This is a genomic window from Bradyrhizobium lablabi (assembly GCF_018129385.1).
Lineage (GTDB): Bacteria > Pseudomonadota > Alphaproteobacteria > Rhizobiales > Xanthobacteraceae > Bradyrhizobium > Bradyrhizobium lablabi_C.
The window spans coordinates 114,014-228,246 of the sequence record NZ_JAFCLN010000010.1 but is presented as its reverse complement, the minus strand read 5'-3'; the positions used below and the strand labels follow the sequence as shown (position 1 = coordinate 228,246).

Here is a 114,233-nt window from a genome sequence, read left to right as displayed (position 1 = left end):
CGATGTCAGGCTCGCCGTCCGGGTAGGTTGCTTGAGGCCATGTGCGAACATGGTCCCAGAGGAATGGCCGTCACGTATCGTCCGCGCAAGCGGGCGGTGCCCTACAGAACCCGGCTTACAGGCTGGCTGATATTCTAAAGCGTTTTCGAGCGAAGTGGACTTCCGGTTCGCGTGAAGAAAACGCGTCTTACTAACCAGAATGAGGGGTTCGGCGCGAACACGCCGGACCCCTCGCCACTTCCCTGTCGGAGAAAATGGCGGGCAGCACGAGCGACGTTGTCGTTTGTGTCAGAACGACCCGAACGCGGTGCCGATTGCAATCGTCGCGGCCAGTGCGACGACGGAGTTCACGATTCCGACCATGACGATGTCGCGATAGCTGTCGCGATGCGTCAGCCCGCAGATCGCCAGCAGGCTCACGACCGCGCCGTTGTGAGGCAGGATGTCCAGTGTCCCCGAGCCGATCACCGCCACACGGTGCAGAAGGCCGGGATCAATTCCGGCCTGCGCGGCTATCTCCATGTAGGTCGGTCCCAGCGCTCCGAGCGCGATCGTCAAGCCGCCGGAAGCCGAGCCTGTCAGCGCCGCCAGCATGTTCGTGGCGACGGCCAGTGACACCAGCGGACCGCCCTCGATTCCCAGTACCCAATCGCGCACCATGCCGAATGCGGGAAGCGAGGCGACGACGGCGCCGAATCCGACAAGGCTCGCGACGCTGACGGCCGGCAGAACGGACGCGTTGGCGCCGGCATCCATGGTTCGCCGCAGCGCGGGCAAGCGTGTCCAGTTGCAGAGGATGACCGTCGCGATCGCCGCCGTCAGCGCGACGACGACCGACCAGACACCGGCCACCGCGGGCAGCGAGGTGCTGCCCCACCGCGGTTCGGCCAGGAACGAGAAATCCAGCCGAGGCAGGATGACGAGCGACATCGCCAGATTGACGGCAACGACGACGATCAGCGGAAGCACGGCGTTGAAAACAGGGACCGCGGCTTCGCTGTGATGCCCCTGGCGAAGTTCAGCCGGGTCGAATTCGCGCGCCGTCGTCGCCCGCTCACGCAACAACTCATCGTTGGCGGCGTCCCTTGAAGCGGGCAGCGGCTCGTTGCCATAACCCTCACCTGCACGGCGCGCCATGTTCTCTGCGCGAAGCAGCCACCACAGCCCGATGCTCAACATGATGATCGCAGCAATGATGCCAAGGCCGGGCGCCGCGAAGGCTGTCGTGCCGAAGAACGGCATCGGTATCGCATTCTGTATCGAAGGCGTGCCCGGCAGCGCCGACATGGTAAATGTCGACGTCCCGAGGATGACGGCCGCCGGCACCAAGCGGTGCGGTATCCCTGCCGTGCGAAACAGCGACTGCGCCATCGGAACGATGACGAAGAACGCCACGAACAGGCTGACCCCGCCATAGGTGACCAGCGCGCCTGCGAGCACGACGGCCAGAATGACCCGGCGCTCGCCCAGGAGGCGGGTGACGAAGCTTGCGACCGCCGTAACCGCGCCGCTGTCATCCATCAGCTTGCCGAATAGCGCACCGAGCAGAAAGATCGGAAAGAACTGCGCAAGAAACTGCGCCGCGCTGCTCATGAAGGTCTGCGTCCAGCTCGCGAGCAACGGCTGTCCGCCGAAAGCGGCTGCCAGCAGTGCACAGAGCGGGGCCAGCAACAGGACGCTCCAGCCGCGAAAGGCCAGACAAATCAGAATACCAAGCCCAACCAGGATGCCGAGCAGACCCATGGTCTCAGCACTCCGCCAGCAGGATATCCAGATCTGCCGTCGAACGCTCGCCAAGATCGCCGCCGTGCGCGTCGAGGAACTCCGTTGCGGCGCGCCGTCCTTCCTCGTGCAGTTTGGACACAAACGCCCATTCGGCGTTGAGCTTGGATGACGAACCGAACGTCGCCAGCATGTCGCTCTTGATCCGGTGCGTCTTCATTTGCGCCCAGCGGGCGCCTTCTCCGGTGCCGGGGTCGGCAACCTGACGAAGCAGCGCGATCATCCGCAGCTCTTTTGCCAGCGGCGAATTGAATGAAATTTCATTGAGACGGTTGAGGATATCAGCGGCCGTGCGCGGCTCTTCCGGCCGCTCGGTCGGGTTGATCTGGACAACGATGGTGTCGCGCGCGTCGGTCTCGCGCACCAGCGGCGTGATCGTGGGGTTTCCGGCATAGCCGCCGTCCCAATAAGGCTCGCCCTCGATCTCGATGGCGCGAAACATCGTTGGCAGGCAGGCCGACGCGAGCAGGACATCCGCCGTGATCTCCGCATTGCGGAAGATGCGCCCGCGGCCCGTCCGCACGCGCGTGGCCGTCACGAACAGCTTGATCGGTGCCTGCGCAAGGCGATCGAAATCAATGCTCTCGGCCAGTATTTTTCGCAGCGGGTTGAAGCCGATGGGATTGAGCTCGTAGGGCGACAGCATCCGCGACATCAAGTCGGTGAAGAGATAGGCGGGAGAGCTGTCGAGCGACCAGCGTCCCATCAGGCGATCGAGCGGCGACCGCTGCAACGGACTGAAAACGGCGGCACGCGAAACGCTTCGCCAGTATTTTTCGAGTGCCTCCCGCGCGCCCGCGTTGCCTCCCACAGCAAAGCCGTCCACCAGTACGGCGGCGTTCATCGCCCCGGCGGACGTACCGGATATGCCTGCAATCTGAAGCCACGACTCTTCAAGGAGGCGGTCGAGGACACCCCACGTGAACGCACCATGCGATCCGCCGCCCTGGAGGGCCAAATCGACCAGTACCGGGCTTCGGTTCATCAGCCCCTACTCACAACTTCCACGCGGGGCGAATTATGTCGCAGTTTGACCGAACAAGCGAGGTCAAGTTGCCGTTGCCGGCCGCCTCGCGATCAACGCTATCCCGCGCGCTTCAGGCGTGGCCGGTCGATTTGTCTTAAAAGCGACACACAGAGCTGGAGGCGCGCGCCAGCCTCACCCGGTCCCGGCCGCGATCTTCTCCAGCAGCGCCATCAATGCCTCCGGCGCGGTGACATTCGGCGAGTGGCTGGCGTCGATCTCATAATAGCGCCAGGCCGGATCGTTTTTCGTCTCTTTCGAAAATCGCCCAAACGTATCCGCGGGCGTGATACGCGTGGCGTAGATATAGCTGCGCGGCAGCGTCAGCGGCGCGGACAGTTTCAACTTCTGTTCGAAGCACTTGACCGGCATGTTGATACGGCGCGCGTTCAACCATGGAAGGTCTTCCGGCGAAGTATCCGGCGGCGTCGGATTCGGCGGCACCCGCCAGCCGTCGCCGCTCTTTGCCGCTTCGCGCATACGCTCCTGCGCCACCTCGTTGAGATCGAGCAGCGACTGGCCGTCCTTCGGCACAAAGGCGTCGATATAGATGAGTTGCTTCACCTTGTCCCGCGCGCGGTCGGCGACGCCGGTCGCGACCATGCCGCCATAACTGTGGCCGACCAGCACGAAGTCGCTGAGGTCTTCATACTTGATGACGTTCAGCATGTCCTCGATGTGGGTTTCCAGATCGATTCCGGGATGGGCGAGATGCGCGCGCTCGCCCAGGCCAGTGTAGCTCGGCGTGATCAGACGATGCCCCGCCTTGATCATCAGCGGATGCATCTTCTTCCACGCCCATCCAGCGGACCAGGCGCCGTGACAGACCAGGAATGTCTTGGGAGATGAACTCATCGGGCGTTTCCACGAAGTTGTTGTTTTGTTGGCGGTTGAGATAGTACCCGCCGGTTTCGTCGTGTAAATGTCGCCGCCTCACACACCGTCATTCCGGGATGGTCAAGGACCAGACCCGGAATCTCGAGATTCCGGGTTCGATGCTGACGCATCGCCCCGTAATGACGAAAGAGGGAAGAGTTGACCGCGGCCACCTATGCGCTCCTGCTGTTCGGCGCACTTGCCGGTGGCTTCGTATCCGGGCTTGCCGGATTCGGCACTGCGCTGATGGCGCTCGGCATCTGGCTTTACGTGTTGCCGCCGGCGATTGCGGTGCCGCTGGTGCTGATCTGCTCGGTGATCGCACAGGTCTCCACCCTGCCCTCGATCTGGAAGCACATCGATTTCTCGATCATCTGGCCGTTCCTGATCGGCGGCCTGATCGGCGTGCCGATCGGCACCATGCTGATCGCACACGCCGACCCGCACGTATTCAAGCTGACGGTCGGCGTCTTCCTGCTGGTTTTTCCGACCGCACTCTATTTCCAGCGCTCCGACATGGCCTTCACCTTCGGCGGCAAGCCGGCGGACGCGGCGATAGGTTTCGCCGGCGGCATTCTGGGCGGGCTTGCCGGATTGTCCGGACCGTTGCCGATCCTGTGGGCCAGCGTGCGCGGCTGGACCAAGGAGCAGCGGCGCGGCATTTTCCAGATCTTCAATTTCAGCATTTTGGCTGCGTCGCTGCTTGCTCAGATTACGATCGGCATCGTCAAGGCTGACGTCTTCTGGCTGGCGCTGATCGCCTTTCCCGGCACGGTGATCGGCGCCTGGCTGGGCGCGCGCACCTATCACGCGCTGAACGACCGCAATTTTCGCGACGTCGTGCTTGGCCTTCTCTTCCTGTCCGGTGTAGGGCTTGTATGGAGCAGCATTGCACCGAGTTGAGCCGCGCATGGCGGCCATGTGCACCGAGTAGATTGCTGTACGCCGCATGGCGAAGCCTGTAACCACCCTGCCATGTCCTCCACCACGCAAGTCATGCCGGTAGATTCGTCGCGCGAGCGCCTCGGCCTCTTCCTGGGCTTTGTCGGCATGGCGATCTTTGGCGGCACACTGCCGGCGACCCGGCTTGCGGTGTCCGCGATCGATCCGATCGCCTTGACCGCGATGCGCGCAGCGATCGCCGGCCTGTGCTCGCTGGCGGTGCTGCTCGTGCTGCGCCGGCCGATCCCGCCGCGGGTGCTGTGGCCACAGCTTGTCATCGCCATGCTCTGCGTCACCGTCTTCTTCCCGCTGCTGATGGCGTTCGGCATGCAGACGGTCGACGCCTCGCATGGCGGCGTCGTGCTCGGCGTGCTGCCGATCGCAACTGCGCTGGTGGCGGTTGCCATTACCCATGAGCGGCCACGGCCGCTGTTCTGGATCGCTTCGCTGGCGGGTGCCGCGCTGGTGATCGCCTTTGCCTTGCGGCAAGGCGGCGGCGCGATGTCGGTCGGCGATCTCCTGCTGTTCGCAGCGGTCGTGGTTTCCGCGATCGGCTACGGTTTTTCGGGACGTTTGACATCGTGCATGCCGGGCTGGGAAGTGATCTCGTGGGTGCTGGTGATCGCGCTGCCGATCTCTATTCCCGCCACGCTGCTCACCATGCCGTCCGACATCATGCAGATCCCCGCGAAGCCGATGCTCGGGCTGCTCTATGTCGCGCTGTTCTCGCAGTGGATCGGTTTCTTTGCGTGGAACGCGGGTATGGCGATGGGCGGCATCGCCCGGGTGTCGCAGGTGCAATTGTTACAGCCCTTCGTCACCTTTGCGCTGGCGGCCCTCTTCAATGACGAGACTATCACGCTCCAGATCGTGCTGTTCGCCGTCGCCGTGGTCGCGACGGTGGCCATCTCGACCCGAACCCGCGGGCAGAAGGCATCAGCTACCCAGCCGCCATTGGCTCCGGACTGAGTTTCCGCTCCAGCGGGGCCAGCCGTTTCCTGAACTCGCGGCGCAGTAGCCACAAGCTAAGCACTGCCTGGAGCGTGGTCGTGGCGATCGAGAGGTACCAGACCTGCTCGATCGCGAAGCCGGGTCGTGTCGAGAGCCAGATCGCCGGCACCGCATACAACAGCAAGCGCGAGGTCGCGCTCAGCAGCACCGGCTTGGTATTGCCGAGGCCCTGGAACGTGCTGTGGCAGGTGAAGGTCACACCCTGCACGACGAGGTTCAACGACACCAGTTGCAGGAACCCGACGGCGACCGCCATGGCTTCCCGATCCTCGGCGAAGCCGGCGAGCAACAGGCCGGGCTTCCACTGCGCCAGAATCGTGAAGCCGATCATCACAACGGTCGCGATCGCCAGCGCCTTCACGAAAGTTTCGCGCACGCGATCGGCGTTACCCGCGCCGAAGTTCTGGCCGACGATGGGCGCGGCTGCGAGCGCGACCGCCAGCGCCGGCATCTGGATGAGACCGAGCACGCGCGTGCCTATGCCGAAGCCGGCCTGCGCCGCCGCGCCGAAATCGCGTAGGACGTAGTAGATCACGCCCATCCAGGCGAAGATGATCGCAAACTCGCCGCCGGCCGGCAGTCCGACGTTGAGGATGCGCATCCATTGCGGCAACTGCGGACGCCACTGCGAGGGCACGAAGCCGACGTAGCGCTCGACCTTCTGGAAGTATGCGAGCAGCATCAGCACGGCGAGGAAGACGGCGATCGAGCTAGCGAGGCCCGCGCCGGCAACGCCGAACGCGTGGCCGGTACCCCAACCCGCGATCAGCACCGGCGCCAGCGCGATGTTGATGATGACCGCGAACGCTTGAATCAACATGGTCGGGCGCACGATGCCGGTCGCCCGCAGCGCGGCCCCCATCACCTGCGTCACGAATTGCAACGCCAGCGCCGGCATCAACCACAGCAGAAATGTAGTGCCCGCCTCGACGGTAGCCTCGTCAGCGGCCACGGAGCGCATATAAGGCCGCGCCAGCATGGCGCCCACGGCCAGTGTCAGCAGGCCGCACAGTACCGAGAGGACAATCGCCTGGTTGAAGATCAGGCTGGCATCGGCCCGGTCCTTGCGTCCCACGGCATGCGACATCAGCGCAACCGTGCCGACGCCCAGCACCTGCATGAACCCGTTGATCAGGAAGCCCGCATTGCCGGCCGCGGCCACGCCCGCGACCGCGGCTCCGCCGATTTCAGCGACAAAATACAGATCGACGAGCTGGCAGATCATGATGGTGATCATGCCCGCGACGATCGGCGGCGCCATGTTCAGGATGTGGCTCACGATGGAGCCTTGCGTCAGGTCTTTCATTGCCCCATTCCATCTTGGTCGCGTGGCTGTCCGGACATCCGCCGGTCAGCCACGCGCCATCATTTCATTCCGCCGCCGAGATGAACTCCGTCGCCTGCCGCTCGAACAGGCCGCGATAGATGCCGCCCGGCCGCGCGGTCAGCGTGGCGTGGGTGCCCTGCTCGACGATCTTGCCGTGATCGAACACCAGGATGCGGTCGAGGCTGTGCACCGTCGAGAGCCGGTGCGCGATCACGATCGAGGTGCGGCCTTTCATCAAGCGCTCCATCGCCTGCTGGATCAGCCCTTCCGATTCCGAATCGAGACTCGAAGTCGCCTCGTCCAGGATCAGCACCGGCGCATCCGCCAGGAAGGCGCGCGCCAGCGCGACACGCTGACGTTCGCCGCCCGACAGCTTGACGCCGCGCTCGCCGACCAGCGTGCCGTAGCTCTTCGGCAGCCGCAGGATGAAGTCGTGCGCATTCGCCAGCCGCGCCGCCTGCTCGATCGCCGCCATGCTGGCGCCGGGCCGGCCATAGGCGATGTTCTCCGCCAGCGAGCGGTGGAACAGGATCGGGTCCTGCTGCACAATCGCGATCTGGCTGCGCAGCGATTGCTGTGTCGCCTTGGCGATGTCCTGACCGTCGATCAGGATGCGCCCGCCGGAGACGTCGTACAGCCGCTGCACCAGTTTGACGAACGTCGTCTTGCCGGAGCCGGAGCGGCCGACCAGGCCGACGCGCTCGCCGGCGCGGATGTCGACCGACAGCCCGTCATACAGCGGCGTCGGATGGCCACCGTAATGGAATGTCACGTCGTCGAACACGATGCGGCCGCCCTCGATATCGATCGGCGCGGCATCCGGCGCATCGGCAATCCCGATCGGCTCGGCATGGATCGCGACCAGTTCCTCCATGTCGTTCACCGAGCGCTGTAGATTGTTGATGTGCATGCCGACATCGCGCAAGTAAGCGTGGATGATGTAGTAGCTGGTCAGCACGTAGGTGACATCGCCCGGCGAGGCGCGGCCGGCGATCCACAGCAGGATCGCCCCGCCGATCACCGAGCCGCGGAAGCACAGCAGCACCGCGAGTTGCGCCGTCGAGGTGTAGTTGTAGCGGTACCAGGTCCGCTGCACCCGCGCGCGCCAGCGTGCGATGACACCCTCGAGCCGCGCATCCTCGCGCGCCTCCGCGCCGAACGACTTTACCACCGCGTTGCAGGTCAGCGCGTCCGCCAGCGTGCCGCCGACGCGCGTATCCCAGGCATTGGAGACCCGTGCGGCGGGGGCGATGTACAGCGTCGAGAACGCCACCGTCATCGAGACATAGATCACCGTGCCGACCGCGATGACCGCACCCAGCGAAGGCCAATGCAGGCCGAGCAGGATCATCGAGCCCACCAGCACCGTCAACGACGGCAACAGCGCCATCAGGAGCGTATCGTTCAGCAGGTCGAGCGCCCACATGCCGCGCGTGATCTTGCGTACGGTCGAGCCGGCGAACGAGTTGGCGTGCCAGTCGGTCGAGAAGCGCTGCACGCGCGCGAAGGAATCACGCGCCACGTCCGACATGATCTGTAGCGTGAACGGCACGATCGCCTGCAAGCCGGTCAGCCGCAGGATCATCGAGATCAGGCCGAGCGCGACGATGGCGCCGAACGCGACGAACGCCGCATGACGCGCGCCTGCATCTTCCGCACCGCGGGTCAGGGCGTCGACGAGATGGCCGGAGAACACCGGCATGAACAGGTCGGCCGCGGTTGCGCCCAGCAAGCCGCCGGCGACGGTGGCCGTGCGCCAAGGCTGATTCAGCCAGTGGCGGAACACGAAGGGAATCACCACGCGAATCGCGGCGGGTCGGTTCTTGGATCGAACGGTCATGGCGTCATCCGGCTACGCTTTCCGCGCAGTCCGGCTCCATCTGAGGGGCGCAGGGCCGCCGCGGGGCGAGCGCACGCGTCGTTGAAAAAAGGAAGCTAACTCGTTGGGAAGCTTGGGGATCGGGACGTCAGGCCCGATCGATGCTGGCGGAGGTGGCGCTCAGAAAGCGCAGGTGCCCAGCGAAAGCATCGAACGCGGGCGTACGATCTGCGAATACATCGAAATCATGCAAATCTCCCCGGTTCGAGCGACAATGCGCTGCTTATAAATGCATCGGGCGTGATTTGCAACATCACGGTTTTGAGAACAGTCGCTTTGCGACTTCCTCGAACACCAGCCGGTTGCCCGCGGCCGAAAAATGATCGTCGCCGACGATGTAGAGGCGCTCGTACCAGTTCTTGTCGGCATCGGCTTGCGCGAAGAACACCGGAAACAGGTCGATGAATGCCTTGCAGCGTCCCTCACAGAATTCGCGCCAGAGCGAGACCTGCCGGCTGTTGCGATCGCCTTGCGCGATCTGCTGCGCCCAGGGGTAGACCACGATGGTGAGCGGGATTTTTCGTTCCGCCAGCAGGTCGGATAACGCCCGCATGTTCTGCACCGAACGCGCGATCCCTCCATCGATGCCGAGCGGCCGATAGCTATTACCGGGCTCGGCCCGCGGGTTGGTCCAGCCGATCCGCGCGTAATCGGTGCTGAGCGCGATCTTGCGGTTGCCGGACAGCGACTGCGTCCATCGTTTGATGGCGATACGGATGCGGTTGGTGATCACGAAGCGATCGATCAGAAAATTGGGCTTTTTCGGATCCGCCGCCACCGCCTGCCTGGAGCCTTCCGCATTCGTGCAGTATTGGCGATATTTCGGGTCGTCATCGATGCAGAAATAGGAATTCGCTTCATCAGTCACGTCGGACGGATCGGAGAACAGCACGACCTCGCCGAACTGCAAGCCGCTGTCGAGCAGATATTTGATCTTCTTGTAGTAGATGCTCGGCGAGTAGGACGCGACGCCGGCATTGAGGAACTCGATCTTGTCACGGCGCTGTTGCCCGGCCTGATCGAGCAGGCCGGCGAAGGAGTCCTCATAGGTCATGCCGATCCCTTCGGCAAAGGAATCGCCGATCACGAGGATACGCCGTGTGGACGCCTTCATCGGCACGTTGCGGGCGGAAGAATCCTTGAAGCCGAGGCTGTTGGTGATCAGCCGGTAGCGCACCTCGCCCCAGACATCATGACCGTCGAAATTGGGGGCAAATCCGTGGTCATAGGCCGGGTTCGCGATCCGCGCCGAGCGTTCCTTCTCCTCGCCCATGGTGAGGCTCGACCAGGCGAAATCGAAGATGAGGAACAGGACGAGGCAATAGACGACAAGGGCCGTATTGGCGAGGGCGCGCCGCACGGTGAAATAGCGCCTCCACCCGTCCTTTTTTGCAGTTTCAGACATACCTTCCGGCCCACCCAGGGTCATCGTTTGGGGCTTCCCTGAGGCGACTGCAAAGCATAAAAGCCTCGGGATCGAAAGGGACGGCCGCGGGCAATCCGGCCTGTTCCGACGGGGCGCAAGTCAGGGATAAATTGGTGGCAGATCAGGCGAAATCGACGACGCACGAGGTGTTTTCCCGCGAGGAGAAGATCGTTGCGGGATCCGATCGCTCGTTCGGGTTCGTGATGGCGGGCGCGTTTGCACTTTTGAGCCTGCTCAATGCCTGGCACGTCGGACGCATCTGGCCGTGGACCGGCACGCTGGCCGCACTGTTCCTGATAGCCGCGCTGGTTCGCCCGGCGGTCCTCAATCCGCTGAATCGAATCTGGCTGAAATTCGGGCTGCTGCTGCACAAGATCGTCAACCCGATCATCATGGCGCTGCTGTTCTTCGGCACCGTGCTGCCGACCGGTCTTGTGATGCGCGCGATGGGCAAGGACCTGCTGCGCCTCAAGCGAGAGCCCGATGCCGACAGCTACTGGATCGTGCGAACGCCGCCCGGCCCTTCGCCCGAGACGATGAAGGATCAGTTCTAACGCGCGGTCCCTGGGGTCGTTCTGGGGATCGCGCATCAAGCAACGGATTTGAGAGAGCAAGTAATGGATTTCCTGAAAGAGCTTTGGCGCTTCATGCGCGTGCGGAAGAAATTCTGGCTGCTGCCGATCCTGATCATGATGGTGGTGTTCGGCGGCCTGGTGGTGCTCACCAAGGGCTCGGCAATCGCGCCGTTCATCTACACCCTGTTCTAGACGATGCGCATCCTCGGCATTTCCGCCTTCTACCACGACAGTGCCGCCGCGCTGATCGAGGACGGCCGCATCGTTGCGGCGGCGCAGGAGGAGCGCTTTACGCGGAAGAAGCACGACCCGGGCTTTCCGCATCATGCGATCGCCTATTGCCTCGCGGAAGCCGGGATTGCGGCGGAGGAACTCGATCACGTCGTGTTCTACGACAAGCCGTTCCTGAAATTCGAGCGGCTGCTGGAGACATACGTCGCGATGGCGCCGCGCGGGTTTGCCTCGTTCAAGATGTCGATCCCGCTGTGGCTGAAGGAGAAGCTGTTCCAGAAGAGCCTGTTGACCAGCGAGCTCAAGACGCTCACCGAGACGTTCGATCGCGAACGGCTGCTGTTCTGCGAACATCATCTTAGCCATGCTGCGTCGGCGTTCTATCCCTCGCCGTACGAGAGCGCGGCGGTGCTGACGATGGACGGCGTCGGCGAGTGGGCGACGACGTCGGCAGCGGTCGGCGACGGCAGCAAGCTGGAGATTTTCCAGGAGATCCACTTCCCGCATTCGCTGGGGCTGCTGTATTCGGCCGCCACCTACTACACCGGCTTCAAGGTCAACTCCGGCGAATACAAGGTGATGGGGCTGGCGCCCTATGGGGAGCCGAAATACGCAAAGCTCATCCTCGACAATTTGATCGACTTGAAGCCGGACGGCTCGTTCCGGCTGGATATGTCGTACTTTGACTATTGCACCGGCTTCACCATGACCAACGACCGGTTCGCAAAGCTGTTCGGTCAGCCGGTGCGCAGCCCCGACCAGTTGCTGACGCCGTTCCACATGGATGTTGCCGCGTCGATCCAGGCGGTGCTGGAAGAGACGGTGCTGCGGATGACGCGCAGCCTCGCCAAGCAGACGAACTCGCGGAACCTTTGCCTTGCCGGCGGCGTGGCGCTCAACTGCGTCGCCAACGGCAAGATTTTGCGCGACGGACACTTCGACAACATCTGGATCCAGCCGGCGGCGGGCGACGCCGGCGGCGCGGTGGGCGCGGCGCTGTCCGCCTATCACGGCTTTCTGAACCAGCCGCGCACGACCAACGGCGCCGATGGCATGACCGGCGCCTATCTCGGTCCGCGCTACGAGCAGGCCGACATCGAGCAACGACTGAAGCAGGCCGGAGCCAAATTCACCGTGCTCGATGAAGCCGGCATGATCGATGCGACCGCGCAGGCGCTTGCCGACCAGCAGGCGATCGGCTGGTTCCAGGGCCGGATGGAATTCGGCCCGCGCTCGCTCGGCGCCCGCTCGATCCTTGGCGATGCGCGCTCGCCGGCGATGCAGAAGAATCTCAATCTCAAGGTCAAGTACCGCGAGAGCTTTCGTCCCTTTGCGCCCGCCGTGCTGCGCGAGGACGTGGCCGACTGGTTCGATCTGTCGTCCGACAGCCCTTACATGCTGATCGTCGCCGACGTGCGCGGCGACAAGCGGCGGCAGATGACCACCGAGGAGCAGGCGCTGTTCGGCATCGACAAGCTCAACATCGCGCGCTCCGAGATTCCGGCGGTGACGCATGTCGACTACTCGGCCCGCGTTCAGACGGTGCACCGCGAGACCAATCCGCTGTTTCACCGGCTGCTCGGCCGCTTTAAGCAGCTCACCGGCTGCCCGGTGCTGGTGAACACCAGCTTCAACGTGCGCGGCGAGCCGATCGTCTGCACGCCGGAAGACGCCTTCCGCTGCTTCATGGGCAACGAGCTCGATCTGTTGGTGGTCGGCAATTGCGTGATGCGCAAGTCGGAGCAGGATCCTTCCCTCAAGCTGGACTACAGTTCAGCGTTCGAAGCGGATTAGTGATCGCTGGTCGCCCCGCCGAGCGCCGCGGCGGACGGCTTGTGCAGGAACAGCACCAGCACGCTGAGGCCGAGATAGAAAATCGTCAGCAGGAAGAAGGCGTCGCCATAGCCCATCACGGCGGCCTGCCGGTGCACGATCTGGGAGAGCTGCTTCAGCGCCATCAATGCGGAATCGCCCATGCCTTGCATGCGCTGGGAGAAGTTGTTGAGCGTCTCGACCGCTGACGCGTTGCCCCAGTTCACCCGTTCGTGCAGCCGCGCGATGTGCAGGTCGGTGCGCTCGTTCAGCACCTGGTTGATGACCGCAAGCCCGATCGCGCCGCCGAGATTGCGCATCAGGTTGAACAGGCCGGAGGCGTTCTTCACCCGCTCCGGCGGCAGCGTTCCCAGTGCAATGGTGTTGGTCGGGACCATCGCGCACATCATGCCGATGCCGCGCAGCACTTGCGGGACGAACAGCTCCCAGAAATCGTAGTCTTTCGTGATCCAGGTCATCTGGTAAGAGCCGATCGCGAAGGTAACGAGGCCGAAAGCGATGATCCATCGCATGTCGATCACCGTCATCAGCCGCCCGATGATGGGCGCGACCAGGAACATGGTGATGCCGGAAACGAACATGGTCTCGCCGATCATCAGTGCGCTGTAGCCGCGCACCTCGGCGAGATAGCGCGGATACATGTAGGTCAGGCCGTAGAGGCCGACGCCGATGAACAGCGCGATCAGGCAGCCGATGCCGAAATTGCGATCGGCAAACGTCGTGAGGTCGACGATCGGCTCCCGCGCCGTGAACACGCGCCAGAAGAAGGCAATCGCCGACACCGCGCAGATCGCAGCGCAGACCGCGATCGAGGTGTCCTGTAGCCATTCATAGCGCGGCCCCTCCTCCAGCACGTATTCCAGCGTGCCGAGGAAGAGCGCCATGAACAAGAGGCCCCACCAGTCGAAATGCTCGAGCAGCTTGAAGTCCGGCCGGTCGAAATCGCACAGGATCAGCACGCCGATGGTGATGCCGATGCCGGGCACGATGTTGATGAAGAACAGCCAGTGCCACGACATCCAGTCGGTGATGATGCCGCCGACGGTCGGCCCGATGGTCGGCGCCAGCGTCGCAACAAGTCCGATGATGGGGCCGACGATGTAGAATTTCGAGCGCGGGAACACGGTGTAGGCCGAGGCGAACACCGTCGGAATCATGCCGGCGCCCAGAAATCCCTGGATGGCGCGCCAGATGATCATCTGCTCCAGCGTCGAGGCGAAGCCGCAGAAGAAGCTCGCGATGGTGAAGCCGGAGGCGGAGATGGCGAACAGCAGCCGCGTGCCGAGCGCGCGCGACATGAAGCCCGACAGCGGGATCGCGATCACCTCGGCGATCAGGTAGGACGTTTGCACCCACGACACTTCGCTCTGGCTCGCAGACAAGCCGGCCTGGATTTCGTTGAGCGAAGCCGAGACGATCTGGATGTCCAGGATCGACATGAACATCCCGAACACCATGATGAGGAACGCGAACAGCCGCCTCGGCGGAATGCGTTCATCCGCGGCTGCGGGGTTCATCATCTCTGGCGGAGCGGTGGTGGCGTCGGCCATGATCTGCTCGGATCGATCGGGCTTTCACCCGAAGCCAGAATTATTTCGGGTGCGTCATCCCGGGTGAATCGAGATCGGCCTCGTCATCGGCGTCATGCGCGCCTTCGCGAGTGTCGACCGTGGTGTAGACCGACATGCCGGCGCGCAGCAGGTTCTGTTTCGCCACGCTCTTGGGCACGCGGATGCGCACCGGCACGCGCTGCACGATCTTGGTGAAATTGCCGGTCGCGTTATCAGGCGGCAGCAGCGTGAACACCGATCCGGCGCCCGCCGAAAGGCTGTCGACCACGCCCTTGAACTTGCGGAAGCCGTAGGCGTCGACCTTGATCGTCACCGGCTGGCCGGGACGAATGCGCTTGAGCTGCGTCTCTTTGTAATTGGCGTCGATGAAGACCTCATCGAGCGGCACGATGTTGCCGAGCCGCTGGCCGGCCTGGATCATGTCGCCGAGATTGACGAGGCGATTGGAGAAAGTGCCGTCGACCGGCGCGCGCACGAAGGTGAAGTCGAGATCGCGCTCGGCCTTGGCGAGCACGGTCTGCAATTCCGCGAGTTGCGCGCGGGCCTCGGCCTGCTGCGCCTTCGTTACCTCGACATTGTCGCGCGCGGCGTCATAGGCGGCCTGCGCCGCCTTCACCGCGGCGACGCCCTGATCGCGGCCGGCCTCGGACACTTCGAAGGTGGCGCGCGAGGCAAAGCCTTTGGTGGAGAGCTGCTGCTGGCGCTCGAAATCCAGCCCGGCGCGTTTCAGCGCGGCTTCGGCGGAGACGAGCTGCGCCTTCGACTGCTCGACCGCGCTCTCCTGCGCGACGATCTGCCGGCCGATGCGATCCACCGTGGCCTGCTGGGTCGCGATCCTGGTGCGCGCAGAATCGACCGCGATGCGATAGTCGCCGTCGTCGATGCGGTAGACGACGTCACCCTTGCGCACCACCGTGTTGTCGCCGGGAAGGATCGCGGCGATATGGCCGGCGACGCGCGCACCGAGCATGGTGTTGTTGGCGCGGACATAGGCGTCGTCGGTCGAGACATAGAAGCGGCCGACCAGAACGTAGTAAGTGGCGTAGCTGGCGGCGGCGAGCGCGAGCAGGGCGAGCACGCCCATCATGACGAATTTCTTGCGGCCACCTTTTGGCGCGGGGCTATCTGCCGCCGGAGGCGCCGGCCTGGCGTCGGGCGATTGGGCCGGCGCCTCGGTAGCCTGGCGCCTGGTCTCTTCCGCAACGTGGGTGCGAAGCTGCTCCGCCAGCTTCGCCGGCTCGTGCGCCTCGCCCTCCGCATCCGCCGAACGCACAACGCGGGCGGCCTGATCTCTCGCTGCGGCCATTACGGCCTCCCCATTATCAATGCACGCGGACACGCGCGGCCGTTCGGCCACGAGCCGGGTACGCTAACGAATATCATTGACCGAACCGTTCGGTCAATATACATTTCTGTGAGCCGAACATAGGGGCCAAAACTCCTTCAAACAGGTTCGCTAGTTTGGAAATCGTTCGCGAAGATAAACCAATGGTTGCAGCCGATACAATCAGACCCACCGAAGAAGATTCCTCCAAGCGCCGCCAGATCCTCGACGGCGCACGGAAGGTATTCATGAATCTCGGCTTTGACGGCGCCAGCATGGGCGAGATCGCGCGTTCTGCCGGCGTCTCCAAGGGCACGCTCTACGTGTACTTCGCGGACAAGAATCGCCTGTTCGAGGCGATTGTCGAGGAAGAGTCGCTCGAGCAGGGCAAAATCGCCTTCAATTTCGATCCGGCGCGCGATGTCGAGACCACGCTGCGCGAGTTCGGACGCGCCTATATCCAGGTCCTGTGCCGGCCGAGCGGCGGCTCGGCGGTCCGCACGGTCATGGCGATCGCCGAGCGGATGCCCGACGTCGGCCGCCGCTTCTATGAACATGTGCTGCAAAAAACCATCAGCCGCCTCGCCGACTATCTTGCCGCGCATGTGAAGTCCGGCGATCTCGCGATCGACGACTGCCAGCTCGCTGCGTCGCAATTCATCGAGGTATGCAAGGCCTCGCTGTTCCTGCCGTTCGTGTTCCAGGTCGCGCCTGCGCCGTCGCCCGAGCGCGCCGGCGCCGTGGTCGACAGCGCGACACGGATGTTTTTGGCGGCGTACCAGGCGAAGGCGAAGTAGAGGGAGCGTTGTTGCGTCACCCACGGTCGTCATCCCCCGCCACCCGGTCCGGCCTTTGGCCGGCCGGATGACAGGCTCCGGCGGGGGAACCAGTACGCCGCGGCCTCTCGATTCAATCACTGACGTCTCTGGAATGCTGGATCGTCCGCCCCAGTGCGCAATTGCGCACAAGGCGGACGATGACGAGTGAATACGCGGCGGCGTTCTCGCGACACGATGTGCCCGAGTTTTCCAATCTCGTTGTCCCTCTTCAAAAACAGAGGGAGCAGGGAATGCCGGGTGCGCGCTGCACCCGCGGTCTCGTGTGCGCTGCTTGCGCAACAAAAAAATGCACACGAGCATACAGGTGAGCGGAGAACACTCCGACATCCCCTGCGCAATGGCTTTACGGCTTATATCGCGCTCTCCCTGGTGAGCGGGCTTGTTGTCACCATCGCCTGCGAAAAATTCTCGCAAGCTTAGCGCCAGCGTCGCGGCGCCAGGACCACACGACTTCGCCGTACGCCCTTGTTCAGTCGTCTGCTGAACAAGGGCGTCCACCGCATCTCATCCCAACGTGTGGTGGCGACGGCCAACGCCCCTCCTCGGGGATGAGGTGCCGCTGTTATAATTCTGATTTTCAGAATTTGAAAGTGAAATATTTTTGCGTCGATGGCTTGACGAGATTCTGCTGATTTGCCCGACAGAGCGATGTGTTTGAACAACTTCAATAATTCCAACTAGGCAAAGCGTAGGATGGGTAGAGCGCAGCGAAACCCATCAAATTGAGGGCGCAGAAGAGGATGGGTTTCGCTTCGCTCTACCCATCCTACGAGGCAACGTCAGCCCACTCACAATCCCAGATACGCCTTGCGGACGTCAGGATTGACGGCGATCTCGGCCGCCCTGCCCTGCATCAGCACGCGGCCGGTTTGCAGGATGTAGGCGCGGTCGGCGATTTCCAGGCATTCGGCCATGCGCTGCTCGACGATCAGCACGGTCATGCCGGCGTCGCGGATGCGTTTGACGGCCTGAAAAATCTCGTCGACCAGCTTTGGCATGATGCCCTGCGAGGGCTCATCCAGCATCAACAGCCGCGGGCGCGTCATCAAAGCGCGGCCGATCGCCAGCATCTGCTGCTCGCCGCCGGACAGTGTCTCGGCGCGCTGCTCGAGGCGTTCGGACAAGCGCGGGAACAATTTGAAGACGAGATCGAGCGGCGCCTCGCGGTCGGCCTGGCTGCGGTAGAGGTAGCTGCCGAGGCGAAGATTGTCGTGCACCGAGAGGCGTGGAAACAGCCGGCGGTTTTCCGGCACATAGGCAATGCCGCGGGCCGTGATCAGATGCTGAGCCATGCCGTCGATGCGGTTGCCGTCGAAGGTGACCGTGCCGGAGCGCGGCCGCTCGGCGCCGGCAATGGATTTCAGCAGCGTGGACTTGCCCGCGCCGTTGGCGCCGGCGACACAGACGATTTCGCCCTTGGCGACCTCAATGCTGACGGAGGAGATCGCGACCAGCCCCTGATAGGCGGTGGTGACTTCATGCACCGACAGCATGACGGTCCCCCAGATAGGCTGTGATCACTTTCGGATCGCGAACGACGTCGGTGGGCTTGCCCTCAACCAGCACCTTGCCGAGATCGAGCACGATGGCGCGGTCGACCAGCGGCATCACGATCTCCATGACGTGCTCGACCATCAGGATGGTGACGCCGGTGTCGCGCACCTTGCGCACGAGTTCGACGCCCTTCTGGGCTTCGATCGGCGTGAGACCCGTGAGGCATTCATCGAGCAGCAGCAGTTTTGGTTCGGTGGCGAGCGCGCGGGCGACTTCGAGGCGGCGCTTTTCCGACGGGATGAGATCGCTGGCGAGCACGTCGGCGCGCGCGCCGAGGCCGCAGAACTCCAGCACCTCGTGGGCCTTCCGCCGTGCCACCTTCATCACGGTGTTGCGGACCAGCGCGCCGACGATGACGTTGTCGATCACGGTCATGGTCTCGAAACTTTTCACCACCTGGAAGGTGCGGCCGATGCCGCGCTCGCAGCGCTCGGCGGCCGGCAACCTCGTGACGTCCTCGCCGTCGAACCAGATCGAGCCTTGCGTGGGCGGCAGCGCGCCCGCGATCAAGTTGAACAGCGTGGATTTGCCGGCGCCGTTGGGGCCGATCAGGCCGACGATTTCGCCGCGCTCGACCTTGATCGAGACATCGCTGTTGGCGACGAGGCCGCCGAAGCGCTGCCAGACGGCGCGGGTTTCCAGGAGCGCCGTCATTGTGCCGGCACCTTGCGCGAGGAGAACAGACCGACGAGGCCCTGCGGGCGCGCCAGCGAGATCAGCACGATCAGGCCGCCATAGACGATGAGGTCAACGCCGCGGCCGGAGCCGCCGATATAGGAGCGCGTCAGTTCGGTGAGCGGGATCAGGATGACGGCGCCCAGCACGGGGCCCCAGAGTGTGCCGATGCCCCCTAACACTGCGGGCAGCGCCATCAGCAGCGAGAACTGAAAGCCCATCACGCTTTCGGGGTCGATATAGGAGACGAACTGGGCATAGAAACTGCCGCCGATCGCGACCAGAAAGGCGGAGACCGCGGCTGCGCCCATCTTGGAATTGAACACGACGACGCCGAGGCTTTCGGCGGCGTCCGGATTATCCTTCACCGCGCGCCACCAGAATCCCCATTTGGAATCTTCCAGCCACCAGGTGACGAACCAGGCGACGCAGGCGAGCGCCAGCGCGAAGTAGAAGTACGGCAGCTTGCTGCGGGTGAACTGGAAGGTCAGCCAATTGTCGCCGCGGATCGGGATGTCGATGCCGAGCGCGGCGCCGGCCCAGGTCCAGTTGTGGAACAGCAGCAAGCCGATCTCGGCAATCACGATGGTAGCGATGACGAAATAGTGCCCGCGCAGGCGGAAGCAGGGATAGCCGAGACCCATCGCAATCAGCGCCGAGATGACGCCGCCGGCGAGCATGCCGAACCATGGTAGCACGCCGAACTTAGTGAATAACAAAGCGGTCGTGTAGGCGCCGATACCGAAATACAGCGCATGGCCGAGCGATATCTGGCCGCAATAGCCTGAGAGGATGTTCCAGCTCTGCGACAGCGCGGCATACATCAGGGTGAGCACCATGATGTTCTGGACGTAGACGTCCTTGACGAACAGCGGCGCCAGCGCGGCGAGGCCTGCGAAGATGAAGGCGACGAAGAGGTCGCGGCGACGGCGTTGATGAAAGCTGTCCATCACATCGATCCGAACAGGCCGCGCGGCCGCACGAAGACCACGAGCAGATAGACGGCGTAGATACCGACCGATTTCAGCGCGGGCGGCAGCATCAGCGCCGTGGCCGCCTCGACGAGGCCGACGATGATGCCGCCGGCAAAGGCGCCGAACACGCTGCCGAAGCCGCCGAGCGCCACGGTGATGTAGGCGATCAGCGCAAAGGACGCGCCGACATCAGGGTAGATGTAGAAGAACGTCGCCATGATTGCGCCTGACAGGCCGACCAGCGCAGCGCCGAGACCCCAGCCGAGCGCGAACACGCGGTTCTTGTCGATGCCGACCAATGCGACCGCGCCGGCGTCTTCGCGGGTGGCTTCCAGCGCGCGGCCGAAATCGGTGCGGTTGATGAAGAAGTAGAGCCCGACAAACGCCAGGATCGCCACCAGCGCGCCGAAGAGTTGCGGCTGCGGCAGGAAGATGCCGCCGATCGAGACGGTCTTGCCGCCGAGCCAGGAGTGATTGACGCTGCGGTAGTCCGGCGTGAAGAAATACTGCGCGAGGCCCCGCATCACGATGGCCAGGCCGAAGGTGGAGAAGATCTGCACCATGCCGGCGTTGGCTTTGGCGCGCACGGCGAAGCGGACAATCAACAGATACACCACTGCTCCGAACACGAATAACGCCGCCGCCACCAGCGGCATCGACAGCAGGGGATCGAGGGCGAAGAACGCGAACAGGAAGAAGGTGATGTACATCGCGATCATCAGGAACTCGCCATGGGCGAAGTTCACGACGTCCATCAGGCCGAAGATGAGCGCGAGGCCCACGGCGATCAGCCCGTAGAGCAGGCCCATGAGGAGGCCGCTGGCGAGACTCTGGATGATGGTTTCGGCTGTCATGGGCGGGGCTCCGCATGACGAACCTCATCCTGAGGAGCTTGCAACGCAAGCGTCTCGAAGGATGGCTTCAAGGGAGGACTCGCGGCCATCCTTCGAGACGCGGCGAAGACGCCGCTCCTCAGGATGAGGACCGAGTGTGCAGGGCGAGGAACGCTTCGCATCTTACTTCATCGGCCAGACGGCTTGCGCGACGGCGGCCTGCGGCGGGAAGATGGTAACGAACTTGCCGCCGATATATTGCAGCAGCACCGGATCGGCATCGTTGTTCTGGCCCATGCTGTCGAACTTGACGCGCTTCCAGGGCATGATGGTCTGCTCGCCCGGCAAGTCGGTCGCCACCAGCGCCTCGCGGATCTTTTCGCCATCGGTGGACTTGGCGCGATTGATGGCTTCCGCCATCACGATCAGGCCCATGAACTGGCGCGAGGAATAGTCGTTGAAATCCTTGCCGGACCTGGCCTTGAACATGTCGTTGATCTTGCCGACCATCGGGCGCTTCTCGGCGAGGTCGAGCGAAAAACTGCCGCGCGAGATCACGCCTTCCAGCTTGTCGCCGACGGCGTCGTACAGCGCCTTTTCGGAGAAGCCGGCGTCCTGCGCGACGATCGCGTTCGGCTTGTAGCCGAGTTCGGCCATGGTCTTGACCAGGAGGATGCCGTCGGTGGTGTAGCTCGAGGGCATCAGCACGTCGGCGTTCGCCGCCTTGAGCTGCTGCACTTCGGCCGACAGCGAGGGCGAGTTGGCGCGGTACTTGATGTCGGTCGCGATCTTGTAGCCGCGCTCGTTCGCCAGCTTGAGCTGGGCATTGCCGGAGTCGGTGCCGAAGATGGTGTCTTCATGGAACAGCGCCAGCGTGTCGATCTTGGTGCCCTTCTTCTTCATGGCGTCGAAGAAGTCGAACATCGCCTGCGAGAACATCTCGTCATGCGGCGCGGCGCGGAAGTAAAATTTGAGACCGCGGCGATGCAGGCTCGGCGAGGAATTGTCGGCGGACAGGAACGGCACGCCATACCGCTCGCAGATCTGGCTGACAGTGACCGCAACCGCGCTCTGATAGGTGCCGATGACGGCGCAGACCTTTTCCTGCGTGATCAGGCGCTCGGCTTCGGCGCGGCCCTTCTGCGGATCGGCCTGGTGGTCGGCGAAGACGAGACGCACCTTGGCGCCGCCGAGGCCGGGAATGCCTTCGCCTTTCGCGAGCGGCAATTCGAAATCGTAGTTCTTGTTGATCAGGTCGGCCGCGGTCTCGAACGCCTTCTGCGCATCGACGCCGATCTGCGCGCTGGCGCCCGACAGCGGATAGATCACGCCGATCACCACTTCCGAAGTTTGCGCGCGGGCTCCGAGCGGAGCGAGCGCGGCGGTCGCGGTGGCACCAAGCAGGACGTCGCGGCGAGTGATCTTCATTGCAATTCCCCTGTTAGACGAAAGCTAGCGATGAAACGCGCAAGGCGATGGGTAAAGCCTCAAGAAGCGGCATAGGCTGCCTCTCAGAGCACGGCAAGTTGCTTGTTCTTGAGATCGGTCACCAGCATCTGGCCAGGCGCATGCGTGATGGCGAATGGAACCTTTGCGGCCGCGATCACCGCCTGCGGAGTGACGCCGCACGCCCAGAACACCGGGATCTCGTCCGCCTCGACGGGCACGGCATCGCCGTAATCGGGCTTGTTGATGTCGGTAATCCCGATCGCATGCGGATGGCCGAGGTGAACCGGCGCGCCGTGCACGGATGGAAAACGCGAGGTGACCTGCACGGCGCGGATCGCATCGGCCGGCTTGAAGGGACGCATCGAGACGACCAGCGGACCGGCGAAGGGACCTGCGGCGTTGCAGGCGATATTGGTGCGGAACATCGGCACGCGCAAATTACGCTCGACATGGCGGATAGGCAGGCCGTCCTCGAGCAGCGCCTCCTCGAAGGAATAGGAACAGCCGATCACGAAGGTGACGAGATCGTCGCGCCAGTGCGCGAGGACGTCGGTCGGCTCGTCGATCACCTCGCCGTCGCGCCAGACGCGGTAGCGCGGCACGTCGGTGCGGATGTCGAGGTCGATGCCAAGCGCAGGGATACGGGGATCGCCGACCTCGGACATGCCGATGATCGGGCACGGCTTTGGATTGAGCTGGCAGAAGCGGTGGAAGGCGGTCGCGAACTTTTCCGGCAGGATGGCGAGATTGCCCTGGACGTAGCCGTTGGCGAGGCCGGCGGTGGTGGCATCCAGGCCGTTGCGGCAGGCGTGGCGGGCCGCGACGCTGGGCGGCATCTCGGCCGCGGGATCGATAAGCTGTTCTGTTCGCGCAACGCTGATCATCGTCGATCCCGCCCAAGACTTGCTCGACAGCAAGTGGGACACAGGGCTAACATAATGTCTAATCGTAGTTTTTGATCGAGAACGATAAATCAGACTTATCAAGATGCGGGCCGGAAGGGCATGGCGGATTTCAAGGCAATCGAGACCTTCATGTGGGTGGTGACGCTCGGCAGCTTCCGCGGCGCGGCCCAAAAACTCAACACCACGCAGCCGGCGATCTCGCAGCGAATCGCGCAGCTCGAGCAGGAGATCGGCGTCAAGCTGCTCCAGCGCGATCGCCGCATGGTGCTGCCGACGCCGAACGGTCGGCAGATGATGGCCTATGCCGAGAAACTGATCGGGCTGCGTTCGGAAATGCTGGCGGCGGTCGGTGATCAATCGGCGATGCGCGGCGTGCTGCGGCTCGGGGTCGCCGAGACCATCGTGCACACCTGGCTGACGCAGTTGATCAAGAGCGTCAATCGCGCCTATCCGAATCTGACGCTGGAGATCGAGGTCGACATCACCTCGAATTTGCGCACGCGCCTGCTGGCGCAGGAGATCGAGCTGGCCTTTTTGCTGGGGCCGCTGACCGCGACCGGCATCAGCAACCGCGTGTTGTGCGACTATTCGGTGGGATTTCTGGCCGCGCCCTCGCTCGGGCTCGGCAAGGAACGGCTCACAGTGCAGGAACTGGCCAAGCATCCGATCATCACCTTCCCGCGCCGGACGCCGCCTTATGAGATGGTGCGGTCGCTGTTCAACCGGCCGGACCTGCCGCCGATGCGGCTGCACGCCTCCGCTTCGCTCGCGACCGTCATTCACATGGCGATCGAGGGGCTTGGCATTGCCGTGATCCCGACCGCGATCGTGGAGAACGAGATCGCGGACGGGCGACTGCAATTGCTCTCGACCGACCTGCAAATCCCCAAGCTGACCTTTGCGGCGAGCTGGCTGACGTCGCCCGATACGGTTGCGGTGGAACGCGTCGCCGAGATTGCGGCCTCGCTGGCCCGCGGCGGCGTGGTTGTTGACGCGCCGCCCTCGCCGCGTCATTGAATCGGACGCCCTGCCCGCCTCGAAAGTCGCTCAATGACAAAAATCGGATCCAACCTCCAGATCGACTCCGCCCGGCTCTGGGGCGATATCCATGAAACCGCAAAGTTCGGCGCAACGCCCAGGGGCGGCGTGCGGCGGCTGACCCTGGGGCCGGAGGACAAGCAGGTGCGCGATTGGTTCCGTAACGCTTGCGAGGCGGCGGGGCTGGAAGTGCATGTCGATACGCTCGGCTCGATGTTCGGCCTGCGCAAGGGACGCGACATGTCAAAGCTGCCGGTGGGGCTTGGCTCGCATCTCGATACGCAACCGACGGGCGGCAAATATGACGGCGTGCTCGGCACGCTGGCGGCGCTGGAGGTAGTGCGTACCCTCAACGATGCCGGGATCGAGACCGATGCGCCGATCTGCATCTGCAACTGGACCAATGAGGAAGGCTCGCGCTTTGCGCCGGCGATGATGGCGTCCGCCGCCTATGTCGGCGATTTCACCACCGACGACATTTTGTCGCGCAAGGATATTGATGGGGTCACGGTGGCCGAGGCGCTGGATACGATCGGCTATCGCGGCACTGACGCGGTCGGCACGCAAAAATTTTCCAGCTTTGTCGAGTTGCACATCGAACAGGGGCCGATCCTGGAGGCCGAGGGCAAGACCATCGGCGTGGTCGATTCCGGCCAGGGCGTGTTGTGGTACGACGGCAAGATCACCGGCTTCGAGAGCCATGCCGGCTCGACGCCGATGCCGCTGCGGCGGGATGCGCTGGCAACGCTGTCGGAGATCGTGCTGGCGATGGAGACTATTGCCAGGAAGCACGGGCCGAAAGCGGTCGGCACCATCGGGGAAGCCGTGATCGCAAATCCCTCGCGCAACGTCATCCCCGGCGAGATTGCCTTCACGGTCGATTGCCGCAGCGCGGACGGTGCGATCATGGATGCGCTGGACCGCGATCTGCGTGCGGCGGTTGCGGAGATTTCCGCGCGGCGCAAGGTGGACGTGCAGCTTGACCTCGTCTGGCGCAAGCCTCCGACGCATTTCAATGCGAAACTGGTGGACGCGGTGGAGAACGCCGCAGAGATGCTCGGCTATTCGCACCGGCGCATCACGTCGGGCGCCGGGCATGACGCCTGCAATCTCAATACCAAAATTCCGGCGGCGATGGTGTTCGTGCCGTGCAAGGACGGCATCAGCCACAACGAGCTGGAAGACGCCACGCAAGCCGATTGCACCGCAGGCGCCAACGTGCTGATGCATACCGTGCTGGCGCTGGCCGGCGTCGCTTCTTGATAAACGCGAAGAGTGGAGAGTTCCGTGCAGGGTGTTTTTGTCGATGCAAATGAATCGCTCGCTGACATCTTCGAGAAGCTGCAAAAGCCCGGCGATCCCGAGGTGCGCATCCACCGCGACCCCGATATCACGCCGGAGCAATATCCGGAGATTCTGGGCGATGCGGAAATCGCCATCGTCGATCACACCGCGCTGCCGACCCCGATTGCGAAAAAGTGCGGCGCACTGAAGCACGTCGTGTTTCTCGGCACCGGCGCACGCAGCTACATGAACCCGGAAGAACTCGCCGAAACCGGCATCCACGTTCACCTGATCAAGGGCTATGGCGACACCGCGGTGGCGGAATGCGCAATCGCCCTGATGTGGGAAGGCGCGCGGGGCCTTGCCAAGATGGACCGCGGCATCCGCGCCGGCAACTGGCTGCGGGACGATGCCGTGCAGCTCACCGGCAAGACGCTCGGCCTGATCGGCTATGGCGGGATCGCGGCGGAAGTGGCGCGGATCGCGCGCGGCAGCGGCATGCGCGTTACCGCCTGGAACCGGACGCCGAAGAAGAAGGTGACCGGCGTTGAGTTCCTCGAGCTCGACGATCTGCTCGCCGAGAGCGACGTGATCTCGCTGCATCTGCTGCTGAACGACGAGACCCGCGGCTTCGTCTCGCGCGGCTGCATCGAGGCGATGAAGCCGGGCGTGATCTTCGTTAACACCGCGCGCGGCGCCATCGTCGACGAGGAAGCGATGATCGAGGCGCTGGAGACCGGCCACATCCGCCACGCGGGCCTCGACGTCTTCAACATCGAGCCGCTGCCGAAGGATCATCCGCTGACAAGCCTGCCGAACGTGACGTTGTCGGCGCACTCGGCCTTCCGCACGCCGGAAGCGAGCGTGAATCTGATGAGCGCGGCGTGGGATCACTGCCGAAGGATCGCGAAGGGCGGGTAGTCTTGTCGTCCCTGCGAACGCAGGGACCCATAACCACAAGCGAGTGTGGTGAAGCAAGGCCGGCCGATACCTGCTTCTAACCGAAGAGCCGCAGCGTATGGGTCCCGGCTTTCGCCGGGACGACGATGGAGTTTTAGTCCACCATCTCGGCCACGGCTTTGCCGCATGCCGTGGTATCGGCATTGCCGCCGAGATCGCGCGTGCGCAGCGTGCGTTCGCCGAGGGTGCGCTCGATGGCGGCGACGATCGATTCTGCGGCCTGCTTCTCCCCTAAATGCTCGAACATCATTGCGCCCGACCAGATCATGCCGATCGGGTTCGCAATCCCCTGCCCGGCGATGTCGGGCGCCGAGCCGTGCACCGGCTCGAACACGGAGGGGAAATTGCGCTCGGGGTTGATGTTGCCTGACGGGGCGATGCCGATGGTGCCGGTGCAGGCCGGGCCGAGGTCCGAGAGGATGTCGCCGAACAGGTTGGAGCCGACCACGACGTCGAACCAGTCCGGATGCAGCACGAAATTCGCGGTGAGAATGTCGATGTGGTACTTGTCCCACTTCACCTTGGGAAAATTCTTCGCCATCGCCTCCACGCGCTCGTCCCAATAGGGCATGGTGATGGAGATGCCGTTCGACTTCGTGGCCGAGGTCAGGTGCTTCTTCGGGCGCGACTGCGCCAGCTCGAAGGCGAATTTCAGGATGCGGTCGACGCCGGTGCGGGTCATCACGGTCTGCTGCGTGACGAATTCGCGGTCGGTGTCGGGGAACATGCGGCCGCCGACGGAGGAATATTCGCCTTCGGTGTTCTCGCGCACCACCCAGAAATCGATGTCACCCGGCTTGCGGTTGGCAAGCGGCGACGGCACGCCCGGCATCAGCCGCACGGGGCGCAAATTGACATACTGGTCGAACTCGCGGCGGAATTTGATCAGCGAGCCCCACAAGGAAATGTGATCCGGAATTTTCGCCGGCCAGCCGACCGCGCCGAAATAGATCGCGTCATGCTTGCCGATCTGGTTCTTCCAGTCCTCCGGCATCATCTCGCCGTGCTTCTCGTAATAGTCATAGGAAGCGAAGTCGAAATGATCGAATTTTACGGACACGCCGTGCTTCTTCGCGGCCGCCTCGATGACGCGCAGCCCCTCCGGCATCACTTCCTTGCCGATGCCATCGCCGGGGATCACTGCGATCCGGTACTCTTTCTTGGTGCTCATCGAGATATTCCTTGAGGCAGCTTGTTGGTTGGCATTGCAATGGACCAAACCGCGGCCCGACGCAACGTTGCAGTGCAATGTTGACGGCGGCGGACTACCAAAAGAAACTCGCCGCCCCTTCCCCGCCCAAAATTTCCAGCAAGAGAGAACATCCCATGGACCTGCATCTGCGCGGCAAGCGCGTCCTCATCACCGGCGCGTCCAAAGGCATTGGCGCTGCCGCCGCCGAAGCCTTTGCCGAGGAAGGCTGCCATCTGATGCTGGCTGCCCGCAGCGGCGATGCGCTGAAAGTGCTGACCGAACGGCTGCGCTCCACCCACCAGATCGATGCGACCGCCCACGTCACGGACCTGCGCAAGCCGGAGGACATCGCACGGCTGGCGAAGGACGCGGCCGAGATCGACATCCTCGTCAACAATGCCGGCGACATCCCCGGCGGCTCGATCGACAAGATCGATGAAGCGACCTGGCGGCATGCGTGGGAGCTGAAAGTGTTCGGCTACATCAACCTCACCCGCGCGGTCTATGCGCAGATGAAGGCCCGCGGCCATGGCGTCATCGTCAACGACATCGGCGCGGCCGGTGAAAGATTCGATGCCAACTACATCTGCGGCAGCGCCGGCAATGCGGCGCTGATGGCCTTTACCCGCGCGCTGGGCGGCAAGAGCCTTGCCGACAATATCCGCGTGGTCGGCATCAATCCGGGCCCGGTCGGCACCGACCGTCACGTCACGCTGATGAAAACGCGCGCGAAGAACCAGCTTGGCGACGAGAACCGCTACAGGGAGCTTCAGAAGGGCATGCCGCTCGGCCGCCCGGCGCATGCGCGCGAGATTGGCGACCTGATGGCGTTCCTGGCGTCGGACCGGTCGGGGTATACGTCGGGGGTGATCTACACGGTCGACGGCGGGATCAGTGCGGGGTGGGGATAGCGAGCGCAACCACACACTCAACCTCATCCTGAGGAGCCGCGCTCTTGCGCGGCGTCTCGAAGGATGGGCCACGGGCTTTCATCCTTCGAGACGCGGCGAAGATGCCGCTCCTCAGGATGAGGTCAGGCGGCAGTTCGCTCGAACAACTGCCGGATCAGCGTGGTGATGCGGCCCGTTGGCGACTGCAGCTCCTGGAGGATCGTAAAATGGTTTGCGCCAGGAATTTCCTCATATGTCACCGGCAATCCATATCTGGCGCGGTGCCCCGCGAAATCGGCGGTCTGCTTGCGCAGCAGCGGAAGTTCGGCGCTGCCGACGACCAGCGATAGCGGTTTCATCGGCCCGCCTGCCATCTCCATCGGCGCGTTGCGATGTGACATCGCTTCATCCAGCTTCAGTTTTTCGTCGAGATAGGAATGCCTGATTGGCTCGAGATCGTAGATGCCACTGATAGCCATCCCCGCCCGCACGTTCGGGTTCGACAGCGCCATCGAGGTCAGATGGCCGCCGGCCGACCAGCCAGAGACGACGAGTCCGCTTGACGCCGCGCCAAGCGACGGCAACTGCCCGGAGAGGAAATCGATGCCGGCATGAATCTCGGCGACGATCTCGTCGAGCGTGGCGTCGGGGGCCAGCGTGTAGCCGATCAGCGCGACGTTGATGCCATACGCCATCGGCCCTTCTGCAAAGATCGAAAACACTTCCTTGGCCCGCGCCTGCCAGTAGCCGCCATGGATGAACAGCAGCGTCGGCGCCTTTTCGGCCGCCTTGAAGAAATCGATGCGGTTGCGCTCGCGCAGGCCATAGCGAAGATCGAGATGCGCGGGCCTCGCCTTGCGCATCTCGCCGGAGCGTTTTTCCCAGCCCGCAACCATCTCTACGCTGCCGGCGACCGCGACGGTATTGTTGAGGCCGAGGTCAAGTTCCTCCCGGTTCATCTTCCGCCAGTCGGTCGCAGAGAACAGCGTCGTCATTGAAGGGCTCCCGGGGCGTATTTCGAACACGGTTTCCACTTTGCCGGAAAATGTTCTAGAGGACTAGTTGGCCCAAGAAGAAACGGTATGGGGGGAAACTGAAGTGGCTGGACAGGAATTGATACGCGAAACGGCGAGCGCAATCGTCGGCAAGCTCAATAAGGGCGAAGTAACGCCGCTCGATCTGCTCGACGTGCTGGAAAAGCGCATCGCCGAGGTCGACGGCAAGGTCAATGCGCTGCCGACGCTGTGCTTCGATCGCGCGCGCAGGCATGCGACCGAGCTGATGAAGAAGCCGGCCGGACAGCGCGGGCTGCTGGCGGGGATGCCGCTGCCGATCAAGGACCTGTTCAACGTCAAGGGCGTGCTGAACACGCAGGGCTCGCCCATCTTCAAGGACGCCATTTCGGAGTGGTCCGACATCTTCGTCGAGCATCTCGAAGGCAATGGCGGCGTGGTCTACGCCAAATCGAATACGCCGGAGTTCGGCGCGGGCGCCAACACCTTCAACGAGGTGTTCGGCGCGACGCTCAATCCATGGGACATTTCGCGATCCGCCGCCGGCTCCTCCGGAGGTGCTGCCGTGGCGCTCGCCACCGGCATGGCGTGGCTCGCCCACGGCACCGACATGGGCGGCTCCTTGCGCAATCCCGCCAGCTTTTGCGGCATCGTCGGCTTGCGGCCGAGCATCGGCCGCGTCGCGCATACGCTGTCGGCGACGATCGATCGCAATCTCACCGTGCACGGTCCGATGGCGCGCAATGTCGAGGATCTTGCCCTGCTGCTCGATGCCATGAGCGGCGAGTACCCGGCCGACCCGCTGTCGCTGCCGGCGCCGTCCACCACGTTCCTGTCGGCCGCGCGCTCCGGCAGGAAGCCGAAGCGCATTGCCTATTCCCCCGATCTCGGCATCACGCCGGTCGATCCTGAAGTCGCCGCGGTCACGCGCAAGGCCGCGCAACGCTTCGCGGAGCTCGGTGTCATCGTCGAGGAAGCGCATCCCGATTTGCGCGAGGCGCATGAGTGCTTTCAGGTGCTTCGCGCGTTCGATTTCGCGATGACCAAGGAGAAGCTGCTGCGCACCAGGCGCGACCTGCTCAAGCCGGAGGTGATCTGGAATATCGAGGAAGGGCTGAAGCTGACCGTGGAGCAGATTGCGCGCGCGGAAGCACAGCGCGTGGAGATGACTGCGCGCACGGTCGAATTCTTCCGCAGCTACGATTTGCTGCTGGCGCCCGCGACCATCGTGCCGCCGTTCCCGATCGAGAACCGCTACGTTGCCGAATGCGCCGGCAAGAAGTTCGACAATTATGTCGAGTGGCTGGCCATCGTCTACGCGATCACGCTGGCCTGCTGTCCCGCGCTGTCGCTGCCGTGCGGGTTTACCGCCTCGGGATTGCCGGTGGGATTGCAGATGGTGGCGGCGCCGCGTGGCGAGGCGCAATTGCTGGCGGGGGCGAAGATGCTGGAGGATGTTTTGGGCGTGCGCGGCACGACGCCGATCGATCCCAGGGCGCCGAAGTAGCGGGCTCTTTCTTCTGCCTCGCCCCGCTCTTGCGGGGTCGAGACGAGCGAAGCTCGCTCTTAGAGGGTTGGGGTGAGGGGCTGCTTCCACAATCACGGTGAGAGATGGACTCGCGGAGAGTCCCCCTCACCCGGATCACATCTTGCGATGTGATCCGACCTCTCCCCGCACGCGGCAGGGCTATCGCATATGAGCGAGGACTCGATGAGGCGACTTCGTTGTGGCCATCCTTCGAGACGCCCGCCTTTGGCGGGCTCCTCAGGATGAGGTCTTGTTTCGTGGCAAAATCCTAGAACCCTCATGGTGAGGAGCGCCGCCTGCGGCGCGTCTCGAACCATGAAGGCCGGGCTCGCTCACACGCTCAATGGGCCATATGCGATAGCCCTGCCGCACGCGGGGCGAGGTAAGAAAGATCGCCGCCGGTCTCCCTTAAGCGCTACCCGCCGGCTTCCTTGATCGCGACTGACAGCGCGAGTTTCGACTCGCGCACGATGTCCTCGACCAGCTCTTCCACGCTGGTCTGCGCCACTTGCCCCGTGAGCAGGCCCTGCTCGGCCAGCATCACCACGCCATGCAGCGAGGCCCAGATCTTCAGGGCCTGTCGCTCGCGCAGCACGCCGACGGCGGGAGCCTCCAGCGCTTCCACCAGCAGCGCCAGGCTTTCCATCGCGGCGTTGTGAAGCTCGCTGCCCTTGGCGGCGCAGGCCATGGTGCGCGAGGCGAACATCAGGCGGTAGATGCCGTTGCGGCGAAGGCCGAAGGCGAGCGTCGCCTGCGCAAAGCGCGAGAGTTTTGACTGCTTCGACGGGCTTCCGATCGACTCGCGCATCAGCGCATTGAACTGCCGGAATGCTTCCGCCGTGACCGCTTCCAGCAGCGCCTCGCGGTCGGCAAAGTGCCGGTACGGCGCCGGCTGCGAGACACCGAGCTTTTTCGCCAGCGCCTTGAGGCTGATCGCTTCCGGACCGCCCTGTTCCGCGTCCTGCAACGCCGCCTGCACCAGGGCATCGCGGAGATCCCCGTGGTGATAGGTGTCAGGCGGCTTGCGAACCAAACGTGGCGGCATCGGAGCAATATCTAGGACTTTTGACTTGACAGCACAATTGCTGCCGGAATGTAATATGGTATAATTTGACGGCGCGGCCAACGGGCCCTGCTTTAGAAAAACAACAAACTCAAAAAACGCCACACACGCGGGCCAGACTGCGCGCGATCAAAGGGGAACGCTCATGTCCGGAAAACTCAAAATTCACGTCGACCAGGACAAGTGCCAGGGCCACGCCCGCTGCAAGTCGCTTGCCCCCGAACTGTTTGATCTCGACGAATACGGCAATGCCCACGAAGTCGGCGACGGCACGGTGCCCGCCGGCTTCGAGGACAAGGCGTGGCTGGCCCAGACCAACTGCCCGGAATTCGCGATCGAAGTGACCGAGGAATAATTTTCGGAAAATCAAGCTCCCGCCGCCGCAACCGAACAAGAGGAACTTGCCGAGATGTCCGATTCCACCAGTATCATGCCCGAACATCCGCCGGTGAACGACTGGGTGAACGATTTCGACCACACCGATCCGCGCTGGACCGAAAATCCGTTTCCGATCTGGGAAGAGCTGCGGGCGGCGAGCCCCGTGGTGCACACTGCGCGCTTCCTCGGCTGCTACATGCCGACCACCTATCAGGCGGTGAAGGAGATCGCCTACGACACCGAGCATTTCTCCTCGCGGCGCGTGATCGTGCGCGACGTGCGGCCGGAGATCACGGCGAAAGCGCCGCCGATCACCTCCGATCCGCCGGAGCACAAGCCCGCAAAGCAATTGCTGCTGCCGCCGTTCACGCCCGATGCGATGAAGAAGCTGGAGCCGCGGGTGCGTGCGATCTGCAACGAGCTGATCGACGAGTTCATTGCCGACGGCCACTGCGATGCGGCGGCGCGCTACACAAAACACATCCCGGTGCGCGCGATCGCGCATATGCTCGGCATCCCCGAAAAGGACGGTGATCTCTTCATCAAGTGGATTCACGAGATCCTCGAGCTCGGCATCAAGGACGATGCGATCCTGATGCGCGCGGTGCAGGAGATGACCGGTTACTTCGCGGCCCATCTCGAGGCCCGCAGGAAGAACCCGACCGACGATCTGATCACGACACTGATGAACGCGAAGGGACCGGACGGCCAGCCGATCGGCGACGTGCATGTGCTCGGTTCGCTCCGCCTGCTGCTGATCGCCGGCATCGACACCACCTGGAGCGCAATCGGCTCCTCGCTCTGGCATCTGGCGAAGACGCCCGCCGACCGCGAGCGCCTGGTCCGCGAGCCGGAGTTGATCCCGACTGCGATCGAGGAATTCCTGCGCGCCTATTCGCCGGTGACGATGGCGCGCGAGGTGATGAAGGAAACCACTATCAGCGGCTGCCCGGTCAAGCCGAACAACATGGTGCTGCTCTCCTTCCCTGCCGCCAACCGCGACCCCGCGATGTTCCCGGACGCCGACAAGGTGATGATCGATCGCAAGGAGAACCGCCACGCCGCCTTCGGCCTCGGCATCCATCGCTGCGTCGGCTCCAACCTGGCGCGGATGGAAATGCAAGCAGCGATCGAGGAATGGCTGAAGCGGATTCCGGAATTCCGGCTCGATCCCGCCGGCAAGGTTTCATGGTCGGAAGGCACCGTGCGCGGCCCGCGGGCGCTGCCCGTGCTTTTTGGCAAGGCAGGATAGCCACGCCGCTTAGCTCATGATCCCAAAATAAGGTAGCTTGGCCTCCCAAGAATAAGCCGCCGGGAGGCCGGGCATGACCGATCAAGCCATCAGACCTGCGGACAGCGATCATCTCGACATTGCCGATGCCAGGCGGCGTATCAAGGCGATCTTCATCGGCTCGGTCGGCAATCTCGTCGAATGGTATGATTTCTACGCCTATACGGCGTTTGCCCTCTATTTCGCACCGGCGTTCTTTCCGCACAGCGACCCCGTCGTGCAGCAGCTCAACGCCGCCGTGCTGTTTGCCGCCACCTTCCTGATGCGGCCGCTCGGCGGCTGGCTGTTCGGCTTCATCGCCGACCGGTACGGCCGCAGGCTGTCGCTGACGCTCTCGGTGGTCTTCATGTGTTTTGGCTCGCTGATCATCGCGGTGACGCCGACCTACGCCACCATCGGCATCGCTGCGCCTGCGATCCTGGCGGTGGCGCGGATCATCGAAGGCCTGAGCCTCGGCGGCGAATACGGCGCCAGCGCCACTTACCTGACCGAAGTCGCCGATCCCAAACACCGGGGTTTTTATTCAAGCTTTCAGTATGTCACCCTGATCGGCGGCCAGCTCACCGCGATCATCGTGCTGCTGTTGCTGCAACACGTCTTCTTGACGCCGGAAGAGTTGAGGGATTGGGGCTGGCGGATTCCGTTCGCGATCGGCGCGCTGCTTGCGATCGTCGCGGCGGTGATGCGGCGGAACCTGCATGAGACCGAGGCTTTCGAGGAAGCCAAGAAGGTGGCAAAGCCATCGGGCTCGATCAGAGGCCTGCTCAGATATCCGCGCGAGCTGCTGCTGGTGGTCGGCCTTACCGCAGGCGGCACCGCGGCGTTCTACACGTTCACGACCTACATGCAGACGTTCGTGAGACTGTCGGTAGGATTGACCGAGGACCAGACGACGCTCGTCATCTTCGGCTCGCTGGTCTTTGCGACGCTGTTGCAGCCGATCTATGGCGCGATCTCCGACGGCATCGGCCGAAAACCGGTTTTGATCTTCTTCGGCGTTATGGGCACGATTTCGACAGTGCCGATCCTGACCACGCTGAAAGGGACGACATCGCCGTTCATCGCGTTCCTCCTGATCTGCGCCGCCTGGCTGTTCGTCGCCGGCTACACCTCGATCAACGCGGTGGTGAAGGCGGAATTGTTTCCGACCAACGTGCGCGCGCTCGGGGTCGGCCTGCCCTACGCCATTACGGTGTCGCTGTTCGGGGGCACGGCGCCCGCGGTCGCGCTCTATTTCAAGAGCCTCGGCCACGAGCACTGGTTCTACTATTATCTCAGCGGCATGATCTTTCTGTCGCTGATCATCTATTCGACCATGCGCGACACCAAGCATGAATCGGCGATGCACCGCCATGAGTAGCGAGCACCTATGACTGACGAGAACGAACCGCCGCCCGACAGCAAGCTGACGCGCAGCAAGCAGCGCTGGGCACGGGAAGGAAAATTCCTCACCGGCAAGATCGCGCGCCCCGAGGAGCAGCGCCTGCCGCCGGGACAGCATCTGACGCGCGACTGGCCGGTGCTCGACCTCGGCTTGATGCCGGAAATCCCGCGCGAGCGATGGCGGCTGGATGTCTACGGCGCGGTGGACAATCCGGTGTTCTGGACCTTTGCCGAGTTCACGGCACAGCCGCAGACGCAATTCGTTTCCGACATCCATTGCGTCACCACATGGTCGCGTTACGACAATCAGTGGGAAGGTCTCGCCACGCACGACCTGTTGATGGCCTGCCAGCCGCATGACGACGCCCGCTTCGTGGTGCTGCATTCCTATGACGGCTACACTACCAATGTTGCACTGGAAGACTTTGCCGCCGAGGATGCGCTGCTCGCGCATAGCTGGTCGGGCAAGCCGCTCGATGTCGAACATGGCGGGCCGGTGCGCCTGGTGGTGCCGCATCTTTATTTTTGGAAGAGCGCAAAGTGGCTCCAGGCCATCGAATTCCTGACCGAAGACAAGCCCGGCTATTGGGAAGTGCGCGGCTATCACAACCGCGGCGATCCCTGGAAGGAAGAGCGCTATTCGGGGGATTGAGGTAGTATCCGTCATGGCCGGGGCTTGTCCCGGGCATCCACAATTGGCGTCGTCCCTGCGAACGCAGGGACCCATACCGCGTTGTGCTCTCGATTGAAGCGATGTAGCCCGACGCGATCGCAAAACTGGCGCCGGTGGTTATGGGTCCCTGCGTTCGCAGGGACGACGCGACGTGGATGGCCGGGATCGGCCCGTGACGCGGACAATAAGGAGATCATCCGTGCCGACTGAACGCTTTCAATTCGCAAGCTCGGAAGGACACCCGCTCGCCGCAGCGCTGGATACGCCGGACGGGCCAGTCGCGGCCTATGCGCTGTTTGCGCATTGCTTTACCTGCGGCAAGGATGTGCTGGCGGCGCGGCGCATTTCCGCTGCGCTCGCGGCCAAGGGCATCGCGGTGCTGCGGTTCGATTTCACCGGGCTCGGCGGCAGCGGCGGCGAATTCGCCAATTCGACCTTTTCGTCGAACGTCGCCGACCTCGTGCTGGCCGCCGATCATCTGCGCAAGACCCGGATGGCGCCAGCAATCCTGATCGGGCACAGCCTGGGCGGCGCGGCGATCCTCGCGGCGGCTGGAAAAATTCCGGATGCGAAAGCGGTGGTGACGCTGGAAGCGCCGTCCGATCCCGCGCATGTCACGCATTTCTTCAAGGACCGGATCGAGGATATCCGCGCGCAGGGCAAGGTGGAGGTGCAACTGGCCGGGCGGCCGTTCCACATCAAGCGCGAATTCCTCGACGACATCGCCGAGCAGAAACTGATGGAGCAGGTCGGCAAGCTGCACAAGGCGCTGCTGGTGATGCATTCGCCGACCGACGACACCGTCGGCATAGAGAACGCCACCAGGATTTTCCTCGCCGCAAAACATCCGAAAAGCTTCATCTCGCTGCAAGGCATCGATCATCTCATCAGCCAGCGCAGCGATTCGACCTATGTCGCCGACGTGATCGCGGCCTGGGCCGAGCGTTATATCGAGCCCGTAGCGCCGGAGGCCGCCACGGCCTCGGAAGAAGCGCCGCGTCAGGTGGTGGTGCGCGAGACCCGCAACAGCAAGTTCCAGCAGACGGTCGCGGTCGGCCCGCACCGGATGCTTGCCGACGAGCCGAAGGCGGCCGGCGGCGAAGATACCGGTCCCGGCCCCTATGATTTCCTGCTCGCCGGGCTTGGCGCCTGCACCTCGATGACCATGCGGATGTATGCCGACCTGAAGAAATTGCCGATGGACCGCGTCACGGTGACGCTGAGGCACAGCAAGATCTACGCGAAGGATTGCGAGGAATGCGAGACGCGCGACGGCAAGCTCGACCAGATCGACCGGGTGATCGGCATCGAGGGCGAACTCGACGCGGATCAACGCAAGCGGCTGATGGAGATCGCCGACAAGTGCCCGGTGCATCGCACGCTGACGTCGGAAATCAGGATCGTGACGAAAGCGGCGGAGTGAGTATTTTAGCTGTCGTCCCTGCGAACGCAGGGACCCATACCGCGTTGTGCTGTCGATTGGAAAAGGCCATCAGTACCGCCCGCAAGCCATTAAGGCCGCGGCGTATGGGTCCCGGCGTTCGCCGGGACGACGCTGGAGTTAGGCCGTCGCCAGTGGCCGCACCCGCAGCGCGCCGCGCAGGCCCGCGGAGGTGCCGAGCATGATGCCGGCGACCGCGATGAAGGAAGCCAGCGCCAGCGTCGACAGGCCCGTCAACCCCTGCCCGATCGAGCAGCCGAACGCCATCACGCCGCCGGCGCCCATCAGCGCCGCGCCGCCCGCCGAGCGCAGCATGTGGCGCGGCGAGGAATAGCCTTCGAGATGGAAGCGGCCGGTGGATAGCGCCGTGACGAGGCTTCCGGCAAACACGCCGAACACGGTGACGATGCCGAAATTGAGCGTCGAGCCGGTCGACAGCATCATGTATTGCAGCGCATCCGCGATCGGCGCGATGAAGGTCAGCGAAGTGACCGGCACCGGATTGAAATCGTCGGCGCCGAGATAGCCGGTGGCGTACCAGCCGCCGGCGATCAAAAGCCCCATGACAATGCCGGCCAACATCTGTCCGGGCGATTGGCGGAACGGGCCGTAGGCGAAGGCGAAGATGATCAGCGCCGCGGCGATGACCGAGGCGGCGATCATGCGGGCACCGACGGCGCCGAGGCCGAGGGAAGCCAGCAGCGCCGGCAGCGAATTCGTGGCCGCCGTGGTCTGCGATGCGCCGACCATGGCAATGCGCGCCGGCGCGATCAGGCCCTTCAGCGTCATCTGCGCAAAGATCGCCAGGATGATGACGACGACGAGCGAGCGCAGATTGCCCCGGCCAAGCAGCACCAGCGCGCGCGAGCCGCAGCCGTTCGACAGCACCATGCCGTAGCCGAACAACATGCCGCCGAGGAACATGACGGGTGCCGAGAAAGACGGCTGGAGATAGATCGACTTCGAGAGATCGACCAGGCCGGCCGCGGCCAGAATCTGCGAGGCCGCAATCGCCGCCCCCATCGCGAGCGCATAGGTGCGCACCAGCCGCCCGTCGCCGTCCGCCAGCCAGCCGCGCATGCTGCTCATCATGCAGAAGCCGCTGAGCAGGCCAACCGATCCGTAGATCAGGCCGATGGCGAGGGCTGCGAGGATGACGATCTGGGTGGATTCCATGGTGTTCCTACCTACCCGTCATTGCGAGCGAAGCGAAGCGATCCAGCTCTGCCGCTACAAGAAAGCTGGATTGCTTCGTCGCTTCGCTCCTCGCAATGACGGTGAATTATCACGGCCGCAGGATCACGCGGTCGCGTGAGGAGCCTGCTACAGCAACAAAAGCATTCTTCGCTTGTTCCAGCGGATAGATCGCGCTCGCCTTGATCGGAAACGGTTTCAGGTGCCCGCCCGCAAACCCCGGGCCGAGCTCGCGCAAGACATCGCCGGTTGCGACCGAGGACAAGCCGAGCGTGTCGATGCCGACATAAGTGTGCTGGCCGCGGTAAAATTCCAGGATATTGAACTGCACGATGCGGTCGACGGCGGCGATCAGGATCTGGCGGCCGCGCAGCGCCAGCGATTTGTGGGCGGCCTGGAAATAGGGATCGCCCACGGTGTTGTAGACGATGTCGGCGCCCTTGCCGGATGTCGATTCGCGCACGCGCGTGGCGACGTCGGTGGTGGAGGCGTCGATCACCTCGACCGGCGAACTGCTGTGGCCTTGATAGCTTTCCGCCTTGCGCACCACGCCGATGGCGCGGGCGCCGTGCCAGGTTGCGATCTGCACCGCCGCCTGACCGACCTTGCCGTTGACGCCCATCACGAGAACCGTCTCGCCGGGTTTGGGCATGCCGGCGCGGCGCAGGCCTTCCATCGCGGTGACGAAGGGAACGCCGATGCCGGCCGCCTCCTCCCACGAGATGCTCTTCGGCTTTTCGACCACAGCCGCGCGCTCGACCACGAGGTGCGTGGCGTGGGTGCCGTCGCGGCGGATGCCGAGATCGCCGGAGGAGCCAAACACCTCGCGGCCAATCCAATCGGAGGGGCCATCGAGCACGACGCCGGCATAGTCGCGGCCGGAGGTGCGCGGGAAAACGGCGTAGGGCATCAGGCCGGTGGCGGCCTTGACGTCGGAGGGATTGACGGCGGCGGCCTTGATCTCGATCAGCAGGTCGTTCTCGCCGCGCGACAGCTTATGACGCTCGACGAGTGGCTCGATTGCGGCCGGATTTTCAGCCTTCGCGAGCAAGCGAACGCAGCGCGCGTCGACGGTAACGGGTCGGACATCAGTCCGGCGAGCGATATTCATCACAGCAATCCCAGACCCTCATCCTGAGGAGCGCGCACAGCGCGCGTCTCGAAGGATGAAGGCCACAGCGGGGCCTCAATGGTTCGAGACGCCTGCTGCGCAGGCTCCTCACCATGAGGTTACCTAGCCTTTCCACTGCTTGCGGTAAACTCGCTCCAGGCCTGAAACAAGCCTAGATCTTCGGTGGCGGCGCCGAGCCCAAAATGGCTTCGATCGACATGCCGAGCCCCAGCAGCCTGGCGTCGCTGCCGACCGGACCGTCGATCTCGAGACCGACCGGGAGACCGGCCGGCGTCATCCCGGCATAGAGCGACAGGCCGGGCAGGCCGGCATTGCTGCCGGGATCGGTGTTGCGGAGCATCGTGTTGAAGGTCGGCACCGGTGCGCCGCCATTGATCGACATCTCGCCGGAGCCCTTTTCCGCATCGATCGGCGGCGCGGGCGCAATAGTCGTCGGAAACAGGATGGCGTCCAGATTGTTGTCGCGGAAATAGGCCGCATACATTTTCTGTAGCGCCGGCCGATGCACCGTGATGGCGTCCTGATATTGGCCGCCAAAGGCGTCGGCGGTGATGGCGTCGAACGCGCCCTTGACGTCGGGGCTGGCGATCTTGCCTGCAATATCGGCCAGCGTGACGTCGGTGATGCCGGACGCCGAAAGATAGGCCGGAATGTCGGCGATCGGCTCGTGCAGCGCGACCGGGAACGATACCTTCGCATTGAGTTCGAACAGGGCGGGCATGTCCACATCGACCAGAACCGCGCCGGCAGCAGCGAGCTTTTCGCGCGCCGCCCTGGTCACGGTTTCGAGGTCGCGGTCAAGCCCGCTCCAGAAAGCCGCAGGAATGCCGAAACGCTTGCCGCTGAGCGGCTCGGCCTTCGCCATCGGCGTCGCGGTGATGACGGAATCGAGCAGCGCTACGTCGGCGACCGTGCGGCCCATCGGGCCGACGGTGTCGCGGGTATGGCTGATCGGCACCACGAGATTCTTGTCGTCATAACGGCGCTCGGCGCCGCCATTGCCGACCGACGGCCGCAATCCCACGACGCCGCACAGCGCGGCGGGCACCCGGGTCGAACCGCCGGTGTCGGATCCCAGTCCGCAAGTGACGATGCCGGCGGCGATCGCCGCCGCCGTCCCGCCGGAGGAGCCGCCGGGAATCCGCGTCTTGTCATAGGGGTTTTTGACCGGACCTGCGAAGGACGCGAGGTTGGTGCTGGTGATGCCGAATGCCATCTCATGCATATTGGCCTTGCCGATCATGACAACGCCGGCCTTCAACAGCCTTTCCAGTGACGGCGCATTGCGGTTCGGTTGCGCCTTCTGCAACGCAGGGGTACCGGCGGACGTCGGCATATCAGCGGTGTTGATGTTGTCCTTGACGACGATCGGAAGACCGGCCAGCGGCAGCGGGCCGCGTGAACCCTCATCAATCTCGGCGGCCGCCGCGGTCGCAGGATCCTTGTTCAGGATAATCAGCGCATTGAGGTCCCTGACCTGTTCGGCGCGTGCGATTGCAGCCCTGGTCACGTCGATGGCCTTGACCTTCTTGTCCTTGATGGCGGCGACGATTTCGGTGGCGGACATTGAGCTGGGATTGGCCATGGCTGACGTCACGCCTCCAAGCGAGGGAAGGACCGTGCCGGCTGCAAGACCGGCCGACGATTTCAGGATGTCACGGCGCGATAGATGGGACATGAGCGCATCCTTGCATGAAGATATGACATTAGCCTTTCGGCCGCTTGTCGAACACCCGTTTTGCCTTGCCGAGCGAGCGTTCGAGGGTTTCCGGGGCCACGGCGCGGATCTTTGCCGAAATGCCGATGGTGTTCTTGATGAAGGCCGCAACCTTCTCGGTGTGGGCGGTCAAGCCGCTGCCGTCCCAATGCTCGGGGCGGGCTTCGGCGAGTACGGTCATCTCGTCCATGCGGCCTTCGCGCGTGAGCTCGATGATGAAGTGGCCGCCGCACCAGTCGGTCGCCAGCAGCGCCTCCTCGATCTGGGTCGGGAAAACGTTGACGCCGCGCAAAATGATCATGTCGTCGGAGCGTCCCGTGACTTTTTCCATCCGCCGCATGCCCGGCCGCGCGGTGCCCGGCAACAGCCGCGTGAGATCGCGGGTGCGGTAGCGGATGATCGGAAAAGCTTCCTTGGTGAGCGAGGTGAAGACAAGCTCGCCCTTCTCGCCGTCGGGCAGCACTTTTCCGGTCTCGGGGTCGATGACCTCGGGGTAAAAATGGTCTTCCCAGATGTGCAGGCCGTCCTTGGTTTCCACGCATTCCTGCGCCACGCCCGGGCCGATCACTTCGGAGAGGCCGTAGATGTCGGTGGCGTCCATGTCGAAGGCCTGCTCGATCTCGGCGCGCATCGCGTTGGTCCAGGGCTCGGCACCGAAGATGCCAAACTTGAGCGACGACTTTCGCGGATCGAGCTTTTGCTTCCTGAACTCGTCGAGGATGGCCAGCATGTAGCTCGGCGTCACCGTGATGATGTCGGGGCGAAAATCGTTGATGAGCTGCACCTGCCGTTCGGTCATGCCGCCGGACACCGGCACCACCGTGCAGCCGAGCCTTTCAGCGCCGTAATGCGCCCCCAAGCCGCCGGTGAACAGACCATAGCCATAGGCATTGTGCATGATCATGCCGGTGCGCCCGCCCGCAGCGCGGATCGAGCGCGCCATCACGTCGGACCACACGTCGATATCGGCCCGGGTGTAGCCGACCACGATCGGCTTGCCCGTGGTGCCGGAGGACGCGTGCACGCGCACCAGCTTTTCTCGGGGCACGGCGAACATATTGAAGGGATAATTGTCCCGCAGGTCGGTTTTGACCGTGAACGGAAATTTGGCGAGATCGGAAAGCTGCCTGAAGTCGGAGGGATGCACGCCGGCGGCGTCAAAGGCCTTCTTGTAATGCGCGACATTGTCGTAGGCGTGCTTCAGCGACCAGCCGAGGCGCCTGATCTGTAGCGCCATGATCTCGTCGCGCGAGGCGCGCTCGGCATCGTCCATCTCGGGGCGATAGCCGCCGTCCTTCACTGCCAGCTTGCTCGAAGCCATTCTTGCGTTCCCTCTGGATCGTTTTGTTGTTTTTCTTATTTCTTGTTGCCTGCTTCCGTTGGTAGCCATGTCCCGCCGATGGTGCGGGAATGGCCGCGAAATTCCGCGATCACCACGCCGTTGGCGGTGACCTGCACATCGTAGATGCCCGAGCGCCCGCTGCGCGAGACTTCGCGCGCGGTGGCGACCAGCTTGTCGCCAAGCTTGCCCGGCCGGATGAAGGTGATGTCGTTGTGCGCGGCCACCGCGCGGTCGTTGTGGCTATTGCAGGCAAAGGCAAAGGCGGAATCGGCGAGCGTGAAGATGAAGCCGCCATGGGCGATGCGCTGGCCGTTCACCATTTCCGGCCGCACCGTCATGGTCATCGTCGCCTGGCCGGGCCTGATTTCGACAATCTCCATGCCGAGACCGCGGCTGGCGTCGTCCTCCGCCCACATCGCATCGGCGCAGGCACGCGCGAGGTCATCGGGCGAAAGCGTGGCCTTGATGTTCACGGGCGGTCTCCCTGTTATTTTCGCCGTCATTCCGGGATGGTCCGAAGGACCAGACCCGGAATCTCGAGATTCCGGGTTCGATGCTTCGGATCGCTCCGGAATGACGTTTCACACGTGATCGTAATCGACCACGATCTTTTCCGAAACCGGTTTTGCCTGGCAGGTCAGGATAAAGCCCGCCTTCAGCTCCCACGGCTCCAGCGAATAGTTGACGTCCATCGCCGCATCGCCCTCGACCAGTTTGGCGCGGCAGGTCGAGCACATGCCGCCCTTGCAGGCGAACGGCAGGTCCATACCCGCGCGCAATGCGGCGTCCAGAATGGATTCATCCTCGGCGACCGGCACCTCGCGGCGCTTGCCGTCGATGGTCAAGGAAGCCACGGCCTTTGGCGGCGCACCCGGCGGCACGATCTTCTTCGGCCGCGGCTTGCCGCCGAATTCGGACACGAAGCGTTCGACGTGAATCTTCTCCTCGGCAATGCCGATGTCGCGGCAGGTCGCTTCGATATCCTCGCTCATCCCCATGGGGCCACAGATGAAGACGTGATCGACGCTGGCGGCCGGCACCAGCGAGCGCAACAGCACCCTCACCTTTTCGCCATCGAGGCGGCCGTGCAGGATCGGAATGTCCTGCTCCTCACCGGAGATGACATGGAACAGCGAAAGGCGCTGCATGAAGCGGTCCTTCAGCTCTTCCAGGGCTTCCAGGAACATCATGCTTGATGTCGAGCGGTTGCCGTAGAACAGGAAGAACCGGCTGTGCGGCTCGCGGGCGAGCACGCCCTTGACGATCGACAGGATCGGCGTGATGCCGGAGCCCGCAGCAAAACCGACATAGAGCCGCGACTGATCCGGCGCATGCGCGACGCCGAAGCGGCCGGTCGGCGTCATCACGTCGAGTTCGTCGCCGGTTTTCAGTTCATCCGCCGCCCAGCTCGAGAACGCGCCGCCGTCCACCTTCTTGACGGCAATGCGCAGCTCGCCATCGTCGGGGCCGGAGCAGATCGAATAGGAACGGCGGACTTCCTCGCCGTCCATGGTGGTGCGCAAGGTGAGGTATTGGCCGGGGGCGAAGGTGTAGTCGTCGGCGAGTTCCTCGGGGATCGCGAAGGTGAGCGACACGGCGTCGCTGGATTCACGGCGAAGGTCGTTGACGGCCAGACGATGGAAACGGGGCGCGTGGGACATAGGGACTCTCTCAACCGTCATTGCGAGGAGCGAAGCGACGAAGCAATCCAGCTTTTCTTCGTGCGGCAAAGCTGGATTGCTTCGCTTCGCTCGCAATGACGGCTATCATTAGTGACACTTGAAATAGTCGAACGGCTCGCGGCAGCTCTTGCAGCGCCACAGCGCCTTGCAGGAGGTGGAACCGAATTCGGAGAGCACTTCCGTATCCTGCGAGCCGCATTGCGGGCATGCCACCTGCTGCTCGCCGAACAATGCGCGGCGGCCGCTGCCCGCGACCGGCGGGGCGATGCCGTATTCGCGCAGCTTGCGGCGGCCGTCCTCGCTCATCCAGTCGGTGGTCCAGGCCGGCGACAGCACGGTCGTGATCTTCGGCGCGCGGATACCCTCGCGTTCCAGCGCCAGCTCGATCTCGAGCGCTATCATGTTCATGGCGGGGCAGCCGGAATAGGTCGGCGTGATCGCAACCTCCACACGGCCGTCGTGCACCGCAACCTCGCGCAGCACGCCGAGATCGGCGATGGTCAGCACGGGAATCTCGGGATCGACGACCTGTGCCGCCGCGTTCCACGCGCGCTGCCGCAGATCAGTGTCGCTGAGAACCGCGGTCACCATGTCGCCCCCGGGAAGGACCGCTGTAGCGATTGCAGTTCGCTGAGGAGATGGCCGAGATGCTCGCTGTGGCGGCCGCTACGACCGCCCTGCTGCATCCAATTGTTCTTCGGCAGCGCAAGCGTCGCTTCGTTGACGACTGATGTCACGGTCTTCAGCCATTGCGGATGCAGCGTCGCCGGATCGATCGCGATGCCGGCATCGATCAGGCCGCGCTCGCTGTCGTCGACCGCAAACATCTCGCCGGTATAGGCCCAGAGATCGTCGATCGCGCTCTGTGTGCGGGCATGGCTTTCCTCGGTGCCGTCGCCGAGGCGGACGATCCATTCCGAGGAATGCCTGATGTGGTAGGCGCTTTCCTTCTCCGACTTCGCGGCGACCGCGGCCAGCGTTGTATCCTTCGATTTCATCATCGCGCGCCAGTAGAGATCGGCGAAGGCGGCATAGAAGAACTGGCGTACCATGGTGCGGGCGAAATCGCCGTTCGGCTGCTCCAGCAGCAGCAGGTTACGATACTGCACGACGTCGCGGAGGTAGGCGAACTTGTCCTCGTCGTTGTCCTTGCCTTCGACCTTGGCAGCGTAAGTGTAGAGCTCGCGCGCCTGGCCGAGCAGGTCGAGGCCCATATTGGCGAGCGCCATGTCCTCTTCCAGCATCGGCGCGTGGCCGCACCATTCGGACAGGCGATGGCCGAGGATGAGCGCGTCGTCGGCGCGGCGCAGCGTGTAGAGCACCAGCGGCGTTTCGGAAACTTTGATCGAGGCGACGGCCATGTTGGTATCCACTTGCTCCGACCTCATCCTGAGGAGCGCGCAGCGCGTCTCGAAGGATGGCTATATACACTTCCTTTGCCGCCATCCTTCGAGACGCTTGCTGCGCAAGCTCCTCAGGATGAGGGCTGAGGCTCACATATGCCCGACTTCTTCGGGCACGTCGTAGAAGGTCGGGTGGCGGTAGATCTTCGACTCCGCCGGCTCGAACATCATGCCCTTCTCGGTCGGATCGGACGCGGTGATCGCGTTCGACGGGACGACCCAGATCGAGAGGCCCTCGCCGCGGCGGGTGTAGATGTCGCGGGCGGCCTGCAAGGCCAACGTGGCATCGGTCGCGTGCAGCGAGCCGACGTGCTTGTGCGCGAGGCCGTTGCGGCTGCGGATGAAGACTTCCCAGAGCGGAATATTTGGTGTGGCCATCGTGCTCTCTATGTTTTGCGCATGATCTTATCGGAAAACCGGTACCCACTTTTCCGGATCATGCACGCCTACTCGGCGGCCTGCGCCATCTGGCGCGACTTGCGCTTTTCGGCATAGGCCATCGCGGCTTCGCGCACCCAGGCGCCGTCGTCATGCGCCTTGCGGCGCGCGGCGAGACGCTCGCGGTTGCAGGGGCCGTTGCCGGCCAGCACCTGCTTGAACTCTTCCCAGTCGATCGGGCTGTATTCCCAGTTGCCGTTGGCGTTCTGCTTCATGCCGAGGTCGGGAATGGTGAGCCCCAGGAACTGCGCCTGCGGCACGGTGGCATCGACGAATTTCTGGCGCAGTTCGTCGTTGGAGAAGCGCTTGATCTTCCATTTGGTGGAAGTGTCGCTGTGCTGGCTGACCTGGTCGGGCGGGCCGAACATCATCAGCACCGGCCACCACCAGCGATCGAGCGCGTTCTGCGCCATCGCCTTCTGGTCCTCGGTGCCGCGGCACAGCGTCAGCATGATCTCAAAGCCCTGGCGCTGGTGGAAGGATTCTTCCTTGCAAACGCGGATCATCGCGCGGGCATAGGGGCCGTAGGAGCAGCGGCACAGCGGAATCTGATTCATGATGGCGGCGCCATCGACCAGCCAGCCGATCGTGCCGATGTCGGCCCAGGTCAACGTGGGATAGTTGAAGATCGAAGAATACTTTGCCTTACCCGCCAGCATGGCATCGACCAGCTCTTCGCGCGAAGAGCCGAGAGTCTCGGCGGCGGCATAGAGATAAAGCCCGTGGCCGCACTCGTCCTGCACTTTTGCGAGCAGCGCCGCTTTCCGGCGCAGCGTCGGCGCGCGCGTAATCCAGTTGCCTTCGGGCAGCATGCCGACGATTTCGGAATGGGCATGCTGGGAAATCTGCCGGGTCAGCGTCTTGCGGTAGGCGGCGGGCATCCAGTCATTGGGCTCGATGCGCTCGTCGGCATCGATGCGCGCCTGGAACTGCGCGGCGCGCGCGGCATCCTCGACATGGCGGTCGTCATTGTCGGACGAATTGAGCGCCTGCGTATACATGGCCGACCTCCCTGTCTTTGATTGAGATCAAATATATAACAAAAAATTCTACATGCAACAGTTTTCTGTAACATAAAAAGATCGTCATTCCGAGATGCACCCTCTTGGGCGCAGGCCCGGAATCCATAACCACGATCGTGAGTATGGATTCCGGGCTCTCGCTTCGCTCGCCCCGGAATGACGGGCTTGGTTAGTCGCTGAACCTTCGCGAAAGTTCCCTGCCCGCGGCCGGGAGCAGGCCATTTTCGTTGCTTCCATGGCGGTCAAGCCATTGTTCTGACGGAGCCAATACCGCCCGGTAGATCTCGCCGCAGAGGTCGCGTGCCGCCCTGCCCGGCCAGTCCTTCGGGAGCAGCGCTGTCGGCAACAGCGGATCGCGCAGCACGACGCGGCGATAGTAGTGGATCAGGAGGATGCGCGCGGTGAACGCGTCGCCGGGCGATGCATCTTGTTTGCCGAGCCAGACCCGCAGCGGCTCAAAGGTTTTCATAAATTTGAGATAGGCGTCGGCCGTGCGATCGAGCGGCCAGCTCTCGCTGAGCAGACGCCTGCCGCTGTCGTCCTCGGCGGAGACTTCCAGCCGGATCGCACTTTTCGCCTCGTCCGGTACGGGGACCCCAGAGGGCGCGACCCACACGCCCGGCAGCGGGCTGCCGAAGCCGGCGTTCTTCAGCGCCTCGCGTGCGGCATCGCGGTCCCCGCCATTGGCGATCAGCAGCAATTCGAAACGGCCGGTCCAGTCGGAGGCCGGTGCGCCGTAGATGTGCTTTGTCGCGATGTCGAAGGTCAGACGCTCGCGCTGCACGAGCCGATAGAAAGAGTTGCGGCCGACTTTTTCGCGCTCGAACCAGCCGTCGGCGGTAAGCCGCGACATCGCGGTGCGCACCACGGAGCTGTCGATATCAATGGCTTCAAAGAATTGCAGCAGCGTGCCGAGCGCCACCGAGCCGCCGCGCGGCACGATGGCATCGCCGAACAAGGTGATGACGATCGAGCCGGTGCGCGAAGGTTCGCGCTTCAACAGTTCGACGATGCGGGCGACCGGCGGCGGCATGCGGGAAGGCATAGCGCGTTTGCAGGAGTTGCGACAATGTTGGTGAGAGCGGGGCCTGCATCCTTCGAGACGCGGCCAAGAGGCCGCTCCTCAGGATGAGGTCATGGAGCCGTGCAGGGTCTTAGACCCTCATGGTGAGGAGCGCGGCAACGCCGCGCGTCTCGAACCATGCTGGCCCGGAAACTATCGGTTCGGGTCGGGATAGACCAACGCGCGCCAGCCACTGCGGTCAAAGGGGGCCCATTCGCCTTCCTTTTGCGCGAGACGCTCGGCGACCGCGTAGACGACGGCGGGATGGTGGCCCATGCCGCAATGGCTGCTTTCGACTTCGATGCTCTCGGACTGCGACGACGCCTTTTCCATGCAGCCCTGCCAGGCGCAGATGCCGTCGGTGCGGCTGAAGATCGCGGTGGTCGGCACGGGCGGCGCGCCGGCCAGCGATCCGCCGAAGCGCGAATCCTCTTCCTCGGCGCGGCGGCCGCTCGCCATCTCGTAGACGCGCCAGGCATTGGTCGCCTTCGGGCCGGCCGCAAACGGGCTGCCGAGGGTGATTACCTGGCGCACCCGCTCGGGCATCATCTTGGCGAGCTGGCGCGCATAGAGGCCGCCGAGGCTCCAGCCGACCAGCGAAACCTTTCGGCCGTGCGTGTCGTTCAATTCCTGCACGAGATCGACCATCGCGTTCTGCACGCCCGCACGCAGGCCGAGGTTGCGGCCCTGGCGCCAGCCGCTGACGGCATAGCCGCGGGTCTTCAGGAAAGAGCGCAGCGGACGGGTGGAAACGTCTGACGCGACCAGACCGGGCAACACGAGCACCGGATGTCCATCGCCGCGCGGCGCAAGGCTCAGGAGCGGCAGCGCTCCGATGAAGGCGCCGAGCTCGTGAATGGCGCGCCCTTCCAGGAACATCAGGGTTCTTGACGGCGGGCGAAGCGGCTGTGCAGCAACGGACATCGTATCTCCTGTTCGGGCCCGCCCCTGTAAGTCGCGGCAGCCGGCCATTGGGCTCATCAATGACGCAAACGCAGCAGAATCGTTCCGCAACGCAACATTGCTACCCAAAAAGCTATGGAACCGGTTCCGGCGTTTCAAGCGACCACTTCACAAATGGCCGTAATTAATGGGCTTGCCGTGATGAATTAGTCACACGAGCCGGAGCAGGTATTCGAGCGTGTACAGCGCAAGGCCTGCGAGGCCGCCGATCAGCGAGCCGTTGAAGCGGATGTATTGCAGGTCCTTGCCGATATTGATCTCGATCAGCGAGATCAGCTGCGCCATGTTCCAGCTCTTCACCTGATCGGAGATGAAGGTGGAGACACCGCTCTTCTGGTCGGCGATAAAACTCGTCAGCACGGCAACGAGGCCCTGGTTGATCTCGCCCCGCAACTCGGCGTCGCCGGCCAGCGCCTCGCCCGCCTCGACCAGCATCTTTGTCAGATATTGCTGTAGCACCTGCGTCTCGCCGGTGGCGCTGCGCTCGAAGAAGGTGCGCACGTTGGACCAGACATTTTTCGCAAGCGCGCCGAGTTCAGGCCGCGCCAAGAGATCGCGCTTCAACCCGTCGATACGTTTGGCGAAAGCGGGATCGGTGCCGAGCTTGTCGACAAAGGACAGCAGCATCTGGTTGAACTCGGCGCGGAACGGGTGCTTTGGATCGTTGCACACTTCCTCGAAGAACGAGGTGGCCGACGCCACGATCCGATTCACCAGAAACTTGTCGGCACGATAGAGCCTGAGCAGCGTCGGCAGTTCGGCGCGGATTTTTTCGCGAATGACGGACATCGTCTCGGGCGTGGTCAGTGTCTGATGGATCGCGCGAAAAATGTCGTCGAGCAGGTCCTTGTGTTTTCCTTCCTCGACAAAGCCGCGCAAGGTGCCGGCGGCCAGCGGGGCGAGATCAATGGAGACGAGCTGCGAGGTGACGCGGCGGGTGATGAAGGTCATCAGCCCCGAGGTCTCGGTCGCCGACACGGCTTCCGGCAACAGCCGCAGTGCAAAGCGCGCCAGATCCTCGCTCTTCTTGCGATCGCGCAGCCAGTCGGCAATGAACGAGCCGAAATCGACCTGGCGCAGCTTGGCCTCGACCGGCGCAGCCTCGAGGAAATGCACCTCGATGAATTCGCCGAGCTTGTCGGCGATGCGGCGCTGGTTGCTCTGGACGATCGCGGTGTGCGGGATCGGCAATCCCAGCGGCCGCTTGAACAGCGCCACCACCGCGTACCAGTCGGCGAGCCCGCCGATGGTCGCGGCTTCCGCGAAGGCGGCGATGAAGCCGAAGGCGGGATGGATCGGCAGCAACATCCTTGCGGCGATGAAGGACGCGAAGGTCGCGAGCAGCACCGCTGTGGCCAGCAGCTTTACGCGGCGCAGTTCGGATGCGCGTGCGGCGTCGCCGGGGACGTCGAAGGAGAAGGTTGCTGGGGCGTTCATGGCGGCCTTGGTTCGGACGGCATCTTCTACATAGGCGCAGCAGACACCGACGTCATCCTGAGGTGCGCGCATTCTTGCGCGCCTCGAAGGATGGCCGCGGGCACCGGCGCTTGTGGCACATCCTTCGAGGCTCGCGGCTTTGCCGCTCGCACCTCAGGATGACGTCGCGTTGCTGGGTGAGACGCCACACGTCGCCCAAAAAGAAGGCCCGCCAAAGCGGGCCTTCGAATTGCAGTTCAGCGCGAGCGCGTTATCAGGCGGTCTTGCCGTAGACCTTGGCAAAGTTGTCCTGCGCATTCTTGGCGCCGTCGGCGACGAGCTTGCCGAGATATTCAGTGGTGGCCTTGGCGCGCGAGACGAACACTTCGCCGCGGGCGCGGACCAGGTCCGACTGGATCTGGGCGGCTTCGCTCAGCGACTTGGCCGAAGCGAGCTTGTCGATGCCGGCGAAGAACGCTTCCGCGTCCTGATACATCGCCTGCTGGATGTTGCGGCTGATCTTGGCGACCTCGCTGACCGAATTGGCGGCAGCGGTCTCGATCGCGGCGGTCACCTTCTCGGAGCCGGCATAGGCGTCGGCGGCGCGAACCTTGGCGGTCTCGGCCTGCTTCTTCACGAACTCACGGGCGGCTTCCGGAACTTCCAGGTTCTGGAGCTTGGTGAACGCCTCGGTGACGGGCGCGAAGGCTTCCTTGACGGTGTTCAGCACGGAATTGGTTTCGGTGGTCATAGGGGTCTCTCCATCCTCAGGTTTGAGCAACGGGCTCACCCCGTCCGGATTTGGCCCGGGGCGATCTCTATATGACACGGTTAATGGTGCGTCGCAACATTAATGTTGCAGCGCGATATCACGAAACCGTGATCGATGGATTATTAGGCGAATTGCCTGCCGGCCGGGCTGCCGCAGGTCCCGAGCCGGAACTCAGTGCCGAACCGCCCCCGGCACCCCATAGGCTTCCAGTTGCGCCTGGACCTGCGCCACGTTGTGCCCGAGCACGACGATGTCGTGCTTTCGGCCAGAGACGTCCCTGACGTGGTCGCGCAGCAAAGCCTCGGCCTTGAAGCCGAGGCTTTCGAACAGCGTGATTGCCGCGGCCTGGTCGGCCGTCATCTGCACCGAGAGCTTTTCCAGCCCGGCACACAGCGCCAGCGCAAAGGTCTCCTGCGAGAGCGCCCGGCCGACCCCCTGCCCGCGCACCTCCTGCGACACCACCATGCGGATCTCGCCGACATGGGGCGACCAGGAATAGGGATCGCGCACCAGGGTGCCGCAGCCGACCACCCGGCCGTCCTTCATGGCGAGCAGGCTTACGATGTCGCCGCGCTCGATCTCCTTGATCCAGGCCGACAGCACCTTTGGCTGGCTGATATTGCGCGGCAGGAACAGCAGGTCATGGGTCGGCAACCCCTGCGCAAAAGTGAGCACCGCGGCCTCGTCCGCGCGGCCCATCAGGCGGAATTCGATGTCGCCGGCATCGGTATTGATACGGCGGGGGTAGGAACGTGTCTCGGTCATATCGATCTTCCACCTAACCAGGAATCAAGCTTGGGCCACAGCCGCCGGACCGCGTTCGGCCCCGCGACAAGGCTGACGTGACCACCCTTGAGGATCACTTCTTCCTTGTCGGTTGAGCCGATCTTCTGGATCAGGTGCTTGGCCGCATCATAAGGCACGATGTGGTCGTGCTCGGCAACCGCATGCAGGATCGGCACCTTGATCTTGTCGAGCTGAGCCGGGCGGCCGCCCACCGTCATGGCGTCGTTGAACAGCTTGTTGTCCCACATCAGGTCTTTTGTGATGGTGCGGAAATATTCGCCGGCGAGCGGCAGCGTGTCGGTCGCCCAGCGGTCGAACATCCGGTAGGACTTTACGAACTCGTCGTTCCAGATGTTTTCCCACAATTGAATCTGGCTGACCGAGCGCGAGGCCGGCCGCAGCATCTCGAACGATTGCAGGATCAGCTCTGGCGGCATGTTGCCGACGCTGTCGACGAGGCGGTCGACGTCGAAATAGCGGCGGTCGGAGAAATTCGAGAACAGCTTCATCTCGCGGAAATCGATCGGCGTGGTGAAGCAGATCAGATTCTTCATCGGCCCGTCGTGGAAGATCGAACCGTACAGCAGCGACAGCACCCCGCCGAAGCAGTAGCCGATCACGGTGACATCATCGATGCCGGAATCCTCCTGCACGCGGCGGACGGAGTCCGGGATGAAGTCGAGGACGTAGTCCTCCATCCGCAGCGACTTTTCTTCCGGCTTGGGCGCGCTCCAGTCCAGCATGTAGACGTCGTAGCCGCGCTTGAGCAGAAATTCGATAAAACTCTGGCCGGGCACCATGTCGAGGATGTAGCCGCGGTTGGTGGTCGCCATCACGATCAGGATCGGCACGCGGTAGATTTCATCCGTCAGCGGGCGGTAGTGATAGAGATTCATGGTGCCGCGGCTCGCCAGCACGTCCTTGGCCGTCGAGCCCAGCGTCGGGCCGGAGGTCGAAAAATATTCGACGCCTTTGATGCTGCGCTGGATCGCGCGCTGCACCTCGGTCTGGACCCGCTCCGAGACCGCGGCGAAATCGAGGCCCGTCGGCGCGTTCATTTCGGCTCTCCCTCGGAGGGCGGACGCCTCGTGCGCGGCGGCATCGGCGTGCCGAAGGCGTTACCGGCCGGCACGCCCGACGCCTTGCTCATCTGCGTGAGCATCGCCTTGATCTCGTTGAGCTGGCCTTCGATCGATTGCAGACGCTCGGCCATGCCGACCATCTGCGACCGGCTCGGCAGGTTCATGCTGACGAGATATTTTTCCATCAGCTCGCCGAGCTGTTTTTGCGCACCGGCCGCAGCGCCGCCGGCCTGGTTCATCATTTTGGAGAATTCGGGCGACGACATGGCCTGGTTGGCGAAGGAATTAAATCCCTTCTCCATCTCGCCGATCATGTTCTGCCAGATCGCAACGGGATCGTTGCTCTTGTCCGCCATTTGCCCTCCTCCGAATTGGTCCGCGAGTTCCGGCTTGTGCCCTGCCCGCCTCGCTGTTGTTTTTTGCCATACCACACCGTTGCGGCGGGCCGGTCAACATGGGGATGGTTACTGCGGCGCCAGAAAGCCTTCTGCCCCGTCGCAATCCCTGTGATAGAGTTTCCGCCATCGCGATACCACCGGAGAGGCCAACGTGCCGTCATCAGACCATCAGCCGCCGCAAGTGATCCGCGCCAACGGCATCGACCTCTGCTACGAGATTTTTGGCGATGCCAGCGCCGAGCCGATGCTGCTGATCATGGGGCTCGGCGCGCAGATGGTGCTGTGGGACGACGACTTTTGCCGGCAGCTCGCCGCGCGCGGTTTCCGCGTCATCCGCTTCGACAACCGCGACATCGGAAAGTCCCAGAAGATGACGGGCGGCAAACGGCTGACCATGCTCGAGCTGCTGAAGCTGCGCTTTTTGAGGATTCCGGTCGCGGCACCCTACAGGCTGATCGACATGGCCAGGGATACGGTGGGCCTGATGGACTCGCTGAACATCAAGTCGGCGCATCTGGTCGGCGCGTCGATGGGCGGCATGATCGCGCAGGAAGTGACACTCTCATTCCCCGAGCGCGCGCGTTCGCTGACCTCGATCATGTCGACCACAGGCAATCCGAAGGTGCCGCCGCCGACGCGGGAGGCCGCCGCGATGCTGATGGCCCCGCCGCCGACCACGCGGGACGAATATCTCGATCGCTTTGCAAAAACCTGGAAAGTCTTGCGCGTCGGCAGCTTTCCCGAGGACGAGCGGCTCGACCGCTCTCGCGCCGAACGCTGCTACGAGCGCGGGTTAAGTCCGGAAGGCGTCGGTCGGCAGTTGCGCGCGATTCTGGCCTCCGGCAGCCGCAAGCAGCGCCTGGGCGCGGTGAAGACACCGACGCTGGTGATCCACGGCACCGTCGATCCGCTGGTGCGGCCCGAGGGCGGCAAGGATACCGCGGCCTCGATCCCGGGCGCGAAGTTACTGATGATCGACGGCATGGGCCACGCACTTCCCGTGCCGATGTGGCCGCAGGTCATCGACGCGATCGACAAGCACGCACACGGCGCAGTGGCGAAGGCGGCGTAACAACCACACAGCCGTCATCGTCCGGCTTGACCGGACGATCCAGTATTCCAGAGACGTGAGCGATTGATCCGATAGGCCGCGGCGTACTGGGTCCCCCGCTTTCGCGGAGGACGACAGCGGAGATTGATGCGTTTGTCGTAAATCTATGAAGCCTTCACTGCGATCCAGATCACGTGACGGGCGCCGCCGCCCCGCCCGGTCGCGCGCACATTGACTTCGTTGACGTCGAATCCGGCTTGCCGCAGGCGCTTCGTAAACGGCGGATTGGGTCCGGACGACCAGACCGCGAGGACGCCGTGCGGGCGCAGCGCCGTCCAGGCCATTTTCAATCCGGTGGAATCGTAGAGCGCATCATTGGCCTTGCGAGTCAGGCCCTCCGGACCGTTATCGACATCTAGCAGGATCGCGTCGAACGTCCTGGGATGCGAGCGGATCGTTTCGAAGACGTCAGTCTCCGCAATGCTCGTCCGCGGGTCGTTCAGGCTATCGCCAAAGATCTCCGCCATCGGGCCTCTCGCCCAGGCGACCACCGCGGGCACCAGTTCGACAACCTCCACCCGCGCACCGGCATCCAGGACGGCGAGCGCGGCGCGTAGCGTAAAGCCCATGCCCAACCCGCCGATCAGGACGCGTGGCTTCTTGACCGTTTCGATCTTTTTGGCTGCCAACGTTGCAAGCGCAGCTTCGGAGCCGCTCAGGCGGCTGTTCATCAGTTCGTTGGTGCCGAGCTTGATGGAGAACTCGGCGCCACGCCGCATCAGCCGCAATTCTTCATCGCTGCCCGGAATGCGTGCCGTATCGATCTTGACCCACGGAATCATGGGAGGCTTCTAGCACGACTGGTTCGTAGGGTGGGTTAGCGAAGCGTAACCCACCGCCATCACGCCCGAATGGTGGGTTACGCCTTCGGCTAACCCACCCTACAAATCCGAACTAGCCTCCCGCCCAGACGTCGAGTACGTAGCGGTTCTTCGTGCCCATGTCCTCGATCCAGCGCGCGGCGGCGTCCGCATCGGCACTGGTCTTCTCGCGGTAGATCGACATCAGCGTTGCCTTGACGTCGGGCTCCATCTTGCCGCCGTCGCCGCAGACGAAGATGATCGCGCCCCGCTCGATCAAGCTCCAGACCTTGTGCTTTTGAGCGGCGAGCACGTTCTGTACGTAAGTCTTCGGTCCATCCGCGCGGGAGAATGCGGTGTGCAGCTCGCTGATGCCGTCAGTGGCGAACTGCTTCAGCTCGTCGGCGTAGAGAAAATCCTGGTCCGGATGGCGGCAACCGAAGAACAGCATGGCCGGACCGAGTTTGGCGCCACCTGCCTTGCGGGCCGCGCGTTCCTGAAGGAAGCCGCGGAACGGGGCAAGGCCGGTGCCAGGGCCAATCATGATGATCGGCGCCGAGGCATCGTCGGGCAGGCGGAAGCCCGCCTTGGTCTCGCGGATGGTGGCGTGAATGGTGTCGCCGACGCGGCGGCCGGCGAGATAGTTCGAGCAGACGCCCCTGAAGACGCCGCGGCCGGAGCTGGCGGGCGCCTCGACCACGCCGACCGTGGCGCTACAGCGCTGCGCATCGCCCGAGGGCGACGACGAGATCGAGTAATAGCGCGGCGCCAGCAGCGAGAGCATTTCCAGATACGCATGGAACGGCAATTCGCAGGCGGCATGCTCTTCCAGCAGGTCGAACACCGATTTGCGCTTGGCCAGCACCTCGGTGCGGTAGCGCGCGGCGGACTCATCGTCTTCGCCGGTGAGAGCCAGCAGTTTCGGCTTGGTCATCGGGCAGCGGGTGTGCTCCGACATGATCTGGATCTGCTTGCGGGTCGCGATTTGCTGCAACTCGACGAACTCGGTGAGCAGGCGCCCGACCGATACGGCTTCGCCGACCGGCAATTGCGCGCGGCGGCCTTCCGGCACGTTCAATCTGATCTGGTCGGCCGGCAGGAAACCGAAGCGGCGGGCGACGGAATCGACCAGCGCCGGATCGTTGCGCGGGACCACGCTGAGATGGTCGCCGACGCGATAGCTGACGCCGACGGGCAATTGCACTTCGACATGCCGGGTCGAGCGGTCGGAAGGGTTCGCGCCGGTCTTGTTCTGCAACTCGTTGTTGACCAGCACCTTCATCGGCGACACGCCGCCGGTCGCGACGATGGCGTTGACTGTGGTCGGTGCCACCGGCTCGATGCTGTAGAGCGGCTCGTCGTCGGCGCTGCGGCTGAAGCTGCCGTCGAGGCCGAATTCCTTCACCGATGCCGCCGCGGCCTTGGCAAACCAGCTTTCGAACTGGCCGTCGAGATCGCTGCGGGCATCGCCCTCGCCACGTCCATAGACGCTGCGTGCGCCGCGGGCGGCAAGCTGCTCGTCGATCATGCGCGGCACGGATTGATAGGTCGCGGCCCAGTCGCTGTTGCCGCAACCGAACACGGCGTAACGCACTTTTGCAAAGGCGTCCTTCGCCAGGTCGCCGCCGAGCCATTTGACGAACTGGGTGGCATTGTCGGGCGCCGCCCCATTGTAGGAAGCGCAGAAGATCAGCACGCCGCCCTGCTCCGGCAGCTTGCCGACGTAATCGTCGAGCGGCGCGAGCTTTGTCGCAAAGCCGTTGACTTCGGCCAGATCAGCGACGCGGGTGGCAAGCTCCTCGGCCGTGCCGAGGTTCGAGCCGTAGAGCACCAGCAGCGGCGTGTTGTGGCCGGGGCGCGTGCGCGCTGCGCGCGGCGTCGCAGCGGCAGTCGTAGCGACGGGCTTCACGCCGGCGAAAGCGCCGCGGTCCGCATCGGTGCGCGGGCGCACTTTTATCTCAAAACCGTCGGGCTTGATCGTCAGCGTTTCCTTCAGATGCATCTGGTAACGGTTGACGTCGATCAGCTTGAAGCGTTGCAGGATCATGCCGATCGCGAGCGCCGCCTCATGCATCGCAAAGCCGCGGCCGATGCAGGCGCGCTGGCCGTTACCAAACGGCTTCCAGGCATTGATCGGACGTTTCGCTTCGGCCTCGGGCGAGAAATTCTCGGGATCGAACACATCGGGGTTGGGACCCCAGACGCTGGGATCGCGATGCAGCGCCATCACGAGCACGGTGATGAAGGTGCCCTTCTTGAGCTTGTACTTGCCGCCGATGGTCTCGTCCTTCAGCGGCGCGATGCCATAGGCCGGCGCCGGCGGCCACATCCGCAGCGCCTCTTTCAGGATCTGCGTGATGTAGGTGAGCTGCGTCACCTGCTGATAGGTCGGTTTTGCGTTGACGTCGGGTCCGAGCACCCGGTCCACCTCCTCATAGGCCCTCTTGAGGATTTCCGGGTGCTTGAGCAGCGCATAGAGCGTGCAGGATAGCAGTCCGCTGGTGGTCTCGTGGCCCGCGATCAGGAACGTGTTGATCTGGTAGCGGATGTTGACGTCGTCGAGCTGGGTGCCGGTGGTGCGGTCGACACCGGTCATCATGGCTCCCAGCATGTCCTTTTTCGCCGCGGTCGCATCCGTATTCTTGCGGCGCTCGGCGATGATCTCGTCGACCATCTTGTTCATGAAGGCGACGTCGGCGGCGAGGTCGCGGCGGCGCTTCTGCATCCACAGATGCTCCAGCGGCAGTCCGCGCGTCATCATGATGGTCTCGAGCGAGCGCACCAGCGATTCCACGAAGGGGTGATAATCCCTGCGGTAGAACGAATTGAAGCGATAGTCGAAGCCGCAGAGGCCGATGGTATCGAGCGTAAGCGCCGTCATGTCGTGGACGACGTCGATCTCGTCGTCGGCGTTGAGGCGGTCCCACTTCTTGACGAGCTGCTCGGCGATATCGACCATGCTCGGATGGTAAGAGGTCATGGCGCGGTTGCCGAACGGCTGAAGCAGGATGTTGTGCGCCTTGCTCCAGTTCGGCTCATTGGTGTCGGCCGTGAACAGGCCATCGCCGCCGACGGCGCGCACGCGACGCAACGCGCCGCGCACCGCCTTGTCGAAGCGCTTCTCGTCGGACAGTTCCTCGATCAGATCGTGGCCGGAGACGATAACGAGCGGCGCGCCCATCATGTCGAGCCAGTAGATCGGCCCCAGTTCCCTGGCGAGCCGCACCAGATGCTGCACCGGCGCGTTGGAGTCCAGCGACAGCATGTTGCCAACCACGGGTTTGGTCGGCGGCTGCGGGATCGGACTCAGTTTATTGGGTGACGCCATCGCCGTAGTTTCTCCTGCCGTGTCCCTCGCCGTCATTCCGGGGCGGTGCGAAGCATCGAACCCGGAATCTCGAGATTCCGGGTCTGGTCCTTCGGACCATCCCGGAATGACGGGTTATGTTAGCCAAACCGCCTTCTACGCCACTCGATCAGCTTTGCGCTGACCTCTTCCGGCTTTTCCTGTTGCGTCCAATGGCCGCTGTCCCGGACCAGATATTTCTCGAGATCGGGGATGATTTTTTCCATCCCGTCCGCGGCCGACGGCGGCAGCACCGCGTCGTTCTCCGCCATGATCATCAGCGACGGAACACGAACGGTGTGATCGAGACCGGCCGCGCGCTGCCAGTTGCGCGACATGTTGCGGTACCAGTTGATGCCGCCGGTGAAGCCGGTCTTCGTAAAGGTGTCGACGAACACCTTCTTCTCCTCCGCCGACAGAATCGGCGTGCGCGGATCGTGCCTGGCGTCGTAATTCGCGATCATCTGCGGAAATGCCAGATTGACCCGTGGCGAGGCACCGAGGCCGGCAATCGCCTGCTCCGCCGGCGCGCCCTCGGGCCGAGCCACCGGCTTGCGCATGAAGGCATCAAAGGTCTGCTCGACCCGACTGCCAAAGATCCTGTCGGGCTCGCGAGCCGGATCCTGAAACTGGACGATGTACATTTTGTCGCCAAAGCGCTGTCGGAACAACTCGATCGGATCGGCCGACGCGCGATCCATGTGGGGCGTGTTGACGCCGACGATGCCGGCGACGCGATCGATATGCCGCAGCGGCATCTGCCAGACGATGAAGCCACCCCAGTCGTGGCCGACGAAGATCGCTTTCTCGATCTTCAGATGATCGAGCAGTCCGACGAGATCGCCGGTCAGATGCTCGATATCGTAGTCCTCGACCGGCTCGGGCCGGTCGGTCGAGCCATAGCCGCGCTGGTCAGGCGCGATCACGCGGATGCCGGCCTCGCTCAACGCCTTGATCTGGTGGCGCCAGGAGAAGGCCAGCTCCGGCCAGCCGTGACAGAGCACGACCGGCGGGGTGTCGGTCTTCGGCCCCGCTTCGTAGTAGCCCATGCGAATTCCGTTGGTCTGGGCGAACTGGAGCGGCGGCATTTCAATCATCGTGACGATCTCTTTCTTCTCGGGCGAATGGATCGATCTCTATTCCGCCGCACCCTTGATTTCGGCCGGCGGTGGCGCGAACGCAGCTTCCAACGCGTCGAATTCGAGCGGCAGCATGTCGCACAACACCTTTACGTGCGGAATGATGTTGGCGCCTGCGATAAAGCCGAAATCGAGCTGGTCGCGATAACTCTGGACAGTGATGTTGAGCGCGAGCCCGTGGGTCGAGATCGACACCGGGAAGATGTGCAAGAGTTCGGCGCCGGCGGCATAGAGCGTCTGCCGCGGTCCGGGCACGTTGGAGATCGTGACGTTCGCCGCCGGCGGCAGCACGTCGGACAGATTGGTGCGGCTGTACAACAGCGCCATGATCTGCACCACGATCGGCGCACCCAGCATCGAGAGGTTCGACACCTGCGGCATCAGCGCCCGCAGCGGATGCGACATCTCCTTGGACTTGGTCGACTGCGCGATGATCGTTTCCAGCCGCTCTTTGGGATTTTCGATGTTGGTGGCGATCGAGCAGATCATGCCGAACACCTGGTTGTTGGAGTCGGTGTTGCCCTCCTCGCGCAGCGAGATCGGCACCGCGGCGGTCAGCGACTTGTTCGGCAATGCGCCCTGGCTCAGCAGGTAGCGCCGCAGCACGCCGGACGAGAGCGCCAGCACCACGTCGTTGAGCTTGCCGCCGGACGCCTTTGCGACCGCCTTCGCGCGCGGTAGCGAGATCGACACGCCGGCAAAGCTGCGCTCGGACGAAATCGTCTTGTTCAGAATCGTCGGCGGCGAGGCCATGCTGGCAAGGCTATCGCGCGATTTGGGATCGCTGATCTTGCCGACCACTTCGGAGACGCTCTTGAGCAAGGTCGGCACGCTGGCGGCAAACTTCACCGCACTCTCGATCTGGAACATCGCATTGTCGAACAGGATCGAACCGATGTCGCTTTTGCCCGAGCGCGGCAGCTCGATGCTCTTCGGCGCCTTCGCAGCGTCGAACGGCTGGGTCCAGAGCTGCTGGTAGGAATCGATCAGATTGGCCGCGATGTCGCGTGGCTCCTGCGCCACCTTTCGCGCGGCAGGCGGATCGACCTGCCGCGGCACCGGCGAGATGTCGTAGATCATGCTGGTCAGCGCCGCGCCGGCGCCGCCATCGATGCAGGCATGGTGCATCTTGGAGTAAAGCCCGACCTCGTTGTCCTTCATGCCTTCGAAGACATAGAACTCCCAGAGCGGCCGGGCCCGGTTGAGCAGCTTGGCATGGATCCAGCCGACAAGGCTCTCGAGCGTGGCGCGATCGTAGGGCGCGGGCAGGCTGGCGCGGAAGATGTGCCGGTTGATATCGAATTGGTCGTCCTCGACCCAGGACGGATGATCGATGTCGAGCGGCGCCTTTTCCAGTCGCGCTTTCAGGATCGGCGCGATGTGCAGCCGCGAGGCGATCATCGTCTTGAAATCTTCGAAGAAGTTGCCCTTGTAGTCCTCCGGCAGGCGGAAGATCGCCATGCTGCCGACATGCATCGGCGTCTCCGGCGTTTCCAGATAGAGAAACGACGCGTCCAGCGAAGTCAGTTTCTTGGCGTCGGCCATGGGCTCCTCCCGGGGAAGACGGTTTTACGCGGCGCCTTGCCGGCGCTTCTGGCGTTCAGATGATCCCCAACCGGGGACGCTAGTCAGGATTGTGCATTTTCCGGGGGTGCATAAGCAATGGCAAACGGCCCGGACCGGTCAAAATGCTTGAACGTGCCCTCCGGCTGCGCCAGGCGGTCGGCCACGGCCCAGAGCGCGGCCGGGTTGACGCCGATGCCAACATGGCTCGCCAGATGCACTTCGATATTCTCGGCAGTCGCGGACGGCCGCAGCAAGCTGGTGTGCCAGTTCACGATGCCGTCGGTGCGGGAATAGATCGAGGTCGCCGGCACCGGCATGTCGCCGGCGATCGCCTCGCGGATTTCCGGAATGTCGTCGACGCCCTCGCCCGTGAGGATTTCGTAGAGCCGCGTCGCGTTGGTCGCCCGGATATCGTTGGCAAACGGGCTGCCAAGCGTGATGACCGCGCGGACCATCTGCGGCAATTGCAGGGCGAGATCGCGCGCATAGACGCCACCCAGGCTCCATCCGACGATGCTGACCTTGCGCCCGGTACTGTCGTGGATTTTGGTCAGCAGCTCGCGCAGCGCCGCGCGCTTGCTGGAGACGCCGCCGAAATTGCGGCCCATCTTCCAGGCATAGGTGTCGTAACCGAGCGCCTTCAGATAGCGCCGCATCGGCGCCATCGAGAGGTCGCTGGCGAGAAATCCCGGCAGCGCCAGCACCGGATGCCCGTCGCCCCTGGGCGCTTGCATCAGAAGCGGCGACAGCATCAGGCTGGTGTTGAATTCGAAGACGGCGCGCGCTTCCGCCAGCATCAGGAACAGGCTCGGCGGGCGAAGCCGTTGCTCGTCGCCGCCCTCGCGCGCGCCCATCGCGGCCACCGTTACTTGTCCTTCCTCGGCGAGCCGCCAAGGCCGGCCATGGTCACGAACATGTCCTGAAAGCGCTCGGCGATCTTGGGATCGAAGGTGAACCAGCTTTGCAGCAGCGACTCCGGCGAGATCTTTTCGATATTGGCCGTCATCTGCTGTTGCAGCTTGTCCATCACGGCGTTCTGCATCGGCGAGACATCCGGGAGGCCCATGAACTGCCGGGCTTCCACCGGCGTGCAATCGATTTCGATGTTAACTTTCATGGTCGGCTCCTGATCGCTTCAGCCCGCGGGTAGTATCGCCGCGATGGGCATAGCGACGCAAGCGGCCCGGCAGGCCGCCTGCGCCCGGTCAGGACCTATTCGGCTGATATGGTCAACCGAATCGTTCGACGGCAAAGGGACTTGGGTCGGCAAACGGCGTCTCGCCGGTCATCATCTCCGCGAGCAGGCGGCCGGTGGCCGGACCGAGCGTCAGGCCGTGGTGCTGGTGGCCGAAATCGAACCACAGGCCCGGGTGGCGCGGCGCCTTGCCGATGACGGGCAGCATGTCCGGCAAACAGGGACGCGCGCCCATCCAGGGCTTAGCATCGACCGGCTCGCCGAGCGGAAACAGCGCACGCGCCCGCGGCAGCGCCTGCTCGACCTGGACCGGCGAAGGCGGCCTGTCGCGATTGGCGAATTCGACACCGGTGGTGATCCGGACGCCGCGATTCATCGGCGCCAGCACAAACCCCTGATCGGCATCGAGCACCGGACCATTGAGCACCGCATTCCCGTTTGCCTTGAGATGATAATGATAGCCGCGCTTGACGTTGAGCGGGATGGAATAGCCGAGCGGACGGAACACCTGATCCGACCACGGCCCCATCGCCACCACCACCTCGCGCGCGGTCACCGATCCCTCGCCGGTCGATATCCGCCAGCGGTTACCGTATTGCTCCAGCGTGCGGGCATCGCCGACCAGGAAGCGCCCGCCCCTGCGGCCGAACAGCGCGGCATACGCCTTTGCCAGACCACCGGGATCGGGGACGAAGCCGGGCGCCGGAAAGTAGACCGCGCCGGCGAAGTCGCCCGTGAGGTTCGGCTCACGCGCTATAATTCCTTTTGCGTCGAGTACGTCGCCCGCAACACCATATTGTTTGGCGCGCTCGAAGTCGCGCACAGCCGTGGCAAGCGTTGCATCGGTGCGATAGAACTTCAGCCAGCCGGTTCTGCGCAGAAGGTCCGGCAGCACCTTGGCTTCCGCCATCAGCTCTTCATGCTCGATCAGGCTGCGGCGGATCAGCGGCAGCTCCGCCATCGCGCTGTGCAGTGCACGCTCGGGCGAAGAGGCGAGATAATAGCGCGCCAGCCAGGGCAGAAATTCAGGCAAATCCGCCAGCCGGTAGCGCACCGACGGGTGGCGGTTCAGCGCGTATTGCAGGAGCGGCGCGAAATCGCGCGGAAACATGTAGGGAAACACCGAAGCGGCTTCGATGATCCCGGCATTGCCATAGCTCGTCCCTTCGCCTGCCTGGTTGTTCCGATCGATCAGGATAACGTCCCGTCCGCGCTTTTGCAGATGCAAGGCGGCGCCGACGCCGACCATCCCCGCTCCAAGCACGAGGACATCGGTCCTCAGTTCCACCATCCGGCACTCCAAAAGTCGAATGTCGTGCGTCTGTGCACGTTGCTCAAACTAAAGCTAGTCATTGCCGCAGTGCCGTGCAAACCGGGGTATCCCGATGCCGAAACTACCTTGCGCTGCGGCCAAGCTCTGGGGCAACATGGCGCGCCACCGGCTGTCGATATCACATTAAAAACACGGCAGCGGCCACAGGGGAGAAGTTGAACAAATGTCAGTACGTCAGGTCTTGCGTGCAGCGACTGTCGTTGCGTCGTTAGCTTTTGTTGCGCCGGCATCGGCCCAAACCCTGCGCTATGCCAACCAGGGCGTGCTCAACTCGCTCGATCCCTACACGCTGAACGAAAGCACCACCCACGCGCATCTCGGCCATGTCTATGAAGGCCTGATCGCGCGCGACCAGGACCTGAAGATCGTCCCGGGCCTGGCCGAGAGTTGGGAGACGCCCGAACCGACCCGCTGGCGCTTCCACCTGCGCAAGGGCGTCAAATTCCACGACGGCACGCCGTTCACCGCCGACGACGTCGTGTTCTCCGCCGACCGCATCCGCAAGCCGGGCTCGAACCTTCAGACGCGAATTGCAGCGGACGTGAAGGTGGTCAAGGTCGACGACCATACCGTCGATTTCATCCTGACCTCGCCGAACCCGATTCTGAATTCGCAGTGGGACACCTGGTACATCGTCAGCAAGAAATGGGCGGAGGCCAACAACGTCGTCGATCCGACCCCAGCCGCCGCGACGACGCCGAGCTACGCCTCGCTGCACGAAAACGGCACCGGCCCCTTCATGATCGAAAGTCACCAGCCCGGGGTGAAGACCGTCTTCAAGGCCAACCCGAACTGGTGGCGCAAGCCCGAGCATAATCTGAAGGAGATCATCTTCACCCCGATCTCGTCGGACGCCACGCGCGTCGCGGCGCTGCTGTCGGGCGAAGTCGACGTCATCGAACCTGTTCCGCTCCAGGACATCGCGCGCGTCGACTCGAGCCCGAATGCGCAGGTGCTGAAGGGCCCGGAGATCCGCACCATCTTCCTCGGCATGGACCAGATCCGCGACGAGCTGCTTTATTCGAACATCAAGGGCAAGAATCCGTTCAAGGATGTGCGGGTCCGCGAGGCCTTCTACCGGGCGATCGACGTCGAAGCGATCAAGTCGCGCGTGATGCGCGGCCTCTCGACGCCCTCGGCGCTGATGATCGCACCGCAGCTTTACAAACTGCATGGCGAGTTCAAGCGGGCGAAATACGATCCCGATGCCGCCAAGAAGCTCTTGGCCGATGCCGGCTATGCCGACGGCTTCGAGGTGACGATGGACTGCCCGAACGACCGCTACGTCAACGACGCCGCGATCTGCCAGGCGGTGGTCGGCATGCTGGCGCGCATCGGAGTCAAGGTGAACCTGCTTGCGCAGCCGAAGGCACAGTATTTCGCCAAGGTGCTCAACACCGGCGGCTACCAGACGTCGTTCTACCTGCTTGGCTGGACGCCCGGCACCTCCGATGCCCACAACGTGCTCTATGAGATCATGGGCTGCCGCAACGACCCGAAATCGAGCCGGGGCCAGGCCAATCTCGGCGGCTACTGCAACAAGACGCTGGACGAAGTGGCCGCGAAGGTGCTGGTGGAAACCGACACCGCAAAGCGCGATCAGTTGATCAAGCAGGGCTTCGAGATCGAGCAGAAGGATTTCGGCTACATCCCGCTGCACCAGCAGGCTCTCGCATGGGGTGTCTCGAAAAAGGTCAAACTGAGGCAGCGCGCCGACAATCAGGTCCTGCTTTACTGGGCCTCCAAACAGGACTAACGGCTAAATGGTCCCGGAGGTCAACGCTTCCGGGATCATTCGTTCCCAGCCGACGGCGACGACGCATCAAGACGGGAAAGTGAAAGAATAACATGCTCGCTTTCACGCTTCGCCGCGCCTTCCAGGCCATCGGCGTCATGTTCGCCGTGGGGATCATCGCATTCTCCATGTTCCGCTTTGCCGGCGATCCCGTGAGCCAGATCGTGTCGATCGACACCCCGCCCGCCGAGCGCGCGGCCGTGCGCAAATCGCTCGGCCTCGACGACCCCGTCGTCGTGCAGTTCGCGCGCTATTTCGGCAATGCCGTGCAGTTCAAGTTCGGCATGTCCTACCAGTTCCGGCAGCCGGTCGCGAATCTCTTGATGGAGCGAATGCCGGCGACGCTGGAGCTGGCGACGGTCGCCACCATCATCTCCATGGTGTTCGGCATCCTGATGGGCGTCTACACCGCGCTGAAACGCGATACCTGGCTCGCCAAACTGTTCCAGATGGTGTCGCTGATCGGCATATCCTTGCCGACATTCCTGATCGGCATTTTGCTGATCTACCTGTTTGCGGTGACGCTGGGCTGGCTGCCCTCATTCGGCCGCGGAGAAGTCGTGAAGATCGGCTGGTGGAGCACGGGCCTGCTCACCGTTTCCGGGCTCAAGGCGATCATCATGCCCGCAATCACCCTCGGCCTGTTCCAGATGACGCTGATCATGCGGCTGGTGCGCGCCGAGATGCTGGAGGTGCTGCGCACCGACTACATCCGCTTCGCCCGCGCCCGCGGCCTGACAACGCGCGCCATCCATTTCGGCCATGCGCTGAAGAACACGCTGGTTCCCGTCATCACCGTGGCCGGCCTGCAATTTGGAACGGTAATTGCATTTTCGATCATCACCGAAACCGTGTTCCAGTGGCCCGGAATGGGGCTGATGTTCGTGCAGGCCATTCAAAACGTCGACATTCCGATCATGGCGGCCTACCTGCTGACGGTGTCGCTGATTTTCGTCACCATCAATCTGGTGGTCGATATCCTCTACACCGTGGTCGATCCGCGCCTGCGCTCGACCGTCAGCCGCCCGCACTGAGCGAGGCTGCCGCATGACCGACGCCGTTGTCCCCCGCTCTACCGAAGCCGCACCGCGCGCCGGCCGCGGCACCAGTTGGCTGCGGCGCGCGCTCGACAGCGACATCTTCTATTCGTTCCGCCGTTCGCGGATGACGATGATCGCGGCCGCCATCACCCTGCTGTTCTTCCTGCTCGCGATCCTCGCTCCGATCCTCGCGGTACAGAACCCGTTCGATCCGGCGCAACTGCAACTGATGAATTCGCGCATCTCGCCGCTGTGGACGGCCGACGGCCAGGCTCCCTTCCTGCTCGGCACCGATGAGCAAGGCCGCGATGTCCTTTCGGCCATTCTCTATGGCCTGCGCATCTCGCTGGCCGTCGGCGTGCTCGGCATGCTGCTGGCCGGCACGATCGGCATCACGCTGGGCCTGGTCGCGGGCTATGTGGGCGGCGCGGTGGACGGCCTGATCATGCGCATTGCCGATGTGCAGCTCACCTTCCCCGCCATCCTGATCGCGCTCCTGGTCAACGGCGTCGCCAAGTCGATGTTCGGCAACAAGCTTGACCCCACCAGCATGCTCGTCGTGCTGGTGCTCGCCATCGGCCTGAGTTTCTGGGTGCAATATGCCCGCACCGTGCGCAGCTCGGTCCTGGTCGAGAAGAACAAGGATTATGTCGCCGCCGCGCAATTGATCGGGCTGCCGGCGCAGAAGATCATGCTGCGCCATGTGCTGCCCAATGCGATGGGACCGGTGCTCGTGATCGCGACCATCAACCTGGCGCTCGCCGTTCTCACCGAGGCGACTCTGTCGTTCCTGGGCGCCGGCATGCCCGAGACCATGCCGTCGCTGGGCACGTTGATCCGCATCGGCAACAACTATCTGTTCGCCGGCGAATGGTGGATCGTCGCCTTCCCCGGCATCGCGCTCGCCGGACTGATCCTGTCGATCAATCTGCTGGGCGACTGGCTGCGCGACGCGCTCAATCCGAAACTGCGATGACCGTACCCGTCCTTTCCGTGCGTAACCTCAAGGTGGAATTCGCCACACGGCGCGCCACGCTGAAAGCCATCGACGGCGCCTCGTTCGATATCGCCAAGGGCGAAGTGCTGGGCGTGGTCGGCGAATCCGGCGCCGGCAAATCCGTCACCGGCCTTGCCGTGATCGGCCTGATCGATCCGCCCGGCCGCATCGCCGGCGGCGAGATTTATCTCTCGGGCACGCGGATCGACAATCTGCCGCCGGAAGAAATGCGCCGCGTGCGCGGCAAACGTATCGGCATGATCTTCCAGGATCCGCTGACCAGCCTCAACCCGCTCTACCGGATCGGCGAGCAGATCGTCGAGACCATCAAGACCCACACCAACCTTTCCGACAGCGCGGCGCGCAAGCGCGCCATCGACCTGCTCGCCGAAGTCGGCATTCCCGCGCCGGAAAAGCGTATCGATGCCTATCCGCACGAGTTCTCCGGCGGCATGCGCCAGCGTGTGGTGATTGCATTGGCGATCTGCGCCGAGCCGGAGCTGATCATCGCGGACGAGCCGACCACCGCACTCGATGTTTCCGTACAGGCCCAGATCATTTCGCTGATCAAGCGGCTCGGGCGCGACCACGGCACCGCCGTGATGCTGGTCACCCACGACATGGGCGTGATCGCGGAAACCTCCGACCGCGTGGCGGTGATGTATTCGGGGCGGATCGCCGAGATCGGCCCGGTGCAGGACGTCGTGCAGAACCCGCTGCATCCCTACGCCAAGGGCCTGATGGGCGCGATCCCGACGCTGGCCGGCGAAGACAAGCGGCTGGTGCAGATACCGGGGTCGATGCCGCGGCTGTCGGCCATTCCGCCGGGCTGCTCGTTCCATCCGCGCTGTTCGTTCGTGTTCGACCGCTGCAAGGTCGAGCGCCCCGAACCGATCCGCCACGGCACGCAGGCCGTGGCCTGCCATCTCTATGACGCCTCGGCGAAAGAAAGTGCCGCATGAGTGCTGCGTCCTTTGTCGATGTCAAAAACCTGCGCCGCGCGTTCGACGTTTCAAAGCCGTGGCTCAACCGGCTGATCGAGGGCGGCGATCTCGAGTTCCTGAAGGCCGTCGACGGCGTGACCTTCGACATCAGGCGCGGCGAAACCTTTGCGCTGGTCGGTGAATCCGGCTCGGGCAAGACCACGGTGGCGCGGATGGTGGTGGGATTGCTGCCGCCAAGCTCGGGCGAGGTGCGGATCGCCGGCGTCTCGATGACCGATCCGAAACAGGCGCAGGCGCGCCGGAAGCTGCGCCGCCGCATCCAGATGATTTTTCAGGACCCTTACGCCAGTCTCAATCCGCGCTTCCGGGTCGATGCCATCGTGGCCGAGCCGATCCGTGCGTTCGACCTGATCCAGGGCGAGCGCGATATCAAGGCGCGCGTCGGCGAACTGCTCAACCTCGTCGGCCTGCATGCCGATGACGGCCTGAAATTTCCGCATGAATTCTCCGGCGGCCAGCGCCAGCGCATCGCGATCGCACGCGCGCTGGCGTCCGAAGCCGAGTTCATCGTCTGTGACGAGCCGACCTCGGCGCTCGACGTTTCGGTGCAGGCGCAAATCCTCAATTTGATGCGCGACCTTCAGGACAAGTTCGGCCTCACTTATCTCCTGATCAGCCACAACCTCGCCGTGGTCCGCCACATGGCGAGCCGCATCGGCGTGATGTATCTCGGCCGTATCGTCGAGATCGCGGAAGGACGCGAGCTCTTCAGCCGCCCGAAAATGCCCTACACAAAAATGCTGCTGGGCGCGGTCCCCGATCTCTCGATGTCCGGCCGGCAGCGCATCCCGGTCAAGGGCGAGATTCCCAACCCGATCAATCCGCCGCCCGGATGCAGCTTCAATCCGCGCTGTCCGCTGGCGTTCGATCTGTGCCGGCGGGAAACGCCGGAACTGATCAATGGCGTTGCCTGCCATGCCGTGAACACGGCGCCGGCGCCTGCCTGACGGCTGCCCTACTGGCATGCCAGTTGGCAGCCCGCCCGGCTTGTGATCAAGTGCGCTCGCCGAACGGCCAAGCAAAAACGATGGATTTCCATGAGCAACATCAATCCCGATCCGTTCACAACGCGCCCCGAGATCGAAGGCACTTTTGGCGTCGTCACCTCGACGCACTGGATTGCGACCGCGGTCGGGATGGCGACGCTCGAGAAAGGCGGCAACGCCTTCGATGCCGGTGTTGCCACCGCCTTCACGCTTCAGGTGGTCGAGCCGCATCTCAACGGCCCCGGCGGCGATGTGCCCATCATCGTGCATGACGTCAAACGTATCAGTACCGAAGTGATCTGCGGCCAGGGCCCTGCGCCGGCCAAGGCGACGATCGCGCATTACAAGAGCGAAGGCCTGGAAATGGTCCCCGGCACCGGGCTGCTCGCGGCCTGCGTTCCCGGCACGTTCGAATCCTGGATGCTGCTGTTGCGTGACTACGGCACGATGCGGCTGCGCGACGTGCTGGAGCCGGCGATCGCCTATGCCGGTAGCGGCTATCCGCTGGTGGAGCGCGCATCCGCCACCATCAAGACCGTCGAGCAATTGTTCCGAAAGCACTGGCCGACCTCGGCGGCGGTCTATCTGCCCAATGACGAAGTGCCTGTTCCCGGCACCATCTTCACCAACAAGACATTGTCGGAAACCTATGCCCGCATCCTGAAGGAAGCCGAAAGCGCCGGCGGCGACCGCATCGCGCAGATCGAGCGTGCGCGAAAGGCGTGGTCGCAGGGGTTCGTGGCCGAAGCGATCGACAAGTTCTGCCGGACCCAGGAAGTGATGGATGTCAGCGGCTCACCGCATCGCGGCGTGCTGTCAGCGGACGACATGGCGCGCTGGGCGCCGACGGTGGAAGCGCCGCTGACCTACGATTACGGCCGCTACACCGTTTGCAAGGCCGGCGTGTGGAGCCAGGGCCCGGTGATGCTTCAGCAACTCGCGCTGCTGAAGGGTTTTGACCTCGACGGCCTCGATCCGGCCGGACCTGATTTCATTCACCTGCAGGTCGAATGCGCCAAGCTTGCCTTCGCCGACCGTGAAAAATTCTATGGCGATCCAAAGTTCAACGACATCCCGATCGCGACGCTGCTATCGGACGCCTATAACGACGAGCGGCGCAAGCTGATCTCGAAAGACAAGGCCTCGCTCGACTTCATCCCCGGCTCGGTCGAAGGTTTTGGCGCCGTCGTAAAATTGCGGCGGGCGGAAGGGCTTCGCGAAGCCGTCGGCGCCATGGGCGCGGGCGAGCCGACGGTGGGACGTTTCGGCGAGGTGCGCGGCGATACCGTGCATTTCGACATCATCGACAAGGCCGGCAACATGATCTCTGCCACGCCCTCGGGCGGCTGGCTACAGTCGTCGCCGGTCATTCCCGAGATCGGCTTCTGCCTTGGCAGCCGCGCACAGATGTTCTGGCTGGAAGAAAACCATCCGGCGTCGCTGGCGCCCGGCAAACGCCCGCGCACGACGCTCTCGCCGACCATGGCGCTGCGCGACGGCGAGCCGTATCTCGCCTGGGGTTCGCCCGGCGGCGACCAGCAGGACCAATGGATTGCGCAGTTCTTCCTGCGGCATGTCCACGCGAAAATGAATTTACAGGAAGCGATCGACGCACCGGCCTGGCACTCCGAGCATTTCCCGATCTCGTTCTGGCCCCGCACCGCGCGGCCGGGCGTGCTCGTGGTCGAAAACCGCGTGCCGAAGGCAACCGTCGATGAGCTCACCAAGCGCGGCCACATCGTGGAGACCGGCCCCGACTGGTCGGAAGGCCGCCTGACCGCTGCATCGAAAGTCGGCGTCCGCCGCCGCGCCGCCGCCAATCCGCGCGGCATGCAGGGCTACGCAGCCGGGCGCTAAGGGATGGCTTTGTAAGACATGACCTGGTCGATCATCGCGCGCGACAAGACCACCGGCCAGATCGGCATCGCGGTTGCGACCAGGTTCTTTGCGGTCGGTGCACGCGTGCCGTACATCGCGGCCGGGATCGGTGGCATCGCTACGCAAGCGCTGGTCAATCCCTACTACGGCATCGATGGCCTCAAGCTGTTGCGCGAGGGGCGAACTCCCGCCGACATCGTCGCGGCGCTGATTGCGGCAGATGACGGCCGGGAAACCCGGCAACTGCACATCATGGACGCCAAGGGCCGGATCGCGGCGCATACGGGCAGCGAATGCATCGATTGGTGCGGACATGTCGAGGGCAACGGCTTCTCCATCGCCGGCAACATGCTGACGGGCGCAGCCGTGCTCAACGAAACCGCGAAATCCTATGAGGCGAACGAGGCCCTTCCCTTTGCGCAACGGCTGCTCGCGGCGATGAAGGCCGGCGAAGCCGCCGGCGGCGACAAGCGCGGCAAGCAGTCGGCGGCGCTGTTGATCCATGGCGAGGAAGAATGGTCGGCGCTCGACCTGCGCGTGGATGACCACACCGATCCGCTCGGCGAAATCGAGCGGCTTGAACGGGTCAGCCGCGAGTTCTGGGTGCATTTCCGTCCCTTCCTGCCGACGCGCAAGAATCCGGCCGGAACCACCGACCGTGCCGTCATCGACGCCGCCATAGCTGCAACCCCTGTGGGCAAGTCGTGACGACGGCGCCGCTGATCGAGATCGAGGGCCTGCGCGTCATCTTTCATGGCGACGGCGGCCGCACCACGCATGCGGTCGACAGCGTCGATCTTTCCGTCGCCAACGGCGCGACGCTCGGGCTGGTCGGAGAATCCGGCTGCGGCAAGAGCGTCACTTCGCTTGCCATCATGGGACTGCTGTCGAAGCAATCGGCCGAGGTTTCCGGCTCGATCCGCTTCGACGGTTTCGATCTGCTCGAGGTGCCGGACCAGACGCTGCGCGATTTGCGCGGCAACCGGCTTGCGATGATCTTCCAGGAGCCGATGACTTCGCTCAACCCGAGCCTGACCATCGGCGATCAGATCGTCGAAACCATATTGCGCCATCGCGGCGGCTCACGGCGGCAAGCGCGCGAGCGCGCGATCGACCTCTTGCGCCGCGTTCACATCCCCTCGCCCGAAAAGCGCATCGACGAGTATCCGCACAAGCTTTCCGGCGGCATGCGCCAGCGGGTGATGATCGCCATCGCGCTGGCCTGCGATCCGCGCCTGTTGATCGCGGACGAGCCGACCACCGCGCTCGACGTGACGCTACAGGCGCAAATCCTCGACCTGATGCGCGAGCTGAAGGCCGCGAGCGGCGCGGCCATCATCCTCATCACCCATGACCTCGGCGTGGTCGCCGAAGTCTGCGACGAGGTCGCGGTGATGTATGCCGGCGAGATCGTCGAGCGCGCGCCGGTCGACGAGCTGTTCGCCAACCCGCAGCATCCCTACACTGTCGGCCTGCTCGGCTCGATCCCGCGGCTCGACCGCCGCGCCACCCACCTTGCCACCATCGAGGGCATGGTGCCGAACATGACGAACCCGCCGCCGGGATGTCGCTTCGCGCCGCGCTGCCCGTTCGTCAGCGATATCTGCGTGCAGGCGCCGCCGCCGCTGGCGGCGCTTTCTCCCCTTCACGCCTCGCGCTGCATCAAGGCCCCGCTGGAAAGGCTGGTGTCGTGACCGCGCTGCTTCTCTATCTCGTGCCCCGGGCGCGATGCAGCGCAAGCGTAGCGCAGCGGTGCACCGCTGAACCGGGGCCCATATCTCCGCAGGATGGGTCCCGGTTCTGCAGCGCAACGCTTCGCATTGCGCAGCGCCCGGGACACGAGGGAACGTCAAGGTGACCGCGCTGCTCGAAGTCGAAGGGTTGAAGAAGCACTTTGTGGCCGACCGTTCCGTGTTCGGGCGGCCGACCGCGTTCGTCAAAGCCGTCGATGGTGTCAGCTTTACCGTCGAGGCCGGCAAGACGCTGGCGCTGGTCGGCGAGTCCGGCTGCGGAAAATCTACCGTCAGCCGGCTGGTGCTGCGGCTGATCGAAGCCGATGCCGGCGCGGTGCGCTTTGAAGGACGCGATCTCGGTACGCTTGGTGCGGACCAGTTGCGTGCGTTCCGCCGCGATGCGCAGATCATCTTTCAGGATCCCTACGCCTCGCTCAACCCGCGCATGACCGTGAGCCAGATTCTCACCGAGCCGCTCATTCTGCATGATCTGGTTCCGCCCGCACGCCGTCGCGAGCGGGTGGAAGAATTGCTGCGGCTGGTCGGACTGGAGCCGCGCTTTGCCCGCCGCTATCCGCACGAGTTTTCCGGCGGCCAGCGCCAGCGCATCGCGATCGCGCGGGCGCTGGCGGTCGAGCCAAAACTGATCATCTGCGATGAGCCGGTCTCTGCGCTCGACGTCTCGATCCGCTCGCAAATCCTCAACCTGCTGCGCGACCTACAGGACCGGCTTGGCCTTGCCTACATCTTCGTCTCGCACGATCTCGCCGTCGTAAAGCACATCGCCAACCGCGTCGCGGTGATGAATCTCGGCGCCATCGTCGAGACTGCGGATGCGCAGGCGCTGTTCGCAGCACCGCGGCATCCCTACAGCCGCGCGCTGCTGTCGGCCATCCCGGTGCCAAAGCCGCAGGCAAAGCGCAGCCGCATCGTGCTACAGGGCGAAATGCCGAGCGCGCTCAATCCGCCGTCCGGCTGCCGCTTTCACACCCGTTGTCCCTATGCGATCGAGCGCTGCCGCGCCGAGGTGCCGCCGCTCGTTGCCGATACCGCCGGCCACGCCACCGCCTGCCATCGCATCGCGGAACTGCCGGCCGCCGAGGCCATCCTGCCGCATGACGGCGCCTTTTCGCCGGTGCTGGAGAAATTGGTCGCAGCCTTCAGCGGTGGCACGGAAGGTGCAGGCCCTGGCGGGGTTGATATAGTCGGAACACCAACAGCAGTGTAGATGATGGGGACGGAGCAATGAGAATCCTGCGCCTGGCAGTCACCGCGGCAGCGCTTTTGCTGTCATTTGAGGCAACCGCCCAGACCACGCTACGCATCGGCCTCGCCGAGGATCCCGACATCCTCGATCCGACCATGGGCCGCACCTATGTCGGCCGCATCGTGTTCTCGGCGTTCTGCGACAAGCTGTTCGACATCGATGAAAAGCTCAACATCGTGCCGCAGCTCGCGCTGTCGCACGAGACCTCCGCCGACGGCAAGGAGCTGACGATAAAACTGCGGCCCGGGGTCAAATTCCATGACGGCGAGCCGTTCGATGCCGAGGCTGCGAAATTCTCCATCGAACGCCACATGAACTTTCAGGGATCGTTCCGCAAGCCGGAGCTCGCCACCGTCGACCATGTCGATGTGGTCGATCCCCTCACCATAAAACTCGTATTGAAAACGCCGTTCTCGCCGCTGGTCGCGCAGCTCACCGACCGCGCCGGCATGATGGTCTCGCCGAAGGCGGCAAAGGAAGCCGGCGACAAGTTCGGCCTGAAGCCGGTCTGCGCGGGTCCCTACAAGTTCGTCGAGCGCGTGCAGCAGGACCGCATCGTCGGCGAAAAATTTGCCGACTACTGGAACAAGGACAATGTCTTCATCGACCGCGTCGTATTCCTGCCGATCGTCGACGCCACGGTGCGCCTCGCCAACCTGAAATCCGGCGGTCTCGATCTGATCGAGCGCGTGCTCGCCACCGACATCAAGGAAGTGCGCGGGGACTCGCGGCTGAAACTGTCGACCGCGCTGGAGCTCGGCTATTTCGGTCTCACCATCAACATCGCCAAGGACAAGAACAAGGGCGCCCTCAGCCAGTCGGAAAAGGTGCGGCAGGCGCTGAGCCTTGCCATCGACCGCGAGGCGCTCACCCAGGTGGTGTTCAACGGCGAGTTCGTGCCCGGCAATCAATGGGTCAGCCCGGAGCATCCCTACTATCAAAAGAGTTTTCCGGTGCCGAAGCGCGACATCGCCAAGGCCAAGGCGCTGATGAAGGAAGCCGGCGTCACGTTGCCGGTGGCTGTCGACATGATGGTGCCCAAGGGGGCGGAGAACGAAGCCGTTGCGCAAGTCCTGCAGTCGATGGCCGCGGAAGCGGGTTTCGACCTCAAGATCCGCGTCATCGAGTTTGCGACCTCGTTCAAGCAGGCGCAGGCCGGCGAGTTCCAGGCCTTCCTGATCGGCTGGAGCGGCCGCATCGATCCCGACGGCAATTCCTACGTCTTCATGCATACGGGAGCGCCGCAAAACGACGGCGGCTATTCCAATGCCGAGGCCGACAAGGCGCTGGAAGATGCGCGGCTGATCAACGACGCGGCGCAGCGCAAGGCGATCTACGAGAAGCTGGCCAAGACCGTACTCAACGATCTGCCGCTGATCTACCTCTATCACCGCCGGCTGTTGATCGCGCATACCAACAAGCTCGAAGGCTACAAGCAGATGCCGGACGGGCTGGTGCGGGTGATCGGGCTGAAGCTGAAGTGAAGCAGACGGCTGTGCATTCGTGTCCCGGACGCGAGGCAGCGCCCTTGCGCTGCTTCGCAGAGCCGGGACCTACGCCTCTGCACAGCAAGCGTCCAACGTGGGTCCCGGTTCAGCGGCGCAACATCACATGCTGCACTGCGCCCGGGACGCGGACTGAGCCATGCTGAACTTTCTCGCGCGGCGTCTCGTTCAACTGGTTCCGACACTGTTCTTCGTGTCGGTGCTGATCTTTTCATTGCAGCAGCTTCTGCCCGGCGATCCCGCGCTGGTGATGGCGGGCGAAGAGCGCGATCCGGCCGTGATCGCGCAGATCCGCCAGCAATACCGGCTCGATCAGCCGGTGCCGATCCAATACGTCTACTGGGTCAAGGGCGTGCTATCGGGCGATTTCGGCGAGTCCTTGCGCAACAAGATGCCGGTGCGCGAACTGATCGCACAAAAACTGCCGGTGACGATCCAGCTCGGCTCGATGGCGATCGTGATCGCGTTCCTGATCGGGATTCCCGCCGGCATCATTTCTGCGGTGAAGAAGGGCACGGCCTGGGACTACGGCGCCAACCTGTTTGCGCTGTGGGGTATCTCGACGCCGAATTTCTGGCTCGGCATCATGCTGATCTTCCTGTTTTCGATCCAGCTCGGATGGTTGCCAGCGTCAGGCTATGTGCCGCTCACGGAAAACTGGCGCGCCAGCCTCGCGGCCACCATCATGCCGGCTTTCGTGCTCGGCAATGCGATTGCCGCAATCCTGATGCGACATACAAGAAGTGCGATGCTGCAAGTACTGGAAAGCGACTATGTCCGCACTGCGCGCGCCAAGGGCCTGCTCGAGCGTTCGGTGATCCTCAAGCACGCCATGCGCAATGCGCTGACGCCGGTGATCACGCTGGGCGCGCTCGAGCTCGGCACGCTGCTGTCGGGCGCGGTGCTGACTGAGCAGATCTTTTCGATACCCGGATTCGGCAAGCTGATCGTCGACGCCGTGTTCAACCGCGACTATGCCGTCGTGCAGGGCGTCGTGCTGACGACGGCAACGATCTACATCACGCTGAACCTGATCGCCGACATCGCCTATGTCCTCGTCAATCCGCGGCTGAGGACGTAAAACCATGACCGACGCTGTCCTCGGCACCATCCCCGTCACAGTCGCGGAGCAGGTCGAAAGCCCGGCCCGGCGCGCATTCCGCCGGCTGCTCAAGCGCAAGGGCGCCGTGGCCGGCCTCATCGTGATCGCAGCCTTCATGTTGATGGCCGTGTTTGCGCCGCTGATCGCGCCCTATGATCCGATCGCGACGAGCTGGTCGGCGGTGCGCAAGGCGCCCTCCGCCGCACACTGGTTCGGCACCGACGATCTCGGCCGCGACATCCTGGCCCGCGTGCTCTATGGCGCCCGCGCTTCGCTGGTGGCGGGCGCGATCTCGGTCGCGATCGCGTTGTCGATTGGCGTGCCGCTGGGGCTGTTGTCCGGCTATCGCGGCGGCTTCATCGACGCGCTGATCAGCCGCATCACGGACGCCATGCTGGCCTGCCCGTTCCTGATCCTGGCGATTGCGCTGGCCGCCTTCCTCGGGCCCAGCCTCGGCAACGCCATGATCGCGATCGGCATCTCGGCAACGCCGATCTTTGTCCGCCTGACCCGCGGCCAGGTGATGAGCGTGAAGGTCGAGGACTATATCGAGGCCGCGCGCGCCATGGGCAATCCGCGCTGGCGCATCGCGCTGTTCCACATCCTGCCGAACATCATGCCGGCCCTTCTGGTGCAGGCGACGCTGGCGATCGCGGCCGCCATCATCGCGGAAGCCGCGCTGTCCTTCCTTGGTCTTGGACAGCAGCCGCCGGCGCCTTCCTGGGGCAGCATGCTCAATTCGGCCCAGCGTTTCCTGACCACCGCGCCCTGGATGGCAGTCTGGCCGGGACTTGCGATCTTCCTCATCGTGCTGTCGTTCAACCTGGTCGGCGACGGCCTGCGCGACGCGCTCGATCCGCGAGAACGTTAGGCACGAGATCGCGGGCAATTTGACGCAGATGCTGCACTGACACGATCCACACGACGGATTATTTCGTAACGAATCCCAGCCGTGTTTGTTTGATGCGGCGACGCGCGAATCCGCGCAACTAAGTGTTGTCGTAGAAATTTCATGCAAGATGCGCGAGGTTTGATCTCGCAACTGCGAACAAGAATACGTATCTTTCGAATCAGGAAGGAAATGCGCCCCAAGGACAACACTCCGCAAAGGAGCATCCTATGGCGAATGTTCTAACCACTGGGGTCTGGCTTTCTACCCCGACCAAACGTCCTTCCTTCTTCACACGATTGTTGCGTGCCCAAATCGTATCACGTCAGCGCCGCGCCGATCGCGCGGTCGAGCAGTACATCGCCAATCGCGGGTTCGACGGCAAACTGACAGATGATACGGAGCGAGAAATCGGACGCCTGTTTGCCAGAGGGGGTGCGTAGACATGGTCACGATCACACTCCTGCACCTGGCACACAGAATCGTTCATTTCGGGAAAGAGGCTCGTGATGTATGGCGCGAAGCCCAGCGGCTTCGTCGCGCCATGCCCGGACCTGCCGACGAATAGACCGCCGTCCGGGCCGATTTTTCTACTGTGCATGGGGTTGTTTTGCGGTTTTGATCGCGCGGCCTAAATTACCACTTCCCGCAGCACGCGCCGGCAATCCATCTCGTATTCGAGGTCGATCACCGGCGGCCGGGCAAAGTGCCAGGTCAGGCCGGAGCGAACCGCACCGCGGCGGACCAGTTCATCGGCGAGGACATGGTGGAAGTCGTGCACGCTGTAGGTCTGCGCCGCAGTGGCATCCTTCCAGCCGAAGCCGAACGCGCCCATGCGGGTTTCCATCGCGCCAACGACATGACGCACCTTCTCCCTGATCCCATCAGGGCTGAGGTCGCGGTACGCCACCGTGCGCTCGGCATAGGTCGCCCCGCCTTCCCGCGCCTCACCGCTGCCGGAGATCGCAAAGGTTGGCGAGGCGGTCTGGCTCGGACGCGTGAAGCAGAACGCGTAGAATGACGGCTCCGTTGGCGGATCGATCTCAGGACAGACATTGCTGCGCGCCACCGGATTGGTCTTGCCGTCGTAGATGCCCCATTCGGCGAGAGTCTTGACGTAGTGCAGATTGAAATTCCGGAATCCCTCATCGGTGAACGCAGCGGGCGAGCGCAGCTCGCAGGCGCAGAACGACGTCAGCGGCCGGCCAGCCGCCTTGATGTATTCAGCGATGCGCGCAAAGCCTTCGGCCAGCGGCGGCAATTGGTCGAAACGGACGCGGTCGACTTCATAGCCGGGACTGGCTGCGGCGCCCGCCGAATACTGAAATACGGCTGGAATAAACCGGTAATTGCCGGCCGAAAACTCGCTGGTCATTTCTTCTCCCGTCTTCTTGTTTTGATTTGTTATTCGAGCTGCATGCGGACGCCTTTGGCGCCGTTGAGCAGGCGCTTCAGGTGAAAGCCCGCCAATGGATCATCGGCATGCAGCCCGACCAGCGCGGCAAAGGCCGGCATTGCGGTGGCATCGCCCGCTTCCAGTTTCGCAAAGGCTTCCGAATATTGCGTGGTCGCGGGCTGTTCGAAGGCGGCAGCCGGCAGCGGCTCGAAGGCGCGCAGCGGTTCGCTGCGTCCGCGCAGCACGATGTCGCCGACCGGCCGGCCCTTGAAGCCCTCGGCGGCGTTGGCCACCGCGGCGCTGACGCAGATACGGGTGCCCAGAGACTTGTTGGCGGCTTCCAGCCGCGCCGCGATATTGATGGTGTCGCCATAGGCGGTGTAATCGAAGAAGCGGCTGCCGCCGAAATTGCCGACCAGCGCGGGGCCCGCATGAACGCCGATCCGCGTCGTGCCGAAATTCACGCTCCTCGCCTTCCAACGATCGCGAAAGGCTTGCGCCCAGATGTCGAGATCGTGCGCGCAGGCGACCGCGCGCGTTGCGTAGTCCGGCTGATCGCCCGGCGCGTTGAACAGGACCTGGACCGCGTCACCGATGATCTTGGCGACCGTCCCTTCATGGGCGAACACGATATCGGTCATGCCGCCCACATATTCGTTGAGCAGTTCGCTCAGCACGTCGGGATCTGCGGTTTCCACCAGCGTGGTGAAGCCCGTGATATCGGTGAAGATGACTGCGACCTCGCGGCGATGCACTTCCATGCCGTTGCCTTCGGCATCCGATGCAAGGCGGCTCGCGATCTGCGGCGAGAAATACCGCGACAGCGAGGCATGCGCGCGCTCGGCCGCGATCTGGCGGCGCCGTGCCTCGCGCAGCATCTCGACATGACGGATGGTCTTGTCGATGGTCGCCTCGAGATCGGCAAAATCGATCGGCTTGGTCAGAAAATCGAACGCGCCGCGGTTCATCGCGGTGCGGATGTTGCTCATGTCGCCATAGGCTGAAACGATGATGGTCGATTTCTTGTCGTCGGCCTCCTGCAATTTCGCGAGCAGCGAAAGTCCGTCCATCCGCGGCATATTGATGTCGGATACCACCATGTCGACATCCGGCTGGGCCTCGATGGTGGCCAATGCCTCGATGCCGTCATGAGCGAACACAAAATTCACCGTGCCCTCGCGGATCTGCCTGCGGAATTTTTGCAGCACCAGAGCCTCGAGGTCGGGCTCGTCGTCGACGACGAGAATGGTCGCAGTCATGCAGCCTGCCCGAGCCTTGTGTCGATCTCGCTGCGCAAGAGCGCAAAATCGATTGGCTTCGTCAGCAGCCCGACCGCGCCGTGCTCGATCGCCTTCTTGCGTGTTTCCGCATCGCCATAGGCGGTGATCATGATCACGGGAACGTCGGGCCGCTCCGCCCGCACCTTGGGCAGCATCTCAAGCCCGCTCATGCCGGGCATATTGATGTCGGAGAGGATCAGGATCAGCGAGGGCTCGCGGATATCCACCGCGCGCTGTAGCGCCGCGGGCGCAGACGGGGCGAACTCCATCTGAAACCGCCCCGATTTCAGGTCGCGTCGAAACTGCTGGCGAAACAGCGCCTCGACATCGGGCTCGTCATCCACGACGAGAATATAAACGCTCAAGTCCTGCCTCCGGTGCTTGCTTTTGCCGCGCCGTTGCGCGGCAGCGTAATGATGAATTCGGTAAATACGCCAGGTTCGGTATCGACGTCGATCTTGCCGCCATGCTGTTTCACCACGATGTCATGGCTCATCGACAGGCCGAGCCCGGTTCCCTCGCCCGCCGGCTTGGTCGTGAAGAAGGGATTGAACATTTTCTCCTTCACTTCCCGAGGGATACCGGTGCCGTTGTCGCGGATGCGGATTTCGACCTGGTTGCCGAGATTTTTCGTGGCCGCGCTCAGCGTCGGCTCGAATATTTCGTCGCCCGTCTCCTTGCGCTTGGTCGCGGCATAAAAACCGTTGGAGATCAGGTTGAGGAACACCCGGGTGATTTCCTGCGGATAGACGTCGATCATGCCGGCCGCGGGATCGAGATCGCGCTTGAGCGTGATGTTGAAGCCGGATTTTTCCGCACGCGCGCCGTGATAGGCGAGATTGAGGCTCTCCTCGACGATCGCGTTGATGTCGGCGGGCCGGTGCTCGCCCGATCCCTCGCGCGAGTGCAGCAGCATGTTCTTGACGATGGAATCGGCGCGCTTGCCGTGCTGCACGACCTTTTCCAGGTTGCCCCTGAGCATGTGCGTGAGCTCGTCGATCTCTTCGCGCGTCTTGTCGTCGATCTTGGTGTCCTTCAGGACATCTTTCAGCTCGTCGATCAGCTCCGTCGAGAGCGAGGAGAAATTGTTGACGAAGTTGAGCGGATTCTTGATCTCATGCGCGATGCCGGCGGTGAGCTGGCCGAGCGAGGCGAGCTTTTCGGTCTGCACCAGACGATCCTGCGCCGTGCGCAATTCGTCGAGCGATTGCGACAGCTCCCTGGTGCGCTCCTGCACTTCGTCGAACAGCCTGACGTTCTCGATCGCGATCAGAGCCTGGTCGGCAAAGGTGGTTGCAAGCTCGATCTGCTTTGCGCTGAACGGCCGCACCATATGCCGGGTCAATACGAAGACACCGACCGGCACGCCGTCCCGCAGCAGCGGGACGCCGAGCATGGTCCGCACATTGGCAGGCCTGCGACCGGCCGACGGCGCATATTCCGGATCCGCCTGGACGTCAGGAATGTGGATCGTCTTGCCCTCCAGCAGAGTCCGTCCGACCACACTTCCTCGCTCGGGTACGGTCCGAAACGTCGCGAGGTGGTTCTTCTGGGCGTCGCCAAGCCCATGGCTGGCCGCCAGGCGGAAGCCGTCATCCACGGGACGGAAAATCGTCCCCTCGTCCGCATCGCACAAGCGGGCTGCCGATTCCACGAGCGTGTCGAGCACGGTTTGCAGGTCGAACGCCGAACGGCTGATGACCTTCAACACTTCGGCGGTCGCGGTCTGTTGTTGAAGCGATTCACTCAGTTGCGCTGTCCGCTGCTCGACCTTCTTCTCGAGGTCCGTGTAGGATTCCTGAAGCTTTGCGCCCATGTCGTTGAATTGATTGGCAAGACCTTCCAGCTCGTCGCCGGTCTTGATGTTGATGCGCTGGGCGAAGTCGCCGCCGCCGATCCGTTCCGCTCCGGTCCGCAGCGCCTTGATCGGGCCGACCATGCGGCGAGCCAGGAAGACTCCGGCCAGCACCGCGAAGATCGAGGCCGCCAGCAGCACGATGGCCAGCCGCTGTAGCGCGGCCCATAGCGAGGCATAGGCTTCCGAGACCGGCAATTCGACGAACATCGTCCAGCCGAGCGGGTTGATCGGCGCCGAGGCGGTCAGCACCTCCTGTCCCTGGATGTTGAGATCGCCCTGTAGTGAATCGGTGGAACCGCCTGCCGCCCTTGCGGCCTGCACCTGCACCAGCTTCGACATGTCGGTGTTGCGCAGGACCAGGCTGATGTCGGGATGGGCGATCAGCCGCCCCTGCGATCCCACCACATAGGCATGGCCGTGCTCACCGACCTTGATCTGGGAGACCACGTCCCAGATCAGCTTCAGATTGACCTCGGCAATGCTGACGCCGGCGTCCTTGCGGGTGCCGGCCAGCGACAGCGTCATGTAGGGCTCGGACTCCCGGCGGAAATAGACCGGGCCGTAGTAGACCTTGTTGGCGACGGCTTCAGTGAATTTGGGGTCCTTGGAATAGTCGACGCCGGAATCCACCACGTCCATCGCGAGCCGCGAGACCCGCAAGCGCTCCTTGCCCGTGGCGTCGACCTGCGCCAGTTCCGTGATGGCCGGCACCTGCCGCAACAGGCGCAGCGCGTCGAAGCGCCGGTCCTGTACCGCCGACCACGGCAATTGGGTGGTCCAGCCGAGCTGGCTCTCGATCTCCTTGATGAACTGGCTGATCTTGGCGGCGGCCGCTTCCGCCTGCTCGTGCTGAATCCGGACCAGCGCCGCCTTGTGCTCGCGGTAATAGAAGAAAACCTCGAAAATGCCGTTGGATAGCAGCGCGACCGCAACCACCGCGACAAACAGCGCAACGTATTTGGTGAACAACCGGCTGCGGATCCCGGTCCGGGCCGATCCCGCATCTGCTGGCGCAGCATCGCCCGCCGCCGGCGGCGCAGCCGCCAGCGTCCGCCCTTCCGGTGTATCGGGATGCAGGGAGATGCTCATCCCGGCCAAGCTAGCAAGGACGGGGGTATTTGTCTCTTGCCGCAGTGCGGAATGACACGGCTATCCGTGTCGTATCCCTATCAAAGTCGGCTGCGGCCGAGCGGCCGCCGCCTCAATCAATGCGCCTTCGCGGCCTTTGGGCCAAGGTCGTAGTCGGCGATCTGCTTGGCCCGCTCGGACTCGAGGTTGGCGCGGTGGTCGGTCGCCAGCCAGACATAGACCGCCGGCAGCACGAACAGGGTGAACAACGTGCCGATCGACATGCCGGCCACCACCACGAGGCCAATCGAGAACCGGCTGGCGGCGCCCGCCCCGGTTGCGGTGAGCAGCGGGATCAGGCCGGTAACCATCGCCGCCGTCGTCATCAGGATCGGACGCAGCCGGATGCGGGCCGACATCTCGATCGCCGAGCGCTTGTCGAGGCCCTCGTTGACCTGGAGTTCGTTGGCGAACTCCACCATCAGGATGCCGTGCTTGGTGATGAGCCCGACCAGCGTGAGCAGACCCACCTGGGTGTAGATGTTCATGGTGGCGACACCAAAGAACAGCGGGATCAGCGCGCCGACGATCGCCATCGGCACCGAGATCATGATCACCAGGGGATCGCGCAGGCTCTCGAACTGCGCCGCCAGCACCAGGAAGATGATGATCAGCGCAAAGCCGAAGGTGATCGCGAGCTGGTTGCCCTCCTGCACATATTGCCTGGAGTCGGCGAGATAATCGTGGCTGAAGCCGGCCGGCAGCTTTTTCGCCTCGCCCTCGAGGAAGTCGACCGCCTGGCCCACCGTCACGCCCGGCATCGGCACCGCCTGGAAGGTGGCGGAGTTGAGTTGGTTGTAGTGGGTCAGCGCATTCGGATCGGTAGCGGTCTCGATCTCCACAATGGTCGACAGCGGCACCTGCTGCCCCGTCGACGTCGCCACGTAGTAGCCGCCGAGCGCTTCCGGCGACAGCCGCTGGCTGCGCGGCACTTGCGGAATCACCTGATAGGATCGCCCTTCGAGATTGAAGCGATTGACGTAATTGCCGCCGAGCAGCGTCGCCAGCGTGCCGCCGACCTGCTGCATGTTGATGCCGAGGTCGCTCGCCTTGGAGCGGTCGATCTTCACCCGCACGACCGGCTGGTTGAAGTCGAGGTCGCTGTCGGAAACGATGAACAGGCCGCTCTTGCGCGCGGCGTCCTTCAGCTTGTTCATCTGCTCATAGACGGCCTGGAAGCCCGAGGTCGAGTTGATCACCATCTGGATCGGCAGGCCGCCCGGGCCGCCCGGCAGCGGCGGCAGGTTGAAGGCAAAGGCCTGCACGCCCTCGATCTTGGAAAGCTCCGCCTGCACCAGCGGCTTGAGCTGGATCGACGAGCGCTTGCGCTCATCCCACGCGTGCAACAGCATGCCGGCAATGCCGTTCTGGGCGCCGTTGATGCCGTTCAGCGCAAAGCGCAGATCGGTCTCGGGGAACTTCTTGAAGACGTCGTCGAGCTTGTCGCCGTAGAAATCGAGATAGTCGATGTTGGCGTATTTCGGCGCCTTGAGGATCGAGAACACGATGCCCTGATCCTCCTCGGGCGCCAGCTCCTTGGAGGTGTGCATGTAGAGGAAGCCGACCAGGCCGAGGATAGTCAGCGCGAACAGGCCGGTGATCGGGCGATAGTCGAGCGAGCGGTCGAGCTTGCGGCCGTACCAGCGCGTCATGGCGCCGAACACCCGGTTGACCAGCCGCGAGAACCGGCCTTCATCCGCGCTCTTGAGCAGCACGGAGCACATCATCGGCGACAACGTCAGCGCGATCACGCCCGACACGATGACCGAACCTGCAAGTGTAAAGGCGAACTCGCGGAACAGCGAGCCGGTCAGACCGCCGAGGAAACCGATCGGCGCATAGACCGCGGCGAGCGTGATCGTCATCGAGATCACGGGCCCGACGATCTCGCGCGCGCCCTGTAGCGAGGCCTGCACCGGCGTCTTGCCCTCTTCGAGATGGCGATGGATGTTCTCCACCACCACGATGGCGTCGTCGACCACGAGGCCGATCGCCAGCACCATGGCGAGAAGCGTGAGCAGGTTGAAGCTGAATCCCGCCATCGCCATCAGCGAGCAGACGCCGATCAGCGACAGCGGAATCGTCACCACGGGGATGATCACCGAGCGGATCGACGCCAGGAACAGGAAGATCACGGCGACGACGATCAGCACCGCTTCGACCAGGGTATTCCTCACCTCATCGATCGACGATTCGATGAATTTTGTGGAGTCATAGGCCACCTTCATCTTCATCGAGGGCGGCAGATTGCGCTCGAGCTCGGGAAACAGCGCGCGCACGCCCTTGACGAGCGTCAGCGGGTTGCCTTGCGGAGTGGCGTTGATGCCGATGAAGATCGCGCGTTCGCCGTTGAAGGCGACGCTGGCGTCCGAGCTTTGCGCGGCAAGTTCGACGGTGGCGATATCCTCCAGCCGCACGAAGCCGCCGTCCTTGGACTTCACGATCATGCGCTTGAACTGATTGACGTCGCGCAGATCGGCGTTGGTCTGGATGTTGGAGACGATCAGGAAGCCCTTGGACTGGCCAGCCGCCGCCTGGAAGTTGTTGGCCGCGATCGCCGCCTGCACCTCATTGGCCGAGATGTTGCGCCCGGCCATCTTGACCGGATCGAGCCAGATGCGCATCGCAAAGGTCTGGCCGCCGAGAATGTCGGCTGACGCCACGCCGTCGACCGTCGACAGCACCGGCTGCACGACGCGCGTGAGATAGTCCGAGATCGCCGAGCCCGACAGCTCTTCGCTGGAGAAGCCGAGATACATCACGGCCGTGGTCTGGCCGGTGGTCTTGGTGACGATCGGGTCGTTGGATTCCTTCGGGATCAGGTATTTGACCGAATTGACCTTGGCGAGCACCTCGGTGAGCGCCTGGTTCGGATCAAAGTTCAGCTTGATATAGACCTGGATGGTGCTGGTGCCCTGCACCGAGCTCGAGGTGATGTAGTCGATGCCCTCGGCCGAGGCGACCGCCTGCTCGATCGGGGTGGTGATGAAACCCGAAATCAGCGCGGCGGACGCGCCGGGATAGACGGTGGTGATGGTCACCACCGTGTTCGACATTTTCGGATATTGCCGGATCGGCAGGTTGAAGCCGGCCCGCAATCCGATCAGCAGGATCAGGAGGCTGACGACGACCGACAGAACCGGACGCTTGATGAAAATATCGGTAAAGGCCATCGCAAAGTGCCTCGGTTATCTATGCCGGAGGCCGGTCTGCTCGAAGACCGGCAAATGCTTTTTCGTATCGCGTCAGTACCGCGGCGGCTGCGCCGGAATCGGCGGCGTCGGATCGGTCGAGATCGCCACGGCAGAGCCCGATTGCAGCTTGAGCTGGCCGAGCGCAACCACGCGGTCGCCCGCCTTCAGGCCCTTCAGGATTTCCGCACGTCCTTCGATGCGGTTGCCGGCCTGCACGAAGGTCCGCGTCGCGATCAGGCTGGTCTTGCCGTCCTCTTCCTTCTTCTCCGTGACCACGAAGACGGAATCGCCATAGAGCGTGTAGTCCACCGCCGTCTCCGGAACGGTAACGACCGGCGGCTTGTCCGGCAGCACCACCGTGGTGCTCGTGAACATGCCGGGCTTCAGAATCTTGTCGGGATTGGGAATCGTCGCCTGCACCCGGATGTTGCGGGTATCGGTCGAGACCTGCGGCTCGATTGTCGTGATCTTGCCTTCGAACAGCCTGCCGGGATAGGCGTCGACCTTGATGCGGACGATTTGCCCGACCTTCAACTGCCCGCTGTCCTTCTCGGGAATGGTGAAGTTGGCGTACAGATTCGACAGATCGGTCAGCGACACCATCTGCGTTCCGGCCGTCAGATATTGGCCGACCTCGACCCTGCGGACGCCGAGTTCGCCGTCGAACGGCGCGCGCACCAGCTTTTGCGAGATAATGGCCTCGGTCTTGGCGATGCCGGCATTGGCCTGGTCGAATGCCGACTGGGCCTGATCGACGGTCGCCTGTGGTCCAAACTGACGGGAGGCGAGTTGCTTGGCGCGATCGAGCGAAAGTTGCGCCATGGTTGCCTGCGCCTTGAAGGTCTGAAGATCGCCCTGCTCCGGTCCGTCGAATAGCTGCACCAGGGGGGTGCCCGCCTTCACCTCTGCGCCGGCCTGGAACAGGATCTCGGTGATGCGGCCGTTGACGTCAGAGGTGACGTTGACCTGATGCACGGCGGCGAGATCGCCGACCGCCGTCAGAAGGTTCGGAATCACTTCGGACTTCGCTTCCGCCACGTTCACGACCGAGGGCGGCGGCTTGTTGTTGGCGAAGAACTGCGCGATCATCTTGCTGCGGAAGGCGTTGAAGCCGACGAATGCGCCGACGAACAGCACGAGCGCCAACCCCACGATGATGAACCAGCGCACCATCCGCACCGGCTTCTTGCCGTGCGTCGGCTCCTTGATCGGCTTGCCCGAAATATGAGATTCGGTCTGGATGTTCATGTCATGCACTTTCTGCGGCTACCGATGGTCCCGGGATCGGTGACAGCGCGCGGTCCAAATGAGAAGCAATTGCGGCCTCGTTAAGTCCGATACCGCGCAGAATGAATTGACAAAGCTGGCCTTCCAGCTCAGCCGGACTTGCGTAATCAAGGCAAGGAATGACAGGCAGTCGCGTCAGCGCCGCCATCAGCACGGTGTGATGGGCAAACCAGAACAGGTTGATCGGCGCACCGCTGATCCGGTCCGCATCGCCCGCTTCGATCGCGCTTTCGATCGAAGCCGTAAAGACCGAGCCGATCAGGCCTTCAACCTTCTGGTAAAGCAACCGGGCGAATTCGCCGTCGTCGAGATGGCTGTTCGCCATCAGCCGGATGCGCTGCGCCTCTTCCTCGTCCGGTCCGTTGGAGACCTCCAGGAAATGGCTGACCATGCCCTTGACCAGTTCAACCAGGGTGGCGGTCGAGGGCTCCTGCCCCAACAAGTGCGCCAGATCCGGATCGGCTTCGCATTCCTCGGCGAGGATTTCCGCGTACAAGGCGGCCTTGGACGGAAAGTGCTTGAACAGCAACCCTTCCGAAATGGACGCCGCGGCCGCCACGCTCTTGGTCGTGGTGCCGGCAAAGCCATTGCGGGCAAAACACCGCTTGGCGGCGCCCAGTATCAACTGACGGCGCAAATCACTTGTCATGCGAAGGGTCGACATGAGTCGCGTGAGTATTTACTCACCATGTCAAAATCAAGGCAGATTATTGCGTCGCACCAAAAGCCGCGCGGGCGCGACGTCCTACTTTGGCCGCTAGCGCGTTCTTTTTGTTGAGGTCTGACGGGTTAGAGCGGTCCGAATCCCAGCGAACCCCGGATGCGGTTGACGATAAAGGTGCCGTCGCGCATCGGCAAGATTCGCTCGATATTGGCGCCATCGATCTTCACATTGGCAAACCGAGGCCCGCTCTTGAGGTCGTGCAGCTTTGGCGCCAGCGCCTCGACCTCCGCCATGGTCGTGATGTCGCAGGCGTCTGCAATGCCGCAGGCCTTTGCGACGCCCGTAAGGTCGGCAGCCGAGGCCGTGTGGCTGACCTGCCCGCCGGTCTCGCCATAGGCCTCATTGTCTAGCACGACGATGGAGAGATTGCCGGGCTTTTGCAGGCCGACGGTGGCGAGCGAGCCCATTCCCATCAGCATCTCGCCGTCACCGGTGATGACGACAACCGGTGTGTCCGGCTGCGCCAGCGCCAGGCCCAGCCCCATCATGACGGCACCGCCCATGCCGCCCCAGAGATAGAAATTGCGGTCATGGTCGCCGGCCGCCGCCATGTCGTTGGTGGAGGCCCCAAGGCCACCGATCGCAACCATGCCCTTGCGGTCTTTCAGGAGGCGAGCGACCACGTCGCGGCGATGAAGAAGATTGGCCTTGCTCATTTCACGAACACCTTTGCCCCGATCAGGCGCTGCGACAGAAGGACCGCGGTCGGCGTCAAGGCGTTGTAGGCCTGCGCCGCGCCGGCCTCGACGACCTCACGGACTTCCGCGGCGGTATTCGCCCGCATCACCCGGATGCCCGACAGCTCGAACACGGCCTGCGTGGTCGATCCCATCGGCACCTGCCAATGATTGAACTCGCCCCATTCGCCGCGCATCGTGACCAGCGTGAAGAACGGCAGACGGAAAAGCTGCACCAGCGAAAACATGTTGATGCAGTTGCCGACGCCGCTCGACTGCATCAATAGCGCGGCGCGCTGCCCGCCGGCCCAGGCGCCTGCGACCAGCGCCACGCCCTCTTCTTCCGTCGTCAGCACAATGCCGCGCATGGTGTCGGAGGAAAGCACGCGCTGGATCAGTCGCGAGTGGCCGGCATCCGGCACATAGGGCACCTGCCGCACATCGTACTTTTGCAGCACAGCATAGATGTCCTCCGGCCAGGCGGCCGTTTGTTGTTCCGATGTGTCGGTGCGGGCGTGCATGGCGTTTCCCGTGTTTGATTTTGCCGGGACTGTAGAGGGGCCGGCGTTATTCATCAAAGCGCAATTGAGCATATGGCTCTGCGCTTTAGTCTCATCGCCCATCCGCGGCGCGGGCGGCGGACGAGGCCGCAAATCACCTTGCGCCGCGCCGCCCTCCAGCCTACGATAGTTGCAAATGAAACTAATGGATCAACGGGGATGAATGCGCACGCGCGAGAACTGGCCGACGGGTTCGACCTCGAACACCTGACGCCGGAATTTTACGCCAACCCCTACCCGACCTACCGCGCGCTGCGTGAAACCGAGCCGGTCAAGCGGATGCGCAACGGCTCGTATTTCCTGACTCGCTATGACGACCTCGTCACCGCCTACAAGAACACGAAGGAATTCTCCTCCGACAAGAAGACGGAGTTCTTTCCGAAATACGGCGACACCCCGCTCTACGAGCATCACACCACCAGCCTCGTGTTCAACGATCCGCCCTCGCACACGCGGGTGCGGCGGCTGATCATGGGCGCGCTGTCGCCGCGCGCGATCGCCGGCATGGAGCCGGATCTGATCAAGCTGGTCGATCTGCTGCTCGACCGCATCGCTGTCAGGGACAGGTTCGAGCTGATCGGGGATTTTGCCACGGCGATTCCGGTCGAGGTGATCGGCAACCTGCTCGACGTGCCCCATGACGAGCGCGAACCGCTGCGCGACTGGTCGCTCGCCATTTTGGGGGCGCTCGAGCCGGTGGTGTCACCCGAAGTTGCCGCCCGCGGCAACAAGGCGGTGACGGACTTTCTCTCCTATCTCGAAACGCTGATTGCCCGGCGGCGCACAAAGCCGGGCGATCCCGCCAAGGACGTGCTGACGCGGCTGATCCTGGGGGAAGAGAACGGCGAGCGGCTGACCGAGAAGGAGCTGCTGCACAACTGCATCTTCCTGCTCAATGCCGGCCACGAGACCACTACCAACCTGATCGGCAACGGGCTGGTGGCGCTGACGCATTATCCGGAGCAGAAGCGGCGGTTGATCGATCATCCCGATATGATCAAGACGGCGGTCGAGGAAATGCTGCGATACGAATCCTCCAACCAACTCGGCAACCGCATGATCGTCGAGCCGGTCGAGCTCGCCGGCATCGCGATGCCGGCGGGCACGCCGGTGACGCTGTGCATCGGCGCGGCCAACCGCGATCCCCGGCAATTTCCGGATCCGGAGAATTTTGACATCGGCCGCACGCCGAACCGCCATCTGGCGTTCGCGACCGGCGCACATCAATGCGCCGGCATGGCGCTGGCGCGGCTGGAAGGCGCAATTGCGATCTCACGCTTCCTGGCGCGATTTCCGGGCTACGCGCTCGACGGCGAACCTGTGCGCGGCGGCCGCGTCCGCTTCCGCGGCTTCTTGAGCGTGCCCTGTACGGTGGGTTAGTCAGTTCTCCGGGATCAACGCCGAAAACGGAGTTTCTCGATGGACGGCTATATGGCCCGCCTGCGCGAGAAGTGGGGCGACTCGCTGCTGACGGTTCTGACGGTACTGCTGTCCGTCATGCTGTTCGTCCTGGCGCCGCTACAGGCGCTGGGATACGTGGTCTTTCAGGCTTTCGAACTGGGTGTTGCCATCGTCATGGTCGCCTGCATCTTCGTGCTGTCGGGAAGCCGCACCGTCGTTGCGGCGATGGCGGTCGGGCTCGTCATGCTGGTGATCGGCGCGATCCTGCGGGTGAGATCGCCATCGATGTTCGAGCTGGATCTCGTCGTCGCATCCTGGCTGATCCTGACAACGACGCTCGGCCTGGTGGTCGCCAGGGTCGTGTTCGGCGGCGGGCGCGTCACCCATCACCGGGTGATGGGGGCGGTGCTGCTGTATCTGACGATCGCCGTGATGTTCGCAGCCATGTTCAGGCTGATCGGCGCGATCGCGCCATGGGCGTTTTCCGGGATGACCATGGCCGACAGCCCGGCGCTGGCGAGCGAACTGATCTATTTCAGTTTCGCGACGCTGACGACGACCGGCTATGGCGACATCGCGCCGCTGCATCCGGTGGCCCGCAGCCTTTGCAATCTCGAGGCTGTCCTGGGCCAGCTCTATCCGGCGACGCTGCTGGCGCGGCTGGTGACGCTCGAGCTGGCGCACCGGGAGCGATACGAAGCGGACGACTAGACCACCGTCTGGTGCAGCGCGATGCAGGCTTCCGTGAGTTCCTCACCGTACCCTGCGTGGTGCACCACGCCTCCAGTGACGCTCCCCCTGCGTCGCAACATCGCAAGGCTCCTGACAAAGTTCTGCGAACGATCTTGACGCCCGCGCGTTGAGAGATCGGCGGGCGACTTACGTCAGAGGGAGCTTACGAACATGCTTCCGCGCGGCCTTCGCCTTGCAGCGCTTTTTTGTGTTGGTGCTTCCGCGATCACGGCGGGCACCAGCTCGTTTGCCCAGGGACAAAGAGGACATGGAGCCGGTGCGCCGCCGGCCGCCATGGCCCGTCCTGCGGCCCCACCGGCCATGGCCCGCCCGGCAGGGCCACCAGCCATGGCGCGTCCCGTGGCCCCTCCGGCAATGGCGCGGCCCGCCGCACCGGCATTCCGTGCGGCACCCGCGCCGCAACGCCCGGCCATGGCGCCGCGTGCAACTCCGCGCTTCGCAGCTCCGTCGCGTCCGGCACCGCATGTCGCCGGGCCCCCGGCGCAACGCCCCGCGGCGCGGTCAAGACCTGAACCACACATTGCCGCCCCATCGCGCCCCAGCAGCGCATCGCCTGCTCTCAGCCGGCGACAGCAACAGATCGAAACGCGTACGCAAGCGCGTGAGCAGCGTATCCAGCAGCGACAGCAAGTGGTGCAGGAGCGGCAGCGCAACACGCTCTCGCGCCAGAACGCCGACCGTCAGAGCCGGATCGACCGCTTGCAGCAGCGCGTGCAGCAATTGCAGTCGCAAAAGCCGGAAGGTCTGCGGGCGCAGCGCGCGCAAGAGCGATCATTGCAGGCACAGAACCGGTTGCTCGAGCGCGAGCAGCGTCTGCTGAGGACCGATCAGGCGCGCCTCGATCGGCTTGGACCGCCGCCTTCTGCTGAACGATCCGCCGCGGCGGCCGCCGCCGCACAAGCTGCGGCCCGCGGACGCTTTGCCGCACAATTCCGCGGCACCGACGCCTTGCAAGCCCGAACCGCGCTCACGGCCCGCGAGAACCGCTGGGCTCCTCGCCACGCCTGGCGCCGCGGTCACCGCGCGGCGTTTGTGGCCTGGCTCGGTCCGGTGTTCTGGCCTTACGCATATTCCGATATTTTCGAATATACGTTCTGGCCCACCGCCTACGATCCCGGCTATTGGGCCTACGCCTATGATGATTTCGTCGACACGGTGTTCTGGGGCGCCGACAGCCCGTATTCGGCGTACGCCAGATATTCCGACCCCGGTGTAGCAACAAGCGGTCGTCGCGCCCGCGAACCGGGTGCGAGTCCGCAGGCGCTCCGGCAATTATGTGGAGATCCGGACAAAGGCATCACGGCCTGGCCGCTGGCTTCAATCACGCGAGCCGTGCGGCCGACGCAAGAGCAGCGCGCCTTGCTCGATGATTTGAAGACTGCCGCAGCCAAGGCTGCCGATGTGTTCAAGCAATCCTGCGACGACAATTATGCAATGACGCCGCCCGGCCGCTTGCGGGCGATGACGAGCCGTATCGGCGCTACGCTGCAGGCGGTGCGGATCGTTCGGCCGGCGCTGGACAAATTCTATAGTTCGCTCAACGACGAGCAACAGGCCCACTTCAACGCGCTCGGTCCCGAGATCGGCAAGCGTTCGCCTTCCCAGCCGGAACAGGATGCGAAGGCGCAGGCGGAGAGCTGCGACGATCCGAAGTCCAGCCTGACCCAGCTTCCGATCGAGCGGATCGACGCCGTGGTCCGCCCGGCGGGCGAGCAAAAGGAGATGCTCGACCGGCTCGGCGCAGCGACGAAGGACGCGGTCAAGGAATTACAGGCTGCCTGCCCCGACGACGTACCGCTCACGCCGGTCGGACGGCTGGAGGCGATGGAGAAGCGACTCGAAGCCATGCTGCTGGCGGCCACGCTGGTGCAGCCGGCACTGGACAAGTTCTACGCCACGCTGGGCAGCGAACAGAAGGCACGCTTCAACACGCTGCAACAATATGCGGGCCCGTAAGTGCAACCGTCCGCTGACGAGGTGACTGATGAGACAGTTCATATTCGCGCTACACCGCTCATGGCCGCTCCTGATAGCCGCAATGAGCGCCGTGATATGCCTGCTGTCGTCGCCGGCTGCCCTGTCCCAGCAGGGCTCGGACCCCGCAGCAGGACAGCAGGCGTTCAACAATGCCTGCCGGACCTGTCACATCATGAGAGAGGGCGACAATCGGCTCGGACCGAACCTGCACAAGGTCGTCGGCAGAAAGGCCGGATCGCTGTCGGGCTACAACTATTCCAGCGCGATGAAGGAGGCCGACTTCGTCTGGGATGAAGCCAAGCTCGATCGCTTCATCGCCAGTCCCGACGAGGTTGTGCCTGGCCACAAGATGAAGCCCTATGGCGGTCTGGCGTCCAAGGAGGAGCGGACGAAAATTGTCGCTTTCCTCGCTCAGTCGCAGTGACCCGCCCTATACCACCGTCCGGTGCCGCTCGATGCAGGTGCGCAGGACATCGTCCATCGGCTTGTCCCACCAGTCGTGGGAAAAGATCTCGATCTCGGAATAGCCGGCAAATCCCTGCGCCTCGACCGCCGCACGCAGCGGCCTGATGTCGATCACGCCGTCGCCCATCATGCCGCGGTCGTTGAGGATATCCTTGGTCGGCACCAGCCAGTCGCAGACGTGAAATGCGAGCAGGCGATCCTTTCCGGTGCGCGCGATCTGCGGCATCACCTCCGGGTCCCACCAGATGTGATAGACATCGAGCGCGACGCCGAGCATGCCCGAGCGCTGCGGGTCGAGCGCGTCGCAAAGGTCGAGCGCCTGCTTCGTGGTGTTCACGCAGGCGCGGTCGGCGGCATAGGCGGGATGCAGCGGCTCGATCGCAAGCGGCATCTTGGCCTGCTTCGCATATTCCATCATTTCGGCGATGGCGTCGTGGACCTGTGTGCGTGCGCCCGCAACATCCTTCGACGCAGCGCTGCCCGGCCGCGAATATTGCGGCAGGCCGCCAGCGACCAGCACGATGCAAGGCGCGCCCAGCGCCTTCGCCTCATCGACGGCGCGGCGATTGTCGTCCCGCACCTCGGTGCGGCGCGCAGCGTCCGACGTGAACATGCCGCCGCGGCAGTAGCCGGAAAGATCGAGCCCGGCATCGCGCACGGCGCGAATGGCGCGGTCGAGACCGACCGCCGCGACCTGGTCGCGCCAGGGATCGATGGCGCGGATGCCGTGGCGCGCGCAGGCTTCGATGATCTGGACGAGATCGCCCTGCTTGCGGACTGTCGCCGTGTTCAGCGACAGCCAGCGGTGGTCGGAAGAAAAATCCCGCATCAGGCGTCAATGCCGCGGGTCGAAAGCCACGCCTTCATCCGCCGTGTAGCCATCTCGGGATTAGCAAGCAGGCCGGCCTTGTCGGCGAGGCGGAACAGTTCGGCCAGATGCAGCGTCGAGCGTGCGCTCTCCTGCCCGCCGACCATCGAGAAATGGTCCTGATGGCCGTTGAGCCAGGCCATGAATACAACACCGGTCTTGTAGAAGCGCGTCGGCGCCTTGAAGATATGGCGCGACAGCGGCACCGTCGGGCCGAGCACGTCATGGAATCCGGCCTCGTCGCCGGCCGCGAGCCGCGACAGCGCGTAGGATGCGGCCGGCGCGATCGCGTCAAAGATGCCGAGCAGCGCATGTGAAAAGCCCTGCGCGTCGCCGGCGATCAGTTCGGCATAGTTGAAGTCGTCGCCGGTGTACATTTTCACGTTCTTGTCGAGGCGGCGGCGCATGTCGATCTCACGCTGCTTGTCGAGCAGCGAGACTTTTACGCCATCGACCTTGGCCGCATTGGCGTTGATGATCGCCACCGCCGTGTCCATCGCCTTGTCGAGGTCGGCCGTGCCCCAGTAGCCCGCGAGCGCCGGATCGAACATGTCGCCGAGCCAGTGGATGATGACGGGCTCGCGTACCTGCGACAGCACGCGGTTGTAGACTTTTGCGTAGTCGTCGGCGTTGCGGCCGATCTTCGCCAGTGCGCGCGAGGCCATCAGGATGATGCGTCCACCCGCCTTCTCCACCGCCGCGATCTGCTCTTCATAGGCTCGGATCACGTCATCGACGGTTTTGGCGTCTTCCACCGCGAGATGGTCGGTGCCGGCGCCGGAGAACACCAGCGCACCACGCGCCTTTGCCGCGTGCACCGAGCGCTGGATCAGCTCCAGCGAAGTCTTCCAGTCCAGCCCCATGCCGCGCTGCGCAGTGTCCATGGCTTCCGCAACGCCAAGGCCGAGATCCCAGACATGCTCGCGGAAGGCTATGGTGCGGTCCCAGTCGATCGCCGCCGTCAGCCACGGATCGTTGTCGGCGAGCGGATCGGCGACCACGTGGGCAGCCGAGAACGCCACACGGTTGAGCGTGCCGTCGAGCTTGGCCGGAAAGGTCCGCGACGCCGCGAGGCGGTAGTTTTCGATCTTGCGATCCGCCGTCGGCAGCTTGAGCGACAGCGAGGACATCGGCAGGACAGGCTTGTTCATAATGACCTCCCTCAGACCTTGATGGGCGCAACGTCGATCCAGCGCCGCTCTTTCCAGCTCTGCAACGCACATTCGGCGAGCTGCACGCCCTTGGCGCCTTCCAGCAGCGTATACTTGTAGGGCGCATCCTCACAGACGTGGCGGATGAACATTTCCCACTGCTCCTTGAAGCCGTTGTCGTAGACGACATTCTCGGGGACCTTTTGCCAGTCGGCGTAGAAATCGTGCAGGCGCTTTTCGTCGGGATTCCATACGGGACGCGGCGTTGCCTGCCGCGCCTGGATCACGCAATCGGTCAGGCCCGCCACCGCCGAGCCGAGGGTGCCATCGACCTGGAAGGTCACGAGGTCGTCGCGATAGACCCGCGTCACCCAGCTCATGTTGATATGCGCGATCACGCCGCCCTTGAGGCGAAACGTTGCGTAGGCAGAGTCATCGGCGGTCGCCTTGTACTTCTTGCCCTTCTCGTCGTAGCGCTCGGGAATGTCGGTGGTGCCGAGGCAGGTGACGCTCTCGACCTCGCCGAACAGATTGTCGAGCACGTAGCGCCAGTGGCAGACCATATCCAGGATGATGCCGCCGCCGTCTTCGGCGCGGTAATTCCACGACGGCCGCTGCGCTTCCTGCCAGCCGCCCTCGAACACCCAATAGCCGAACTCGCCGCGCACCGAGAGCATGCGGCCGAAAAAGCCGGAATCGCGCAGGAAGGCGAGTTTCTTCAGTCCCGGCAGGAACAGCTTGTCCTGCACGGTGCCGTGCTTGAGGCCCTTTGAATTCGCCAGCTTCACGACGGCGACCGCTTCCTCGAGGTTGGTCGCGATCGGCTTCTCGCAATAAACATGCTTGCCGGCGTTGATCGCCTTGGTCAGCAGCGATGGCCGCGCCTGCGTGGTCGCGGCGTCGAAAAACACTTCGTCGTTCTTGTCCGCCAGCGCCTTGTCCAGATCGGTGGTGTGGCGGACGATGTTGAAGCGCTTGGCGAGCGCGCCGACCTTTTCGGCATCGCGGCCGACCAGGATCGGATCGGGCATCACGCGGTCGCCGTTCGACAGCAGCACGCCGCCCTGGTCGCGGATCGCGACGATCGATCGGATCAGATGCTGGTTCAGCCCCATTCGGCCCGTGACGCCGTTCATGATCAGGCCGAGGCGTTTGGTCGTCATGTAGTCAACTCCTGGAGAATCGTCTTGGGCGGCGCCAGCGGCGCCATGGTGGACCAGTCCGGATGAACGGCGGTGGCGAAGCCGGGCGAGGTCAGTGAAGTCGTGAGCAGATCGCCGTCTTGGATGGCGAGCCGGACCTTGCCGCCGCTCCTGACATAGAGATCGGGATGCGCGTTGAGGAAGTGCTCCGCTTCCGCGGCTGGCGTCTCGGCAAAGCCGTCGACATAATGATGGCCGTTGCGCTCGGCATGGGTGACGCCGATCAGCGCGCCGAGCGCAAGGTCCTGCTGCACGGCAAGACCCGCCTGGCAGGTGAGGTCTTCGCCGGCGATGAAATGTCTTGCGCCTTGCGCGCTCCACTTCGCCGCACGCGCCGCGTTGATGATGGACTTGTAGATGCCCTTGCAGGATTTTGAGGAGATGCCGCGATAGCCGAGCGCCCGCGCCGCGGGAAAGGCATCGTAGGAATCGTCGGCCTCGTCGACGATGAAATCGCGCTTTGCGAGCGCGCCGAGCGGCGATTTGCGGGTGATATCGCGCGGCATCGGCTGCTCGATGTATAGCAGCGTTGATGCGATCGACCTCAAGGCGCTGTCGCGGTCGAGGCGGTCGACCAACATCGCGAGCGCGGATAGATCGGCATATTGCTCGTTGGCGTCGAGCGTCACCTTGTAATCGTACGGAAGTTTGCCGAGTTCATTGCCGATGCGGATCAGGCGATCGGCATCATGCACGGGATCGCCGTTCAGCTTGAGCTTGAAGTAGCGCGCGCCGGCGTTCTCGTTGGCGTCAGCGACGCCGCCCTCGCCTTCGATGACATCGTCGAGGCCAACCGTGTGCCTGATGGCAACGCGCTCCAGCGGCCTGCGGCTGGAAAGAAATTGCGAGATCTCGCCGTCGCCGAGGTCGCGCGACAGGCGCGCGTCGATGCCGGCGATGTTTTGCGCCATGCCATCGAAGAAATTGGTGCTGGTTGCGCGCAACAAGGCATCGAGGATTGCCTTGTCGATCTCGGCCGGGCCATAGGCCGCCGCGAGCGGCGGAACATCCTCTTTCCCGCACAGCTTGAGTTGCGTGGCGATGCAGGAAGCGTGTAGCCCGAAGGCCGTATCGAAGTTCCTGTGCGCCAGATAGCCTTCGCGCGCGATCTTGAGCGAGTAGCGCAGTTCGTCGACCGTCGCCTCCGGCGCCAGATGCGGCCGCTTGTCGAACCATTTTGGGACGAGGAATTCGGCTGAGGCGCCGACCGCCCTGCCCCGGCCTTCGACCTCGATCTCGACCAGCACAAAGGCCTGCGGCGTCGCGTTGATGACAACCGCGCCGAAGCGGAACGGCCGGGCGAACGTCACAGGCCGCTCGAAGAAGGCAATATCGCGTATGGCAAGGCGCGGCGGCATCGAGAGACTCTAATCCAGCGCGCTTTGCGTGAAGAAATGTTTGCGGATGCGCTGCACCAGCTCGGTGAAGGCCGGATCGGCCATCGCATCGAGCGAGCGCGGCCGCGGCAGCGGCACATCGTAGATCGCGGCGATCGCGCCCGGGCGCTCGGTCATCACAAGCACGCGGTCGGCCAAAAACACCGCTTCCGGAATCGAGTGCGTGATCAGCAGCACCGTCTTGCCGGTCTCGCGCTGGATCCGCATCAATTCGACGTTCATGCGCTCGCGCGTCATGGCATCGAGCGCGCCGAACGGCTCGTCCATCAGCATGATCTTTGGATCATGCACCAGCGCCCGGCAGATCGAGGCGCGCTGCTGCATGCCGCCCGAGAGCTGCCACGGCAGCTTCTTCTCAAAGCCCTCGAGCCCGACCATCTTCAGCAGCTCTTTCGCCCGCGGCAGATATTTGTCGCGCGGCAACTGCTTCATATCGATCGGCAGCATCACGTTGGAGAGGATGTTGCGCCAGGGCAGCAGCAGCGAGTTCTGGAACACGATGCCGACATTACCATGCGGCTTGGTCACCGGCTCGCCTTCGACCAGGATTTCACCGGTCGATGGTGCAAGCAGGCCGGAGATCATCTTCAGCAGCGTGGACTTGCCGCAGCCGGACGGGCCGACCACGACAAAAAACTCGCCTTCGTTGATGTGGAAATCCAGCGGCCGCAGCGACGGCACATCGCCGTCGCGCGACCGGTAGGTCTTCGACACGCCGGACAATTTGATCCCCGGCGTGCCGCTGCCGGCCCGATCCTGCACCAGGCGCAGATGGGCGCCTGGCTGGGTGGCCGCATTCATTCGTGTCGCCGAAGTCATTCAGCCGTCCTTCACGAGCCGCTCTGCGGCAGGTAGTCGTTGGTGTAGAACGCCTTCGGGTTGTCCTTGGCCTTGGCGTCCAGCCCGCCATATTCGACCATCAGGTTGACGCTGTCCGTCATGTTCTGGTCGGTCACCTGGAACGGACGCTTGCCCTTGGTTTCCGGCGTGCGGTAGAGCGGGATGGTCAGCTCAAAACCCTGGGTCAGCGTTTCGATCTTGCCGCCCTTCGGGTTGGCGTCGAGGATCGACTGGGCGGCGCCCTTCGGGTCCTTCTCAGCCGCTTCCACCGCCTTGGTCGTTGCCGACATGAAGCGCTTGACGAGGTCGGCGTTGCCCTTGACGAAGTCGGTATTGGCAACGATGCCCGAGCAGATCATGTTGATGCCGTAGTCGGCGAACTTGATCGCGTTGACGTCCTTTCCGGTGGCGTCCTTGATCTTCATCGACTGATCCATGACATAGCCGAGCAAGAGATCAGCCTGGCCATTGATGACGGCGTTCAGCTTGGTCTGGCCGTCGCCGGCCACCGTCTGGAAGTCGCTTTCCTTCAGGCCGGTCTTCTTGAGGAACAGCGGCCAGATCTGCGTCATCGAGTCGGCTGGCGTGATCGCGACCGTCTTGCCCTTGATGTCCTCGGGCTTCTTGATGTTCTTCTCGACAAAACCCATCGCCGACATCGGGCTGGTCTGAAGCAGCACGCCGGTTGCGATGATCGGCGCCCCCTTCACCGCCGCGCGCATCATGGTGGGCACGTCGACATAGCCGAAATTGGCGGTCTTCGCCGCAACCGCCTGCGTGGTCGCAGCCGAGCCGCGGCCTTCCTGGATTTCCAGGTCGATGCCTTCGGCGGCATAGATGCCCTTGGCCTTGCCGTAATAGAACGGCGCGTGCTCGCCATAGACATACCAGTTCAGCATCAGCACGACCTTGTCGGCTGCTGCCGCCGGGGCGGCGAACGCCAGCGTCGCTACCGCAGCCAAAATCCATTTCATCATGGTCTCTCTCCCTTGCTTACTCTTTGTTGTTTTTCGTCATTGCGAGGAGCGAAGCGACGAAGCAATCCATGGCGTCACGCTCGGATGGATGGATTGCTTCGCTGCGCTCGCAATGACGGTTTGGCTTGCATTCCGCTTCTCACTACGAGGCAAAAATGATGTCGTCGCGCTGGCTGACGTGCCACGGAATAACGAGGCGCTCGATCCGGTCGACCGCCCAGAACAGCACCACGCCAAGCAGCGCCAGGATCACCAGCGCCGCGAACATGGTCGGCAGATCGAAGGTGCCGATCGAGCGCTGCATCACATAGCCGATGCCGGAATTGGAGCCGACGAATTCGCCGACGACAGCGCCGACCACCGCAAGCGTGACTGAAACTTTCAGGCCGGAAAAAATCGCGGGCAGCGCATGCGGCAGGTTGACGGCGCAGAACACCTTGAACCGGCTGCCCTGCATCGCGCGGGCAAGATCAACCATGTCAGGGTCGACCGACTTGAAACCCTGCACGGCGGAAACGACGACCGGGAAAAATCCAAGCAGGAAGGCCGAGATCACCTTCGGAATGATGCCGAAGCCGAACCACACCACGAACAGCGGCGCGATCGCGATCTTCGGCACCGACTGCGAGAACACCAGCAGCGGATAGATGTAACTCTCCACCGTCTTCGATCCCGCGATCAGCATCGCGACGGGAATGCCGAACACGGCCGACAGCAGAAAACCGCAGATGGTCGCATAGGTGGTCGGCCAGGACTGGCGCAGCAATTCCGGCCATTCGGTGCGCAGCACCGCCACCACGTCACCCGGCGAGGGGATCTGATAGGCGGGAATCTGGAACACGCGGATGGTGACGTCCCAAAGCACCACGATGAAGATCAGGAACAGGAACGGCCGCACCCACGCCGCGTTCAGCGCTTTCGATATGCCGCTTTGGGCCTTCAATTCGGCCACGCTTCTCTCCCCGGCTGGTCGTCTTTTCGGGGCAAGAATTAACCCGTTGGATAAATACTGTCCAGCGGGTTTTCGGAAGGCAAATTGCCGCAAAATTCGATGGGTCCCTGCGTTCGCCGGGACGACGGTTCAGGCGGTATGATGTGCAGGCGCGCGCAGGCTCGGCGCCTTGGGCTTGTCGAACAACGCGGTCGATTTTCCCGTCAATGCGGCCAGCACGAGCGACACCATGTGCGCCAGCCGCTCATCCCTCGCCTCCTTTGTCAGGAGATCGCGGCCAAAGATCACGCTAAGGGTCGCGCTGTTCGACAGGTAGAAGAAGCACAGCGCCGCGATCGAGATATAGAGCTGCACCGGATCGACCGTGACACGGAAATCGCCGCTCTCGACGCCGCGGGTCACCACCGTGCGTATCATCTCCACGAACGGCGAATGCATGGATTTGACCTTGGTGGAGCGCTTGAGGTGCTTTGCCCTGGCGAGGTTTTCCGTATTGAGCAGCGCCAAAAATTCGGGGTTGCGGAGAAAATAATTCCAGGTGAACTCGATCAGCCGCTCGATCGCCTCGGGCGGATCGAGATGTTCGAGGTCGAGCTGGCGCTCCTCTCCGCGGATCTTTTCATAGGCCCCTTCGAGCACCGTCAGATACAGGTCCTCCTTGTTGCCGACGTGATAGTACAGCATGCGCTTGTTGGCGCCGGCCTTGGCCGCGATCCGGTCGATCCGCGCGCCGGCGAGCCCATGGGCGGAGAATTCCTGCTTGGCAGCCTCCAGGATGCGCAGCCGCATGCCCTCGGGGTCGCGCTGCCATTTCAGGGTTCGCTTTCGCTTGACGGGGGGTCGCTTGGCCAAATCTGTCGCTCGAGGGGTGCCTGTCGTTCGATGTAGCACGCGCGGCGCGGCCTTGTCATGCAGGCTTCGGCGAACGCTCCAGCAGCAGGGTGGGAATGTTGCAGGTGCCGCTCTTCACGGTCATCACCCGCGTGCCGGGCTTGCGGCCGTTGCGCACTTCGGAGACGTCGACGCCGGACCCGACGAGCCGGTCGCGGGTCGCATCGATGTCGGCGACACGCCACGTCATGCCCCACAGCGTGTCGCGATCCGCATCGGGATGCTTGCCCGGCCGGTGCGTGACCTCGACGATCAGATCGCCGCAGCGGAAGAACATCAGCCGGCCCCAATCAGGATGCGAGCGGTCGAGCGCCATGTCGAGCCCGAGCCGTGCGCCGTAGAGCGCGGCGGCACGCTCGGGATCGGAGGTCGAGACCACGATATGGTCCATCGAAGTGATCGACGCCGGCGTGGTCCGCACCGACAGCGGGCGCTCTTTGGCCAGTTCGAGGAAAAACATCCGTACGCCGCGCGTCGCCGATGTCGCCGCACGGGTGCGTTTCCATGACATGGTCGCACCGCTGGCGGCGTCGCGGCTCTCCGTTTCACTGACCGGCTCCGGCTTCAGTGTCAGCCGGTCGAGCCGTCGATGCATTTTGGCAATGTCGCCGGTGCGGAAGCAGATGCTGGCGAGACCCTCGCCCTGCTCTCTCAGCACGGTGCGGATGCGGTCCGCGTTGGCGCCACCGCCGCGGCTCGGAGCCATCAATTCCAGCGTCACATTGTCGAGCGTGAACATCACGCGCTCGGCGCCATCATCGCCGTTGCGCCACGACGGCGCGCGCGCAAACAGCGTCTGGTAGGCCGCCGTCCCGGCCTCGATATCGGCGACCAGGACGACGACGTGGTCCAGACCTGTGATCACGGAAACAGTCCCCGCGTGTTCTTGGCGGCGCGGACCTTTTCGACGCCGACCGCCATCGCTGCCGTGCGGTGCGGGATCTTGTCGGCATTGGCCCGCTTCATCATCGTGTCGAACGCGCGATCGAGGATCTTGTATTCGCGCGTCGTCACCTCCTCCTCCTCCCAGAACAATTGCTGGAGATCCTGCACCCATTCGAAATAGCTGACGACCACGCCGCCGGAATTGCAGAGGATGTCCGGGATCACGAAAATCTCGTTGCGCCGCTTGTCGAGCACCATGTCTGCCTCCGGCGTGGTCGGCCCGTTGGCGCCTTCGGCGAGGATCCGGCACTTCAAATTTTCAGCAATTTTTGCATCAATGACGCGCTCCAGGGCCGCCGGCACCAGCACGTCGCAGGGCAGCGTGAGGATCTGAGCGGGGTCGAAGTGAAGCTGATTGGAGAAGCCGGCGATGCTGCCATGGCTCGTCGCATGCCGCATCAGGGCCGGAATATCGAGGCCATTCGCATCGTGGAGCGCGCCGGTATGGTCGCTCACCGCGATCACCTTCAGCCCGTATTGATGCAATTCCAGCGCGGCATAGGAGCCGACATTGCCAAATCCCTGGATCACGGCGCTGGCAGTGCCCGGATTGATCGAAAGCTCCTTCATCACGCGCCTGGCAAGATAGGCCACGCCGCGCCCCGTCGCCTCGCGCCGGCCGAGCGTGCCGCCGGAAGCTACCGGCTTGCCGGTGACGATCTCGGTCACGGTTTGCCCCTGGTACATGGAATAGGTGTCCATGAACCAGGCCATCACCTGCTCGTTGGTGCCCATGTCGGGCGCCATCACGTCGGTGTGCGGTCCGACGAAGGGAATCATCTCCTGCATGTAGCGGCGTGACAGCGCCTCCAACTCGCGTTTGGAAATGGTCGAGAGATCGACATTCACCCCGCCCTTGGCGCCGCCATAAGGCAGCCCCGCCAGCGCGCATTTCCAGCTCATCCAGATGGCGAGCGCTGCGACCTCGCCGATGTCGACGGTGGGAGCAAAGCGCGTGCCGCCCTTGGTCGGGCCCATGGTGAGATGATGCTGCACGCGATAGCCTTCGAACACCGCCACCGTCCCGTCGTCGCGGTGGATCGGGCAGGACACGGTGACCGAGCGCTTCGGCATCAGGATACGCTCGCGCTCGTCCATCGGTATTTCGAGATGATTGGCGATGACGTTGAACTGGCTTACCGCCATGTCGAACACGGGACCGGAATAGACGGTCATGCTTCCCCCCTGTGGACGCCAAAGGGCCGGAAACCAAAGCGCCCGGCCGCGCGTTATGCCTTTCCGGCAATGCGTCGCATTGGTGGTAGTCCGCCGGCACGGCCTTCTCAAGACATAAAGACGGCAGGTTTTGCGAATATTTTCAGCGATCAACGGCGATAAGCGGTGCTAATCTGTTAGCGCCGGGCGGGACCACCCTCAGCCCATGGAAGACGAATGCAGGCTCTCTTTATCGGACAGACCTATATCGACGTCACCTTCATCACCGACCACATGCCGACCGGCGACGAGAAACACGTCGCCTCCGACTATGCGGTGTCGTTCGGCGGCAATGCGGTGACCGCGGCCTTCTGCTGCGCCAAGCTCGGCGTCGAGCCGGACCTGATCGCCACCATTGCCAACGACTGGCTCGGCCGGATGTTTCAGGACATGGCGACCAAATACGGCATCTCGATCCATCCGCGGAAGGTCAAGACCTCTTCGCTCTCCTTCATCATGCCAAAGGACGGCAAGCGGGCGATCGTGCGCTGCCGCGACGACGAGCACATCCACCCCTTTCCGGTCCTGAACATGACGGGCTGCCGCGTGCTGCATGTCGACGGCCATCAGCCCGATGCGGCGATCCACTATGCAAAGCTGTGCCGCGAGGCCGGCATCCTGACCTCGCTGGACGGCGGTGGTCTGCGCACCAATACACACGAACTATTGCAATTCATCGATGTCGCCATCGTCGCCGAACGGCTGTGCGAGCAAATGGACAAGACGCCCGACAGCATGCTCGATTACCTGAAGAGCCGCGGCTGCCGCATCGGCGGCGTCACCATGGGCGAGCACGGCCTGCTCTGGTACGACGAGCGCGGCGAGGTGAAGCGCCTGCCCGCATTGCCGATCCCGCGCCATCGCGTGATCGACACCAACGGCGCCGGCGACGTCTTCCACGGCGCCTATGTCTATTCCTACCTTGCGCATCCCGAAAAGGACTGGCAGCAGCATTTCGAGTTTGCGCGCGCCGCCTCGACCTATAAAATCCAGAAGCTCGGCAACGAAGCGGGGTTGCCGACGACTGCCGACATCGAAGCCGTGAGACAAGAGTTTCAGGTCGCAGCCGAATAGCGCCGCACGGGGGACGGCATGGGGCGGGTTTTCGTCGCCGGCAGCATCAACATGGATGTGGTGGCGACCGCAGAGCGGCATCCCAAAATCGGCGAGACCGTTGCGGGCAGGCAGGTGCTGTACTTCCCCGGCGGCAAGGGCGCCAATCAGGCGGTGTCATCAGCCAAACAGGGCGTGCCGACGAGCCTGATCGGGCGGGTTGGCGATGATGCCTTCGGAAATGAGCTGAAGGCATTTCTCGGCTCGCAGGGCGTCGATCTCAGCCTCGTCAAGGAAACACCGGGCGCTCACACCGGGACGGCGATCATCACCGTCGCCAAAGCCGACAACACCATCGTCGTCGTGCCCGGCGCCAATGCGAGGGTGGACGCAGACGATGTCGCCGCGGCCTCGTTGACGGAAGACGACGTCGCGGTCAGCCAGTTCGAAATTCCCTTGCCCGCGATATTGGCGCTCTTTGAACGTGCCCGCGCGGCAGGCGCAGCGACAATCCTCAACCCGGCGCCCGCCATGGCATGTAGCGCCGAATTGCTCGATCTCGTCGATATCCTCATCCTCAACGAAAGCGAACTCGGCTTTCTCACCGCCACTGAATTTTCCGGCACCGGCAACCCCGCCCGCCTCGTCGAGGCTGTCAGATCCCTGAGCACCGGCGACAAGATCGTTTGCGTAACGCTCGGCGAACGCGGCGCGATAGCGCTGATTGATGGCCAGCCGCTGCCGATCGCGGGACGCAAGGTGCAGGCCGTCGACACCACCGGCGCCGGCGACTGCTTTGTCGGCGCGTTTGCGGCGCAGCTTGCGAGCGGAAACACAATTCCCTATGCGCTGGCGTACGCCAACACCGCCGCGTCGATTTGCGTGCAGCGGATGGGCGCCGGGCCGTCAATGCCGACGGCGGCGGAAGTCAAGGCGCTTCTCTCAGCGGGTCGTCCGCCGCGTGCCGACCCGTAGCCGGCGGTTCAAGTCAGCGCGCTCTTCAGATCGAAGCCGGGATCACCTGCCTGCTCCGGCGTGATCGAACCATGCGCGCCGAGCAGCCGCCGTCCGAACATGTGATCGCCGGCCCGGTTGACGGATTCGATGCCGACGAGTTGCCCGGATTTGTAGCAGAAGACGGAGAACTGCCCCTGCTCGCGGTCGCCGCGCACGACGACGCGGTCGTAGCCGGTGGTCAGGCCCACCATCTGTAACTTGTCGGGGCCCTGGTCGCTCCAGAACCAGGGCATGCCGTCATAGATCTCGGTCTTGCCGGTCAGGCGCGCCGCGACGCAGCGGGCGTGGTCGGTGGCGTTCTGCACGGACTCCAGCCGCAGCGAGCCGCCGAAACGGTGGCTGGCATAGAGCGCACAGTCCCCGACCGCGGAAATGTTCTCGTCCGCGGTCAGCAGGTGATCATTGACGATGATGCCGGATGCGACCGGGAGGCCCGCCTCCGCCGCGAGCTCGACATTGGGCAACACGCCGACGCCCACCACCACGAGGTCAGCCGGGATGTGGCGGCCGTCATTGAGACTGACGCCGGTCACCTTGTCGCCGTCGCTCTCGATGCTGGTGACCTGCACGCCGAGATGAATGCGGATACCGGCGGCGGTGTGCTTCAACTGAAAATATTCCGAGATTTCGGCGGTGACCGCACGCGCCATCACGCGGACGCCGAGTTCGATCACGTCCACTTCGAGTCCCTTGGCACGCGCGGTCGCGGCAAATTCCAGGCCGATAAAACCGGCGCCGATGACGACGACGCGCTGGCCCGCCGTGAGCCGGTGCCGCAGCGCTTCGCTCTCGTCGAGCGTACGCAAATAGCGCACCGCTTCGAGGTTGGCGTTGGGGATATCCAGCAGGCGGTTGCGCGCGCCGGTCGCAAGCACCAAGTGGCCATAGGCGAGCGGCGCACCGGAGGCGAGTGCAACCTTGCGCGCGGCACGGTCGATCGATACCGCACGGTCCACGATCAGGTCGATGTGCTGGTCGTGATAGAACTTTTCCGGCCGGAACATCAGGGTATCCGGTCCGCCGGTTCCCTTCAGATAGGCCTTTGACAATGGCGGCCGCTGATAGGGCAGATGGCCCTCGTCATTGAGCAGCGCGATGCGCCCGTCAAAGCCGCTTTGCCGCAGCGACGCCGCGAGCTGAAAGCCCGCATGGCCCGCGCCGACGATCACAACAGGTCCTGCCGTCATCGCTGGTGACGTCCCCCTCTTCGCCGATGTTGGTGCTTGCCTGCTTCATCCGGGGTTTCGGCGCTCGTGGCCGCACCCTCCCGGATGGAGGCATTGTCGCCTCCCGGCACAGAGCGGCTCGTGCGCTCTGCGAACGGTGACGGGAAAGTCTTGCAGACTTCCCCGGGATTGTCACCTGTCTCCTTCTGGGATTTAACTGCCCGCCCCAGCCCTCTCACCCCAAGGCCTGCCCATGTCAGATGAGCCTGCGCTACTCCGAATCGACGGCCCGATCGCGACCATCACGCTCAACCGGCCGCAGGCGTTCAACTCGGTCAACCTTGCGATCGCGCAAAAGCTGGAACAGCTCGGCGCCGAGGTTGAGGCCAATAACGACATCCGCGTGCTTGTGATCGAAGGCGAAGGCCGCGCCTTCAGCGCGGGCGGCGATCTCCAGACCATCGGCGCCGCGGCAGAAGCCGATAACATTGCGCCCGTGGTCGGCGAATTGTTGAAGCACTATCACGCCTTCATCGAGACGGTGCGGCGGATGCCAAAGATCGTGCTGTCGAGCGTGCACGGCTCGGCGGCCGGCGCCGGCATGGGGCTCGCCTTCGTCACCGATCTCTGCATCGCCGCGGAAGACGCCAAGTTCACGCCGGCCTATGCCAAGATCGGCGTGTCGCCGGATGGCGGCTCCACCGTCGGTATCCCCGGCACCGTCGGCGTGCGCCGCGCACTCCAGATTTTCCTGGCGGAAGACTCCTTCACCGCGCAGCAGGCTTACGAGTGGGGCCTGGTTGCCAAGGTGGTGCCCGCCACGGAACTGAAGGCGGCAACGCGGCAATTCGCCGAGCGCCTGGCGCAAAACCCTCCAGCCGCGATCGCCGGCACCAAATCGCTGATCTACCAGGCCGCGACCACGCCGACCAGGCAGCAGCTCGATGCCGAAGAGGACCGTATCATCGGCGCCATGCACACCGAGGAGTTTCGCGTGGCGGTGAAGAAGTTCACCAGCAAGTCGAAATGAATTCGTTCACAACACCACCGCGCTCGTTCATCTGCCTGCGCCATGGCGCGACCGACTGGAACCGGCAGGGCCTGTTTCAGGGACATACCGACAATCCCCTGAACGACGACGGCATCGCACAGGCGCATGCCGCCGCGGAGAAGTTGCGCGCCGTTGTACTTGGCCACATCGTCTCAAGTCCCCTGCTGCGTGCGGTGCAGACCGCGGAGATCATCGCCAACATTGCATCCAGGACCGTCACGATCGATCGGGGCCTGATCGAGCTGAATTTCGGCAGCTTCGAAGGCAGGCCGGTTCGCGAATTGATGATGCAGCATGGCGCCAGCAATGCGCAGGGGCTGGTCGACATGCTGCCGGCGGATTCCGAACCGTGGGCCGACGTCGCCTCGCGCGGGCTGCGCTCCATCAGCCAATGGCTCGACCGCCATCCGCAGGACGAAATCCTGTTCGTCTGCCACGACGCCGTGATGCAATCGATGGCGCAGACCCTGACCGGCAGTTTCTTCAAGAACGGCCACGGCAAGCCGTTTCGCTATGTGCGCACGGCCGATGCGTGGACGGTAGAAGCCGTGTAGCTGTCGTCCCGGCCTTCGCCAGGACGACGCGGTTAAGCGACCTACTTGCCGTTCTCGCGCATGAAGTCGAAATCGCAGCCTTCGTCGGCCTGCAGGATCGTTTCGTGGAACAGGTGCGCATAGCCGCGCTGCGCCCAGCCCGGTGTCTTCGCAGGTTTTAGCGCCGCACGGCGTTTTTCCAGTTCGGCATCGTCGACCAAGAGATCAATGCTGCGCTTGGCTACATCGAGCCGGATCATGTCGCCGTTCTTCACCAGCGCAAGCGGACCGCCGACGGCTGATTCCGGCGTGATGTGCAGCACGATGGTGCCAAACGCGGTACCGCTCATGCGCGCATCCGAGATCCGCACCATGTCCTTGGTACCGCCGCGCGCCAGCTTCTTCGGGATCGGCAGATAGCCGGCTTCCGGCATGCCCGGCGCGCCCTTGGGGCCGGCGTTGCGCAACACCAGCACGTCGTCGGCGCTGACGTCGAGCGCGGGATCGTCGACCCGCAACGTCATGTCCTCGACGGATTCGAACACCACGGCGCGCCCGGTATGCTGTAGCAGCTTCGGGCTTGCCGCCGATTGTTTTATCACCGCACCGCGCGGCGCGAGATTGCCATGCAGGATCGCCATCGCGCCTTCGCGCTTGATCGGATCATCCTTGGAGCGGATCGCATCCTGCCCCGGCACTTCTTCTGCCCCGGCAACGATCTCGCGCAGCGTTGCACCGGTGATCGTCTTCGCATCGAGATCGATGAGATCCCCAAGTTGCTTCATCAGCTTCGGCACGCCGCCGGCATGATGGAAGTGTTCCATATAATGCTCGCCCGACGGCTTGAGGTCGATCAGTACCGGCACCTCGCGGCCGAGCTTGTCGAACGCATCGAGATCGACCTTGTGCTTGGTGCGATGGGCAATTGCGGTGAGATGGATCAGACCGTTGGTGGAGCCGCCGATCGCCTGCATCACGACCTGCGCGTTGCGGAACGACGACGCGGTCAGGAACTCGCTCGGCTTCGGCCCCTTCGCCTTGGCCATCGCGGCGGCCACCCTGCCGCTCGCTTCCGCCGAGCGGAAACGCTCGGCATGCGGCGCGGGGATGGTCGCGCTCATCGGCAGCGACAGGCCCATCGCTTCGGTGATGCAGGCCATCGTGCTCGCGGTGCCCATCACCATGCAGGTACCGACCGAAGGCGCGAGGCGGCCGTTGACGGCGTCGATCTCGCTGTCGTCGATCTCGCCGGCGCGATATTTTGCCCACAGCCTGCGGCAATCGGTGCAGGCGCCCAGCACCTCGCCCTTGTGATGGCCGACCACCATCGGCCCCACCGGAATGACGACGGTGGGCAGATCGGCGCTGATAGCCGCCATGATCTGCGCCGGCAGCGTCTTGTCGCAGCCGCCGATCACGACGATGGCGTCCATCGGCTGGGCACGGATCATCTCCTCGGTATCCATCGCCATCAGATTGCGCAGATACATCGAGGTCGGATGCGAAAAGCTTTCCGCGATCGAGATGGTCGGGAACACCATAGGCATCGCACCCGACAGCATCACGCCGCGCTTTACGGCCTCGATGATCTGGGGAACGTTGCCGTGGCAGGGATTGTAGTCGCTATAGGTGTTGGTGATGCCGACGATCGGGCGGTTGAGCGCGTCGTCGGAATAGCCCATCGCCTTGATGAAGGCCTTGCGCAGGAACAGCGAAAAGCCCGCATCGCCGTAACTTGCCAGTCCCTTGCGAAGCCCGTCGTCAGCCATGATTTTTTATTTCCTTCGTTTGGCGCTCACTAAAGGAGGCTGCACAATTATTGTCAATGCTCGATAATCCGAGCGCGGAACCGGGTGCGAGTGCGGCAAAAAGCCCAGCATTATTGACAATACTCGCCACCGCGTGCTGATTTCAGGCGATTGATCGCAAAGCGAGCGTCCATGCGAGCCCAGGCCGTATCACCGGAGGTCTCCTCGCCATCGCGCGAGGAGGAGCAAGCCGAGGTCATCCGCCGGCTGGAGGAGGATATCATCTTCGGCCGGTTCGCGCCGGGCTCGCGACTGGTCGAGGACACGCTGATGGGCCGCTACGGCGCCAGCCGGCACTTCGTGCGCCAGGCGCTGTTCCAGCTCGAACGCCAGGGCATCGTGCTGCGCGAGAAGAACATCGGTGCCACGGTGCGGTTCTATTCCGCCGACGAAGTGCGCCAGATTTACGAGGTGCGCGAGATGCTGACGCGGCAGGCGGCGCTGATGATCCCCCTGCCCGCACCACACAGTCTGATCGATCAACTGACCGAATTGCAGCGTCAATATTGCGAACGGGCCGATGCGCAGGATCTGCGCGGCATCCACGAAGCGAACGATGCCTTCCACGTCGCGCTGTTCTCGGCCTGCGGCAATCCCTATCTGGTCCGCTCGTTGCAGGACTACATGAACCTGACGCTGCCGATGCGCGCGAAGAATCTCGCCGACACCGAAGGGCTCGCGCAGTCGCGCCGCCAGCACGAACTGATGATCGAGCTGCTGAAGGGCCGCGATAGCTGGGCGTTCGCGCAGCTATGCGTCGATCACATGCAGTACAGCAAGTCGGATTATCTCGGGCGGATCGCACGCGACTGACGCGCCTGGAGCGGTCACTTCTTCCAATCGATGATCCGGCTCGTGTCGCCGTCGAACTCCATGCCGCAGAACGTGCCGCCCTGGTAGAAGTCGCCGACAGGGTCAGGCTTGAGCTTGGCCTGCTCGGCCATGGCGTGCTCGCGAAAATCCTCGGCGCGGCCGGTCGGACGGTAGCCGAGATCGTAGGCGCGGTGGTTATCCCACCAGGAGCGCTCGTTGTAGGAGGCACCGTAGAAGATTTCGAACTTGATATCCGGATGCTCCAGGCCGATGCGGCAGAGCTGCACGAGGTCTTCGGGCTTCAGCCAGATCGCCAGCCGCCGGTGATCGAGCGGCTTTTCGCCAAAATTGCCGATGCGCAGGCACGTGACGCCCATTCCGTGCTTGTCGGAATAGAGCGCGCCGAGCGCCTCGCCGAACACCTTGCTGACGCCGTAACGGCTGTCGGGCCGCGCGGTGACGTCGGTGCCGATGCGATGATGCCTGGGGTAGAAGCCGACCGCATGATTGGATGAAGCGAACACCACGCGCTTGACGCCCTTTTTCCGCGCGGCCTCGAACAGATTGTAGCAGCCGATGATATTGGCCTGGTGGATCTGGTCCCAGGTGCCTTCGACCGAATAGCCGCCGAAATGCAGGATGCCGTCAACGCCCTCGCAGATCGCCTCGACCTGCGCGAGGTCGGCGAGATCGGCCTGCTTGAACTTTTCGTCCTTGCCGAGGCCGGCGGGCGTGTTGAGATCGCTGAGCAGCAGGTCCGGATAGACCGGCGGCAGCAGTTTCCGAAGCGACGTTCCGATTCCGCCGGCGGCACCGGTCATCAATATGCGTGGCATCTCATCCCTCGTTTTTGATCGCAATCATTTGCGGCCGTCGATTGACAGTGATAGCTAACCCATGCCTGAGGAAACGCAACAACGAGAACAGCAAATGTCCGATGCATCGTCCCATGCTGCCTGTTGGCGCCCTGCCACCTACTATCCCGATCCCGCGATCCATGCGCTCGACCCGCGCTTCGAGAAGTATTGGCTGAAGTTGTCCGCAGTGGAGCGGCTGACCACCGGCCTTCGCTGGGCGGAGGGGCCGGTGTGGTTCGGCGACGGGCGCTATCTCTTGTGCAGCGACATTCCCAACCAGCGCATCATCAAGTGGGAAGAGGAGACCGGCGCGGTCAGCGTCTTCCGCAAGCCCTCCAACTTCGCCAACGGCAATACGCGCGACCGGCAGGGCCGCCTCGTCACCTGCGAGCATGGCGGGCGGCGGGTGGTGCGCACCGAATATGACGGTTCGATCACGGTGCTGATGGATTCCTTCGAAGGCAAGCGGCTGAACTCGCCGAACGATGTCGTGGTCAAGTCCGACGGCTCGATCTGGTTCACCGATCCGTTCTTTGG

Annotated in this window: 103 protein-coding genes and 1 other RNA gene (2 of these 104 running past the window's edge); 41 read left to right on the top strand and 63 right to left on the bottom strand. The window is 63.6% G+C overall.

Annotated elements, in window-relative coordinates:
• An RNA gene (gene rnpB / locus JQ628_RS20275) (RNase P RNA component class A) lies at positions 1–134 on the top strand; it begins 293 nt to the left of the window's first position.
• A gap of 154 nt (positions 135–288) precedes the next feature.
• Here the strand turns inward: rnpB and JQ628_RS20270 are convergent.
• The 3 genes from JQ628_RS20270 to JQ628_RS20260 all read right to left on the bottom strand — a co-directional run bounded on the left by JQ628_RS20270 (position 289) and on the right by JQ628_RS20260 (position 3,661).
• Positions 289–1,743 carry a GntP family permease gene (locus JQ628_RS20270; protein ID WP_212224804.1) on the bottom strand — a complete coding sequence of 485 codons (1,455 nt, stop codon included), beginning with the start codon at positions 1,741–1,743 and terminating at the stop codon, positions 289–291.
• A gap of 4 nt (positions 1,744–1,747) precedes the next feature.
• Positions 1,748–2,767, bottom strand: coding sequence for a patatin-like phospholipase family protein (locus tag JQ628_RS20265; protein ID WP_212224802.1), 1,020 nt, complete (start codon positions 2,765–2,767; stop codon positions 1,748–1,750).
• 174 nt (positions 2,768–2,941) lie between these two features.
• On the bottom strand, positions 2,942–3,661 hold the full coding sequence (locus tag JQ628_RS20260) for an alpha/beta fold hydrolase (RefSeq protein ID WP_212224800.1): 720 nt from the start codon (positions 3,659–3,661) through the stop codon (positions 2,942–2,944).
• Positions 3,662–3,841: 180 nt separating this feature from the next.
• Between JQ628_RS20260 and JQ628_RS20255 the strand changes: the two genes are divergently transcribed.
• Both JQ628_RS20255 and JQ628_RS20250 read left to right on the top strand, forming a co-directional pair.
• A complete protein-coding gene (locus tag JQ628_RS20255; protein WP_212224798.1) occupies positions 3,842–4,585 on the top strand; it encodes a sulfite exporter TauE/SafE family protein in 744 nt (247 codons plus the stop codon).
• A 93-nt stretch (positions 4,586–4,678) separates the two neighbouring features.
• On the top strand, positions 4,679–5,593 hold the full coding sequence (locus JQ628_RS20250) for a DMT family transporter (protein ID WP_249128152.1): 915 nt from the start codon (positions 4,679–4,681) through the stop codon (positions 5,591–5,593).
• Here JQ628_RS20250 and JQ628_RS20245 read toward each other — a convergent pair.
• The 3 genes from JQ628_RS20245 to JQ628_RS20235 form a co-directional block, all read right to left on the bottom strand.
• Positions 5,565–6,941: an MATE family efflux transporter gene (locus tag JQ628_RS20245; RefSeq protein ID WP_212224794.1), complete on the bottom strand. Its 1,377-nt coding sequence runs from the start codon at positions 6,939–6,941 to the stop codon at positions 5,565–5,567. The genes JQ628_RS20250 and JQ628_RS20245 overlap by 29 nt on opposite strands.
• A 64-nt stretch (positions 6,942–7,005) precedes the next feature.
• Entirely contained in the window at positions 7,006–8,802 is a 1,797-nt protein-coding gene (locus JQ628_RS20240) for an ABC transporter ATP-binding protein (RefSeq protein ID WP_212224793.1), read from the bottom strand.
• 292 nt (positions 8,803–9,094) lie between these two features.
• The gene (locus tag JQ628_RS20235) at positions 9,095–10,246 is read right to left on the bottom strand and encodes a hypothetical protein (RefSeq protein WP_212224792.1); all 1,152 of its coding nucleotides are present in this window, start codon (positions 10,244–10,246) and stop codon (positions 9,095–9,097) included.
• Between the two features lie 134 nt (positions 10,247–10,380).
• On the opposite strand from JQ628_RS20235, the gene JQ628_RS20230 reads away from it, so the two are divergent.
• From JQ628_RS20230 to JQ628_RS20220, 3 genes are all read left to right on the top strand, one after another.
• Positions 10,381–10,821, top strand: a complete 441-nt coding sequence (locus JQ628_RS20230; protein WP_349628096.1) for an SxtJ family membrane protein — start codon at positions 10,381–10,383, stop codon at positions 10,819–10,821.
• Between the two features lie 63 nt (positions 10,822–10,884).
• Positions 10,885–11,034: a DUF5989 family protein gene (locus JQ628_RS20225; RefSeq protein ID WP_212224791.1), complete on the top strand. Its 150-nt coding sequence runs from the start codon at positions 10,885–10,887 to the stop codon at positions 11,032–11,034.
• 3 nt (positions 11,035–11,037) lie between these two features.
• Positions 11,038–12,867 carry a carbamoyltransferase family protein gene (locus tag JQ628_RS20220; protein ID WP_212224790.1) on the top strand — a complete coding sequence of 610 codons (1,830 nt, stop codon included), beginning with the start codon at positions 11,038–11,040 and terminating at the stop codon, positions 12,865–12,867.
• On the opposite strand, the gene JQ628_RS20215 is transcribed toward JQ628_RS20220, so the two are convergent.
• Together JQ628_RS20215 and JQ628_RS20210 are read right to left on the bottom strand one after the other, a co-directional pair.
• Positions 12,864–14,456: a DHA2 family efflux MFS transporter permease subunit gene (locus tag JQ628_RS20215; protein ID WP_212224789.1), complete on the bottom strand. Its 1,593-nt coding sequence runs from the start codon at positions 14,454–14,456 to the stop codon at positions 12,864–12,866. The genes JQ628_RS20220 and JQ628_RS20215 overlap by 4 nt on opposite strands.
• Positions 14,457–14,496: 40 nt before the next feature.
• Entirely contained in the window at positions 14,497–15,783 is a 1,287-nt protein-coding gene (locus JQ628_RS20210) for an HlyD family secretion protein (RefSeq protein ID WP_212224788.1), read from the bottom strand.
• A gap of 182 nt (positions 15,784–15,965) precedes the next feature.
• Here JQ628_RS20210 and JQ628_RS20205 point away from each other — a divergent pair, with 182 nt between their 5' ends.
• Positions 15,966–16,598 (top strand): TetR/AcrR family transcriptional regulator, encoded by a 633-nt coding sequence (locus tag JQ628_RS20205; protein ID WP_212224787.1) that lies wholly within the window; start codon positions 15,966–15,968, stop codon positions 16,596–16,598.
• Between the two features lie 830 nt (positions 16,599–17,428).
• On the opposite strand, the gene JQ628_RS20200 is transcribed toward JQ628_RS20205, so the two are convergent.
• From JQ628_RS20200 to JQ628_RS20175, 6 genes are all read right to left on the bottom strand, one after another.
• Positions 17,429–18,133: an ABC transporter ATP-binding protein gene (locus JQ628_RS20200; RefSeq protein ID WP_212224785.1), complete on the bottom strand. Its 705-nt coding sequence runs from the start codon at positions 18,131–18,133 to the stop codon at positions 17,429–17,431.
• Positions 18,117–18,848: an ABC transporter ATP-binding protein gene (locus tag JQ628_RS20195; protein WP_212224783.1), complete on the bottom strand. Its 732-nt coding sequence runs from the start codon at positions 18,846–18,848 to the stop codon at positions 18,117–18,119. Before JQ628_RS20195 ends, JQ628_RS20200 begins: the two co-directional genes overlap by 17 nt.
• Positions 18,845–19,819, bottom strand: a complete 975-nt coding sequence (locus JQ628_RS20190; protein WP_212224781.1) for a branched-chain amino acid ABC transporter permease — start codon at positions 19,817–19,819, stop codon at positions 18,845–18,847. The genes JQ628_RS20195 and JQ628_RS20190 overlap by 4 nt, the downstream gene beginning before the upstream one ends.
• On the bottom strand, positions 19,819–20,697 hold the full coding sequence (locus tag JQ628_RS20185; RefSeq protein ID WP_212224779.1) for a branched-chain amino acid ABC transporter permease: 879 nt from the start codon (positions 20,695–20,697) through the stop codon (positions 19,819–19,821). The genes JQ628_RS20190 and JQ628_RS20185 overlap by 1 nt, the downstream gene beginning before the upstream one ends.
• A gap of 162 nt (positions 20,698–20,859) precedes the next feature.
• Complete coding sequence (locus JQ628_RS20180) at positions 20,860–22,104, bottom strand: ABC transporter substrate-binding protein (protein WP_212224777.1); 1,245 nt, start codon at positions 22,102–22,104, stop codon at positions 20,860–20,862.
• An 83-nt stretch (positions 22,105–22,187) separates the two neighbouring features.
• Positions 22,188–23,009: a putative hydro-lyase gene (locus JQ628_RS20175; protein ID WP_433996147.1), complete on the bottom strand. Its 822-nt coding sequence runs from the start codon at positions 23,007–23,009 to the stop codon at positions 22,188–22,190.
• A 120-nt stretch (positions 23,010–23,129) separates the two neighbouring features.
• Here JQ628_RS20175 and JQ628_RS20170 point away from each other — a divergent pair, with 120 nt between their 5' ends.
• Genes JQ628_RS20170 through JQ628_RS20160 form a run of 3 tightly spaced genes read left to right on the top strand, consistent with a single transcriptional unit; the run spans position 23,130 to position 26,273 of the window.
• Entirely contained in the window at positions 23,130–24,047 is a 918-nt protein-coding gene (locus JQ628_RS20170) for a LysR family transcriptional regulator (protein ID WP_212224775.1), read from the top strand.
• Between the two features lie 33 nt (positions 24,048–24,080).
• Positions 24,081–25,331: a Zn-dependent hydrolase gene (locus tag JQ628_RS20165; protein ID WP_212224773.1), complete on the top strand. Its 1,251-nt coding sequence runs from the start codon at positions 24,081–24,083 to the stop codon at positions 25,329–25,331.
• A 24-nt stretch (positions 25,332–25,355) separates the two neighbouring features.
• Complete coding sequence (locus JQ628_RS20160; protein ID WP_212224771.1) at positions 25,356–26,273, top strand: NAD(P)-dependent oxidoreductase; 918 nt, start codon at positions 25,356–25,358, stop codon at positions 26,271–26,273.
• 133 nt (positions 26,274–26,406) lie between these two features.
• On the opposite strand, the gene JQ628_RS20155 is transcribed toward JQ628_RS20160, so the two are convergent.
• Positions 26,407–27,483, bottom strand: coding sequence for a tartrate dehydrogenase (locus JQ628_RS20155; RefSeq protein WP_212224769.1), 1,077 nt, complete (start codon positions 27,481–27,483; stop codon positions 26,407–26,409).
• Between the two features lie 155 nt (positions 27,484–27,638).
• On the opposite strand from JQ628_RS20155, the gene JQ628_RS20150 reads away from it, so the two are divergent.
• Positions 27,639–28,415 (top strand): SDR family oxidoreductase, encoded by a 777-nt coding sequence (locus JQ628_RS20150; RefSeq protein WP_212224767.1) that lies wholly within the window; start codon positions 27,639–27,641, stop codon positions 28,413–28,415.
• 122 nt (positions 28,416–28,537) lie between these two features.
• Here JQ628_RS20150 and JQ628_RS20145 read toward each other — a convergent pair whose 3' ends face one another.
• A complete protein-coding gene (locus JQ628_RS20145; protein ID WP_212224765.1) occupies positions 28,538–29,389 on the bottom strand; it encodes an alpha/beta hydrolase in 852 nt (283 codons plus the stop codon).
• A gap of 103 nt (positions 29,390–29,492) precedes the next feature.
• On the opposite strand from JQ628_RS20145, the gene JQ628_RS20140 reads away from it, so the two are divergent.
• On the top strand, positions 29,493–30,914 hold the full coding sequence (locus tag JQ628_RS20140) for an amidase (RefSeq protein WP_212224763.1): 1,422 nt from the start codon (positions 29,493–29,495) through the stop codon (positions 30,912–30,914).
• Between the two features lie 436 nt (positions 30,915–31,350).
• On the opposite strand, the gene JQ628_RS20135 is transcribed toward JQ628_RS20140, so the two are convergent.
• Positions 31,351–31,980, bottom strand: coding sequence for a TetR/AcrR family transcriptional regulator (locus JQ628_RS20135; RefSeq protein WP_212224762.1), 630 nt, complete (start codon positions 31,978–31,980; stop codon positions 31,351–31,353).
• Between the two features lie 163 nt (positions 31,981–32,143).
• Between JQ628_RS20135 and JQ628_RS20130 the strand changes: the two genes are divergently transcribed.
• From JQ628_RS20130 to JQ628_RS20110, 5 genes are all read left to right on the top strand, one after another.
• The gene (locus JQ628_RS20130) at positions 32,144–32,353 is read left to right on the top strand and encodes a ferredoxin (protein WP_212224761.1); all 210 of its coding nucleotides are present in this window, start codon (positions 32,144–32,146) and stop codon (positions 32,351–32,353) included.
• Between the two features lie 75 nt (positions 32,354–32,428).
• Positions 32,429–33,628 (top strand): cytochrome P450, encoded by a 1,200-nt coding sequence (locus JQ628_RS20125; protein ID WP_433996150.1) that lies wholly within the window; start codon positions 32,429–32,431, stop codon positions 33,626–33,628.
• A gap of 73 nt (positions 33,629–33,701) precedes the next feature.
• Positions 33,702–35,027, top strand: coding sequence for an MFS transporter (locus tag JQ628_RS20120; protein WP_212224757.1), 1,326 nt, complete (start codon positions 33,702–33,704; stop codon positions 35,025–35,027).
• 9 nt (positions 35,028–35,036) lie between these two features.
• The gene (locus tag JQ628_RS20115; protein ID WP_212224755.1) at positions 35,037–35,702 is read left to right on the top strand and encodes a sulfite oxidase-like oxidoreductase; all 666 of its coding nucleotides are present in this window, start codon (positions 35,037–35,039) and stop codon (positions 35,700–35,702) included.
• A gap of 220 nt (positions 35,703–35,922) precedes the next feature.
• Entirely contained in the window at positions 35,923–37,146 is a 1,224-nt protein-coding gene (locus JQ628_RS20110; RefSeq protein ID WP_212224753.1) for a bifunctional alpha/beta hydrolase/OsmC family protein, read from the top strand.
• Positions 37,147–37,284: 138 nt separating this feature from the next.
• Here JQ628_RS20110 and JQ628_RS20105 read toward each other — a convergent pair whose 3' ends face one another.
• The 17 genes from JQ628_RS20105 to JQ628_RS20025 all read right to left on the bottom strand — a co-directional run bounded on the left by JQ628_RS20105 (position 37,285) and on the right by JQ628_RS20025 (position 53,532).
• Entirely contained in the window at positions 37,285–38,340 is a 1,056-nt protein-coding gene (locus JQ628_RS20105; RefSeq protein WP_212224752.1) for a YeeE/YedE family protein, read from the bottom strand.
• 109 nt (positions 38,341–38,449) lie between these two features.
• A complete protein-coding gene (locus JQ628_RS20100) occupies positions 38,450–39,469 on the bottom strand; it encodes a quinone oxidoreductase family protein (protein WP_212224750.1) in 1,020 nt (339 codons plus the stop codon).
• Between the two features lie 172 nt (positions 39,470–39,641).
• Positions 39,642–41,168 carry an indoleacetamide hydrolase gene (gene iaaH / locus JQ628_RS20095; protein WP_212224748.1) on the bottom strand — a complete coding sequence of 509 codons (1,527 nt, stop codon included), beginning with the start codon at positions 41,166–41,168 and terminating at the stop codon, positions 39,642–39,644.
• 28 nt (positions 41,169–41,196) lie between these two features.
• Positions 41,197–42,528, bottom strand: a complete 1,332-nt coding sequence (gene paaK / locus JQ628_RS20090) for a phenylacetate--CoA ligase PaaK (protein WP_212224747.1) — start codon at positions 42,526–42,528, stop codon at positions 41,197–41,199.
• A 35-nt stretch (positions 42,529–42,563) separates the two neighbouring features.
• Entirely contained in the window at positions 42,564–43,022 is a 459-nt protein-coding gene (paaI, locus tag JQ628_RS20085) for a hydroxyphenylacetyl-CoA thioesterase PaaI (protein WP_212224746.1), read from the bottom strand.
• Positions 43,023–43,130: 108 nt separating this feature from the next.
• Positions 43,131–44,210 (bottom strand): 1,2-phenylacetyl-CoA epoxidase subunit PaaE, encoded by a 1,080-nt coding sequence (gene paaE, locus JQ628_RS20080; protein ID WP_212224745.1) that lies wholly within the window; start codon positions 44,208–44,210, stop codon positions 43,131–43,133.
• Positions 44,211–44,318: 108 nt separating this feature from the next.
• A complete protein-coding gene (paaD, locus tag JQ628_RS20075) occupies positions 44,319–44,822 on the bottom strand; it encodes a 1,2-phenylacetyl-CoA epoxidase subunit PaaD (RefSeq protein ID WP_212224744.1) in 504 nt (167 codons plus the stop codon).
• A complete protein-coding gene (paaC, locus tag JQ628_RS20070) occupies positions 44,816–45,592 on the bottom strand; it encodes a 1,2-phenylacetyl-CoA epoxidase subunit PaaC (RefSeq protein ID WP_212224743.1) in 777 nt (258 codons plus the stop codon). The genes paaD and paaC overlap by 7 nt, the downstream gene beginning before the upstream one ends.
• A gap of 132 nt (positions 45,593–45,724) precedes the next feature.
• Positions 45,725–46,012, bottom strand: coding sequence for a 1,2-phenylacetyl-CoA epoxidase subunit PaaB (gene paaB, locus JQ628_RS20065; RefSeq protein WP_212224742.1), 288 nt, complete (start codon positions 46,010–46,012; stop codon positions 45,725–45,727).
• A gap of 68 nt (positions 46,013–46,080) precedes the next feature.
• The gene (gene paaA / locus JQ628_RS20060) at positions 46,081–47,073 is read right to left on the bottom strand and encodes a 1,2-phenylacetyl-CoA epoxidase subunit PaaA (RefSeq protein WP_212224740.1); all 993 of its coding nucleotides are present in this window, start codon (positions 47,071–47,073) and stop codon (positions 46,081–46,083) included.
• Positions 47,074–47,263: 190 nt separating this feature from the next.
• The gene (gene paaX / locus JQ628_RS20055) at positions 47,264–48,127 is read right to left on the bottom strand and encodes a phenylacetic acid degradation operon negative regulatory protein PaaX (protein ID WP_212224839.1); all 864 of its coding nucleotides are present in this window, start codon (positions 48,125–48,127) and stop codon (positions 47,264–47,266) included.
• 183 nt (positions 48,128–48,310) lie between these two features.
• Positions 48,311–49,081 carry an esterase/lipase family protein gene (locus JQ628_RS20050; protein WP_212224738.1) on the bottom strand — a complete coding sequence of 257 codons (771 nt, stop codon included), beginning with the start codon at positions 49,079–49,081 and terminating at the stop codon, positions 48,311–48,313.
• A gap of 189 nt (positions 49,082–49,270) precedes the next feature.
• Positions 49,271–50,557: a DUF445 domain-containing protein gene (locus tag JQ628_RS20045; RefSeq protein ID WP_212224837.1), complete on the bottom strand. Its 1,287-nt coding sequence runs from the start codon at positions 50,555–50,557 to the stop codon at positions 49,271–49,273.
• Between the two features lie 253 nt (positions 50,558–50,810).
• Positions 50,811–51,287: a phasin gene (locus tag JQ628_RS20040; protein WP_212224737.1), complete on the bottom strand. Its 477-nt coding sequence runs from the start codon at positions 51,285–51,287 to the stop codon at positions 50,811–50,813.
• Between the two features lie 192 nt (positions 51,288–51,479).
• Positions 51,480–52,073, bottom strand: coding sequence for a GNAT family N-acetyltransferase (locus JQ628_RS20035; RefSeq protein ID WP_212224736.1), 594 nt, complete (start codon positions 52,071–52,073; stop codon positions 51,480–51,482).
• Positions 52,070–53,152, bottom strand: coding sequence for an alpha/beta fold hydrolase (locus JQ628_RS20030; RefSeq protein WP_212224735.1), 1,083 nt, complete (start codon positions 53,150–53,152; stop codon positions 52,070–52,072). The genes JQ628_RS20035 and JQ628_RS20030 overlap by 4 nt, the downstream gene beginning before the upstream one ends.
• A complete protein-coding gene (locus tag JQ628_RS20025; protein ID WP_212224734.1) occupies positions 53,149–53,532 on the bottom strand; it encodes a hypothetical protein in 384 nt (127 codons plus the stop codon). Before JQ628_RS20025 ends, JQ628_RS20030 begins: the two co-directional genes overlap by 4 nt.
• A gap of 193 nt (positions 53,533–53,725) precedes the next feature.
• On the opposite strand from JQ628_RS20025, the gene JQ628_RS20020 reads away from it, so the two are divergent.
• Positions 53,726–54,646 carry an alpha/beta fold hydrolase gene (locus JQ628_RS20020; RefSeq protein WP_212224733.1) on the top strand — a complete coding sequence of 307 codons (921 nt, stop codon included), beginning with the start codon at positions 53,726–53,728 and terminating at the stop codon, positions 54,644–54,646.
• A 143-nt stretch (positions 54,647–54,789) separates the two neighbouring features.
• Here JQ628_RS20020 and JQ628_RS20015 read toward each other — a convergent pair whose 3' ends face one another.
• The 7 genes from JQ628_RS20015 to JQ628_RS19985 all read right to left on the bottom strand — a co-directional run bounded on the left by JQ628_RS20015 (position 54,790) and on the right by JQ628_RS19985 (position 64,022).
• Entirely contained in the window at positions 54,790–55,467 is a 678-nt protein-coding gene (locus JQ628_RS20015; RefSeq protein ID WP_212224732.1) for a spermidine synthase, read from the bottom strand.
• Between the two features lie 112 nt (positions 55,468–55,579).
• Positions 55,580–58,813 carry a bifunctional cytochrome P450/NADPH--P450 reductase gene (locus JQ628_RS20010; RefSeq protein WP_212224730.1) on the bottom strand — a complete coding sequence of 1,078 codons (3,234 nt, stop codon included), beginning with the start codon at positions 58,811–58,813 and terminating at the stop codon, positions 55,580–55,582.
• 119 nt (positions 58,814–58,932) lie between these two features.
• The gene (locus tag JQ628_RS20005; protein ID WP_212224729.1) at positions 58,933–59,928 is read right to left on the bottom strand and encodes an alpha/beta fold hydrolase; all 996 of its coding nucleotides are present in this window, start codon (positions 59,926–59,928) and stop codon (positions 58,933–58,935) included.
• A gap of 39 nt (positions 59,929–59,967) precedes the next feature.
• A complete protein-coding gene (locus JQ628_RS20000) occupies positions 59,968–61,515 on the bottom strand; it encodes a WS/DGAT/MGAT family O-acyltransferase (RefSeq protein ID WP_212224728.1) in 1,548 nt (515 codons plus the stop codon).
• An 83-nt stretch (positions 61,516–61,598) separates the two neighbouring features.
• Positions 61,599–62,390 carry an esterase/lipase family protein gene (locus JQ628_RS19995; protein ID WP_212224835.1) on the bottom strand — a complete coding sequence of 264 codons (792 nt, stop codon included), beginning with the start codon at positions 62,388–62,390 and terminating at the stop codon, positions 61,599–61,601.
• An 11-nt stretch (positions 62,391–62,401) separates the two neighbouring features.
• Positions 62,402–62,653: a DUF6489 family protein gene (locus JQ628_RS19990; protein ID WP_212224727.1), complete on the bottom strand. Its 252-nt coding sequence runs from the start codon at positions 62,651–62,653 to the stop codon at positions 62,402–62,404.
• Positions 62,654–62,765: 112 nt separating this feature from the next.
• On the bottom strand, positions 62,766–64,022 hold the full coding sequence (locus JQ628_RS19985; protein ID WP_212224726.1) for an NAD(P)/FAD-dependent oxidoreductase: 1,257 nt from the start codon (positions 64,020–64,022) through the stop codon (positions 62,766–62,768).
• A 205-nt stretch (positions 64,023–64,227) separates the two neighbouring features.
• Between JQ628_RS19985 and JQ628_RS19980 the strand changes: the two genes are divergently transcribed.
• The 13 genes from JQ628_RS19980 (at position 64,228) to JQ628_RS19920 (ending at position 78,703) form a co-directional block, all read left to right on the top strand.
• Positions 64,228–65,820 (top strand): ABC transporter substrate-binding protein, encoded by a 1,593-nt coding sequence (locus tag JQ628_RS19980; protein ID WP_212224725.1) that lies wholly within the window; start codon positions 64,228–64,230, stop codon positions 65,818–65,820.
• A 92-nt stretch (positions 65,821–65,912) separates the two neighbouring features.
• Complete coding sequence (locus JQ628_RS19975; protein ID WP_212224724.1) at positions 65,913–66,893, top strand: ABC transporter permease; 981 nt, start codon at positions 65,913–65,915, stop codon at positions 66,891–66,893.
• A 13-nt stretch (positions 66,894–66,906) separates the two neighbouring features.
• Positions 66,907–67,875, top strand: coding sequence for an ABC transporter permease (locus tag JQ628_RS19970; protein ID WP_212224723.1), 969 nt, complete (start codon positions 66,907–66,909; stop codon positions 67,873–67,875).
• On the top strand, positions 67,872–68,858 hold the full coding sequence (locus JQ628_RS19965; RefSeq protein WP_212224721.1) for an ABC transporter ATP-binding protein: 987 nt from the start codon (positions 67,872–67,874) through the stop codon (positions 68,856–68,858). Before JQ628_RS19970 ends, JQ628_RS19965 begins: the two co-directional genes overlap by 4 nt.
• The gene (locus JQ628_RS19960; protein ID WP_212224720.1) at positions 68,855–69,847 is read left to right on the top strand and encodes an ABC transporter ATP-binding protein; all 993 of its coding nucleotides are present in this window, start codon (positions 68,855–68,857) and stop codon (positions 69,845–69,847) included. Before JQ628_RS19965 ends, JQ628_RS19960 begins: the two co-directional genes overlap by 4 nt.
• 90 nt (positions 69,848–69,937) lie before the next feature.
• A complete protein-coding gene (locus tag JQ628_RS19955; protein ID WP_212224719.1) occupies positions 69,938–71,743 on the top strand; it encodes a gamma-glutamyltransferase family protein in 1,806 nt (601 codons plus the stop codon).
• 18 nt (positions 71,744–71,761) lie between these two features.
• On the top strand, positions 71,762–72,472 hold the full coding sequence (locus JQ628_RS19950; RefSeq protein WP_212224718.1) for a DUF1028 domain-containing protein: 711 nt from the start codon (positions 71,762–71,764) through the stop codon (positions 72,470–72,472).
• Entirely contained in the window at positions 72,469–73,458 is a 990-nt protein-coding gene (locus JQ628_RS19945) for an ABC transporter ATP-binding protein (RefSeq protein ID WP_212224717.1), read from the top strand. The genes JQ628_RS19950 and JQ628_RS19945 overlap by 4 nt, the downstream gene beginning before the upstream one ends.
• A 160-nt stretch (positions 73,459–73,618) precedes the next feature.
• Complete coding sequence (locus tag JQ628_RS19940; protein ID WP_212224716.1) at positions 73,619–74,725, top strand: ABC transporter ATP-binding protein; 1,107 nt, start codon at positions 73,619–73,621, stop codon at positions 74,723–74,725.
• Between the two features lie 17 nt (positions 74,726–74,742).
• Positions 74,743–76,248: an ABC transporter substrate-binding protein gene (locus JQ628_RS19935; protein WP_212224715.1), complete on the top strand. Its 1,506-nt coding sequence runs from the start codon at positions 74,743–74,745 to the stop codon at positions 76,246–76,248.
• Between the two features lie 160 nt (positions 76,249–76,408).
• Entirely contained in the window at positions 76,409–77,350 is a 942-nt protein-coding gene (locus tag JQ628_RS19930; protein WP_212224713.1) for an ABC transporter permease, read from the top strand.
• Between the two features lie 4 nt (positions 77,351–77,354).
• On the top strand, positions 77,355–78,242 hold the full coding sequence (locus tag JQ628_RS19925; RefSeq protein ID WP_212224712.1) for an ABC transporter permease: 888 nt from the start codon (positions 77,355–77,357) through the stop codon (positions 78,240–78,242).
• A gap of 248 nt (positions 78,243–78,490) precedes the next feature.
• The gene (locus JQ628_RS19920; protein WP_212224710.1) at positions 78,491–78,703 is read left to right on the top strand and encodes a hypothetical protein; all 213 of its coding nucleotides are present in this window, start codon (positions 78,491–78,493) and stop codon (positions 78,701–78,703) included.
• Between the two features lie 188 nt (positions 78,704–78,891).
• On the opposite strand, the gene cnbZ is transcribed toward JQ628_RS19920, so the two are convergent.
• From cnbZ to JQ628_RS19875, 9 genes are all read right to left on the bottom strand, one after another.
• The gene (cnbZ, locus tag JQ628_RS19915; protein WP_212224708.1) at positions 78,892–79,635 is read right to left on the bottom strand and encodes a 2-amino-5-chloromuconate deaminase CnbZ; all 744 of its coding nucleotides are present in this window, start codon (positions 79,633–79,635) and stop codon (positions 78,892–78,894) included.
• Positions 79,636–79,664: 29 nt separating this feature from the next.
• A complete protein-coding gene (locus JQ628_RS19910; protein ID WP_212224706.1) occupies positions 79,665–80,915 on the bottom strand; it encodes an adenylate/guanylate cyclase domain-containing protein in 1,251 nt (416 codons plus the stop codon).
• The gene (locus JQ628_RS19905) at positions 80,912–81,301 is read right to left on the bottom strand and encodes a response regulator (RefSeq protein WP_212224705.1); all 390 of its coding nucleotides are present in this window, start codon (positions 81,299–81,301) and stop codon (positions 80,912–80,914) included. Before JQ628_RS19905 ends, JQ628_RS19910 begins: the two co-directional genes overlap by 4 nt.
• Positions 81,298–83,883 carry a sensor histidine kinase gene (locus tag JQ628_RS19900; protein WP_212224704.1) on the bottom strand — a complete coding sequence of 862 codons (2,586 nt, stop codon included), beginning with the start codon at positions 83,881–83,883 and terminating at the stop codon, positions 81,298–81,300. The genes JQ628_RS19905 and JQ628_RS19900 overlap by 4 nt, the downstream gene beginning before the upstream one ends.
• A 116-nt stretch (positions 83,884–83,999) precedes the next feature.
• On the bottom strand, positions 84,000–87,095 hold the full coding sequence (locus JQ628_RS19895) for a MexW/MexI family multidrug efflux RND transporter permease subunit (protein WP_212224703.1): 3,096 nt from the start codon (positions 87,093–87,095) through the stop codon (positions 84,000–84,002).
• Positions 87,096–87,167: 72 nt separating this feature from the next.
• Positions 87,168–88,364, bottom strand: a complete 1,197-nt coding sequence (locus JQ628_RS19890) for an efflux RND transporter periplasmic adaptor subunit (RefSeq protein WP_212224702.1) — start codon at positions 88,362–88,364, stop codon at positions 87,168–87,170.
• A 1-nt stretch (position 88,365) separates the two neighbouring features.
• Positions 88,366–89,067 (bottom strand): TetR/AcrR family transcriptional regulator, encoded by a 702-nt coding sequence (locus JQ628_RS19885; RefSeq protein WP_212224701.1) that lies wholly within the window; start codon positions 89,065–89,067, stop codon positions 88,366–88,368.
• Between the two features lie 125 nt (positions 89,068–89,192).
• Positions 89,193–89,783: a thiamine pyrophosphate-dependent enzyme gene (locus JQ628_RS19880; protein ID WP_212224700.1), complete on the bottom strand. Its 591-nt coding sequence runs from the start codon at positions 89,781–89,783 to the stop codon at positions 89,193–89,195.
• Positions 89,780–90,325, bottom strand: coding sequence for a phosphonopyruvate decarboxylase (locus tag JQ628_RS19875; protein ID WP_212224699.1), 546 nt, complete (start codon positions 90,323–90,325; stop codon positions 89,780–89,782). The genes JQ628_RS19880 and JQ628_RS19875 overlap by 4 nt, the downstream gene beginning before the upstream one ends.
• A 198-nt stretch (positions 90,326–90,523) precedes the next feature.
• Between JQ628_RS19875 and JQ628_RS19870 the strand changes: the two genes are divergently transcribed.
• From JQ628_RS19870 to JQ628_RS19855, 4 genes are all read left to right on the top strand, one after another.
• Positions 90,524–91,744: a cytochrome P450 gene (locus JQ628_RS19870; protein ID WP_212224697.1), complete on the top strand. Its 1,221-nt coding sequence runs from the start codon at positions 90,524–90,526 to the stop codon at positions 91,742–91,744.
• Between the two features lie 39 nt (positions 91,745–91,783).
• The gene (locus tag JQ628_RS19865; protein WP_212224696.1) at positions 91,784–92,476 is read left to right on the top strand and encodes a potassium channel family protein; all 693 of its coding nucleotides are present in this window, start codon (positions 91,784–91,786) and stop codon (positions 92,474–92,476) included.
• Between the two features lie 675 nt (positions 92,477–93,151).
• Positions 93,152–94,474, top strand: coding sequence for a Spy/CpxP family protein refolding chaperone (locus tag JQ628_RS19860; protein ID WP_349628095.1), 1,323 nt, complete (start codon positions 93,152–93,154; stop codon positions 94,472–94,474).
• Positions 94,475–94,556: 82 nt separating this feature from the next.
• Positions 94,557–94,919 (top strand): c-type cytochrome, encoded by a 363-nt coding sequence (locus JQ628_RS19855; protein WP_249128146.1) that lies wholly within the window; start codon positions 94,557–94,559, stop codon positions 94,917–94,919.
• Between the two features lie 6 nt (positions 94,920–94,925).
• Here JQ628_RS19855 and JQ628_RS19850 read toward each other — a convergent pair whose 3' ends face one another.
• The 10 genes from JQ628_RS19850 to JQ628_RS19805 form a co-directional block, all read right to left on the bottom strand.
• Entirely contained in the window at positions 94,926–95,789 is an 864-nt protein-coding gene (locus JQ628_RS19850; RefSeq protein ID WP_212224690.1) for a sugar phosphate isomerase/epimerase family protein, read from the bottom strand.
• Positions 95,789–96,979, bottom strand: a complete 1,191-nt coding sequence (locus JQ628_RS19845) for a dihydrodipicolinate synthase family protein (RefSeq protein WP_212224688.1) — start codon at positions 96,977–96,979, stop codon at positions 95,789–95,791. The genes JQ628_RS19850 and JQ628_RS19845 overlap by 1 nt, the downstream gene beginning before the upstream one ends.
• Positions 96,980–96,990: 11 nt before the next feature.
• Entirely contained in the window at positions 96,991–98,142 is a 1,152-nt protein-coding gene (locus JQ628_RS19840; protein WP_212224686.1) for a Gfo/Idh/MocA family protein, read from the bottom strand.
• Positions 98,139–99,539, bottom strand: a complete 1,401-nt coding sequence (locus JQ628_RS19835) for a hypothetical protein (RefSeq protein WP_212224684.1) — start codon at positions 99,537–99,539, stop codon at positions 98,139–98,141. Before JQ628_RS19835 ends, JQ628_RS19840 begins: the two co-directional genes overlap by 4 nt.
• A gap of 9 nt (positions 99,540–99,548) precedes the next feature.
• Complete coding sequence (locus JQ628_RS19830; protein WP_433996146.1) at positions 99,549–100,397, bottom strand: ABC transporter ATP-binding protein; 849 nt, start codon at positions 100,395–100,397, stop codon at positions 99,549–99,551.
• An 11-nt stretch (positions 100,398–100,408) separates the two neighbouring features.
• Positions 100,409–101,395: an ABC transporter substrate-binding protein gene (locus tag JQ628_RS19825; RefSeq protein ID WP_212224680.1), complete on the bottom strand. Its 987-nt coding sequence runs from the start codon at positions 101,393–101,395 to the stop codon at positions 100,409–100,411.
• A gap of 142 nt (positions 101,396–101,537) precedes the next feature.
• Complete coding sequence (locus tag JQ628_RS19820) at positions 101,538–102,347, bottom strand: ABC transporter permease (protein ID WP_212224678.1); 810 nt, start codon at positions 102,345–102,347, stop codon at positions 101,538–101,540.
• Positions 102,348–102,476: 129 nt separating this feature from the next.
• Positions 102,477–103,136: a TetR/AcrR family transcriptional regulator gene (locus tag JQ628_RS19815; RefSeq protein WP_212224833.1), complete on the bottom strand. Its 660-nt coding sequence runs from the start codon at positions 103,134–103,136 to the stop codon at positions 102,477–102,479.
• Between the two features lie 118 nt (positions 103,137–103,254).
• Entirely contained in the window at positions 103,255–104,103 is an 849-nt protein-coding gene (locus tag JQ628_RS19810) for a VOC family protein (protein ID WP_212224676.1), read from the bottom strand.
• Positions 104,100–105,359, bottom strand: a complete 1,260-nt coding sequence (locus JQ628_RS19805) for a Glu/Leu/Phe/Val family dehydrogenase (RefSeq protein ID WP_212224674.1) — start codon at positions 105,357–105,359, stop codon at positions 104,100–104,102. Before JQ628_RS19805 ends, JQ628_RS19810 begins: the two co-directional genes overlap by 4 nt.
• Positions 105,360–105,575: 216 nt before the next feature.
• Here JQ628_RS19805 and JQ628_RS19800 point away from each other — a divergent pair, with 216 nt between their 5' ends.
• Both JQ628_RS19800 and JQ628_RS19795 read left to right on the top strand, forming a co-directional pair.
• The gene (locus tag JQ628_RS19800) at positions 105,576–106,472 is read left to right on the top strand and encodes a sugar kinase (RefSeq protein ID WP_212224672.1); all 897 of its coding nucleotides are present in this window, start codon (positions 105,576–105,578) and stop codon (positions 106,470–106,472) included.
• Between the two features lie 18 nt (positions 106,473–106,490).
• Positions 106,491–107,426 carry a ribokinase gene (locus JQ628_RS19795; protein ID WP_212224671.1) on the top strand — a complete coding sequence of 312 codons (936 nt, stop codon included), beginning with the start codon at positions 106,491–106,493 and terminating at the stop codon, positions 107,424–107,426.
• Between the two features lie 8 nt (positions 107,427–107,434).
• Here the strand turns inward: JQ628_RS19795 and JQ628_RS19790 are convergent, their stop codons facing one another.
• Positions 107,435–108,655: an NAD(P)/FAD-dependent oxidoreductase gene (locus JQ628_RS19790; protein WP_212224670.1), complete on the bottom strand. Its 1,221-nt coding sequence runs from the start codon at positions 108,653–108,655 to the stop codon at positions 107,435–107,437.
• A 232-nt stretch (positions 108,656–108,887) separates the two neighbouring features.
• Between JQ628_RS19790 and JQ628_RS19785 the strand changes: the two genes are divergently transcribed.
• On the top strand, positions 108,888–109,664 hold the full coding sequence (locus JQ628_RS19785; protein ID WP_212224669.1) for an enoyl-CoA hydratase/isomerase family protein: 777 nt from the start codon (positions 108,888–108,890) through the stop codon (positions 109,662–109,664).
• Positions 109,661–110,239: a histidine phosphatase family protein gene (locus tag JQ628_RS19780; RefSeq protein WP_212224668.1), complete on the top strand. Its 579-nt coding sequence runs from the start codon at positions 109,661–109,663 to the stop codon at positions 110,237–110,239. Before JQ628_RS19785 ends, JQ628_RS19780 begins: the two co-directional genes overlap by 4 nt.
• A 41-nt stretch (positions 110,240–110,280) precedes the next feature.
• On the opposite strand, the gene JQ628_RS19775 is transcribed toward JQ628_RS19780, so the two are convergent.
• Positions 110,281–111,987: an IlvD/Edd family dehydratase gene (locus tag JQ628_RS19775; protein WP_212224667.1), complete on the bottom strand. Its 1,707-nt coding sequence runs from the start codon at positions 111,985–111,987 to the stop codon at positions 110,281–110,283.
• Positions 111,988–112,158: 171 nt separating this feature from the next.
• Between JQ628_RS19775 and JQ628_RS19770 the strand changes: the two genes are divergently transcribed.
• Complete coding sequence (locus JQ628_RS19770; RefSeq protein ID WP_212224666.1) at positions 112,159–112,839, top strand: GntR family transcriptional regulator; 681 nt, start codon at positions 112,159–112,161, stop codon at positions 112,837–112,839.
• A gap of 14 nt (positions 112,840–112,853) precedes the next feature.
• Here the strand turns inward: JQ628_RS19770 and JQ628_RS19765 are convergent, their stop codons facing one another.
• On the bottom strand, positions 112,854–113,675 hold the full coding sequence (locus JQ628_RS19765; protein ID WP_212224665.1) for an NAD-dependent epimerase/dehydratase family protein: 822 nt from the start codon (positions 113,673–113,675) through the stop codon (positions 112,854–112,856).
• 94 nt (positions 113,676–113,769) lie between these two features.
• Here JQ628_RS19765 and JQ628_RS19760 point away from each other — a divergent pair, with 94 nt between their 5' ends.
• Positions 113,770–114,233 carry the 5' end (the start) of an SMP-30/gluconolactonase/LRE family protein gene (locus tag JQ628_RS19760; protein WP_212224663.1) on the top strand. It continues 505 nt past the right edge of the window, so only the first 464 of its 969 coding nucleotides appear in the window; its start codon is at positions 113,770–113,772; its stop codon lies off the right edge, out of view.

Excerpts from the sequence above, each read along its gene's own strand:
- JQ628_RS19890 (WP_212224702.1), bottom strand. The coding sequence starts at position 88,364 with ATGAACATCCAGACCGAATCTCATATTTCGGGCAAGCCGATCAAGGAG.
- JQ628_RS19785 (WP_212224669.1), top strand. The coding sequence starts at position 108,888 with ATGTCAGATGAGCCTGCGCTACTCCGAATCGACGGCCCGATCGCGACC.
- JQ628_RS20130 (WP_212224761.1), top strand. The coding sequence starts at position 32,144 with ATGTCCGGAAAACTCAAAATTCACGTCGACCAGGACAAGTGCCAGGGC.
- cnbZ (WP_212224708.1), bottom strand. The coding sequence starts at position 79,635 with ATGACCAGCGAGTTTTCGGCCGGCAATTACCGGTTTATTCCAGCCGTA.
- JQ628_RS19830 (WP_433996146.1), bottom strand. The coding sequence starts at position 100,397 with ATGACTTCGGCGACACGAATGAATGCGGCCACCCAGCCAGGCGCCCAT.
- JQ628_RS19990 (WP_212224727.1), bottom strand. The coding sequence starts at position 62,653 with ATGAAAGTTAACATCGAAATCGATTGCACGCCGGTGGAAGCCCGGCAG.
- JQ628_RS20125 (WP_433996150.1), top strand. The coding sequence starts at position 32,429 with ATGCCCGAACATCCGCCGGTGAACGACTGGGTGAACGATTTCGACCAC.
- JQ628_RS20105 (WP_212224752.1), bottom strand. The coding sequence starts at position 38,340 with ATGGAATCCACCCAGATCGTCATCCTCGCAGCCCTCGCCATCGGCCTG.
- JQ628_RS19795 (WP_212224671.1), top strand. The coding sequence starts at position 106,491 with ATGGGGCGGGTTTTCGTCGCCGGCAGCATCAACATGGATGTGGTGGCG.
- JQ628_RS20175 (WP_433996147.1), bottom strand. The coding sequence starts at position 23,009 with ATGATCAGCGTTGCGCGAACAGAACAGCTTATCGATCCCGCGGCCGAG.
- JQ628_RS19965 (WP_212224721.1), top strand. The coding sequence starts at position 67,872 with ATGACCGTACCCGTCCTTTCCGTGCGTAACCTCAAGGTGGAATTCGCC.
- JQ628_RS20045 (WP_212224837.1), bottom strand. The coding sequence starts at position 50,557 with ATGAACGCCCCAGCAACCTTCTCCTTCGACGTCCCCGGCGACGCCGCA.
- JQ628_RS19910 (WP_212224706.1), bottom strand. The coding sequence starts at position 80,915 with ATGACTGCGACCATTCTCGTCGTCGACGACGAGCCCGACCTCGAGGCT.
- JQ628_RS20205 (WP_212224787.1), top strand. The coding sequence starts at position 15,966 with ATGGTTGCAGCCGATACAATCAGACCCACCGAAGAAGATTCCTCCAAG.
- JQ628_RS19765 (WP_212224665.1), bottom strand. The coding sequence starts at position 113,675 with ATGCCACGCATATTGATGACCGGTGCCGCCGGCGGAATCGGAACGTCG.
- JQ628_RS20040 (WP_212224737.1), bottom strand. The coding sequence starts at position 51,287 with ATGACCACCGAAACCAATTCCGTGCTGAACACCGTCAAGGAAGCCTTC.
- JQ628_RS20225 (WP_212224791.1), top strand. The coding sequence starts at position 10,885 with ATGGATTTCCTGAAAGAGCTTTGGCGCTTCATGCGCGTGCGGAAGAAA.
- JQ628_RS19805 (WP_212224674.1), bottom strand. The coding sequence starts at position 105,359 with ATGACCGTCTATTCCGGTCCCGTGTTCGACATGGCGGTAAGCCAGTTC.
- JQ628_RS20265 (WP_212224802.1), bottom strand. The coding sequence starts at position 2,767 with ATGAACCGAAGCCCGGTACTGGTCGATTTGGCCCTCCAGGGCGGCGGA.
- JQ628_RS19935 (WP_212224715.1), top strand. The coding sequence starts at position 74,743 with ATGAGAATCCTGCGCCTGGCAGTCACCGCGGCAGCGCTTTTGCTGTCA.
- JQ628_RS20235 (WP_212224792.1), bottom strand. The coding sequence starts at position 10,246 with ATGTCTGAAACTGCAAAAAAGGACGGGTGGAGGCGCTATTTCACCGTG.
- JQ628_RS19800 (WP_212224672.1), top strand. The coding sequence starts at position 105,576 with ATGCAGGCTCTCTTTATCGGACAGACCTATATCGACGTCACCTTCATC.
- iaaH (WP_212224748.1), bottom strand. The coding sequence starts at position 41,168 with ATGTCCCATCTATCGCGCCGTGACATCCTGAAATCGTCGGCCGGTCTT.
- JQ628_RS19780 (WP_212224668.1), top strand. The coding sequence starts at position 109,661 with ATGAATTCGTTCACAACACCACCGCGCTCGTTCATCTGCCTGCGCCAT.
- JQ628_RS20200 (WP_212224785.1), bottom strand. The coding sequence starts at position 18,133 with ATGCTGTCGGTGCATGAAGTCACCACCGCCTATCAGGGGCTGGTCGCG.
- JQ628_RS20030 (WP_212224735.1), bottom strand. The coding sequence starts at position 53,152 with ATGAACGCGCCGACGGGCCTCGATTTCGCCGCGGTCTCGGAGCGGGTC.
- JQ628_RS20190 (WP_212224781.1), bottom strand. The coding sequence starts at position 19,819 with ATGGACAGCTTTCATCAACGCCGTCGCCGCGACCTCTTCGTCGCCTTC.
- JQ628_RS19960 (WP_212224720.1), top strand. The coding sequence starts at position 68,855 with ATGAGTGCTGCGTCCTTTGTCGATGTCAAAAACCTGCGCCGCGCGTTC.
- JQ628_RS19985 (WP_212224726.1), bottom strand. The coding sequence starts at position 64,022 with ATGGTGGAACTGAGGACCGATGTCCTCGTGCTTGGAGCGGGGATGGTC.
- paaB (WP_212224742.1), bottom strand. The coding sequence starts at position 46,012 with ATGGCCACACCAAATATTCCGCTCTGGGAAGTCTTCATCCGCAGCCGC.
- JQ628_RS20050 (WP_212224738.1), bottom strand. The coding sequence starts at position 49,081 with ATGTCCGTTGCTGCACAGCCGCTTCGCCCGCCGTCAAGAACCCTGATG.
- JQ628_RS19930 (WP_212224713.1), top strand. The coding sequence starts at position 76,409 with ATGCTGAACTTTCTCGCGCGGCGTCTCGTTCAACTGGTTCCGACACTG.
- JQ628_RS19770 (WP_212224666.1), top strand. The coding sequence starts at position 112,159 with ATGCGAGCCCAGGCCGTATCACCGGAGGTCTCCTCGCCATCGCGCGAG.
- JQ628_RS20165 (WP_212224773.1), top strand. The coding sequence starts at position 24,081 with ATGACAAAAATCGGATCCAACCTCCAGATCGACTCCGCCCGGCTCTGG.
- paaD (WP_212224744.1), bottom strand. The coding sequence starts at position 44,822 with ATGGTGACCGCGGTTCTCAGCGACACTGATCTGCGGCAGCGCGCGTGG.
- JQ628_RS19870 (WP_212224697.1), top strand. The coding sequence starts at position 90,524 with ATGAATGCGCACGCGCGAGAACTGGCCGACGGGTTCGACCTCGAACAC.
- JQ628_RS20245 (WP_212224794.1), bottom strand. The coding sequence starts at position 6,941 with ATGAAAGACCTGACGCAAGGCTCCATCGTGAGCCACATCCTGAACATG.
- JQ628_RS19815 (WP_212224833.1), bottom strand. The coding sequence starts at position 103,136 with ATGCGGCTGCGCATCCTGGAGGCTGCCAAGCAGGAATTCTCCGCCCAT.
- JQ628_RS20270 (WP_212224804.1), bottom strand. The coding sequence starts at position 1,743 with ATGGGTCTGCTCGGCATCCTGGTTGGGCTTGGTATTCTGATTTGTCTG.
- JQ628_RS19950 (WP_212224718.1), top strand. The coding sequence starts at position 71,762 with ATGACCTGGTCGATCATCGCGCGCGACAAGACCACCGGCCAGATCGGC.
- JQ628_RS19875 (WP_212224699.1), bottom strand. The coding sequence starts at position 90,325 with ATGCACGCCCGCACCGACACATCGGAACAACAAACGGCCGCCTGGCCG.
- JQ628_RS19920 (WP_212224710.1), top strand. The coding sequence starts at position 78,491 with ATGGCGAATGTTCTAACCACTGGGGTCTGGCTTTCTACCCCGACCAAA.
- JQ628_RS19850 (WP_212224690.1), bottom strand. The coding sequence starts at position 95,789 with ATGCGGGATTTTTCTTCCGACCACCGCTGGCTGTCGCTGAACACGGCG.
- paaK (WP_212224747.1), bottom strand. The coding sequence starts at position 42,528 with ATGGCTTCGAGCAAGCTGGCAGTGAAGGACGGCGGCTATCGCCCCGAG.
- JQ628_RS19865 (WP_212224696.1), top strand. The coding sequence starts at position 91,784 with ATGGACGGCTATATGGCCCGCCTGCGCGAGAAGTGGGGCGACTCGCTG.
- JQ628_RS20100 (WP_212224750.1), bottom strand. The coding sequence starts at position 39,469 with ATGAATATCGCTCGCCGGACTGATGTCCGACCCGTTACCGTCGACGCG.
- JQ628_RS19925 (WP_212224712.1), top strand. The coding sequence starts at position 77,355 with ATGACCGACGCTGTCCTCGGCACCATCCCCGTCACAGTCGCGGAGCAG.
- JQ628_RS19975 (WP_212224724.1), top strand. The coding sequence starts at position 65,913 with ATGCTCGCTTTCACGCTTCGCCGCGCCTTCCAGGCCATCGGCGTCATG.
- JQ628_RS20170 (WP_212224775.1), top strand. The coding sequence starts at position 23,130 with ATGGCGGATTTCAAGGCAATCGAGACCTTCATGTGGGTGGTGACGCTC.
- JQ628_RS20135 (WP_212224762.1), bottom strand. The coding sequence starts at position 31,980 with ATGCCGCCACGTTTGGTTCGCAAGCCGCCTGACACCTATCACCACGGG.
- JQ628_RS20250 (WP_249128152.1), top strand. The coding sequence starts at position 4,679 with ATGCCGGTAGATTCGTCGCGCGAGCGCCTCGGCCTCTTCCTGGGCTTT.
- JQ628_RS19895 (WP_212224703.1), bottom strand. The coding sequence starts at position 87,095 with ATGGCCTTTACCGATATTTTCATCAAGCGTCCGGTTCTGTCGGTCGTC.
- JQ628_RS20115 (WP_212224755.1), top strand. The coding sequence starts at position 35,037 with ATGACTGACGAGAACGAACCGCCGCCCGACAGCAAGCTGACGCGCAGC.
- JQ628_RS20155 (WP_212224769.1), bottom strand. The coding sequence starts at position 27,483 with ATGAGCACCAAGAAAGAGTACCGGATCGCAGTGATCCCCGGCGATGGC.
- JQ628_RS20145 (WP_212224765.1), bottom strand. The coding sequence starts at position 29,389 with ATGACGACGCTGTTCTCTGCGACCGACTGGCGGAAGATGAACCGGGAG.
- JQ628_RS20010 (WP_212224730.1), bottom strand. The coding sequence starts at position 58,813 with ATGGCGTCACCCAATAAACTGAGTCCGATCCCGCAGCCGCCGACCAAA.
- JQ628_RS19775 (WP_212224667.1), bottom strand. The coding sequence starts at position 111,987 with ATGGCTGACGACGGGCTTCGCAAGGGACTGGCAAGTTACGGCGATGCG.
- JQ628_RS20000 (WP_212224728.1), bottom strand. The coding sequence starts at position 61,515 with ATGGCCGACGCCAAGAAACTGACTTCGCTGGACGCGTCGTTTCTCTAT.
- JQ628_RS19835 (WP_212224684.1), bottom strand. The coding sequence starts at position 99,539 with ATGCCGCCGCGCCTTGCCATACGCGATATTGCCTTCTTCGAGCGGCCT.
- JQ628_RS20185 (WP_212224779.1), bottom strand. The coding sequence starts at position 20,697 with ATGACAGCCGAAACCATCATCCAGAGTCTCGCCAGCGGCCTCCTCATG.
- JQ628_RS20220 (WP_212224790.1), top strand. The coding sequence starts at position 11,038 with ATGCGCATCCTCGGCATTTCCGCCTTCTACCACGACAGTGCCGCCGCG.
- JQ628_RS20005 (WP_212224729.1), bottom strand. The coding sequence starts at position 59,928 with ATGATTGAAATGCCGCCGCTCCAGTTCGCCCAGACCAACGGAATTCGC.
- JQ628_RS19840 (WP_212224686.1), bottom strand. The coding sequence starts at position 98,142 with ATGACGACCAAACGCCTCGGCCTGATCATGAACGGCGTCACGGGCCGA.
- paaC (WP_212224743.1), bottom strand. The coding sequence starts at position 45,592 with ATGGCCGTCGCCTCGATCAAAGTTTCCGAAACGCCGCTGGTGCTCTAC.
- JQ628_RS20015 (WP_212224732.1), bottom strand. The coding sequence starts at position 55,467 with ATGATTCCGTGGGTCAAGATCGATACGGCACGCATTCCGGGCAGCGAT.
- JQ628_RS20240 (WP_212224793.1), bottom strand. The coding sequence starts at position 8,802 with ATGACCGTTCGATCCAAGAACCGACCCGCCGCGATTCGCGTGGTGATT.
- JQ628_RS20210 (WP_212224788.1), bottom strand. The coding sequence starts at position 15,783 with ATGGCCGCAGCGAGAGATCAGGCCGCCCGCGTTGTGCGTTCGGCGGAT.
- JQ628_RS19900 (WP_212224704.1), bottom strand. The coding sequence starts at position 83,883 with ATGAGCATCTCCCTGCATCCCGATACACCGGAAGGGCGGACGCTGGCG.
- paaA (WP_212224740.1), bottom strand. The coding sequence starts at position 47,073 with ATGTATACGCAGGCGCTCAATTCGTCCGACAATGACGACCGCCATGTC.
- JQ628_RS19955 (WP_212224719.1), top strand. The coding sequence starts at position 69,938 with ATGAGCAACATCAATCCCGATCCGTTCACAACGCGCCCCGAGATCGAA.
- JQ628_RS20260 (WP_212224800.1), bottom strand. The coding sequence starts at position 3,661 with ATGAGTTCATCTCCCAAGACATTCCTGGTCTGTCACGGCGCCTGGTCC.
- JQ628_RS20150 (WP_212224767.1), top strand. The coding sequence starts at position 27,639 with ATGGACCTGCATCTGCGCGGCAAGCGCGTCCTCATCACCGGCGCGTCC.
- JQ628_RS19790 (WP_212224670.1), bottom strand. The coding sequence starts at position 108,655 with ATGACGGCAGGACCTGTTGTGATCGTCGGCGCGGGCCATGCGGGCTTT.
- JQ628_RS20120 (WP_212224757.1), top strand. The coding sequence starts at position 33,702 with ATGACCGATCAAGCCATCAGACCTGCGGACAGCGATCATCTCGACATT.
- JQ628_RS20195 (WP_212224783.1), bottom strand. The coding sequence starts at position 18,848 with ATGACGGCGCTCCTGGAAACCCGCGCCGTCTGGCAGCGCTTCGGCGGC.
- JQ628_RS20035 (WP_212224736.1), bottom strand. The coding sequence starts at position 52,073 with ATGACCGAGACACGTTCCTACCCCCGCCGTATCAATACCGATGCCGGC.
- JQ628_RS20025 (WP_212224734.1), bottom strand. The coding sequence starts at position 53,532 with ATGGCGGACAAGAGCAACGATCCCGTTGCGATCTGGCAGAACATGATC.
- paaX (WP_212224839.1), bottom strand. The coding sequence starts at position 48,127 with ATGCCGCCGCCGGTCGCCCGCATCGTCGAACTGTTGAAGCGCGAACCT.
- JQ628_RS19845 (WP_212224688.1), bottom strand. The coding sequence starts at position 96,979 with ATGAACAAGCCTGTCCTGCCGATGTCCTCGCTGTCGCTCAAGCTGCCG.
- JQ628_RS19855 (WP_249128146.1), top strand. The coding sequence starts at position 94,557 with ATGAGCGCCGTGATATGCCTGCTGTCGTCGCCGGCTGCCCTGTCCCAG.
- JQ628_RS19980 (WP_212224725.1), top strand. The coding sequence starts at position 64,228 with ATGTCAGTACGTCAGGTCTTGCGTGCAGCGACTGTCGTTGCGTCGTTA.
- paaE (WP_212224745.1), bottom strand. The coding sequence starts at position 44,210 with ATGTCCCACGCGCCCCGTTTCCATCGTCTGGCCGTCAACGACCTTCGC.
- JQ628_RS19995 (WP_212224835.1), bottom strand. The coding sequence starts at position 62,390 with ATGGGCGCGCGCGAGGGCGGCGACGAGCAACGGCTTCGCCCGCCGAGC.
- JQ628_RS19825 (WP_212224680.1), bottom strand. The coding sequence starts at position 101,395 with ATGATGAAATGGATTTTGGCTGCGGTAGCGACGCTGGCGTTCGCCGCC.
- JQ628_RS20215 (WP_212224789.1), bottom strand. The coding sequence starts at position 14,456 with ATGGCCGACGCCACCACCGCTCCGCCAGAGATGATGAACCCCGCAGCC.
- JQ628_RS19970 (WP_212224723.1), top strand. The coding sequence starts at position 66,907 with ATGACCGACGCCGTTGTCCCCCGCTCTACCGAAGCCGCACCGCGCGCC.
- JQ628_RS20180 (WP_212224777.1), bottom strand. The coding sequence starts at position 22,104 with ATGAAGATCACTCGCCGCGACGTCCTGCTTGGTGCCACCGCGACCGCC.
- JQ628_RS19880 (WP_212224700.1), bottom strand. The coding sequence starts at position 89,783 with ATGAGCAAGGCCAATCTTCTTCATCGCCGCGACGTGGTCGCTCGCCTC.
- JQ628_RS19885 (WP_212224701.1), bottom strand. The coding sequence starts at position 89,067 with ATGTCGACCCTTCGCATGACAAGTGATTTGCGCCGTCAGTTGATACTG.